The sequence below is a fragment of the Nordella sp. HKS 07 genome, assembly GCF_011046735.1.
Classification (GTDB): domain Bacteria; phylum Pseudomonadota; class Alphaproteobacteria; order Rhizobiales; family Aestuariivirgaceae; genus Taklimakanibacter.
Genome location: NZ_CP049258.1, coordinates 6,904,944 through 7,020,286, shown reverse-complemented (window position 1 = coordinate 7,020,286; position 115,343 = coordinate 6,904,944). Strand labels below are relative to the sequence as shown.

At 62.8% G+C, this 115,343-nt stretch carries 94 protein-coding genes, 2 tRNA genes and 4 pseudogenes (2 of these 100 cut by a window edge); 50 read left to right on the top strand and 50 right to left on the bottom strand.

The features are described from left to right. The 4 genes and pseudogenes from G5V57_RS33215 to cax all read left to right on the top strand — a co-directional run. On the top strand, positions 1 to 1,282 hold the end of the coding sequence (locus G5V57_RS33215) for an OmpA family protein (protein ID WP_165173441.1). 5,768 nt of this gene lie to the left of the window's left edge; 1,282 of the gene's 7,050 nt are visible here — the last part of the coding sequence; its start codon lies beyond the left edge, outside the window; it ends in the stop codon at positions 1,280 to 1,282. Positions 1,283 to 1,384: 102 nt separating this feature from the next. Continuing rightward, positions 1,385 to 4,630 (top strand): hypothetical protein, encoded by a 3,246-nt coding sequence (locus G5V57_RS33210; RefSeq protein ID WP_165173439.1) that lies wholly within the window; start codon positions 1,385 to 1,387, stop codon positions 4,628 to 4,630. An 8-nt stretch (positions 4,631 to 4,638) separates the two neighbouring features. Further along, a complete protein-coding gene (locus tag G5V57_RS33205; protein ID WP_165173437.1) occupies positions 4,639 to 8,106 on the top strand; it encodes a hypothetical protein in 3,468 nt (1,155 codons plus the stop codon). A 173-nt stretch (positions 8,107 to 8,279) separates the two neighbouring features. Further along, positions 8,280 to 9,370, top strand: a pseudogene (gene cax, locus G5V57_RS33200) (calcium/proton exchanger). On the opposite strand, the gene G5V57_RS33195 reads toward cax, so the two are convergent. The 6 genes and pseudogenes from G5V57_RS33195 to G5V57_RS33170 all read right to left on the bottom strand — a co-directional run. Next, on the bottom strand, positions 9,367 to 9,945 hold the full coding sequence (locus G5V57_RS33195) for a VIT1/CCC1 transporter family protein (RefSeq protein WP_165173435.1): 579 nt from the start codon (positions 9,943 to 9,945) through the stop codon (positions 9,367 to 9,369). The pseudogene cax and the gene G5V57_RS33195 sit on opposite strands and share 4 nt — an antisense overlap. A gap of 160 nt (positions 9,946 to 10,105) precedes the next feature. Continuing rightward, positions 10,106 to 11,020 carry a cation diffusion facilitator family transporter gene (locus tag G5V57_RS33190; RefSeq protein WP_165173433.1) on the bottom strand — a complete coding sequence of 305 codons (915 nt, stop codon included), beginning with the start codon at positions 11,018 to 11,020 and terminating at the stop codon, positions 10,106 to 10,108. Between the two features lie 205 nt (positions 11,021 to 11,225). Next, a complete protein-coding gene (locus G5V57_RS35495; protein ID WP_165173431.1) occupies positions 11,226 to 11,393 on the bottom strand; it encodes a Rap1a/Tai family immunity protein in 168 nt (55 codons plus the stop codon). A gap of 508 nt (positions 11,394 to 11,901) precedes the next feature. Next, positions 11,902 to 11,976, bottom strand: a tRNA-Thr gene (locus tag G5V57_RS33180). Positions 11,977 to 12,275: 299 nt separating this feature from the next. After that, positions 12,276 to 12,674: a DUF4189 domain-containing protein gene (locus tag G5V57_RS35490; protein ID WP_371744846.1), complete on the bottom strand. Its 399-nt coding sequence runs from the start codon at positions 12,672 to 12,674 to the stop codon at positions 12,276 to 12,278. 322 nt (positions 12,675 to 12,996) lie between these two features. Beyond that, a pseudogene (locus tag G5V57_RS33170) lies at positions 12,997 to 13,176 on the bottom strand (DNA packaging protein); the annotation flags it as partial. 383 nt (positions 13,177 to 13,559) lie between these two features. On the opposite strand from G5V57_RS33170, the gene G5V57_RS33165 reads away from it, so the two are divergent. Genes G5V57_RS33165 through G5V57_RS33155 form a run of 3 tightly spaced genes read left to right on the top strand, consistent with a single transcriptional unit; the run spans position 13,560 to position 18,107 of the window. Then, a complete protein-coding gene (locus G5V57_RS33165; RefSeq protein WP_165173425.1) occupies positions 13,560 to 14,993 on the top strand; it encodes a hypothetical protein in 1,434 nt (477 codons plus the stop codon). 47 nt (positions 14,994 to 15,040) lie between these two features. Further along, positions 15,041 to 16,759 (top strand): CHAT domain-containing protein, encoded by a 1,719-nt coding sequence (locus G5V57_RS33160; RefSeq protein ID WP_165173423.1) that lies wholly within the window; start codon positions 15,041 to 15,043, stop codon positions 16,757 to 16,759. A gap of 19 nt (positions 16,760 to 16,778) precedes the next feature. Further along, the gene (locus tag G5V57_RS33155; RefSeq protein WP_165173421.1) at positions 16,779 to 18,107 is read left to right on the top strand and encodes a hypothetical protein; all 1,329 of its coding nucleotides are present in this window, start codon (positions 16,779 to 16,781) and stop codon (positions 18,105 to 18,107) included. 40 nt (positions 18,108 to 18,147) lie between these two features. Here G5V57_RS33155 and G5V57_RS33150 read toward each other — a convergent pair whose 3' ends face one another. From G5V57_RS33150 to G5V57_RS33130, 5 genes are all read right to left on the bottom strand, one after another. Further along, positions 18,148 to 20,409: an FHA domain-containing protein gene (locus G5V57_RS33150; protein ID WP_165173419.1), complete on the bottom strand. Its 2,262-nt coding sequence runs from the start codon at positions 20,407 to 20,409 to the stop codon at positions 18,148 to 18,150. Beyond that, positions 20,406 to 22,493, bottom strand: a complete 2,088-nt coding sequence (locus tag G5V57_RS33145) for a CHAT domain-containing protein (protein ID WP_165173417.1) — start codon at positions 22,491 to 22,493, stop codon at positions 20,406 to 20,408. Before G5V57_RS33145 ends, G5V57_RS33150 begins: the two co-directional genes overlap by 4 nt. 268 nt (positions 22,494 to 22,761) lie before the next feature. Continuing rightward, positions 22,762 to 23,337 (bottom strand): thermonuclease family protein, encoded by a 576-nt coding sequence (locus G5V57_RS33140; protein WP_165173415.1) that lies wholly within the window; start codon positions 23,335 to 23,337, stop codon positions 22,762 to 22,764. Next, positions 23,334 to 23,786: a molybdenum cofactor biosynthesis protein MoaE gene (locus G5V57_RS33135; protein WP_165173413.1), complete on the bottom strand. Its 453-nt coding sequence runs from the start codon at positions 23,784 to 23,786 to the stop codon at positions 23,334 to 23,336. The genes G5V57_RS33140 and G5V57_RS33135 overlap by 4 nt, the downstream gene beginning before the upstream one ends. Positions 23,787 to 23,820: 34 nt before the next feature. Beyond that, positions 23,821 to 25,656 carry an AsmA-like C-terminal region-containing protein gene (locus G5V57_RS33130; RefSeq protein ID WP_165173411.1) on the bottom strand — a complete coding sequence of 612 codons (1,836 nt, stop codon included), beginning with the start codon at positions 25,654 to 25,656 and terminating at the stop codon, positions 23,821 to 23,823. 119 nt (positions 25,657 to 25,775) lie between these two features. Between G5V57_RS33130 and G5V57_RS33125 the strand changes: the two genes are divergently transcribed. Next, positions 25,776 to 27,740, top strand: a complete 1,965-nt coding sequence (locus tag G5V57_RS33125) for an acetoacetate--CoA ligase (protein WP_165173409.1) — start codon at positions 25,776 to 25,778, stop codon at positions 27,738 to 27,740. A 152-nt stretch (positions 27,741 to 27,892) separates the two neighbouring features. Here the strand turns inward: G5V57_RS33125 and G5V57_RS33120 are convergent, their stop codons facing one another. The 4 genes from G5V57_RS33120 to G5V57_RS33105 are packed head-to-tail and all read right to left on the bottom strand — an operon-like array spanning position 27,893 to position 31,712. Next, the gene (locus tag G5V57_RS33120) at positions 27,893 to 29,158 is read right to left on the bottom strand and encodes a class I SAM-dependent methyltransferase (RefSeq protein ID WP_165173407.1); all 1,266 of its coding nucleotides are present in this window, start codon (positions 29,156 to 29,158) and stop codon (positions 27,893 to 27,895) included. Between the two features lie 55 nt (positions 29,159 to 29,213). After that, a complete protein-coding gene (locus G5V57_RS33115; RefSeq protein WP_165173405.1) occupies positions 29,214 to 29,957 on the bottom strand; it encodes an SDR family NAD(P)-dependent oxidoreductase in 744 nt (247 codons plus the stop codon). Further along, entirely contained in the window at positions 29,954 to 30,490 is a 537-nt protein-coding gene (locus G5V57_RS33110) for a WbuC family cupin fold metalloprotein (protein ID WP_165173403.1), read from the bottom strand. Before G5V57_RS33110 ends, G5V57_RS33115 begins: the two co-directional genes overlap by 4 nt. Next, positions 30,465 to 31,712, bottom strand: a complete 1,248-nt coding sequence (locus G5V57_RS33105; RefSeq protein WP_246737461.1) for a class I SAM-dependent methyltransferase — start codon at positions 31,710 to 31,712, stop codon at positions 30,465 to 30,467. Before G5V57_RS33105 ends, G5V57_RS33110 begins: the two co-directional genes overlap by 26 nt. A 249-nt stretch (positions 31,713 to 31,961) precedes the next feature. Here G5V57_RS33105 and G5V57_RS33100 point away from each other — a divergent pair, with 249 nt between their 5' ends. Next, on the top strand, positions 31,962 to 32,993 hold the full coding sequence (locus G5V57_RS33100) for an IS110 family transposase (protein WP_165165892.1): 1,032 nt from the start codon (positions 31,962 to 31,964) through the stop codon (positions 32,991 to 32,993). 604 nt (positions 32,994 to 33,597) lie between these two features. Further along, a pseudogene (locus G5V57_RS33095) lies at positions 33,598 to 33,684 on the top strand (IS5/IS1182 family transposase); the annotation flags it as partial. A gap of 13 nt (positions 33,685 to 33,697) precedes the next feature. On the opposite strand, the gene G5V57_RS33090 reads toward G5V57_RS33095, so the two are convergent. Continuing rightward, positions 33,698 to 36,244: a PAS domain S-box protein gene (locus G5V57_RS33090; RefSeq protein ID WP_165173400.1), complete on the bottom strand. Its 2,547-nt coding sequence runs from the start codon at positions 36,242 to 36,244 to the stop codon at positions 33,698 to 33,700. A gap of 439 nt (positions 36,245 to 36,683) precedes the next feature. On the opposite strand from G5V57_RS33090, the gene G5V57_RS33085 reads away from it, so the two are divergent. The 3 genes from G5V57_RS33085 to G5V57_RS33075 all read left to right on the top strand — a co-directional run bounded on the left by G5V57_RS33085 (position 36,684) and on the right by G5V57_RS33075 (position 37,942). Then, a complete protein-coding gene (locus tag G5V57_RS33085) occupies positions 36,684 to 37,127 on the top strand; it encodes a phasin family protein (protein WP_165173399.1) in 444 nt (147 codons plus the stop codon). A 105-nt stretch (positions 37,128 to 37,232) separates the two neighbouring features. After that, positions 37,233 to 37,309, top strand: a tRNA-His gene (locus G5V57_RS33080). A gap of 462 nt (positions 37,310 to 37,771) precedes the next feature. After that, on the top strand, positions 37,772 to 37,942 hold the full coding sequence (locus tag G5V57_RS33075; protein WP_165173397.1) for a hypothetical protein: 171 nt from the start codon (positions 37,772 to 37,774) through the stop codon (positions 37,940 to 37,942). Positions 37,943 to 37,994: 52 nt separating this feature from the next. Here the strand turns inward: G5V57_RS33075 and G5V57_RS33070 are convergent, their stop codons facing one another. The 16 genes from G5V57_RS33070 to G5V57_RS32995 all read right to left on the bottom strand — a co-directional run bounded on the left by G5V57_RS33070 (position 37,995) and on the right by G5V57_RS32995 (position 53,346). Then, on the bottom strand, positions 37,995 to 38,219 hold the full coding sequence (locus G5V57_RS33070) for a hypothetical protein (RefSeq protein WP_165173396.1): 225 nt from the start codon (positions 38,217 to 38,219) through the stop codon (positions 37,995 to 37,997). 452 nt (positions 38,220 to 38,671) lie between these two features. After that, complete coding sequence (locus G5V57_RS33065) at positions 38,672 to 39,337, bottom strand: class I SAM-dependent methyltransferase (RefSeq protein ID WP_165173394.1); 666 nt, start codon at positions 39,335 to 39,337, stop codon at positions 38,672 to 38,674. Beyond that, the gene (locus G5V57_RS33060; RefSeq protein WP_165173392.1) at positions 39,330 to 40,409 is read right to left on the bottom strand and encodes a phosphotransferase; all 1,080 of its coding nucleotides are present in this window, start codon (positions 40,407 to 40,409) and stop codon (positions 39,330 to 39,332) included. Before G5V57_RS33060 ends, G5V57_RS33065 begins: the two co-directional genes overlap by 8 nt. A gap of 3 nt (positions 40,410 to 40,412) precedes the next feature. Further along, a complete protein-coding gene (locus tag G5V57_RS33055; protein WP_246737460.1) occupies positions 40,413 to 41,030 on the bottom strand; it encodes a hypothetical protein in 618 nt (205 codons plus the stop codon). Between the two features lie 82 nt (positions 41,031 to 41,112). After that, positions 41,113 to 42,153, bottom strand: coding sequence for a zinc-binding dehydrogenase (locus tag G5V57_RS33050; RefSeq protein ID WP_165173390.1), 1,041 nt, complete (start codon positions 42,151 to 42,153; stop codon positions 41,113 to 41,115). A 14-nt stretch (positions 42,154 to 42,167) separates the two neighbouring features. Then, entirely contained in the window at positions 42,168 to 43,091 is a 924-nt protein-coding gene (locus G5V57_RS33045) for a transketolase family protein (RefSeq protein WP_165173388.1), read from the bottom strand. A gap of 1 nt (position 43,092) precedes the next feature. Then, complete coding sequence (locus G5V57_RS33040) at positions 43,093 to 43,911, bottom strand: transketolase (RefSeq protein ID WP_165173386.1); 819 nt, start codon at positions 43,909 to 43,911, stop codon at positions 43,093 to 43,095. Between the two features lie 49 nt (positions 43,912 to 43,960). After that, positions 43,961 to 44,662: a nucleotidyltransferase family protein gene (locus G5V57_RS33035; RefSeq protein WP_165173384.1), complete on the bottom strand. Its 702-nt coding sequence runs from the start codon at positions 44,660 to 44,662 to the stop codon at positions 43,961 to 43,963. After that, entirely contained in the window at positions 44,662 to 46,134 is a 1,473-nt protein-coding gene (locus tag G5V57_RS33030; RefSeq protein WP_165173382.1) for a PfkB family carbohydrate kinase, read from the bottom strand. The genes G5V57_RS33035 and G5V57_RS33030 overlap by 1 nt, the downstream gene beginning before the upstream one ends. Positions 46,135 to 46,446: 312 nt before the next feature. After that, positions 46,447 to 47,604, bottom strand: a complete 1,158-nt coding sequence (locus G5V57_RS33025; RefSeq protein WP_165173380.1) for a TIGR04372 family glycosyltransferase — start codon at positions 47,602 to 47,604, stop codon at positions 46,447 to 46,449. A gap of 15 nt (positions 47,605 to 47,619) precedes the next feature. Next, positions 47,620 to 48,606, bottom strand: coding sequence for a GDP-mannose 4,6-dehydratase (locus G5V57_RS33020; RefSeq protein ID WP_246737459.1), 987 nt, complete (start codon positions 48,604 to 48,606; stop codon positions 47,620 to 47,622). Further along, complete coding sequence (locus G5V57_RS33015) at positions 48,603 to 49,199, bottom strand: SIS domain-containing protein (protein WP_165173378.1); 597 nt, start codon at positions 49,197 to 49,199, stop codon at positions 48,603 to 48,605. The genes G5V57_RS33020 and G5V57_RS33015 overlap by 4 nt, the downstream gene beginning before the upstream one ends. Further along, a complete protein-coding gene (locus tag G5V57_RS33010; RefSeq protein WP_165173376.1) occupies positions 49,189 to 50,136 on the bottom strand; it encodes an NAD(P)-dependent oxidoreductase in 948 nt (315 codons plus the stop codon). Before G5V57_RS33010 ends, G5V57_RS33015 begins: the two co-directional genes overlap by 11 nt. A 17-nt stretch (positions 50,137 to 50,153) precedes the next feature. Further along, complete coding sequence (locus G5V57_RS33005; protein WP_165173374.1) at positions 50,154 to 51,071, bottom strand: hypothetical protein; 918 nt, start codon at positions 51,069 to 51,071, stop codon at positions 50,154 to 50,156. Between the two features lie 78 nt (positions 51,072 to 51,149). Further along, entirely contained in the window at positions 51,150 to 52,088 is a 939-nt protein-coding gene (locus G5V57_RS33000) for a sulfotransferase domain-containing protein (RefSeq protein ID WP_165173372.1), read from the bottom strand. 175 nt (positions 52,089 to 52,263) lie between these two features. After that, a complete protein-coding gene (locus tag G5V57_RS32995; protein WP_165173370.1) occupies positions 52,264 to 53,346 on the bottom strand; it encodes a mitochondrial fission ELM1 family protein in 1,083 nt (360 codons plus the stop codon). Positions 53,347 to 53,425: 79 nt separating this feature from the next. Here G5V57_RS32995 and G5V57_RS32990 point away from each other — a divergent pair, with 79 nt between their 5' ends. After that, positions 53,426 to 54,649, top strand: a complete 1,224-nt coding sequence (locus tag G5V57_RS32990; protein WP_165173368.1) for a glycerate kinase — start codon at positions 53,426 to 53,428, stop codon at positions 54,647 to 54,649. Positions 54,650 to 54,781: 132 nt separating this feature from the next. Continuing rightward, entirely contained in the window at positions 54,782 to 55,069 is a 288-nt protein-coding gene (locus tag G5V57_RS32985) for a hypothetical protein (protein WP_165173366.1), read from the top strand. A gap of 19 nt (positions 55,070 to 55,088) precedes the next feature. Here G5V57_RS32985 and aceB read toward each other — a convergent pair whose 3' ends face one another. The 4 genes and pseudogenes from aceB to G5V57_RS32965 all read right to left on the bottom strand — a co-directional run bounded on the left by aceB (position 55,089) and on the right by G5V57_RS32965 (position 60,678). Then, positions 55,089 to 56,681, bottom strand: a complete 1,593-nt coding sequence (gene aceB / locus G5V57_RS32980; protein WP_165173364.1) for a malate synthase A — start codon at positions 56,679 to 56,681, stop codon at positions 55,089 to 55,091. A 3-nt stretch (positions 56,682 to 56,684) separates the two neighbouring features. Continuing rightward, positions 56,685 to 57,989, bottom strand: a complete 1,305-nt coding sequence (glcF, locus tag G5V57_RS32975; protein ID WP_165173362.1) for a glycolate oxidase subunit GlcF — start codon at positions 57,987 to 57,989, stop codon at positions 56,685 to 56,687. Continuing rightward, positions 57,990 to 59,171, bottom strand: coding sequence for an FAD-binding protein (locus G5V57_RS32970; protein WP_165173360.1), 1,182 nt, complete (start codon positions 59,169 to 59,171; stop codon positions 57,990 to 57,992). Further along, a pseudogene (locus G5V57_RS32965) lies at positions 59,172 to 60,678 on the bottom strand (FAD-linked oxidase C-terminal domain-containing protein). A gap of 119 nt (positions 60,679 to 60,797) precedes the next feature. Here G5V57_RS32965 and G5V57_RS32960 point away from each other — a divergent pair. The 10 genes from G5V57_RS32960 (at position 60,798) to hisG (ending at position 69,647) form a co-directional block, all read left to right on the top strand. After that, complete coding sequence (locus tag G5V57_RS32960; RefSeq protein WP_371744695.1) at positions 60,798 to 61,562, top strand: (Fe-S)-binding protein; 765 nt, start codon at positions 60,798 to 60,800, stop codon at positions 61,560 to 61,562. Further along, entirely contained in the window at positions 61,562 to 62,980 is a 1,419-nt protein-coding gene (locus G5V57_RS32955) for a LutB/LldF family L-lactate oxidation iron-sulfur protein (protein ID WP_165173356.1), read from the top strand. The genes G5V57_RS32960 and G5V57_RS32955 overlap by 1 nt, the downstream gene beginning before the upstream one ends. Beyond that, the gene (locus G5V57_RS32950; protein ID WP_165173354.1) at positions 62,973 to 63,650 is read left to right on the top strand and encodes a lactate utilization protein; all 678 of its coding nucleotides are present in this window, start codon (positions 62,973 to 62,975) and stop codon (positions 63,648 to 63,650) included. Before G5V57_RS32955 ends, G5V57_RS32950 begins: the two co-directional genes overlap by 8 nt. Beyond that, positions 63,650 to 64,201, top strand: coding sequence for a putative glycolipid-binding domain-containing protein (locus tag G5V57_RS32945; protein ID WP_165173352.1), 552 nt, complete (start codon positions 63,650 to 63,652; stop codon positions 64,199 to 64,201). The genes G5V57_RS32950 and G5V57_RS32945 overlap by 1 nt, the downstream gene beginning before the upstream one ends. Further along, positions 64,198 to 64,740: a hypothetical protein gene (locus G5V57_RS32940; RefSeq protein ID WP_165173350.1), complete on the top strand. Its 543-nt coding sequence runs from the start codon at positions 64,198 to 64,200 to the stop codon at positions 64,738 to 64,740. The genes G5V57_RS32945 and G5V57_RS32940 overlap by 4 nt, the downstream gene beginning before the upstream one ends. A 1-nt stretch (position 64,741) precedes the next feature. After that, a complete protein-coding gene (locus tag G5V57_RS32935) occupies positions 64,742 to 65,347 on the top strand; it encodes a hypothetical protein (protein ID WP_165173348.1) in 606 nt (201 codons plus the stop codon). Then, a complete protein-coding gene (locus G5V57_RS32930; protein ID WP_165173346.1) occupies positions 65,344 to 66,189 on the top strand; it encodes a fumarylacetoacetate hydrolase family protein in 846 nt (281 codons plus the stop codon). Before G5V57_RS32935 ends, G5V57_RS32930 begins: the two co-directional genes overlap by 4 nt. Before the next feature lie 105 nt (positions 66,190 to 66,294). After that, positions 66,295 to 67,779, top strand: coding sequence for a histidine--tRNA ligase (gene hisS, locus G5V57_RS32925; RefSeq protein WP_165173344.1), 1,485 nt, complete (start codon positions 66,295 to 66,297; stop codon positions 67,777 to 67,779). Between the two features lie 15 nt (positions 67,780 to 67,794). Further along, positions 67,795 to 68,952 (top strand): ATP phosphoribosyltransferase regulatory subunit, encoded by a 1,158-nt coding sequence (locus G5V57_RS32920; RefSeq protein WP_165173342.1) that lies wholly within the window; start codon positions 67,795 to 67,797, stop codon positions 68,950 to 68,952. Next, entirely contained in the window at positions 68,949 to 69,647 is a 699-nt protein-coding gene (gene hisG, locus G5V57_RS32915) for an ATP phosphoribosyltransferase (protein ID WP_165173340.1), read from the top strand. Before G5V57_RS32920 ends, hisG begins: the two co-directional genes overlap by 4 nt. On the opposite strand, the gene G5V57_RS32910 is transcribed toward hisG, so the two are convergent. Next, a complete protein-coding gene (locus tag G5V57_RS32910) occupies positions 69,593 to 70,468 on the bottom strand; it encodes a sulfite oxidase heme-binding subunit YedZ (RefSeq protein ID WP_246737458.1) in 876 nt (291 codons plus the stop codon). The genes hisG and G5V57_RS32910 overlap by 55 nt on opposite strands. Before the next feature lie 228 nt (positions 70,469 to 70,696). On the opposite strand from G5V57_RS32910, the gene G5V57_RS32905 reads away from it, so the two are divergent. The 3 genes from G5V57_RS32905 to G5V57_RS32900 are packed head-to-tail and all read left to right on the top strand — an operon-like array spanning position 70,697 to position 73,340. Then, a complete protein-coding gene (locus tag G5V57_RS32905; RefSeq protein ID WP_165174375.1) occupies positions 70,697 to 70,918 on the top strand; it encodes a DUF1214 domain-containing protein in 222 nt (73 codons plus the stop codon). Positions 70,919 to 70,957: 39 nt separating this feature from the next. After that, entirely contained in the window at positions 70,958 to 71,218 is a 261-nt protein-coding gene (locus G5V57_RS34040; protein WP_206530143.1) for a hypothetical protein, read from the top strand. Then, the gene (locus tag G5V57_RS32900; RefSeq protein WP_206530142.1) at positions 71,199 to 73,340 is read left to right on the top strand and encodes an arylsulfatase; all 2,142 of its coding nucleotides are present in this window, start codon (positions 71,199 to 71,201) and stop codon (positions 73,338 to 73,340) included. Before G5V57_RS34040 ends, G5V57_RS32900 begins: the two co-directional genes overlap by 20 nt. A 42-nt stretch (positions 73,341 to 73,382) precedes the next feature. On the opposite strand, the gene G5V57_RS32895 is transcribed toward G5V57_RS32900, so the two are convergent. From G5V57_RS32895 to G5V57_RS32870, 6 genes are all read right to left on the bottom strand, one after another. After that, positions 73,383 to 74,594, bottom strand: coding sequence for an ABC transporter permease (locus G5V57_RS32895; protein WP_165173338.1), 1,212 nt, complete (start codon positions 74,592 to 74,594; stop codon positions 73,383 to 73,385). Continuing rightward, complete coding sequence (locus tag G5V57_RS32890; RefSeq protein ID WP_165173336.1) at positions 74,594 to 75,298, bottom strand: ABC transporter ATP-binding protein; 705 nt, start codon at positions 75,296 to 75,298, stop codon at positions 74,594 to 74,596. The genes G5V57_RS32895 and G5V57_RS32890 overlap by 1 nt, the downstream gene beginning before the upstream one ends. After that, positions 75,295 to 76,476, bottom strand: coding sequence for an efflux RND transporter periplasmic adaptor subunit (locus G5V57_RS32885; RefSeq protein WP_246737456.1), 1,182 nt, complete (start codon positions 76,474 to 76,476; stop codon positions 75,295 to 75,297). Before G5V57_RS32885 ends, G5V57_RS32890 begins: the two co-directional genes overlap by 4 nt. A gap of 256 nt (positions 76,477 to 76,732) precedes the next feature. After that, on the bottom strand, positions 76,733 to 78,388 hold the full coding sequence (locus G5V57_RS32880; protein WP_165173332.1) for a tetratricopeptide repeat protein: 1,656 nt from the start codon (positions 78,386 to 78,388) through the stop codon (positions 76,733 to 76,735). A gap of 116 nt (positions 78,389 to 78,504) precedes the next feature. Beyond that, entirely contained in the window at positions 78,505 to 78,912 is a 408-nt protein-coding gene (locus tag G5V57_RS32875; protein ID WP_165173330.1) for a hypothetical protein, read from the bottom strand. 93 nt (positions 78,913 to 79,005) lie between these two features. Continuing rightward, positions 79,006 to 79,365, bottom strand: a complete 360-nt coding sequence (locus G5V57_RS32870) for a DUF4406 domain-containing protein (protein WP_165174374.1) — start codon at positions 79,363 to 79,365, stop codon at positions 79,006 to 79,008. An 89-nt stretch (positions 79,366 to 79,454) separates the two neighbouring features. Here G5V57_RS32870 and G5V57_RS32865 point away from each other — a divergent pair, with 89 nt between their 5' ends. Continuing rightward, entirely contained in the window at positions 79,455 to 80,195 is a 741-nt protein-coding gene (locus G5V57_RS32865; RefSeq protein ID WP_165173328.1) for a DeoR/GlpR family DNA-binding transcription regulator, read from the top strand. 54 nt (positions 80,196 to 80,249) lie between these two features. Here the strand turns inward: G5V57_RS32865 and groL are convergent, their stop codons facing one another. Then, complete coding sequence (gene groL, locus G5V57_RS32860; RefSeq protein ID WP_165173326.1) at positions 80,250 to 81,887, bottom strand: chaperonin GroEL; 1,638 nt, start codon at positions 81,885 to 81,887, stop codon at positions 80,250 to 80,252. 45 nt (positions 81,888 to 81,932) lie between these two features. Next, on the bottom strand, positions 81,933 to 82,247 hold the full coding sequence (locus G5V57_RS32855; protein ID WP_165173324.1) for a co-chaperone GroES: 315 nt from the start codon (positions 82,245 to 82,247) through the stop codon (positions 81,933 to 81,935). Positions 82,248 to 82,849: 602 nt separating this feature from the next. On the opposite strand from G5V57_RS32855, the gene G5V57_RS32850 reads away from it, so the two are divergent. The 6 genes from G5V57_RS32850 to G5V57_RS32825 all read left to right on the top strand — a co-directional run bounded on the left by G5V57_RS32850 (position 82,850) and on the right by G5V57_RS32825 (position 88,047). Further along, the gene (locus tag G5V57_RS32850) at positions 82,850 to 83,899 is read left to right on the top strand and encodes an ATP-NAD kinase family protein (RefSeq protein ID WP_165173322.1); all 1,050 of its coding nucleotides are present in this window, start codon (positions 82,850 to 82,852) and stop codon (positions 83,897 to 83,899) included. Positions 83,900 to 83,912: 13 nt separating this feature from the next. After that, the gene (locus tag G5V57_RS32845) at positions 83,913 to 84,896 is read left to right on the top strand and encodes a thiamine pyrophosphate-dependent dehydrogenase E1 component subunit alpha (RefSeq protein ID WP_165174373.1); all 984 of its coding nucleotides are present in this window, start codon (positions 83,913 to 83,915) and stop codon (positions 84,894 to 84,896) included. 15 nt (positions 84,897 to 84,911) lie between these two features. Further along, positions 84,912 to 85,919: an alpha-ketoacid dehydrogenase subunit beta gene (locus G5V57_RS32840; protein ID WP_165173320.1), complete on the top strand. Its 1,008-nt coding sequence runs from the start codon at positions 84,912 to 84,914 to the stop codon at positions 85,917 to 85,919. Positions 85,920 to 85,928: 9 nt separating this feature from the next. Continuing rightward, positions 85,929 to 87,044 carry an acetoin dehydrogenase dihydrolipoyllysine-residue acetyltransferase subunit gene (locus G5V57_RS32835; protein ID WP_165173318.1) on the top strand — a complete coding sequence of 372 codons (1,116 nt, stop codon included), beginning with the start codon at positions 85,929 to 85,931 and terminating at the stop codon, positions 87,042 to 87,044. A 129-nt stretch (positions 87,045 to 87,173) separates the two neighbouring features. Continuing rightward, complete coding sequence (locus G5V57_RS32830; RefSeq protein WP_165173316.1) at positions 87,174 to 87,500, top strand: hypothetical protein; 327 nt, start codon at positions 87,174 to 87,176, stop codon at positions 87,498 to 87,500. A gap of 148 nt (positions 87,501 to 87,648) precedes the next feature. Then, positions 87,649 to 88,047 (top strand): hypothetical protein, encoded by a 399-nt coding sequence (locus tag G5V57_RS32825; protein ID WP_165173314.1) that lies wholly within the window; start codon positions 87,649 to 87,651, stop codon positions 88,045 to 88,047. 47 nt (positions 88,048 to 88,094) lie between these two features. Here the strand turns inward: G5V57_RS32825 and otnI are convergent, their stop codons facing one another. Further along, positions 88,095 to 88,880: a 2-oxo-tetronate isomerase gene (otnI, locus tag G5V57_RS32820; RefSeq protein WP_165173312.1), complete on the bottom strand. Its 786-nt coding sequence runs from the start codon at positions 88,878 to 88,880 to the stop codon at positions 88,095 to 88,097. Positions 88,881 to 88,981: 101 nt separating this feature from the next. On the opposite strand from otnI, the gene G5V57_RS32815 reads away from it, so the two are divergent. The 9 genes from G5V57_RS32815 to G5V57_RS32775 all read left to right on the top strand — a co-directional run bounded on the left by G5V57_RS32815 (position 88,982) and on the right by G5V57_RS32775 (position 105,005). Further along, complete coding sequence (locus tag G5V57_RS32815) at positions 88,982 to 91,456, top strand: glycogen/starch/alpha-glucan phosphorylase (RefSeq protein WP_165173310.1); 2,475 nt, start codon at positions 88,982 to 88,984, stop codon at positions 91,454 to 91,456. 10 nt (positions 91,457 to 91,466) lie between these two features. After that, positions 91,467 to 93,662, top strand: coding sequence for a 1,4-alpha-glucan branching protein GlgB (gene glgB, locus G5V57_RS32810; RefSeq protein ID WP_165173308.1), 2,196 nt, complete (start codon positions 91,467 to 91,469; stop codon positions 93,660 to 93,662). Between the two features lie 11 nt (positions 93,663 to 93,673). Further along, on the top strand, positions 93,674 to 94,936 hold the full coding sequence (glgC, locus tag G5V57_RS32805; protein WP_165173306.1) for a glucose-1-phosphate adenylyltransferase: 1,263 nt from the start codon (positions 93,674 to 93,676) through the stop codon (positions 94,934 to 94,936). Further along, positions 94,936 to 96,378, top strand: a complete 1,443-nt coding sequence (gene glgA, locus G5V57_RS32800) for a glycogen synthase GlgA (RefSeq protein WP_206530346.1) — start codon at positions 94,936 to 94,938, stop codon at positions 96,376 to 96,378. The genes glgC and glgA overlap by 1 nt, the downstream gene beginning before the upstream one ends. Before the next feature lie 25 nt (positions 96,379 to 96,403). Continuing rightward, positions 96,404 to 98,032, top strand: coding sequence for an alpha-D-glucose phosphate-specific phosphoglucomutase (locus G5V57_RS32795; protein WP_165173302.1), 1,629 nt, complete (start codon positions 96,404 to 96,406; stop codon positions 98,030 to 98,032). Next, complete coding sequence (gene glgX, locus G5V57_RS32790; protein WP_165173300.1) at positions 98,010 to 101,705, top strand: glycogen debranching protein GlgX; 3,696 nt, start codon at positions 98,010 to 98,012, stop codon at positions 101,703 to 101,705. The genes G5V57_RS32795 and glgX overlap by 23 nt, the downstream gene beginning before the upstream one ends. Then, complete coding sequence (locus tag G5V57_RS32785; protein ID WP_246737455.1) at positions 101,706 to 102,293, top strand: NUDIX domain-containing protein; 588 nt, start codon at positions 101,706 to 101,708, stop codon at positions 102,291 to 102,293. It abuts the gene before it with no gap. 11 nt (positions 102,294 to 102,304) lie between these two features. Further along, positions 102,305 to 103,447: a Gfo/Idh/MocA family protein gene (locus G5V57_RS32780; protein ID WP_206530140.1), complete on the top strand. Its 1,143-nt coding sequence runs from the start codon at positions 102,305 to 102,307 to the stop codon at positions 103,445 to 103,447. A gap of 391 nt (positions 103,448 to 103,838) precedes the next feature. Beyond that, positions 103,839 to 105,005 (top strand): molybdopterin-dependent oxidoreductase, encoded by a 1,167-nt coding sequence (locus G5V57_RS32775; protein WP_165173298.1) that lies wholly within the window; start codon positions 103,839 to 103,841, stop codon positions 105,003 to 105,005. Between the two features lie 50 nt (positions 105,006 to 105,055). On the opposite strand, the gene G5V57_RS32770 is transcribed toward G5V57_RS32775, so the two are convergent. The 4 genes from G5V57_RS32770 to G5V57_RS32755 form a co-directional block, all read right to left on the bottom strand. Beyond that, positions 105,056 to 106,027: a D-isomer specific 2-hydroxyacid dehydrogenase family protein gene (locus G5V57_RS32770; RefSeq protein WP_165173296.1), complete on the bottom strand. Its 972-nt coding sequence runs from the start codon at positions 106,025 to 106,027 to the stop codon at positions 105,056 to 105,058. A 137-nt stretch (positions 106,028 to 106,164) separates the two neighbouring features. Beyond that, positions 106,165 to 106,902: a FadR/GntR family transcriptional regulator gene (locus G5V57_RS32765; RefSeq protein WP_165173294.1), complete on the bottom strand. Its 738-nt coding sequence runs from the start codon at positions 106,900 to 106,902 to the stop codon at positions 106,165 to 106,167. After that, positions 106,899 to 108,071 carry a mandelate racemase/muconate lactonizing enzyme family protein gene (locus tag G5V57_RS32760; protein WP_165174370.1) on the bottom strand — a complete coding sequence of 391 codons (1,173 nt, stop codon included), beginning with the start codon at positions 108,069 to 108,071 and terminating at the stop codon, positions 106,899 to 106,901. Before G5V57_RS32760 ends, G5V57_RS32765 begins: the two co-directional genes overlap by 4 nt. 56 nt (positions 108,072 to 108,127) lie before the next feature. Further along, positions 108,128 to 109,015, bottom strand: coding sequence for a sugar phosphate isomerase/epimerase (locus G5V57_RS32755; protein WP_165173292.1), 888 nt, complete (start codon positions 109,013 to 109,015; stop codon positions 108,128 to 108,130). Between the two features lie 275 nt (positions 109,016 to 109,290). Here G5V57_RS32755 and G5V57_RS32750 point away from each other — a divergent pair, with 275 nt between their 5' ends. From G5V57_RS32750 to G5V57_RS32725, 6 genes are all read left to right on the top strand, one after another. Further along, on the top strand, positions 109,291 to 110,382 hold the full coding sequence (locus G5V57_RS32750) for an ABC transporter ATP-binding protein (RefSeq protein WP_246737454.1): 1,092 nt from the start codon (positions 109,291 to 109,293) through the stop codon (positions 110,380 to 110,382). 98 nt (positions 110,383 to 110,480) lie between these two features. Further along, complete coding sequence (locus tag G5V57_RS32745; protein WP_165173288.1) at positions 110,481 to 111,917, top strand: ABC transporter substrate-binding protein; 1,437 nt, start codon at positions 110,481 to 110,483, stop codon at positions 111,915 to 111,917. A 235-nt stretch (positions 111,918 to 112,152) separates the two neighbouring features. Next, positions 112,153 to 113,214 carry a carbohydrate ABC transporter permease gene (locus tag G5V57_RS32740; RefSeq protein ID WP_165173286.1) on the top strand — a complete coding sequence of 354 codons (1,062 nt, stop codon included), beginning with the start codon at positions 112,153 to 112,155 and terminating at the stop codon, positions 113,212 to 113,214. Positions 113,215 to 113,217: 3 nt separating this feature from the next. Continuing rightward, on the top strand, positions 113,218 to 114,162 hold the full coding sequence (locus G5V57_RS32735; RefSeq protein ID WP_165173284.1) for a carbohydrate ABC transporter permease: 945 nt from the start codon (positions 113,218 to 113,220) through the stop codon (positions 114,160 to 114,162). 1 nt (position 114,163) lies between these two features. Then, positions 114,164 to 115,252: an ABC transporter ATP-binding protein gene (locus G5V57_RS32730; RefSeq protein WP_165173282.1), complete on the top strand. Its 1,089-nt coding sequence runs from the start codon at positions 114,164 to 114,166 to the stop codon at positions 115,250 to 115,252. Continuing rightward, positions 115,249 to 115,343, top strand: the beginning of a protein-coding gene (locus tag G5V57_RS32725; protein WP_165173280.1) for a hypothetical protein. 343 nt of this gene lie beyond the right edge of the window; only the first 95 of its 438 coding nucleotides appear in the window; its start codon is at positions 115,249 to 115,251; its stop codon lies off the right edge, out of view. The genes G5V57_RS32730 and G5V57_RS32725 overlap by 4 nt, the downstream gene beginning before the upstream one ends.

Here is a 115,343-nt window from a genome sequence, read left to right as displayed (position 1 = left end):
CACTTCGCCCGATGCCGGCGGCTGGCAGGCGATCGGCGTGCCGGCGATGCAAAGCGCCACGATCCGCCTCGTCGGTGTGTGCGGCCTGACGACCACGCTGGAGCAGGTGCGGATCCGGGATCAGGACGCGCGTGACACCTTGCGGGAGGGCTGGAACGTGAAGGCCGGGCTCACCTCAGAGACACGACCGCTGCTTAAGCCCGACACCGAGTACAGGCTTCGTCTCGCCATGAGCTGGGCCGGCTGGCGGCCGGCCAATCCGGGCGCGCAGCCTCCGGCCACGGTGGCCGACTCGTCTTGGCAGGTTTTTCCTGACGTCGAGTTGAACTTCTTGACCGCGGCTGAAGGCGCCCTTGATCACAGCGCGCCGCCCTTGGTTCCTCTTCAGGACGAAACGAGCTTCGACCCGCGCGCCGTCGCGCGCTACCTGATCGGCTTCGAGCCCGAAGGTGCGATGAGCCCGCCACACTTCCTGGACGACGCGCTACTCGCCCATTTCGAGGTCGACCATGTCGAGCAGCTGCTTGCTCAATATGACCGCGCTCTGGTGATGACGTTGCGTCGCACCAATCCGTCAGCCGGCAGCGCGATGAACGGACGGCCGATGGCGATTGCGCTGGATGTCGGACGCAGTTCGCTCGAACCGGCTCGTCTCGACAAGGTGGATGCGCGGGTGATCACGGCACTGCGCGCCGATCCGCGCTGTCTCAAGACCGATGTGAATACGGGCGGCGTGACGCTGTCGATCACGGCGGATCTCGAGCCCGATGCCGAATATGATCTGGCGCTCTTCGCCCCGCCGGTGGATGACGAAGACGACGAAAGCCTGCTCGTCGCCCGCACGCATTTCCGCAGCTCGCGTTACCCCGATGTAAGCGCGCTGCTCACAGGCCTCGGCTTCGGCCTGTCCGAACGCGCCGTGACTATCCCCTTCGACTTCGTCATTGCCAATGGCGCGACGATGCCCGCGCCCGATACGAGCGCCAGCGATGCGGCGCTGGACGATGCGTTGCGTATCATCGGCATGGATCCCTGGCCGGTGGTCGGCGTCGGTCGGACGGTGGCGATCTGGCGCCCCGGTTCCGCGGCGGGAGAATATCTGCTGGCCGGATTGCTGCTCGAGAGTCCAGAGCCGATCGAACGCGGTGCGCGATGCGGCATTGTGCAGGCGCTCGTCACCGGCGGCGCCTCGGACGTGGTATTGACCGCGTGCCGTGTCAACAGCGCTTGCACAAGGGTGCTGCTGGCCACCGCTACCGCGCAAGGTCTGCCGCTTCGATGACGTTGCGCTGACATTGGCCGTGCAAGTGCTCGACCGGCTCGTCACCCGTAGCGGCACGCGCGCGATGCGCGCGGTGCCGCGCATCGTTTATCAGGAGCTGTTATGAAGGGCTTCGCACCACGCGCGCTGCTGGCGGCCCAGGGGATCCTGGCCAAGGGCGACTCGCATGCGCGCGACGGCTATCACCTGCGGCTTCATCCCGCGATAACGCTGGGGCTGCCGATCGCGCCGCTGCTGGTCTACCGCCTGCCATTCGAAGAGCCGTCCTGGCGCACAGAGGTGACTTGGGTCAGCAGCAAGGGCGAAATCCTCACGCCGCCCTTCGATGTGACAAACGGCAACCCGGTGCACGGATATCTGCCGCCAGCGAGCGAAGGCGTGTGCGGCTGGTTCGGCGTGGAGGGCGCGGTTTCCATCGGCGGCGGCCTGCCGGGTGTTCCGCGGCCGGCGCCGCGTAGCGCTATGGCAACGCGCCGAAGACGCGCCACGCCCACGGGGGACGTGGTTGCGAATTTCCCCGGACTCAAGCTGGAAGCAGAAGTGATGACGCCGCGCGGCTGGGCCTGCGTGGCGTCGCGCTCGGCCCCGCCATGGGTCGTCTCGGCCACGCCCATCGAGCGCGTCACGGTGAGCGGCAGCGGCCGCATCGATCTTGCGCGCTGGATCAGCGTGCGCGATCTGCCGGAGAACATCGATAACGCCATCGCGCGTCTCCATTTGCCGGTGCAGCAGGCCACGCGCTACCAGGCCATCGCGGCCGACGCGTACGCTTTCGCTTTGGGCCAGGCCACACGGGTCGCCGCCACGCGCCGCGCCCTTCAGGAGGTGCCTTGGGTGGCCGACCCCTTTGCCGCCCCGCTGTGGACGGACACACAGGAAGGTGAGCGTATGGAAGCCCTGGCCACCGATCTGGTGACCGATCTGCAAACGCTCATGGACGCGACCCTTCGCCAGATCGATGTGAGGAGCGAGGACGCGATCGAGCAGAACGGTGCGCTGCTGCCAGTGCCGAGCTCGATGTCGCGCCCGCTGCTCGCCGGCGTGATGGCTGCGGCGCAGGAGGCGAGCATAGCCCGCTTCGTCGGCCTGATGACATGGGACGACTTCCCGCCTTTCGGCAAGACGACCGCGCTTCCCGATAACGGGCTCGTCTATCATGTGCTGGGGTACTGGGAAGTGGAGGAGCGCGACGGCGAGTACGGCGTTGTGCAGCCGCTCGACGAGTCCGAACGGCTGCTGGAGGGGCGCACCGACATCTTCTGGCCGGTGCCCGCGGATACGAGGATCTTCACGACCGAACGCGCACTGGCGGCCGACCTCAAATCGCGCGGCCTCGTCGCCCCTGAAGGCCCGCTGGGGCCGGTGGCCCGACTCTATACAACGCTGGTCGTGCTGGCGGAGGATCCGATGCCAGACTCGCCACCGGCCCCGGTGATCGACGCCATCGCCGCGGGTGATCCGCCCTGGTTGCCCGGAACGGCGCCAGAGGCGCGCCGGCGCGCCGCGATAGAGCTGTCGGGACTGGTTCCCGGCACGGGCCTGGCCTTGGCGCGCCGATCCGACGCGCTGCCGCTCTGGCTGCCGCTGAACCCGGCGGAGCAGGGCTGGCGCACGGCCATCGGCCCGGGGGTGCCCGCCAGCGCCGATGAACCAGGCCATGGTTTGCTTGGCGACCGTGACGCCCCTCCGATCGCGGCCGATTATCGGCTGGCGCAGAGCAACGCCTTTGGGCGCTGGAGTGCCTGGGCCACCGGTGAACTCGCCGCCGGCCTGCGCCCGCCGCCGCCGCGGCCGGTCATCGAAGCGAGCTTCACGCCCGCAGCGCCGCCGGACCCGCCGACCGACGCCCCGCTCGCCGGCACCATTCGCGTGTCGGTCGCGGTGCCTGTGCCCTCCAGTCTTCCCCCCGGCGGACATTTGCTGGCGCGGGCGCGCATCCTCTTCGATGGTGTCGAGGTGGCGAGCCCCCCGCCGGGCAGCGAGCCCACCGTGGTGCGCGAGCGCCCCGGCCCGCCGCTCGCGCCGACGGCCATGCGCACTGTCTTGGTCAGCGCCGTCTGGATCGACACAGCGGGGCAGTCATCGCCCGAGTCGCAGGCAGTGGCGGTGAACTGCTACGACCTGCGCGCGCCGCCGCAGGTGGTGATGACGCCGGGGCTGCAATATGCTTCACGCGCCGATGCTACCGGGCATTGTAGGGCGGAGATCGTCTGGCCGGTGCTGGCGGGGCAGAGCCGCTTTCGCGTCTATGTCGCGCATGAAACCACGCTCAGGACGCAGCTCGAGGACCTTGGCGAGGACGAACTGCTGGGCGAACTCGCCAGCCTCAGCGCCCCCGACCGCGCCGGCCGACTGCGCGCGGCCGATGTGCGGTCGTTGTTTGCGCGCAACAACTTCGAACTACTCAGCGACACTCCGGTCGAGGCGTCGGGCGGCACCGCGCGCTTTGAGCATGCGCTCTCGGCTTCGCTGGCGGGCCTGACCTTCTACCGCGTAGTTGCGCTCGCCGGCACCAATGTCGAGGCACCATTCGAAGACGCCGCTCTGCTGCCCGTGGCGGTGCCCAATTCACCCGTTCCCGGCCGTCCGACGCTGGAGCTCGCTTCTCTGGACGTGCCGTTGGCCGACGGTCGATTCGTGCCGGGCATCCGCGTGCGCATCACCGTGCCGGCAGGTTTGCGTGCGGCAGTCGACTATCGCTTGTTCCGCAGCACCGAGGAGACGCGGGATGTCCGCCGCATGCCGCAAGTCGCGGCCGGAGCGCTCGCCGCGCCCGCTATGCCCGGCCAGTCGCAAATGCACACAGTGTTACTGGTGGGCGATCCGGCGCCCGGCACGCCGGACAAGGCCGTCGTCGGCGACTATGACGAGGTGTTGCCGGCGGATATCCGCATCTGGATGCGCTACCACTTCCGCGCCGATGTGCGCGCCGCACCCGAACCCGGCTCCGGGTTGGATGGGGTGCCGCTGTTCACGGGCGACTGGTCGCCCGCGGCACTGCCCGTGGCCGTATTGGTGCTGCATTCCGACGCGCCACCGGCAGCGATGAATCTGAGCTTCGCCACGGCGGGAATGCTGTTGCGCTGGAAGCACCCGGACGCCTTGCTCGGCCGCCACGCCGGGCGCTACCTGTTCGATGTCTATCGCAGCGCACCGGGCGAGCCTGAAGCCTGGTTTGCCAGCGTGGCCGCCGACGCGCCGCCGGGCGAGGGCGGGCGTAACCCGAACGGCAGAGGGTTTTTCCATGTCGACGACCCGAACTCGCTGCCCGGTACGCGCTATCGCGTGCTGCTGAGTGATCCCTTGGGCCGGGCGAGCGCCTATGCCGAGCTGACGAGGAGGCGCTAGGAGCATCCATGGCCAACCTCAACCCCGCTCCCGCAGCGCTCGGCCTCGCATCGCCGGCACTGGGCGCTTGGTTCGATGATGCCAGTCTTTCGCTGGCTGCGCCCGTATCGACATTGGCCGTCCCACATACCTTCGCCGCGAGTGGCGGCAACACCGTCACCGCCTGGTGGGCGCCTGCCGGGGGCACGCTCACTCTGGCGGTCAGCACGCCGACCCGTCCGTCTGTGCTCAGCGGGCTGACAGATGCAACAGGTGCGCCGGCTTTCGCCGACAACATGTTGGTCGCCTTGTTCAAGCTGTTGCCGGAGGTGGAGGAACGCCTTGAGGTGCTGACCGCCATGCTGCCGCGCCCGGATGGTGTGGGAAACGCCGCACTCCTGCGCTCCCGCGCCCGCGTGCGCGCCATCGCCATCGAATATCCCGACGCGGCACCGGCGCGGCTGAACGACTTCGTCAACCCGCTGGGCGGTGATGCCCCCACGGCTTTCGGCCTGGTGGACCCCGGCAGCGGCACGCTCGCCAACGGGCCGTTGCCGATGAGCGACCTGAAGCGGCCTGGGCAGATCTTGAATTTGACGCGCCAGGTCCTGGCCAATTTTCCGGATGGCCTCGCGGTTCAGGTCTGGGCCTTCGATGCCGACGGCCAGGCCATCGATCCCGGCGCCGTGGCGGCTTGGTGGGCTGCCATCGCCGGCGGCAGTGTGGCGCCGTGGAACGGCAATGCGTCGAACATCTGGGCCGAAAACGATACGCAGCGCACCTGCGTGGTGGCGCCGCATCTGGGAGTCCTGATCGTCAACCCGCATCGCGGACAGATCGACACCAATCTCCAGGGCCGGCTGACGCTGCCGCCGGCGAACGCCACCCAGATCGGCACCAATGCGAGCTTGTTCACGGCATCGCAGACGCAGGGTGCCGGCATCAGCTTCACGGTCGCACCCACCGGCACCGCCCCCGATACGGTGCCCATTCCGCGGGCGGCGCTGCTGCCGATAGGCAACTATCGCGCGGCACCGGCAGGCGGGCCGCTCAATCTGTGGGGCGGCGGTCCCGTCACACTGCCTGCGCATGGTGGCGGCCAACTCACCCTGACGCGCGACTTCGTCGAGGTCGCGGCGGTGGATATCGAATCCTTCGTCTGCGGCATTGTGCGGGGACCGAGCGACAACAGGGGCACGCCGGCCGAACGGCAGTCGTCTGACCAGAACCGCGTCAGCACACGCATCAACGTGACGCGCAGCACGGTGGCCTTGCAGCCCACGATCGACACTGTGGCGACTGCGTTCAATGCGCTTCCCGACGGTGTCAATCCGGTGACGCTGATTGCGCCCGCCTATGACCATGACTGGGGCGGCCGCGTCGTCGAGAACCTGCCGAACGCGCCGGCCCCGCCGCCGCCCTTGCCGGCACCGCTTCCGATACCGCTACCGCTGCCGACGGCGCTGCCGGCGCTCGAGTGTTTTGCGCTCACTGGTGGTGGCGCCGCGTTGGACGACACAGCCGGTAGTCAGCAAGTCGTCATCCGACTCACGCTCCAGGGCGCCAACGCGCTGAACGGGACGTGGGTACGCATTTATCCGCAGAAGATCAATCTGGATACGGGCCGGCGCGAAGCGCAGCCGGGCGGCGCCGGACGTTTCGGCTCGGCGGCAACGACCGGCCCAGAGATCATTGCTCATGTCGTCGTCACGCTGCCGCCCGGCCAGACGGATGGCAGCGTGCAATTGGGCGTCGATGTGATGCTCTATGATGGCGGCAATCCCCCCACGATCTATGCCGACCAGCGCATTACGCGTCCGGCGCCAGTTGCCGGCAACGCAGTCACCTTCGCCAATATCGCCACCCAGCTGGGCGCGAGCGCGCTGGTGCTGGACTGCGACCAGGGTGTGGAATTCGGCCCCGCGGTCGTGCCGCAGGGCGCGTTCCGCTCGGGCTCGACGCTGGTGGTGCGGGTACCAGGCACCAATAATGCGCTGGACAGCTTCACCGCCATCAATCGCGCCACTGTACCGCTCCAGTGGTTCGACAATGGCCCGCTGGCCAAGACGTTGAGCGCCAATGACGTGATTTCCGTCACCTCGCCGGCCTTCGTCAATCAGGCGCCCGGCAACACAAATCCCTTCAATGCCGCAGTAGCCACCGCGACCGGCTTCACGCCGCAGGTTCAGATTCAGCCGCGCAACGGCATATTGAGCGTCGGCACGCCCGGCGCTCCGCTGCCGACTCAGGAGCGGCTGGAACTGGTCGGCCTGCTCAATGCGGGTGCCGGCGCCGGCGCGGTGAACATTGGCGTGGTGGGCAGCGCGCCGGCGCTGGCATCCTGGCACGAGCTGCTGCCGGCACTGGCGGGCAATCCCACGGCACCTGGCGGCAGGGAAGTACACGGCGCCGGCGTCCAGATCACCGGTGGTGCCATCACCGACATCGCCGATGTGATGCGCGACCGCCTGTTCGCCGGCACCCCGGCACTCGCCAGCGATGCCGGCAGCAATCCGCTGCCGGCGCAGGCGATCAACGCTCCGGCGCAGTGGGCGGCGGTGCTCAAGACCGTGGCGCGCGGCGTCGAGGGCGAGCCCCTGGTGTTCGATGCGCTCGACCTTGCCGACGGCACGCTGTTCGACGCCTATGATAATGTCGCCGCGGCCTTGCCCAACCTGCCGCCGGTCGGCGCCGTCGGAAACGCGAACGCGGCCCTGCGCGCGGTGTGCCGCCGCATTCTCAACGCGCTGGGCCGGCAGGAGGCGCTGTTCGCACTTAACGCCGCCATCGGCCGTGCCGAACGGCTTATCTATATCGAGACGCCGGCCATCGACGGCGAGTCCGTCGACGCCGACGGCGCCAATCTCGCCTGGCTCGATACGTTGATTGCCCGGCTGGGGGCGCGGCCCGGACTGCAAGTGGCGCTGTGCGTGCCGCGCGCGCTGTTGCCGGGCACGCCGCAGCCTCTCACCTGGGTTCGCAACGAGCTCTGGCAGCAGGCACTGGCGCGCCTGGTCAAGGACAATGGTGACCGCGTCGCGGTGTTCTCTCCCGGCGCCGGGCCTTATTCGCATGTCCGCATGGCCTCGACCGTTGTCGTCGTCGACGATGTATGGGCGCTGGTCGGCAACACGCATCTGTGGCGTCGCGGCCTGTCGTTCGATTCCTCGCTGGCGGTGGCGGTGTTCGACGAGATCAACCGTTTCGGCCGGGGGCAGGTGGTGAGCGCATTCCGCCAGCTGCTCGCGGCGGACCGGCTGGGCGTGGCCATTACGCAGGTCCCGCTGGTCGGCCATGAATTCGTCGGCTCGATCAAGCGCCTCACCGAGGGCGGCGGCGCCGGGCGGCTGGCCTTGGGTGCAATTCCGCGCGCGCCCGTGGCCGAGCGGCCGACCGAAACCGACATGGTCCTGTGGAATCGCGATGGGTCGGTATTCGATGTTCTGGGACTGGAAAGCTGGCTCGCCGGCATTGCGGTGCATGTGACACCGACCTGATCGGGCAGGAGGCTGCCGGTAGTCTTGACGGATGGTTTGGCCATGGCCGATGCTATGGGCGGGGGATAGGCAATAGCGGGCCGGAGAATTGTCGCCCGTCTACGAGGAGGGGTCCGCTTTGCGCCGTCAGCCGCCCACGTTACCACTGCCGCAATTCACCTGATCATATTCCCATGGCCCTCCTCCTCAAGGAAATCCGTGGCAACCCCATCCTCTGGCTGTTGGCCTTCGTGCCGGTGGTATTCGTCGCAAATCAACTGAGACCGGAAGCCCATACGCTGCTGTTTGTGCTGTCGGTATTGGCGATCGTGCCCCTGGCCACGCTGCTGAGTTCCGCGACCGAGTCGGTGGCATCCAAGACCGGCGATACTGTCGGCGGCCTTCTCAACGCTTCGCTGGGAAATCTGACGGAACTGGTCATCGCATTGACCGCGTTGCATGCCGGCCAGCACACTCTCGTGAAAGCCTCCATGCCGGAGCGATTGTCACGAATACGTTGTTCATGCTGGGCGCGTCGTTCCTGCTCGGCGGCCTCAAGCACCATGTGCAGCAATACAACCGGACCAGCGCCCGCCTCCAGACCAGCCTCCTGTTCATTGCCACAATCGCGATCATGACGCCCTCGGCGGTCTTTGATGCAGAGTCCACATCCGGATCGGAATTCACGGGAAAATTGAGTGTGGCCCTGTCGGTCCTGCTGATCTCCACCTATGCATTGGGCCTGGTCTTCTCACTCAAGTCGCATCGGGAGTTCTTCGGCGGCGTGGAGCACGGGGAGCCCGGTGAAGCGATATGGCCATTGAGCCTGGGACTGTCGGTGCTGGCCGGCGTCACCGTGCTGGTCGCACTGGTCAGCGAAATATTCGTCGAGTCGGTGCAGCAGGCGGCCGAGACCTTCGGCATGACCCCGGCATTCGTGGGGTTCATCGTGGTGGCGTTGGTCGGCGGCGCCGCCGAGATGGCTTCGGCGTTTTCCGGTGCGCGCAAGAACCACCTCGATCTGAGTGTCGGCATCGCGCTTGGCAGCGCATCACAGATCGCGCTTTTTGTCGCCCCGGTTCTGGTGCTGCTCAGCTATGTCATCGGTCCGTCGCCGATGGACCTGCAATTCTGGCCAGGGGCGGTGGTCATGGTGCTCATTTCGACGATAACTGCTTTCCTGATGACCAGTAGCGGGCGCTCGGCATGGTTCGTCGGCGTGTTGCTGCTCATGGTGTATCTGATCTTCGCAATGACCCTCTATATTTTGCCGCCTCGCGTCTAACCTCCTAACGCGATGGTGACGGCCACCAGGACGGCGCCGATCGCCGTCATGGCCAGCGCCATCGGCCACGGGCTTCTGCCCATGTATTTGCCGAGTCGGGCGCCGATGAGGAAGAGCATCACCAGCGCGATCGCGTTCGACATGCGCATGGCGGCGGGCAGATGGTCGATAAACAGGAAAGGTATGCTGGGCGGGAGCGTCGAAGCGACGACCAGGCCGAAGACCGAAATCGCGGCCCTGAAATCCTGGAGGCGGACAATGTTGCGGTGCTTGCCCGCCGGCGAGGACTTGATGCGCGTGAGCAGCAACTCCGCATCGGTTTCGGACGTGATCTGCTGAACCTCCTCGGGCAGGTTCTGAAGCAGAATGCGACGCGCCTCCGGCACGGGCGCTGCGCGGACGGAATCGATGAAATTGAAGCGCCTGGCCCGATCCGCGGCGGTCGTCAGGACGAACATCACGGCGTCCACAATGCCCCATGCCATGTTGCATCCAAGGGCCGCCATGAGCACGGTCCGGACCTCTTCGCCTCCCGCCACGGCGACGCTCATGGTGCCGGTAAAGGAAAGCGCCATCAGAAGTCCGAATATGATCTCTGACAGACGATCGATTGGATCAAGGACAGATCCGGTCCGCTCGGGCTCGTTCATTGCGAAGGTCCCCGCTTCGTTTCGACAAGGAGACATACGCTATCGCAAACTCTTCGGACAGGCGAGCATGGGCCGGTCAGGCGGCTCAGACGGGAAGCTTCGCCTCTGCTGCCGCCAGGGCCTCGTCCTCGATCTGGATGGTGACGTGGTCGAGGCCGAATTTCTCTTTCATGAGCTTGCGTGCTTCCGCCAGAACACGCCCGGCTTCCCGCATGTCGTCCACAACGATATGCCCGCTCATCGAATCAAGCCCCGAAGTGAGCGTCCAGACATGCAGGTCGTGCACAGCGGCGACGCCTGGAATCTCTTTCAGCACGCGCTCCAGCAAGGTGAGGTCGATTTCGGCGGGAACGCCTTCCAGAAGAATATGGACGGCATCTTTCAGAAGCCGCCAGGTCCTTGGCACGATGAAGAGGCCGATGGCGGCGCCGACGATGGGATCGGCGAGCGTCCAGCCGGTCGTCATGACGATCAGGGCGGCGATGACGACGGCAATCGACCCCAGAAAGTCGCTCAGCACCTCGAAATAGGCGCCGCGGACATTGAGGCTCTCAGCTGAGCCGCCCGCCAGCAGGCGCATGGAAACGAGGTTGACGGCCATGCCGACGAGGGCGACGGCGAGCATCGGCCCGCTCAGGATCTCGGGCGGTTCGAAGAAGCGCTTATAGGCCTCGTAGAGGATGTAGATGGTGAGCAGCAGCAGGACGACGGCATTGGCGAGCGCCGACAGCACCTCGGCGCGCACATAGCCATAGGTCTTCTGCGGCGTGGCCGGGCGCTCGGCGAAACGGATGGCGATGAGCGCCAGAGCAAGGCCTCCGGCATCGGTCAGCATATGCGCCGCGTCGGCGAGGAGGGCGAGGCTGCCGGTCAGGAGACCGCCCACTACCTCGGCGACCATATAGGTTCCCGTCAATGCGAATGCCCAGGCGAGCCGGCTTTTATGCCGGCCGGCGGCCGAGCCGGCCTTCAGGGAACCATGTCCGTGTCCTTCGTGCATGGCCGCCTATATAGTCCGGACGACAGGGCGGCGACAGCCAGGCCAACTTCCGCGTGGGAAAGGCGTGGCTCAGTCACAGCATGAACTGGGTCAAATTATTGATTTATGTGGGAAAACGGATGCTGCCGGGCAAGCTTCCAAAATTGGCGGAAATTTCTCAGGCCGGGATTGACAGGGGAGTGGCCCGGCGCGCGCCCGGTGACCCCTATCGGCCCACCCCGAGGTGGGTGGGGCACGGCCACTTTCTCTTGAGAGCCCTCAAAGCAATGGAGGCAGCCGAGCTTGCGCGCGCTTGTGGTTGTACCTCCAACTCCTTCAAGACAACTTTTCGGAGCTTCTCCACCTTTGCTCTGGGAGGGAGGCAGATCGCCAATTTTTTTGTGTGGCAATCACCGCAGCCTCATTTGCTGTATCAACAACTGCGGCAAGATAGGACGCACAGCGAGGGCTTGACCGACTGCACTCGGTGAAAAGCTTGTCACTGTTCCACATGCTTTTTGCTGCAGCGGGTGGTGCCAGCGCCAGACACGCGAGCACCCCAGCAGCGGCGATTGCATTGACCCACGGCATGCGACGCCCAACGTACCCCATGCCACAGAGTTCCACCGAAGCAGCATGGACGCAAGACGTGTCTTGTCCGGGTGTACCCTCAGTGAGCGTTCACCGACGCGTCCTGAGACCGTGCACTATGGGTTGGTTTCGATCCTTGCGCGGTTTTGCTCAAATCGACGGGCACTCGCCGCCTGAGAAAATAGGAACCCGTCTGGGGATGTTTTCACGCGCCGGAAATAGTAATTCTCATGTGTGCCACCTCTGTGTACCAGAGCGATGGCCAACACACTAATATTTTCAATTAGTTGAGCCGAATCAATGGATTGGAATGGTGCTGCCAGAGAGGATTGAACTCTCGACCTCTCCCTTACCAAGGGAGTGCTCTACCACTGAGCTACGGCAGCGCCGGGGCTCCGTATGACATTGAAGGTCCACGTATTCAAGGGCTTTTCGCGCTCGGGCTCGTTTCGTGCCCAAGGCGCCAAAAAACGTGCCAGACCGAGAACATTACGCGAAACCGTGTCCGAATCCGTAAAAAATCCGTGAAGTGGTTTTCCGCTTCTGTTCCGGCGTTTTTGTGCACCGCACGGCTGCAGGACCGGTGACATGACGAACAAGAAGAATGGGTCTTTCAAGCTCTTTTCGGGACTGGGGCTGATTCTCGTTCCCGATGTCAAAACACGCGAAGCTGCGCGCTCGCGCTCTAAGTGCCGGAACAAAATTTCGCTGTATCTACTTTGCAGGCCTTTGCGTTCTGTCGGCAAAATGAGGTGGCTTTCGCTTCAGCCACATCTAGCGAGGGTGCCCAGGCGCTCCCCCAACCACCCTGTCCGATTGCCAGTGCGGCACATCCATTTCTTACAAATACGATAATCCGACAATCGTTCGAATACTGGCCACACGCCCTCAGAGCTTTGGTCTCCGCCTCTTCGCGAGAGCTATCGTTCCAAGACATACCCGACTGGAGAGTCCGCTTTGATATTGCAATTGCTCCGTACTTTGGAGTTTTGGAATTGGAAATTGGATCCAAAGAGGATGGCCCGCCGCATCCGGCAAGCAATAGCAGCAATGAAACAACTATTCCAATTGGGCGTATTACCATGGTTACCCACATGGATACCGAGAGAAAGTCCTGACAGCGCCGGAACTCTGGCGAGTAGGCATCCTACGCCACATTCACCGAGGTTGACAAAGGATAGCGCTGGCGCGTGAGGTCGCCATGCAAGCCGCCCGCGCCCTTCCCGGCGAGACAACCCCGCCCGGAAAATCAAAGGAGGAGAACCATAAGCAAATACGCTGATCTGATACGGCGACTGGAATCGGGCGAAGGTGCAGACCAGAACCTTGAGGTTGACCTGTGCGAAGCGCTCGACTTAGGGCCCGAGGAATATTGGGGGCGCCCGATTGAGCGTCAGAGAAGCCGGTCAATCTTTGGATAAAGCAGGCTTGACGAGGTGCTTCGTCGTCAGCGCATATCGAGAGGCGTTGAGAACGTCGTCACGCTCCGTGACGATCCTGCCGTCCTTGCGGTGATAAAGGCAGAATTTCCCGAATGACTCGCGACAGGTCGAGAAGACCTTCCAGCGGCCGATCTGCATTTTGCGCGAAGATCGGCCCGCCCACCATCGCGATGACTCCACTCGACGTGTTTTAGTTAGCCGAAATGGCGCTGCGGCGAGTTGTTCACCGAGATCCTCAGGCGATTGATCGGCTCAGGCCGAAACCATTTCCGGCATGACCGCGAGGTCTCCAGGTGTTAACATCACGCTAGGAGAGGTGCGCCCGGAGATCGCTCGTTCGATCCTCGATACTTTGGTTGGCGGCTGCCGTGGCGGCATAGAACAGCTGGAGCGCTCTGTTTCTCCTCTTGTGGGCCGCGAGCGCTTTTCGCGAGGGGTCATGGAAGCATGATCGCTGTCTTGAATGGGGTATCTGGCCGGTTGGAATCCCAAGACGCCGCGTCGGCGGTGAAAATTATGGGGAAATCATGACGAATTCGCATTCGGACAATGACGGCGACGACAGCACGTTCGACGCGCTGGTGAACGGGATTGACCCGCGCACGGGGAAGTGCGCCACACAGCCACTCTCCCCCGAAATTCTTTGCGCGATTGCTGAAGGGCGCCCGCTGTCGCAGGCGGATCTGGACGTCATCGCCGACGCGCTGCACCGCCGGAAGGCACACCTCGGGGTAGGGTACGAGGTCAATGAGAACGCGCTTGATGAGTGTGGCTGGGGCATCGTCTTTGCCGCCGATGATCCGCGCGTCAATGACAAGAAGGCGAGGCTGGATCGTCTGCTCATGCGGCGCCGTGAGGAATCGGGCGCGCTCTACCGCGAGTTTATTGGAACTAGCGGCTGGCAGCCGGGAGAGTCGGGACGCAAGTTCTTGAATAGGCACGGCGCGGCGGCGGGGCCGGTACCGGTAGAAAAAGTCCCGTACTATCTGCTGCTTGCCGGGTCGCCCCACGAAATACCCTTTGAACTGCAATGCGCGCTCGACTCGCGACACGCCGTCGGACGCTTGGACTTCGATGCGCTGGACGACCTGGAACGGTACGCCGAGCAACTCGTTGAGCACGAGGAGGTGGCGCAGCCAGCGCCGCGTCGAGCGGTATTCTTCGCCACAAGTAATCCGGCGGATGTGAACACACGCCGCAGCGCAAAACGTTTGGCCATGCCGCTCGCCGACACGCTGACGAAAAAGCGCGACACGTGGCGCATCGATCGGTACCTTCAGAAGGACGCCACCAAGTCCGCGCTGGCGAAAGTGCTGAGTGGCGCGGAACCGCCCTCGCTTTTGTTTTCAGCGACGCACGGACTCTCATGCGCGCCGGACGATCCGCAGCAGCGGGAACGGCAGGGGGCTATAGTAACACAGGAATGGCCGGGCCCAGCGACTGATGATCGCGAAATGACGCCCGACGAATACTTTGCCGCGAACGAGTTGGCGCCGGGCGTGAACCTGCGCGGCATGATGATTTTTCTCTTCGCCTGCTTCGGCGCAGGTACGCCGCAATACGACGAGTTCCGGTGGACACCGGGTGCCCCACGAATCGAACTCGCAAGCGCTCCCTTCGTTTCGCGTCTTAGCGAGCGGATGCTCGCCGCTGGCGCGATGGCGGTGGTCGGGCATGTTGACCGCGCGTGGTCGTCCTCGTTCCTCTGGCCCGGTGCCGGGACGCAGACCGGTGCCTTCGAAGACGTGATGCTCAAGCTCGCCGATGGAGGTCGCGTCGGCGCCGCGGTCGATGTCCTGCATACGCGCTGCAATGATATCGCGTTCGAGCTGGCGGCTGCCTTGAAGGATCGACGGTTTGGCAAGCAGAACGACGAGGAGGTCGCGGGTCTGTGGCTCGCCCAGACCGATGCTACCAACTACGTGGTGATCGGCGATCCGGCGGCGCGCTTGCTCGTATGAAATCCAGATCACGATGAGTTCGGATTGGGGAAGAGGGAGGCCGACCGATGCTGATGTTTGGACAACAGGCGGGGCTGACCGTCGCCGACCCTGAAGGGGAGTATGTCGCGGTCGAGCTCCGGCTCTTCCCCGCCGACGAGCAGGGAACGCCGGTGGAACTCACAGTATCCGGGGTGCGGCAAGACTTCCCGCGGGTCCGGGTGCCATTGGCCTCCAAAGAGCTTTCAGCGCTCGTAACCAGTCCGCATGCCTATGGCGAAATGTTAGGCAAGCAACTCTTCGAGGGAACTCAGTTGGGCGAGCAGCTGGCCGACCTGCGCACGGCTCTCGACGCGAAAGGAGCGCGCTGGCGGCTGCGGCTCAGACTGGAAGACCCGCCACTCGAGGCGATGCACTGGGAGCGCTTGTGCATTCGCGAAAATGGTGCCTGGGCCCCGATAGGCTCGGCTGCCGATCGGCCGTTCTCGCGCTACGTGCCGGTGACCGATTGGAAAATGGCGACGCCGATTGTCGAGCGCCCCGTTACCCTTCTTCTGGTCTTTGCGTCTCCGGCGAACCTGGCCAAGGCGCGACTGCCTGCGATCCCGGCCGCCGAACGCGATTCAATCCGTGCTGCAATCGAAGCGAGCGCGAGAGGCCAGGTCCGCGTGGAGGAGCTTTCCAGCGATGTTAATGTCCGACCCACCCTCGCGGCGTTGCGCGAGGCGTTCACTCGGGGGCCCGCAATGGTGCACGTGCTATGTCACGGAACTTCAGGCCCGGCCGGGTCGGCGCTGGTGCTCGAGAAGGACAACGGTGACCCGGACATCATAGAGGCGGCTTTGTTGGTCGACGCCGTCCGCGGGGCGGCAATGCCACCGCGCCTAGTGGTGTTCTCAGCCTGCGAGTCGGCTACGGCCAGCGCCGCGGCAGGGTTTGTCTCGCTAGGCTCGCTGCTGGCGCGCGAACGCGTTGATGCGGTACTCGCGATGAGAGAGGCGGTGAGCGTGGACACGGCGCGCGCCTTCTGCGCGCATTTCTACAGGCGTCTCTTCGCCCATGGCGTGCTCGACCGGGCGGTGAACGAAGCGCGCGCGGTAGTGCGAGACAATATTGATTGGGGATTGCCCGTGCTTTTTGCACGAATGCGCGATTGCCAGTTGCTCGACTTCGCGCCTGCGCGGGTGGACACCGATTATCTCGGCATATCCAGTCGGGTGGTGCGAGCGGCTGGGGCGGCGCGCGCCTTCGGCGAGCAGGAACGAGCCGGCCAAGAAGCAATTGGCGCCATGACCGCCCTCATCGCAGAGCTCGAGAAGAGCCACAAGGTGCTCGTCGGCGTGACAAGCGGTTTCCGGAGGACGGGCAGCGACCCCGCAACGTTCCCGAAGCAGTTCGAAGCGTTCCTGCAGGAGTTCAAGGACTACTATGACAAAAAGAGCTGGAGGGAGGAGAGAACCAGATGCGGCAGGGTCAAAGATCTTACGGAACCGGCCATGATGAACCTGTTCAAGGGTGCCCTTCCAAATGACCAGTTTGCCCAAGTGGAACAAGACCTCAACCGTTTGACCCACCTGGACGACGATATCATCCGCCACTTGACCACGTTCCTTGAAACGATGGACGGGGAGGTGGAAACCATCAACAAGCTGCTCCGCCAGGGCAACGTGCCTGATGCGATCGCCAGGAAAATCGCGTTCGAAGACCAGATCAGCCCGACGTTCCGGCGGAGCAAGGAACTGCTCGCCGAGATCGGCGAGCGCTCAGACGCCGTGCGTGCGGCCTGATGATAAGCAGGAGACCGCCATGCCACTGCAACAAGTGCCCGCCGCAGGCCTCGAATATCACCTCATCTGCTACGACAAGGAGGGCCGAGAGCGTCCCGAGAACGGCAAATATCTGTCCAACCAGGTTGTCGACATCGTACGAGACGTTAGCCGCGGCATTACGGACGTCTTCGTGATGAGCCACGGCTGGAAGGGTGACGTGCCAGCGGCGATCGACCAGTATGATCGCTGGAGTACAGCGATGGCCGCCTGCCAACAGGATCGGAAGCGCGTCCGGGAACGTTGGCCGGACTTCGCTCCGTTACTCATCGGCTTTCACTGGCCGAGCCTGCCTTGGGGCGACGAGAAGATGGCCGACGGCTCCTACGCAGCGGAGCCGATCGGCGGGGAGGAACAATTCGTCAGGCAGTGGGGCGACCGCATTGCGGACTCCGACGCGGCGCGGACAGCTCTGCGCCTCCTCTTCCGGGCGGCGCAAGAGGACATCGAGCCGGACGTGCTCCCAGCCGAGGTCGTTGATGCCTACCGCACGCTGGAACGCGAGGCCGGCCTCGGCGCAGACGGCGTGGCGGGTTCCCCCGACGGCGACCGCGAGCCCACAGATCCCCAGCGATCTTACGAGGATTGGCGAGACACCGACGAGGCGCTTTCGTATTCTGGTGGATTGATGGGAGGACTATTGTCGCCACTACGCCAACTCTCATTCTGGACGATGAAAAAGCGGGCGCGTCTCGTCGGCGAAACGGGAGGTCACCAGCTGCTGCGTCAACTTCTTCAAGCGCGAGACGGTCTACGCATCCATCTCATGGGCCACAGCTTCGGCTGCATTGTCTCGTCCGCTATGCTGCGGGGTGCCGCCGGCGAAGGGGCGGTGGTATCGTCCGTGTTCCTTGTGCAAGGGGCAATGTCGCTCTGGTCATACGCCAAGGAGCTGCCGGGGAAGCCTGACATGGGGGGATATTTCCGCCCGATTGTGGACCGCCGCTGCGTACGCGGCGCTCTCGTCGTCACCACTTCGAAGTTCGATCGCGCGGTCGGCATGTTGTACCCCAAAGCGGCGGGGCTGTTGCGGCAGTCGGATTATGGAACTGCGCTGCCAGTCCAGCAGCTCCCGATTTATGGCGCAATAGGAACGTTCGGGCTGCAGGGAGTGGAGCGCGGCGCGATGTCCCGCTCAATCAGTACGGATCTCGACCACAGCTATAAATTCGAAAGCGGCGGCTTGTACAACGTAAATGCAGACACCGTTATCAAGACGGGGGGCGGACTGTCCGGCGCACATAACGACGTGGCCCACCCCGCGCTGGGGCACGTATTCTGGGAAGCGGTGCTGACGACGCCAGACTGAACTCGTCTGGCACGGTTCGGACGCACTCAGCGTCCTTTGTCTAGCGCAAGTCGACGATTTGAAATGGCCCCAACGTACAGCGCGGTTCGTCATCGGATTGGATTGTGACGAGCTGGATCTTCGAACCATGCATCGTCGTAGACTCTCCCTGCGAGCGCTGGCCGAAGCAAAACGTCATCTTGGAGGCGTATTCGGTCCCTGGGACGTCCTTGAAAAACTCGCTCACGCGCACGCCGGACGGAATCCCGACTGCTAGATAGGTCCTGTCCTCGTACTTGAACATACCGAAGAGCTGATCGTCGCCGTCTGAATCGAGGGTTTGGAGGTCCATCTGGAACGGTTCGGTGGATGGCGCGATCTTCAATATGCTTCCGCTGACTTCCGCGCTCGCAAGAGAAATTCCGCCGTTTTCATCTTTGCCAAGGTAGCTGGCGCCGTCAACGAGGGGTATGGTCCTTCCGGACCCACCGTCCAGCAAAATCGCCCACGTTCCATCCGGCAAGGATGGATATCTTGGCGCCGGCGGTCGAAAGAACGGAAAGTAAGAGCGCTCGATCGTCGAGAAGCGAAAAACAGCATAACCGGCGATTGCAATCAGGTCTCCGTCCACGATGCTGCGATCATGGCCGTACTGCAGGAATCGGCCATTGATGGTGGTGCCGTTGAGGCTTCGCATGTCGAAGGCCTGGAGACCTCGCGAGACCACAAGGTGCCATCGAGAGACGACGGTCGGTTCCAGATAGATCTGGCTCTTGAAGAGTTTCTCAAAGCCGGGTTGGCTGCGTCCAATCGCGATGAAATCGCCGCCCAGTTCGTGCGGTTCACCGGTCCTGAGATCGGTCCAGTTTCCCCAGGGTTGCGCCTCCAACAAACGCCGATAGCCCTCGAACAACACGACAGCCAGTATCGCCAGCCCCACGGCCATCGCGGGGATGAGGCGCCTGTTCCGCATTCGGCGCCGACTGCCCACGCAGGCTGCGAGGAAATCCCGCTCCGAGGACGTAAGCTCACTATCGTGCTCCTCCGCCCAATACTCCGCGGTCCTAAGGGTCGCGCCGCGCAATTCGAGATGGTGGGGACGTCCTTGCCTGTCCCACAGCAGGGCCTGGCGCTGAAACGGGGTGAGATGCGCGTCGCGCCAACTGGCATTGTCGGTGCGGATCGGCTGGACCAGTCGGTCATGGGTCAGCTCAAGCCAACCAATTCCGCGCCGCCGTTCCTCCCGCAGCAGATGCCTTTCGTCCAGGAGCGAAATCGCCTGGGTATCCACCTTCCCGCCTCGCAACGCTGCCTCTTTCAGGATTTGATTGCGAAGCCCCTGCGGCGTGATCAACTCGTCTTCGATCCAGTCGCGCACGAACCGCTCGCGGCTTCCCAGGCGCTCGACGGTCTCCGCGAAGTAGTCGGCCAAAGCCGTATCAGCGCTGCCGATTGCTTCGACATCATCCTCCTCTATCGTCGCCTGATCAGGCCCAAGCTTGCTCCACAGCCGCAAGCAGACGACCTGAAGCTGCGTCGGCTCGACGGTCGGACCGAGCTGCTCCTCGAGCGCACCGCCTGACCGCTGGACTTGAACGCGGCGAAGGTCGTCGACGAGCTTGCGCGCCGCACCATCGGTGAACACGACGCCAGCCTGCGCAGAAGCTTCCTGCATGATCTGGCGTGCCTGCTGCTCGTTGAGGAGCTCCAGGCGGAATGTCGAGGCGAGCCGAGTAGGGATCATGTTTCGATAGGGATCGAGTCCGGCCAGGTGCTCTTCGCGCATCGAGAGCAGCGCCCACCGGTGTCGGCTGCGCAGTGCTGCGCCGAGTTGCGCGAAGAACTCCCTCTTTTCGTCCAAGTCGGTCGGATCGATGGTCAGAATTTCCTCGAACTGATCGATGATCAGGACCATTCCGCCGGCCGGCTCGGCCCAGCGCGCGTCCAGATAATCCGCAAGCGTCATTTGCGTGAGCGCGGCGAGCGGGCACTGCCGTTCCTTCGGCTGGCTCTCCTCGAGCGAAAGCAGCACGGCAAAGACGTAGCGGTTGGCCGGCTCCGACACGCCCATCGCTTGCTCGAATGTGACGCGCGCGAACGTCGGCACCGTGAAAGCCTCATTACGCAGGGCGGGCGCCAGTGCCGCCTGTATGAGCGATGTCTTGCCTGCGCCGGATGCCGAATAGAGAAGGACGATCCGTTCCGCGATCAGGAGATCAAGCAGCTCAAGTCGCTCGCGACCACGGCCGAAGAGCTGCTCGCCGAGCTTGTACGGGCGAGGCCCGACAAACGGCGCCGGGCGGGGATGGTCGCCGGGTGTCATGTGGACGCCTCCCAGCGCTTGAGGAGATCGCGTGCAAAGTCGTCGGGACTACCCCAGTAGATGCTGATTGCCGACTCGGTGAAGTAGCTCTCGAGATAAGCGCGGGCGCGCTTCGGCTCGAGAATCCGTCCCTCCTCGGGATCGATCTGCGCCGCGATATGCGCATACATCGATCGCCGTCCCCGCCCTCCTTCCTGGTCCATGATGGCACGAAACATCACCCGGAAGTTCCAGTCGTCGAGCTGGAAACCCAGAAAGGCGAGGCCGGTATCCGCAAGCGCGCGCTTGACCATTGCGGGGATGAGGTCCTTGTTCTTCTTTATCCCGATCAGAAAGTCGAAATAGTTATCCTCGGTGAACACGAGCGACTCGGGCTGATCCAGACGCCCGAACAAATGATAGACGAGCGGATGCTGCGGATCCGGCCGGAAATCCGGCTCGATTGTCGGAAGTTCGATAAGACCGTCGTGCCAACGGCAGAGGTCGACGCGAGGTTCCTTGCCGGCCTCGCGCAGCGCATCGTAGATGAGGTCGTTCTGCGCCGCCGTCACATAGATCGGGATTGGGAGCCGGGCCAGCACGGCGAATGGCTCCGCTGGAATGCGCTTCCGGCGCTGGGAGCCGATCGTCGAAATCAGCTTGCCGAGGTGATCGGTGGGCAGTTCGTCCGTTTTCCGTTCGCGAAGTTCTTCCGGCAGGTCGTCGTGATAACGCGCCAGCAGATCGGCGCGCAGGTAGTTGATCAACTCGTTCTGCGGAAACATCTTGGCTTTCTGATTCACCGCGAGAAATTCCGCGACCTGCGGCAGGTCCTCCCGATTGTGTGGCGCCATTGGAAAATGGAACGTTTCCGCCCATCGCCGTGCAATTTCGCGGCGCGAGCCGAGCAGCGAGTCGGTCAAGCCGGGTCCGAGAATTGGAGTCAACTGGCGGCTTTGAATCTGGCGCAGCACAGCCGGCCAGTTCTCGAGATGCGCTCCTTCCTCAAATCCTGGCTTGTACCAGAGCGAGCCGCCGCGCAGTCTCATGAACAGGACCGGCACATACCAGTCGGCACGGTCGCGGATCGCGCCGCGCGCAACCGCGACCGCGCGGTCGATCTGCCCGTCGCGCTGCAGCTCACGGAAGAATACGGGCATGAACTCGGCTATCGTGGCGATTGTCACGTCGCCCTGCATGGCCAGCACAGCCGGGATACCCGCCTCCGCCAGTCCCGGTCCGAGTGCGGCGAGCGCGCCGGCGTCGGAGGTGCGCGCATCATCACCGCTACCGGCGCTCTGACACGACGCCAGCACGACGAGTGCCGGAACGTTGCGCAGCTCGCGCATCTGCTGGATCAGCTCGCTCGCAGCGACCCGGCGCGTCTTCCCCGTAGCGTCCTCCAACCAGAGCCAGGCTTCGCTTTCGATAAAGGCGCCATGGCAGACGATGTAGAGGACATCGCACCCGTCGTGCAGTTGATGCACCAGCTCGTCAAGTGTGGCGCGTCCGCCGGAGGCGAGCACTGCGCACTCGACACCTTCGAGCCCCGCTTTAGCGCGAGCCAACTCCGCCGCGACGTCGAGAGATGCCAAGGCGCGACCGCCGGGACGATAGGTTTCCACGTCGGTTGGATTGGCGATGACAATCAGTCCACGCAGAGCGGCCTTTGGACGGCGACGCACCGGCCGCCAGTCGGCGCTGCTGAGATAGCGCGAGAAGAGAATGCGCTCGCCGGTAAAAAGCGGCTGGCCATCGTCCAGACTGCGGAGGGCTTCCCAAAACAATACGTGCAACTCCGGCGCGCTAGGGCCGACGAAAAGCCGCAGCCGCAGCGTTGCATTGCCGGCGTCTGCGACGGCGCGCGCCTCGGCGAAAGCGGTACGCAGCTTGTCATCCTTAAACAGACACTCGGCTAGCAGGTGCCCGAGGGCCTCGACGTTGAATTTCTGCCGGCGAATGGCTTCGAGATCGATATCGCCGACAGGAAAACGCGAGCTCACCCGCGTGTCGGCGTCGCTATCCGGCCTGCTGATGCGGAGTTCGACCGTGTACGTCTCGGCGTCGCGCTGGTGCAGGCCGAGCTGCAGTTCAACAATTTCCATGCTTCGCACCCGCCTTTCGACACTGGCCGGATGTAAGACACTAAATTAGACACTAAATGAGTTCGGGTGGGATAAGCAACTTGTCACTTACGCGCTGGCTGGGCGCATCTGACGCCAGAAGTGGTTTCCCCGCCGGCGAACCTGCCCGTGGACGGTGCATAAGCCCTGCGCTGCGCTCGCGCTCTTCCGTAAGCGCCCGGACTGAGCATCGCCATCCCACGCTTCGCGCCATCTTCTCCTCTCGCAGGTGGGAGAAGGGGAGGCCGCTCTAATCATGCGGCGCGCGATCGAAATGCGGACGGTGAATCTCGCGCCAGTCCTCCGGCAGGTCGAAGCTGCCGCGCCAGATGCCGCGCCGTTGGCGGCGCGCCTCCGCCTCCTGATCCACATAGTCGTCGCTATGTCGCGTATAGGCGATAGCCCAGCCGAGGCGGACCATTTCGGCGTTGAGGTCGATGCGGCCGGCGGTGCAGCGCGAGACGAGGCGGCCATACCGGTCGGCATCGAGACCCGTGCAACCGACCTCGCGACCCGTCACGAGCCGGCGCAGGGCGTCCGTTGCGGCGCGCCCGCAATTCCACTGGCGGTCGCTGCCGTCCCGGCAGACCTGGCGATATTCCGGCGCGTCGATGCCATTGAGCCTGATCTCGTCCTTGCCCAGTCGGAAGGAATCACCGTCGATGACGTCGGCGGTGCCCGGGGTGAGGGTCACCTGATTGAAGATGCGGATAGCGAGCAGGACGACAACGGCGGCAAAGACGAAAATGCCGATGTCGAGCAGGCTGCGCCACAAAGGGCGCGGCGGCTGCGAAGGCCGCCTGCGCCAAAGCCGGCGGTAGTTCACGGCTTGTCCCAGCGCCGCGCCGCCTGATCGTCCTTGTCCTTGGCATCGACCCAGCGCGTTTCGCCGGCGGTCTCTTCGAGCTTCCAGAAGGGAGCCATGGTCTTGAGCCAGTCCATCAGGAACTCACAGGCCTCGAAGGCGGCCTGACGGTGAGAGGAGGCGGTGAGCACCAGGACGATATCATCGCCCGGCTCGAGCGGCCCGTAGCGATGGATGACGAGGCTCGCTTCCAGCGGCCAGCGCTTGCGCGCCTCTGCCTCGATCCCGGCCAGCGCTTTCTCGGTCATGCCCGGATAATGCTCGAGCGTCATGCGGTCGATGCGGGCGCCCTCACTCAGCTCGCGCACCGTGCCGATGAACATCACGGTGGCGCCGCTCGAGCGGTTGACGGCCTGAAACGCCTTCAGCTCGGCCGCCGCATCAAAAGCTCTGTCCTGCACTCGGATCATCGTGGCCCCAGTTTGCCAAGAATGACTCTGCCGTTCAATCCGGCGAAACGAGACCCAGCTTCCTGAGCGCCGCATAGGCGCCCGCCGGATCCTCCAGAATGCCGGGCATGTCCGGATAGATGCGCGGCGCCGTCCACGGACCCTTGACCTGGATGGCGACCGGGAAGGTGGCGCGTTGCGGGGCAGCCGGAGCTGTCGCCGAAGGCGAGGCGGCAACCGCCAGTTGCGGATCGACCTTGAGATCGAGCGCCTGACGCAGGAGATCCACTTCGCCCTTGCCGGTAAAGGTAAGCGTCGGGCTCGTCAGGACCAGATTGCTGGTCTCCGCAATACCGTCGGAAATGGCGAAAGTAGCCGACAACGCGTCGAAAGCGGTGCTCTGGCGGTCGTCACGGTTCCAACCCTCGATAATCGCCGTCGAGACCTTGCCGAAGACGCCGGACAGATCGACGCCGGCGAGGCTGCCGCCGACGGTACGGAACGAGGCGTGGCCCTTGAGCGTCGAAACGAGGTCGGCGAGCGTTTCGCCGCTGGCCTGGAGCGAGAGGCTCGGAGACAGCCGGCCGTGCATGTCGCCGAAGCCCAAGGCGGCGAGCAGGGCCTTGTCGGCGGCGATGCCTTCGCCATTGGCGCTGAATTCGATGGCGGGGGTGTCTGCCTTGCCGTCGATCTTCAAGGCGATATCGAGGGTGCCTTCGGCGTATGTCGCCTTGGCGATCTTCAGATCGAGAAGGCCGTCTGTGACATTGGCGCTGAGCTCGGCCGGACCGGTGCGAAAGGCGCCATAGGCGAAGGCATTGGTGCCGACCTTGAGGATGGCGTCGAGGCTGCGCAAGGCGGAGAGATCGAGGCGCGCCGACGACCAGGGGTTGGCGAGGAAGGCCGTACTCGCCGCCGCCGATGTCGCGCTGTAGCGGGTGAGATCAATCATGTCGACGACAACGTCGGCGTCGAGCTTAGGTCGGCCCTTGCCAAACGCCAGACCGACATCGCCCTGGCCGCGCATGTCGTCGAGCATGAACTGGGCGTTGGTGAAGAGCAGCCCCCGCGCCGATGAATCAATCGCTCCCGCCAGGTCGAAGCGGGCGCCGTCCATGCCGGCCGGCAGCGCCGCGCCGAACCAGGATGCGGCCATGGCGAGGTCGGTGCCCTTGATCCCGGCCTGGCCGTCGAGCTCGAAGCCTTTGACGAGGGCGGTGCGGCCGGAGAACTGGAAAGAAAGTCCGGGCGCCTGCAAGGTGACATCGGTGGGCGAGCCGTCCTCGGCGATGCGCTGCGGCGATTTGACGAAGAGCGTGAAGCTGGCCCGCCGCTCGTTCCAGACAAAGGCGCCCTTGGCCGTCAATTCGTCGGCGGGACCCGACAGCGCGGTCTGGGCTTCGACATCAGCGAGCGCCACCGCGGTGCCGGTGCGCTCGTCGAGAAAGGCGATGCGGCCATTGACGATGCGCAAGGGAAGGCCGTCCGGCGCTCCCGCGCTGGCCTTCGCGTCATAGTTCCAGTTGGCCCGCCCATCGGCGCTAATGATCAGGTTGATGCTGGGATGTTCGAGGACGATCTCGGCGATGCCGTTTTTTCCCCAGCCGAACAGGCCATCCTCCGGCACGATATGCATGGCCTCGATCGTGGCGAGCGGGCCGGAGGTCATGCCCTTGGGCGCGGGAAGGACGACATTGTCGAGGGTGACCGCGAAGCGTGGCCAGAAGGAGACGCCGGGCAGGCCGGAAGAGGCTACCGCCACGCCGGTGTGGCTCTCGACCCGCTCGGCCAGATCGGCGGAGACCGTCCGGATCCGGCTGGTCAGGAAGGTGCCCGCCGCGACGATGAGGACGGCGGTGATAGCGAGGCAGGCCAGTATGATCTTACGCATCGTTTCCTTGCAGGAAATTGCGGCGCGCAAGTCAAGGGTTGACTTGCGGGCCGTATTCGGCGCCTTGGGAGCACGGAAATGCGGCATGATCGTGCCGGATAATCAAAGGGAGGTGATTGATGCCGACTGCCGAGCCATTGTGGACACCGGATGCGGGGCGTCAAGCGGGGTCCAATCTCGCGGCTTTCGCAGCCCATATGGCGAAAACCGAAGGCTCGGGCCCGTTCCGGACCTATGCGGATATCCACGGTTTTTCGGTGCGGCAGCCGGAGAAATTCTGGAGCGCGGTGTGGGATTTCGCCAAGGTCAAGGCTTCAGAGCGCGGAGACCGGGTGCTGGTCGACGGGAATAAGATGCCGGGCGCCCGATTCTTCCCTGACGCCAGGCTGAACTATGCCGAGAACCTCCTGGTCAGATCCGACGACACGCCGGCGCTGATCTTCCGCGGCGAGGACAAGGTCAGGAAGACGATGAGCTGGCGCCAGCTCAACAACGCCGTGGCGCGACTTCATCATGCGTTCGCCAAGGCCGGCCTCAAGCCCGGCGACCGTGTGGCGGCCATCGTGCCGAACATGCCTGAAACCATCGTCGCCTTCCTGGCGGTGGCCTCGCTCGGCGGCATCTGGTCGTCCTGCTCGCCCGATTTCGGCGAGCGCGGCATTCTCGATCGCTTCGGCCAGATCAAGCCGCGCTTTCTCGTCGCCTGCGACGGCTATTACTACAACGGCAAGACGATCCCGATCGCCAACAAGGTGGCAGCCGTCCTGAAGGAGCTGCCGAGCGTCGAGGAGACCGTCATCATCGACTATATCGGCCAGGCGACCGACATTTCGCGCACCATGCCGCGTGCCGTCGCCTATGAGGACTATATCTCGCGCAAGGAGCCCGAGCCGATCAAGTTCGCGCAGCTGCCTTTCGATCATCCGCTCTATATCCTCTATTCCTCGGGCACCACTGGCATTCCCAAATGCATCGTGCACCGGGCGGGGGGCATTCTGCTCAAGCATCTCTCGGAGCTTCTGTTCAATTCCGACGTGAAGGCGGGCGACCGCCTGTTCTATTTCACCACCTGCGGCTGGATGATGTGGAACTGGCTGGTGAGCGGGCTCGCCACCGGCGCCACGCTGCTGCTCTATGACGGTTCGCCCTTCGCGCCCAGCGAGCGCGTGCTGTTCGACTATGCCGACGAGGAAGGCATGACGCTGTTCGGCACGTCAGCCAAATATATAGACGCGGTGAAGAAGTCAGGCCTCAAGCCGCGCGAGACCCACAGGCTCGACAAGCTGCGCACGATGTTCTCGACCGGCTCGCCGCTCGCAGCGGAGAGCTTTGATTTCGTCTATCGGGACATCAAGCGCGACCTGCATCTCGCCTCGATTTCGGGCGGCACCGACATCTGCGGCTGTTTCGTCGGCGGCAACCCGCTGTCTGCGGTCTGGCGCGGCGAGATCCAGGGACCGATGCTCGGCATGGCGGTCGATGTCTATGACGATGAGGCCAGGCCCATACGCCGCGAGAAGGGTGAGCTCGTCTGCACGAGCCCGTTCCCCTCGATGCCGGTGATGTTCTGGAACGACGAGAGCGGCGAGAAATATCACAATGCCTATTTCGCCCGCTTCCCCGATATTTGGTGCCATGGCGATTTCGCCGAATGGACGGCGAATGGCGGCATCATCATCCATGGCCGCTCGGATGCCACGCTCAATCCGGGCGGCGTGCGAATCGGCACGGCGGAACTCTACGCGCAGGTCGAGCGCATCCCCGAGGTCATCGAGGCGCTGGCCATCGGCCAGGACTGGGACAATGACGTACGCATCGTGCTGTTCGTGCGCCTGCGCGAGGGAGCCGCGCTCGACGATGCGCTCGTCCAGAAAATCAGGCAGCAGGTGCGCCAGGGCGCATCGCCCCGCCATGTGCCGGCGAAGATCGTCGCGGTGAAGGATATTCCACGCACCAAGTCCGGCAAGATCACCGAGCTCGCCGTGCGCGATGTCGTGCATGGCCGTGTGGTCAAGAACAAGGAGGCGCTCGCCAATCCGGAGGCCCTCGATTTTTACAAGGATCTGGTGGAGCTGAGGAGCTGAGGAGGCGGGGCTCGACGGGCTCTCTCTTTCTCACATTGTAAACGGGCTCGTACAAGCATCACCGTCCCCCTTGCGGGGAAGGTGGCGAGCGCCCCTTTACGCAGGTGAAGCGTCGCTGGTCAGCGCTATCGTCTGGTGTCTGGTCCGGCGCTTCAGAGCGCCGCGTCGCCCTCGCGGCCGACGATCCGGGGCTGCGGCAGCGGAATAATGAAGGTGCCGCCGGCATCGACATAGGCCTGATTGCGCTTCAGGATCGGCTCGGCGTAGGTCCAGGCGAGGATCACCACCACATCGGGTATTTTCGCCGAAAGTTCGCTGGAAGGCAGCACGGGCAGGTGTGCACCCGGGCTGAAAAGTCCTTGCTTGAGCGGATTGTCATCAACGATGAACTTGATCCGGCCTTCCAGTTCGAAGTGATAGAGCAGGGTCGTCGTGGTGGTCGAAGCGCCATAGGCGGCAACCGTCTTGCCCGCGGCGATCGCCTCGTCGAGATAGGCCAGAACCTTGCGTTTGCGCTGCTCGATCGCCACGAACCAGTCCTGATAGATTTTGGGCTTCGTGATGCCGCGCCGCTCCTCTTCGGCAAAGAGCTTCGACAGTTCGTCGGAGCGCGGCCGCGCGCCGGTCGATTTGGGTTGCGCGAAGGCGCGGATCGAACCGCCCTTGGTAGCCGTGCGCTCGACATGAAACAGCGTCATGTCGTGCTTGTTCAGGAACGTCTCCAGCGGGATCAGGGCATGGTGCGAGACATGCTCGTGATAGATCGTGTCGAACACCATGTTGTCGATCATGTCGACGATATAGGAGACCTCGAACACGAAGGCGCCGTCATTGGCGAGCAGCAGGCGGATGCCTTTCGCGACATCAGACATGTTGTCGATATGGGCGAAGACGTTGTTGGCACAGAACAGCTTGGCCTCGCCCTGTTCGGACTTGATGCGCGCCGCCAAAGCGCTGGTGAAGAAGTCCGGGAGCGTCGGGATGCCGTCCGCGGTTGCGGCGGCCGCGATGTTGCGCGCAGGGTCGATGCCCTGGACGCGCATTCCCTCGTTCCCGAAGGCCTTCAGGAGCGATCCGTCATTGCTGCCCATCTCGACGACAAGACTTTCTTTCGGAATCGAAAGACCGGTGACGACCGAATGCGCATAGCGTTTGAAGTGCTCAACCAGGCCCAGTGACACCGATGTGCGGTAGGTATAATCGCGGAACAGGATGTCGGGATCGACGACATCAAGGTTCTGCAGGTGCCCGCAATCGAGGCAGAGGTAGCAGTCAAGGGGGTAGAGGTCCTGCGGTTCGTCCAGGCGGTCCGCCGGGATGAAGGCGTCGCCGATCGCCGACGGCCTGATCGGCAGGACGTGGTCGAGCGAGCTCGATCCGCACAGGCGGCAATCTGTCTTGTGCTTGACGTGCTGCATAGCTAGGTAATCCTCACAGGAAAATTCACAACCGACAGGGAATCGCGGGCGGGTTTTACAGGCCTGCGAAGGACTTGGCGACCTCTTCGGGCCAGACCACGGAGACCCCGCCGTCGAGAAACAGGCATTGTCCGTTGATGAAGGAGGCGCGCTCGCTGCACAGGAAATTCAGCGCATCGGCCGATTCCTCGGCGGTTCCCAGCCGGCCCAGCGGTACCAGGCGACGATAGGTGTCCATGAGCTTCTCGTTCGTTTCGTAGAAGGTACGCGATTCCTGCTTCAGATAGGTCAGCGGCATGATGGCGTTGACACGAATGCCGCGCCGCCCAAGTGTGGCGGCGTAATGGCGGACCATGGCGTTGAGGCCGCTCTTGACGACGTGATAGCCGACCGGCTGGGAGCTGCCGACGAATTCGGCATAGACCGAGCTGACAATGCCGATCGCGCGATCGCCGGTTTCGGTGAAATGCGCGGCAAATCCTTCGATCAGGTCGCGCGAGGCGGTAAGTCCGACCTGGATCTCACCGGCCCAGGGGTCGCCCTGGCCACGGAAACGCTGGCTCAGCACCAGATAGTTAACGGGGCCGCCGGCCTCGGCGATCCGGTTCCAGAGCCCGGCAAATCCCTCGGTGTGTTCCAGATCGGCCGCGAAATGACGAAAGCCGGTCTGTTTGGGAAAGTCGGCCGGCCGCTGCCGCGACACGACGCTGACCCCGCAGCCACGGGCCAGGAAGCGTTCGACGACGACCCGGCCGAGGCCGCGGGTGCCGCCGACGACGACGGCGTGCTGCACGCTCATGCCGCGGTTCCTTGCAACGCAGCGACGCGCCGGATCAGGTCGCCCTGATACGCCTCGGCCCCGTCGGCATCGCGCTCGTCGGGGGCGAAATCGGCGAACACGGTGGCCTCGGGCCGGAACGGACCATTGGTGATCTCGTGCACGATCAGGAGATCGCTGCGGATGATCAGCGTGTGAAAGAAGGCATGCGACATCCGGTAATAGAAAGGGCGCGTGCCTCCGGGAGGTCCGAGCGCAACAATCCGCTCGATCTCGCCATCGTCCGCGAACACCACGATATCGACCTGGCCTTCGACGACGTGGAAAGCTTCGCTTTTGCCGGGATGCTTGTGCGGGCGGATGTAGGAGCTCGCATCGATCGCGATAATCATCTCGTGCAGCGTATCCTCGCCGTCGACATGGGCGTTGATACGGGCGCGCCGCTTGGCGCTGGCCTTCACGGCGGCCTTGAGCGTCTCGAGTTCCGCCGGTCCGACTTCGGAAATCGGACCCTCGGCGAGGAAGACCTCAGGAGATTTCTGAACCAGGGCCATGGGCCAATTCCTTCACGATCGAATCGTCGAGCGCCGCATAGATAGAGTGAAATCGTACCCCACGTGCGGCGAGGGAGGCGAGCTTATCTCGTACCTTGGCCTGGATATGGGGGGCCACCGCAAACAGGCAGGTTTTGATCCGCCCATCAGCCAGCAGCCGTTCGGAACTTACCACGGGCACGCGGAAGCCTGGGGGAAAAAAGCCGGCCTTGTCGGCATCGTCGTCTACCGCCAGCGCGATGTCGGGAGCGACCCCGAACGCGTTGGCGAACATTATCGCGTGGTGCCCGATGCCGAACAGGGCGATCCCGTCTCGTTCAGGCCCGGCGGCATGCGCGAGCCTGGTTTGCAGAGCTGTCCGCGTAGACGCAAAACCGTCGCGATAGACCTGGAACAGGCTGGAGGGGCCGACAGCCGGGCGGACTGGGGTAGGCGCGTTTCCGGCCTCCATGACAGCCACCAGAACGTCCTCAAGCGCGCCGGGGTAGCGCAGCAAAGCAATGATCCGGCAGCCGGCCGCCTCTCCGAGGCGCCGCAGCGTTTCTTTCACGAAGTAGCAACTGTGTTCTTCCCATAGGAAGCAATAGTCGTTTGCGGCAAGGAACTTGCTGCTATCGGGGACCTCGATCAGAAGAAGACCGTTCAGGCTTAGAAGCTGCTTCAGCGCGACAAGTGCCGCCACCGGCGCGGGAGAATGCTCGACGATGTAGCGACAGGAGACGATATCGAAGGTTCCAAGCTGTGCGGCCGCCGTCGAAAGACGAGACTCGTTCAGACTGGCCTGCCAGCTTTCCAGATAGGGATATCGTCCCTCGGCCGGGGCCGCATCGAGCGCGAGTTCTTGGGTGGTGAGGCCGCGCGCGGTCAGACGCGACAAGAGCGGCTGCTCGAACGGACCAGTGCCCAGAGCACGACGGGCAATCGGGCGCAAAGCCAGCAACTCGCGGACCAGCCGGTCAAGATGGCCTTCGGGTTCTCGATAGCGAATCCAAGGCAGTCGCGGGATCAGCGCATCGATGGGGGGCGTCTCGCTCAATTGGATCAGGCCGCAGCTTTCACATTCGACGATGTCGAGATTGACATGTGGGCCGATATCACCCGATGCCGTGAAGCGATTGCAGACCGGAAGCTGACCAAGCGATAGTGCCGGCGCAATGATCGCATGGCGGCACAGTCGACACTGACATGATTGCAGCGCCTGCACAGCAGCGAGATCAGTCAAATGAGATGGATCTGTCATCGCCGATTTGGACCGGCTCGTGGAGCGCGAACCCCTTTCTGCTCTGTTTGTGAAATGGCCACCATTTGAGTTGCTGCAACTACACCATTTGAGTTGCTGCCACTACACCATTTGACCGGTTGGCAGCGCACAATATGTCCGCATTTGATGCTGTGGACGGCTCCTCCACCTGGTGCGCAAGTGCCATAGGATTGGTGGCCAAAAGGTGACCACGATTCGGAGGAGCTCGATATGCAAGCGGTGACGACAATCGGTTTCGACATTGCGAAGTCTGTTTTCCAGGTTCACGGCATTGACGCAGACGGCCAGGGGGTTATTCGCCAGCGTCTCAAGCGGTCACGGGTTCTCGGTTTCTTCAGGAAGCTTTCGCCTTGTGTGGTTGGTATCGAGGCATGCGCGTCCTCGCACCACTGGTCGCGCGAGTTGCAGGCACTCGGGCACACGGTTCGATTGATGCCGCCGGCCTATGTGAAGCCGTATGTGAAACGCCAGAAGAACGATGCGGCCGATGCCGAGGCCATTTGCGAGGCGGTGCAGCGGCCAAGCATGCGGTTCGTGCCGACCAAGACACCCGACCAGCAAGCCTGTCTGATGCTCCACCGTACGCGGCATCTGTTCATTCGCCAGCAGACTGCGCTGATCAATGCGATCCGCGCCCACCTTGCCGAGTTTGGCATTGTCGCACCAGTCGGCCGCAATGGCGTCGAGAAGCTGCTCGATGTGGTTGCCGATCCCGACGATGGACGCGTGCCCGAGATTGCGCGCGAGTGCCTGGAGGCACTGGGCCGTCAACTATGGCAGCTGAAGCGGCAGATCCTGACGTTCGACCAGCATATCAACGCCTGGCATCGCTCAAACGAGACCAGCCGTCGGCTCGACGAACTCCCCGGGGTCGGTCCGGCGCTGGCAACCGCGCTGGTCGCCAGTATTCCCGATCCGAGGGCGTTTCGCTCGGGACGCGACTTCTCAGCCTGGATTGGGCTGGTGCCGAAGCAGAACTCCAGTGGAGGCAGGGAGAGGCTTGGCAATATCACCAAACAGGGCGATCGATACCTGCGCTCGCTGTTCTGTGCTGGCGCGTTGGCGGTGATCCGATACGCGAAAATCCACGGCACCAAGCATCGGCCATGGCTTGCCAAGCTGCTGGAGCGGCGGCCGACAAAGGTGGCCGCGATCGCGTTCGCCAACAAGATTGCCCGCATGGCCTGGGCGATGATGGCCAAGGGCGAGCGTTACAGGGAACCCGTCGCGCTGGCTCGCTAGGGCACGGCGACTTTGGACGAGATCGCGCCGGCAACGGCGTGATGTGAAGGCTGGAAAGGACTGACAGCAGGTAACGCAGAACCGGTCGATCCGGCGATCAGGACAACCCACATGGGCCACAGCATTGTCGAATGCGAGCTTTTGACCGGGACCTGATCCGCGGAAGGCATTATGGCCAGCGGCCCTATGAGCCGCGCTCAAAGGCCGAACACATGGCTGCTACGACCAGCGCTGCGACATGCAAAAGAACCTTGACAGCCCGGAGCCGTCCACACATGGCCCCATCGGGCCTCGATCAATGTCCGCTCCATGTCGGTTATCGGGGGGAAAGCCGACGTGCCGAGGTTATGAGTGCACGGCCTATAGCCTTTCCCGTTTTGATCGAATCAATCGATTCGATCAAAGCGGGATAAAAAGGCTCGATTACATATATCTGGAGCGCTTCCTTGTCGCGATAGTCGAGCAACTTTCGCGGGAAGCGCTCCAGGTTCTGTGGACTCTTGGGATTCTCAAATCATTTGAACTGTGATTCAAGACTGCCTTTTGGGAGATAATCTTGGGCATCACGCCGTGGCGCGATCTACAGCCATCATTCCCAGCAATCCGCCGCGACGCCACCCGATACGAGAAGATCGCACGAAACCATATCGCCGTCGTTACTCTCGCTGCAATCGCCTTGTGGCTGCGATAAATGTCCGCAGAACCTAAGCCGCGAGGACGCGGGTGGTCGGGAATGTGATCTCGACCATGGTGCCCTTGCGTGGCTCGCTCGATATCTCGAATTGGGCGCGGTTGGCTTCGGCGAGCGCCTTGGTGAGCGGGAGCCCCAGGCCCGTGCCCGGCACGTTGCGGCCATCGGTGGTGATGCGGCGGAAAGGCTCGAGCGCTTCCTTGATCTCGGCTTCCGTCATGCCGAGGCCGGTATCTTTCACCCGAAGCTTCAATTCGCCCGCCTTGGTCAAATGCGCCGAGATGATCACCTGGCCGCCCGGATCGGTGAACTTGATCGCGTTGCTCAGGAGATTCAGCATCACCTGGCTCATCGAGCGCTGATCGGCGACGACATTGGGCAGATCGCCGGGAATCGTGCGGCGCAGGATGACGCGTCCCGCGGTCGCCTGTTCCTGCACCATCTTGACCGCCTGGTCGATGACCTCGGTGAGGGCGACCGAGGTGAAGTTCAGCTCGAGCTTGCCGGCTTCGACCTTGGAGAGATCGAGCAGATCGTTGATGAGTGAAAGCAGATGGGCGCCGCTCGCATGGATATCGTTCACATAGCCGCGATACTTGTCGTTCTTGATCTCGCCGAAGCGCTCCATGCGCATGACTTCGGAGAAGCCCAGAATGGCGTTGAGGGGGGTTCGCAGTTCATGGCTGATCTTGGCCAGGAACTCGGACTTCTGGCGGCTCGCCTGCTCGGCGGCATCCTTGGCATCGCGCAATTCCGCCTCGGTGCGCTTCCATTGCGTGATGTCGCGCAGCACCACGCAGAAAGCGGCGCCGTTCTCGCGCGTCGAATGCAGGCGGCCGATGGTGAGGAAGAGGGGAACGTCACCACCCTGCTTGACGACCGCCGTCACCTCGCGCCCGTCATTGAACACGGCGGCGAGGCCCGGTCCCTGCAACGCGGACAGGTAGTCGCGCAGCACCCGGCGGCTGTCGGGGGCGAGCAGCGTGGCCAGCGGCTTGTCGACGATCTCGGCGGTGCGATAGCCGAAGATCGCCTCCGCGCCCGCGCTGAAACTGCGGATGGTGCCGTTCTGGTCGAGGGTGATGATGCCGTCGGCCGCGGTGTCGAGGATGTTGCGCAGTTCCTCGTCTTCGTCCGACAAGGCCTGGGACGCGGGCGAAGGCTCAGGCGCCGGCGCTTCCGCTTTTCGAGGTTCGGGCGCGGCTGCCGCCGGCTCGGGCGCCGGCGCGGCGAGAGGTGACGGGGGAACCTCGCGCGGCAGGTCGATGACAAGTTCCGCTTTGGGCTCGTCGCGCAGGGGCTTTGCGACAATGGTGGGGCGGGCCGGCGGCACCGCAGCGAGACGAGGAGACGGGGGCGCTTCCGCCTTGGGTGATGAGGACGGGGCCACAGGCGCCGGTTCCGCCGGGACTTCGACGGCCGGGGCGATCTCGGCGAGGGTCAATTGCAAGGCCGGTCCGCTGCGCCAGGCGATGGGAAGGATGGTCAGATCGACGGTGATGGCGGCGCCATCGCCGGTCACCAGTTTCGCCGTGCTGGTGCCGCGCGGCGGCAGGCCGGAAAAGACGATCTTGTCGCGCAGGCTTTCGACGCCGTTGTAGCGCAGGAGCTTCAGTGCGGCCGGGTTGGCGTATTGGATCTTCCCGTCCTGCACGATGATGACGGGATGGGCGAACGAATCGATCTTACGGGTGACGACCGGTGGCAGCCCCGGGGGCATGCGGATCGGCACGACCTGAACATTCACCGGGACGGGTTCGGCGGATTTCTGCTTCTCGGCGCGCAATGATCTGCCGAGGGCCTCGAAGGTCTGGGCGTCTTGCGGCGACAGCATGGACTCGCCTGCCGGCGGGGCAGCCGGAACAGCCGCGGCCTCGGCGCTACCGCCCAGATGACGCTCGAGCGCCCGGCGATCGGTGACATCCTCGCAAATGAGCAGGATAGCGGGGTCGGCGCCCTTCTCGGCGGGAAGCATCTTGGCGGTCAGGCGGATCTCGCGCTCGCCATAAAGCGTGTCGAGCCTGCGGGTCATGCCCAGCGTGCCGGCCGAGGTCACGCGCTGCTGGAACTCCTCCGCCGCTTCGACGCCCCCCAGAAGCCGGTGGGCGAAGCGGCGCTGCTCTGGCGCAAAAAGACGTTCGGCGGCGCTGTTGGCGAAGACGACGGTGCCTTGCGAGAGGAGCAAGGCGGGGAAGGGCAGGTCGCTGAAAGCGCGGGCCAATTCGCCCGACTGGCTGGCGGTCCCTTCGACTTCAGCGAGGCCGGCGACCAGAATGCCGGTGCGCCCGTCGGGCAAGGTGTGCAGGCCGCAGTGGCAGGACAAGGCCGTGGCGCTGCCGGTCGAGGGGAAGTGCAGGAGCGCCTTGCGGAATTCGCCGCGCTTCAGGCGGCGGGAAAGGGCGGTGAGATTTTCGACCCCGGGCTCGGTGCGCTCGAACGGCCGGTCGAGAAGGTCGAACAACGTCTCGCCGCCGAAATAAGCGATACCGGCCTTATTGGCCCAGACAATGCGCGCGCGATCGCTGTCCCACAACCAGGATGGCTGGGAAATGGCCCGCAAATCTTCCAGCGTTGGTAAGACCGCCTGATTCACTCATTTCGCCGCAGACATGGCAGCCTGCGACCCCTTGCTCGACACCGTGCACGCAGAATCGCACGCCCCGGCAGTTTGTCTATAAAGCAATGTTAAATGAGTACAATTCATCCATCATTCATTAAGCTTAACGGGCCTCCACATAGTGTAGCGGGCGACTCACTTGGGTTCACGTCCCGTCTGGCAGTTCTCCACAAGCTCCTGCTGCGTCGCAAAATTATATTGCGCCGCACAATGATGAGGCCTATCATCCTACCATCTCGAGCGTTTCCCGCCAGGGTTGCAATCCAGATTACATGTTTTTGAGCCTTTGTGCTCACTTTGATCGAATCAATTCGCTTCGATTGGCGGCACAAAGCCTCCAGGTCACTGGCGGCCCGCAAGCCTGCCTTAAAGGAGATGTGACATGAGCAAGAAGCTGAAGATCGTGCAGACTCCCGCGACCGAAATGCCGGCCGAGGTCACGCAGTTCGCCCAGAACTCGGTTGACCAGGCGCAGGCGGCCTTCGACAAGGCCAGCGATCTCGCCCATTCCAACATGCAGTATGTCGATGCCGTCGCCGGGGCCTTCAAGGCACGCGCCGCCGACATCCAGCTGAAGGCCATGGAAATCGCGCAGACCAACATGAATTCGGCCTTCACCTATATGCGCATGGCCTTCGCGGTGAAGGATCCGAGCGAGTTCCTGACCCTCAACCAGGAATTCACCCGCGACCAGCTCGCCGCCTATTCGCGCCAGGCAAGCGAACTCACCGAGCTCTCGCTGCGCCTCGCCCAGGAGACGGTGAAACCGGCGCAGGAGAGCATGCTGAAGTCCTTCGGCGATCTCGGCAAGGCGCTCGCGGCCTGATTTCAAAGGCTATTTGCAAGCTTCAGGCCTGCTCGCGAGAGCCGGCCTTTTCCTGTTGAAATACAAACGTCTTCAGACTAGTTTGCGCCCGTTTCGAGGAACCGTGCAGCTGTAGCTCAGTTGGTTAGAGCGTCGGATTGTGGATCCGAAGGTCCCTGGTTCGAGACCAGGCAGCTGTACCATTCTTCTTTTCCCACTGTTTTCCATCAAGCTGGCGAGCGCGGCACATCGCGAAAAGGTGATGTGCCATAGGCTTCGCCCTCAGCGCTCGGCGTCGCGATCACGCGGTTGCTCGCCGATCCCGCCGGCGCGTCTATCGTGGTTCTGCAGGGTCTTCGTCCATCCCGGCGAGGTCCGCGGCCTGACGTCATAGTTCGCGACAGGTGCAGTCCGTATAGGGCGTCGGCATATTCGCTGATGATCATCGGCCCGACACACCGATCCTCCGGTACGTGCATCCACGGGCAAGGAGGTCGAGCTTCAGTCCATTGCGCCTCGCGCGGCATAACAAAAAGCAGGCTCGCGGGGACGGGGCGTCAAATCGCAAAAGATTGGCGGCGAGGCTCAAGAATTGCCGGGGCGGCGCTCCTAATTAGGCCTGCTGTGCCGTCCGTGAGGCATGGCCACTAGCAGGAGAATCGACCGTGAAATTCCTTGCCTTTTTACTCGTGACCTTCGGGATCTGTTTGGCAGTCGGGCTCATGACCGCTCATGCGTCGCAGTTCCTCGACGTCTTGGTGAGTTTTCTCGCAATGTGCCTGGTGATCGCGCTGACATTCCTGATCATTCGCAGCGCCCGCGCCACGAGCAAATAACGTCAGTGACTCATGACGGAGCGATCGCCATGCGACCGCGGGCCGTGTAGCGTCACCGGCGCAGGATAACCCCGATCGCTAGTGCGAATATCACTGTGCCGATGGCCAGAAACTGTTTCAAAGTGAGAACAGCGGCCAATTCGGTCACTACCCAGTATATGGCGAATGCCCAAGCCGCCAACATTGCCAGAAAGAGCAGTCTCTGCCAGTCAAAGCGCCCGGCAGTGTCCTCGGCCTGAGACGTCTTATCCATTCTGAACCCGAAGATGCCCAACACGGATTCCATCCCTCCACCGTCTGCGTGGAGCCGTCCGCCAAAGCTACCTGGTTTCCCAGTCTAGGGATTCTGGCGCAAAGGAGTCGGGCAATCAATATATCGAATGGTCTAGTTGGGATAAGCCGACGTTAACCGCGATTTCAATGATGAACGAGAAACATCCATGAAACGGCGCAGATTCAGATACAGCGGTGGAGCGCCGAACGCTCTCATAGAATCGATTCGGTAATCTAACTCTTTGATTTGCTATCAGATTATCCGAAAGCCGCTTCGCACTTATTGGTCGAATGCTCTAAGATAAAGAATCTTCCCTCTAGGGAATGGCGAGCGCTTGGTGTGCCTCTCGCCACGCGGCTGTTGAAGTAATGCGGCGGCGCGGAGCGCGTGCTCACATTCCGTCGTGGCGGTCGAGGAACGTCGTTCCGATGATCAAGTCGCGCCGGCTCGTCACGTCACTCGAAATAGATGAAGCCCCAGTCGCCGCGATAGCCGCAGGTCTTGAATATCCATTCCCATTCCTGCGGCGTATGGAAGGCGCGGCACGTCAACTGCCAGTACATGAGATTCACCTTTTCCCGCTCGTTGCGGTAGGCCTCGACGGTGATATGGCTGTTGCCATTCTTCGAAACGCGCTCGATCTCGCGGATGGCGGCGAACAGGTCATTTATGTAGAGATTGTGCAGCGTGTTGATCGACACCACGAAATCGAAGCTGCGATCCGGATAGGGAAGGGTCTTGGCGTCGCCCACGCGCAGCCGGCTCTTCACCTCAGGTTTGGCGTTCTCGACGGCATAGGCCGAGATATCGATCCCGTCCACAGTGATACCCGGGACGGCTTCGGTGAAATCATGCAGGAGGAACCCTTTGCCGGCGCCGACATCGAGTATCCGGTCGGACGGCTTCAAGCCGTAATGCGCCACCATCGCATCGGCGACCTTCCGCCAGCGTCCGTCATAGCGGTATCCGCCATAGCCCGACAGGCGGTCGCCATCCCAGTAGTCGCGGCCAAACTCGATGGCTTTCTCCGCGACGACCGCCTTGTCGACTTCGACAACGCGCTGGACATAGTCGCGTTTGGTGGATTTATGCACGAGCGTTACGAAATCGACTTCAGACATCAGTCAAACTGCCTTCGAGTTGATGAAAATGGTGCGCCCTTTGCAACTGCCGGGCAGCCCGGTCGAGGCTCTGCCGGAATATCACATCCATGTCGTGTCCGGCAAACTGCCGTCGCGCCGCTTCCGTCGCCATGAACGGATTGAGCGCGATGCAGCACCACTTCACGGCATAGACCGGAAGGAGAGCGCGCATGCGCCAGGCGAGGTCGCGCGGGTTCGAAGAGAGAGCCGTGAAAGAAGCCGCCACCGCGGGTAGAGCCTCATACGGCACCGGCATTTCAATCTGGTTGAAGAAATCGCCGAACAGCTTTGCCGGATCGTCCCATCCGGCATATTCGAAATCATGGAAGCAGAGGCGCCCGCCGGTCGTCCTTACGATGGCATTGTGGAAGCCGAAATCCGACGGCGAAATGATCCTGTCGCGCTTGTCCAGAGGCTGCTCTTTGTCGATGCCACTCTCCGTCGCCGTCCGCGCGACCTCCTTCTCTACCGCGGACCACAAGGGGAGAAGCTCGGCCCTCAACCAGCTGAGAGCCGCCTCGTCGCCGGTGGTGTGCAATAGCCGGTCGATCCGCTGGCGAACCAGCGCGATGTGCTGGGCGATGGAGAAGCAGGCTTCTGATCCCGCAGGCAATATGTCGGCCGCGGGGGAGGATCTGCCCCGATTTACGTCCAGGACGAACGCCACGGCCTCATCGATCATCGCGGCGGTCGGTGGGTACGACGGCTTGTTTCCTTCGACGAATTCGAAGAGCGCGCATTGATGCTGGGGTTCGGCATCGATCGGCTGGGGCAAAGTGCGCAGTCCTTGCGTCCAGGCGAAGGTGGCAAAGGAAAATTCGTGCCGCAGCCGGTCGCGGGTGTCGGAAACACCCTGGAAGTAGACTTTGAGGACGAGGCGCCGGCCGGAATCGGAAGAGAGGCGGATCACCCGATTGTTCTTGCCGCCGCGCAGCAGCTCCGTCGAGGCGACGGTGGAAAGGCCGTTGCGTTCCAGAAGGGCCATGACGCCCGGCATTCTGTCGTCGCCGGCCAGAATGGCGAGCTGAGCGGAGCCCTCGCGCGCGCTCATCGTTCAGACACGCGCCAAAACGCCCGGCAAATCGCGCCAGGACCGCACGCGCTCCAGATGCGGCTGTCCGGCATGGGCATCATTCGGGTCGAACAAGAGCGGCCGCACAGCCTTCGGAAATTTCGGATGATTGAGGAGCTCGGGCAAGTCGTCGAGGAATACTGTGCAGCCTTCCGTTTCAATGCGCGCCAGCTTGGCCTCTATGGTCGGCTCGAAGAATATCTCGGCCGCCTGCAGAAGCGATTGCGGCGTGCCGGTGATCTCCCGCTCGACGAGGAAGCGGCGCGCGGCATAGTGCAGGTCATAACGCGGACCCAGGAACGGAAAGCGCGTTTTGTGGCTGATGATGCGCAGCGCCACACCTTTCGCCTTGAGTTCGCGAACGGCTTCGATGCTGCCGTCATAGAGCGCGGCCAGATCCATGCGGGCGCCATAGACCTCGCCCTGCAGGGCGGTCCAGTCGTCCTCCCTGCCGATCGAGCGCAAATGATCGCGAACGTCGTCCTTGCTGCGGCCGATTTGCGACGGGATCAGCTTGAGATCGCTCGCGGCGCGATGAAAGACACCATCATAAGAGACGATCGTATTGTCGAAATCGATGCCGAGTACGATATTGCTCATGCCTTGGAAGCGATCCCTAGATCACGTTATGTTAGCGCAGGATTCTCGCGAATAACCGGTATCCACTTTTTCGCATCCCGCGCTACAGCGACATGTCGATGAGCGGCCGCCCGATACGTCCCTCACGGAGATCGGCGAGGGCCGCGTTGATGTCGGTCAGCGCATAGCGGTCCTTGAGGAGAGGCGTCACATCGATCCGGCCGGTCACCATCAGGGACGCGAGCTTGGGAAAATCGCGATCGGGAACACAGTCGCCGCCCCAGGTGCCGAGCAGACTCTTGCCCTGGTTGAGCGAGCCTGGCGATATGGAAAGCTCTTCGCCTGCCTTGGCGTTGCCGGCGATCACGGCCCGGCCGCCCTGCGGGCGCACGCAATCCAGCGCCAGACGCATCACGCTGGGCTGTCCTGTCGCCTCGACGGCCAGGTCGGCGCCACGGCCGCCCGTGGCGGCCTTCACCGCCGCGACGATGTCCTCGGCCGCGGGATCGATGACGATGTGGGCGCCGAACGCCTTCGCCATGGCGCGCTTTTCCGGCGATATGTCGATGGCGATGACCGGGGCGAGGCCCATGGCGGCAGCGGTCATGATGGCCGACTGTCCAACCCCGCCGGCGCCGAACACGGCAACGGATTCACCGGGAACCGCCCTGCCGGTGTTGAAGACGCAGCCATAGCCCGTCGGCAGCGCGCAGCCGAGCATGATGGCATGCTCGGCCGGCACGTCAGGCGGGAGCGGCGAAAGGCGATTCTCCGAGCAAACCGCCATCTTCTGGAATGTGGTCACGCCCCCGGCATTCACCGTCTTGCCGTCGCAAGCATATTTGGCGCCGCCCGCTTCGATACCGGTGCCCTTCAGCCAGCTCAGCACGACCTGATCGCCCGGCCGCACATGCGATACTTCGGGACCGATTTCCAGAACGCGCCCGACACCCTCATGTCCAAGGCAATGGGGCACCCACCTGTCTTCGCCCTTCATGCCCCAGGCCTCCAGAACCTGAGTGCGGCACGCCCCGGAGAACAAAACGTCGACCAGGACCTGGCCGCGGCCAAGCCGTGGAATCTCGATGTCCCACAGCTCAAGCGGTTGTCCGGTCTGCACAAGTATCGCGGCGGTTGTCTTCATTTCAGTGTTTGCTTTCAGCCGAGACGGTCGGCGATTTTTCTGGCCACGGAAACAGCGTCCAGGCCCAGTTGCTGGCGCGCATAGGATTGCTTGCCAGACTGCGTGTAGAATGCGTCGGGGGTGGCGATACGCATGAACTTGGTCATCGCCGAGGGATCGTGGTCGCTGATCCATTCAAGGATGGCGCTGCCGGCTCCTCCCGCCACGCTATGTTCTTCCAGGCTGATGAGGAGCTTGCTTGATGCGAAACTGCGCGTGAGCATTTCGCCGTCGAGCGGTTTCACCGATACGAGCGAGACGACCCCGGCATCGATCTTTCGCTCGGCCAGCAGATCGGCAGCTTTCATGGCCTCCGGCAGCAGGTTGCCGACCGCAAGAATCGTGCAGTCCGATCCCTTCCGAAGCGTGAGGCTCCCGCCGATGCTGATGACAGGTTCGGATTGATGGACGACAGGCTCGCCCTTCTTGCCGAGGCGTATATAGAGCGGGCCGTCATGCCGCATCGCCGCCTTCAGGCAAGCGCGCACCTCGAGCGCATCGCCGGGGCACAGTACCGACATGTTGGGCAGCACGCGAAGGAGGGCAAGGTCTTCCAGGGCATGGTGAGTAGGGCCCAGGGCCGCGTAGGAGAGCCCGCCGCCCACACCCACAACCGTTGCCGGGACATTGTGATAGCACAGATCGACCCTGATCTGCTCAAGCACGCGCGTCGTGATGAAGGGCACGATCGTGTAGGCGAAGGGGCGGTAGCCGGACATTGCGAGGCCCGCCGCGACACCGATCATATTGGCTTCCGCGACGCCGCAATTCAGGAACTGATCGGGAGCCGCTTCCTTGAGCTTGTCGAACAGCCGGTTGCCTATATCGCCCGACAACAGCACGGGCTTCTGGTTGCCCGCGCAGAGCCGGGTCATCTCGTCCGCGAATGCGTTTCTCATACTAGTGCACTAGCCCCAGCTCACGTTTCGCGGCATCGGTTTCCTCGCGCGTGGGAACCCGGTAGTGCCAGTTGTTGTCGTCTTCCATGAAGCTCACGCCCTTGCCTTTGACGGTGTCGGCGATGATCGCCAGCGGCTTGCCGGATCGGCGCGGCAGTTCCGTCAAGGCCGCGTGAAGCACGCCGAGGTCATGGCCGTCGAGCCGGACGGTTTCCCAGCCGAAGGCCTGCCACTTTTCCGGCAGCGGGTCGAGGGCGAGGATCTCCTGGCTGCGTCCGGTGGCCTGCCATTTGTTGAAGTCCACGATGGCGCACAGATTGTCGAGCTTCTGTTTTCCGGCAAACATGGCGGCTTCCCAGACACTGCCTTCGTTGCATTCGCCGTCGCTGAGGAGCACGAATGTCCGGTTGTCGCGTCCGGCGAGGCGCGCGGCGAGAGCCAGGCCGTTGCCGATCGGCAGGCCGTGGCCAAGCGAGCCGGTCGCGGCTTCGACGCCGGGAATGCATTGCGGTCCGGGGTGCTCGGCAAGCTTGCCGCCATTGTTATTGAAGGTCCGCAGGGTTTCGTCCGAGCAAAAGCCGCGTTTGGCCAATACGGAGTAGAGAGCGAGAGCGGCATGACCCTTGGAAAGGATGAAGCGATCACGATCCTCCGCCAGCGGTTTTGCCGGGTCGATGCGCAGCACCGACCAATAGAGAACCGCAAGGATATCGATGCATGACAAGGCCGACGCCAGATGAGCAGGCTTGGCCTCGTGGGTCAGCTCGATGACGGTGCCGCGCAGCTCGCGGGCAATCTGTCGGATATGCGTCAGGTCCAATGGGGCATTCCTTTTCCGGAAGGGTGCTTAGCGGCTTCCGCGGGGTTTGTCATGTTGCGACGTAATGCCGTCGCGCTCTTTCGAGACCGTCAGGGGTACCGATGTCACGGTGATAGCCGGTGATCTCGAAGCCTTGCGCGTGGCCTACCAGCTTGGGCATGACCTCAGCCGACAGGTCGATGGTGTCGTTACCGATTTCTCTCAAGTAATCAAATATTTGGGGTTCGAATATAAAGGCTGCGGCATTGGCCAGGTTGCCGGGGGGATTGGCCTGCTTCTCATGGAACTCGCGGATGATATTACTCCCATCCATGACGACGATGCCGCAGGACTGCGGCTGATCGGTACGAAACAGCGCCATCGTCGCCAGCACCCCGGCCGGGCGATCACGATGGGCCTGGATGAAGGCGCGGATATCGAGGTCGCTCGCATTGTCAGCGTGGCTCACCAGCAGGGGGCCTTGGCCGAACCAGGCTCGATTGGCCAGCAGCGTGCCGCCAGTTCCAAGGAGGCGCTCCTCATCGATCACGTCGACGCGGTCGCGCCAGGCCGATGTCCGCATATAGGCATGAATCACCGAGCCCAGATAATGGGTGTTGACCAGGACACGCTCGATGCCGCCCTCGATCAACATTGCCAGCCAACGGTCCAGCAGGGGCCGGCCGGCGATGTCGACCATCACTTTGGGAATCGTATCGGTCAGCGGACGCAGCCGCGTTCCCATGCCCGCCGCCAGGAGAAGCGCCCGCATCAGGAGAGTACCTCGGCGATCTCGCCGATCGTAATCGGCGTATTGCCGATCTTGCTTACCTGGCAGGCGGCAGCTGCCGACGCGAGATAGCTCGATAGCCAGATATCGGCCCCCGCGCACAGCGAGAGGGTGACGGAGCTGAACAATGTATCGCCGGCGCCGGCGACATCGCGCGGGCGCGGGTTCATAGCGGCAAGGCGATCGGTGCGCAGTTGATCGTAGCGCGGCGCGTGGATCAGCAGACCTTCCGCCCCGAGGGTCACCAGGACGGTCTGTGCATCGGCCGCAAGCCGCAGCCTTTCGGCCAACTCGACGAGGCCACTGTTCGAGTCCTTCACGGCGAGGCGGGCCTCGCGTTCCGTCGGGGTTATGATATCCATGCCGCGAAAACGCGAGATGTCGGAATATTGCGACGAGGCCTGGCTGTCGGCGGCAAGTCTCACATTGTGCCTCTTGGCCAGCTCGACAATACGCAGCACCAGTTCAGTCGGCAGGCAGCCATAGTTGAAGTCGGAAAAGAGCAAGGCATCGAGGTCGGGCATGAGCACCGCGATCCTGTCGTAAATCGCATCCTGCAGCTTCTGCTCGATGGCGTATTGGCGCAACTCGCTTACGCGCAGCAACGTCTTGTTATGCGCCCTATATCGCTTCTTCAGCGTGGTGGGCCGGCTGCGGTCGTTCAAGAGGTTCAGGTGAACGCCGTAAGATGTCAGCTTCGTCTGAGCGAAATCCCACAGCGGTCCCTCATGGGCAACCGAGATATAGTCGACCTTCGCGCCCAGGCCGGCGCAATGCGCCGCCACTATCCCGCTGCCGCCGACGAACATGTGACTGCTGATCGGGCTTACCACCAGGGTCGGGTCTTCCTGGCTCATGCCGAGAGGTTCGCAATCGACATATTCGTCGATGATGAGGTCGCCGATCACTGCGACGCGCAGTCCCTTCAGCCGCCCAAGCAGCGCCAACACGTCCGCGGTCGCGTAGCCATGCCGCTTCAGGAAGGCGGGATCGAAGTTGAAATGCGTCTCAGGCGCACCGGCGGCATATTGCCGGTCGATCACGCCCAAATCGGTAAAGCGCATCTCGCCGGAGTTGAAGAGCAGTCTTCCGCCGTAGGATTCGAGTATCGAGCGCTCGGGATTGTGCCGGGATTCATGCTCTTTGCCCTTGGCCACCACATCCGGCTTCAAGGTCTTGATCACCTCCAGGGGAGAGTCCTCGAGTATGAACGCGAAGTCGACGACGCCCACGGCGCGAATGGATTCGACGCGCATTTCGGCCTCGATGCTGGTGCCCGGCGCGCCGTCCGGCGTCACGCCAACCAGCAGCAAAGTGCCATTCGACTTCGCGAATTGCAGCAGGCGGACATGCCCCGGATGAAGAATATTGAAATTACCATAGACGAAGACGAGCGAATCGCCGGGCTGCCGTTTGGCCTTCAATACTTCTATGAGGCCTTTCAATGTGGTCATGGATCAGTCCCGGATTACGAAAAGGAGGGGGCGAGAACAGCCTTCAGAGCAGAATCCCGGATCCGACGGGGCGGATCCGCCTCACGGGCCTGCCTTCCGCTCTCGTGGATCGCGCTGAGCATTCTTTGTTCAACTCCGTCGTCGAGCCGCGTTGATAGGAATAAACGCAGCGTTGGTGTTTCGAGGCCTGGGCTTGGCCGACCCTGCATAGCCAAGCGATACGCCTATGCCAAGCCGCGCCTTAATATTCGACCGGAGCACTTCAATGGTAGCTGTTCAAGCCGGAAAACGACCCGGTTCGAGCAAACGAGGCTAAAGGTCAATCCAGGGCATGGGATAGGAGAGCTTCAAGGGCCAGCCGACTTGATTGGGTTTGGGTCCGGTCGGGACGACAGCAGGCGGGCGCCAGGCTGAACAATCCGACGTTCGCCGATAGAGCCTCGTCGCTACTTCCGCCAATTCGTCCGAGGTCGTCTTGCGAATTCGATAGCCCGGCTCGGCTTTGACGCGCGCCGCGAGAATATCGATGTCGAGGAGGCCCGATTCGAGCAACGACGCATTCCGCAATATGTCACCCTTGGGCGTCGTCACCTCATGCGTGAGAATGTCGGTGAGCCCGTCGCCCCAGATTCCTCCTGTATCGACCGCGTCGACCATGCTGCTCGGCACGGCGAAGGCCATGGCGAGAATCAGCGGGCCGGAGGGTCCCGTAATCGCAAAGCGCGCATGGCTGATCGCGGCCGCATGAAGCAAAAAGCCATCGGTGACCGTGCTCAGGTCGACAAATCCCTCGCGCGGCCGGAAAGCCGCCATGCCGGGATGGCCTAGCCGCACCGCCTGCCCGCCAAGAGCGATGATGTGATCCACGAGATCGTCAAAGGCGGCTGGATCATTGTTTCTATCGGCGCTGCCGGAGCGATATTGGTAAGTGCTTTCCCGATAGTGGAGAACCGCAAACCATCGATCGGGTTTCACACCATGCGCGACAAGGCGGGCTCGCAGTTCTTCAGTGCGGTCTTCCGGCAGACGCAAGGGGACGGGATCGCGCAGGGCATGGATCCCATCTTCCGACGCCATCGGCGACGTGATGATCATATCGTAGATATAATTGTGTTTGCCCTTCTGGGCTCCGATGGCCATCTGATTGTGAGCCTTCGGCGGCTTTATGTTGGAACCGAACCTGCGGATGAAAGCGGGCCAGCGCTCGGGAAACGGCTCCGCCAGATCAATCCAAGGCGAGAGCGACATGATCTCCCTGCAATAGGGACGCAGGTCTCGATACTTCACGTGCAAGCGCACATGGTCGAATTTATTGGCCAGGGTCGACAGGAATACGACGTTGGCCACCAGATCGCCCAAGGTGATCGTTTCCAGCAGTCCCAGTATCTGGAAAGGCCGTTCCGGCCTCACACCGACATCCGTCAGCTTCACATCGGGTGGCAGATCCAGTTTCTTGAAAAGCTTCGCCAAAACATCCCGCCTGGATTAGGGCTTGTGAATGTAGTTCATCGGCAGTTTCTCCAACTGCTCGCGATAATCCACGATCCACTTCACAGTCTCGTCGATACCCCGCTCGAGCGAAATGCGATCCTCCCACCCGAGCTCGCTTCTGAGCTTGCTGCTGTCGAGCCCATAGGCTTGATCCTTGCCGCGCCTTTCGTCGACGACCTCCACGCAATCCTCGAAGCGCAACGACATGCCGTCGAGGATCAATTTGACGACGTCGCGAATGGAGATCATGCGGGTCGATGAAATATGATAGGTGCTGCCGGCCGGCGCTCCTTCGGCAACGCGCTGCGTCGCATCGGCGACATCGGCGGCGTGAATGAACGAGCGCACGGAATGCCCCCCGCCATGGAGCTGCAGCTTGCGGCCGGTCAGGGCGAAGAAGACGGTGCGGGGAATGATCCGGTAAAGCGGCTGTCCGGCGCCATAAACATTCGCCGCGCGTGTGAAGGAGGCCGGGAAGCCATACGCCTTCACATAGGACATGATGCTGAAGTCGCCGGCGGCACGCGATACAGCGTATGGGGTGGAGGGATAGAAGCGATGATCCTCCTTCACCCAGCCTTGTGTGCTGCCATAGACTTCCGGCGTGGTGACATGGACATAGGAGTCGAGGAAGTCAATCTTCCGAAGCCGCTCTTGCAAGCGCACCAGGGAAACCACATTGGTCATCATCCAGTGATCGGGATTGACCCAACTCTCCGCGACCATGCTCTGGGCCGCAAAATTCACAATGCGAGTGGGGCGGCGTTCGTCGATCAGCCGCATGAGCGCGTCGAGATCGTGATTGAGGTCGATGCGCGAGTACTGGAACTTGCCCGGATGCGGTCGCCAGCCGTAGCGGCGCAAGGGCAGGGCGATTTCCTCGGAACGGCTAACGCCTATGACGTCGTGACCGGCGGCGAGCAGGTGCTCTACCATCGCCGTGCCGGTGAAGGAGTTGGATCCAATGACGAGGTAGGTCACGCCGTCGGTCCCTGCACGGTTTCCCGCAGGCCGTAGAGATACTGCGTCAACATATGACAGACGATGCACTGCACATCTTCCGAAATCTGCATGTCGTCGATGGCGAAATGCAGCGGGTGATCGGCGAGCGCCTTCGCCTTGCCGCCGGAATAGCCCAGTATCGCGAAGCTCTTGACGCCAAGTGCACGAGCCTCGACGAGTGCATTCAATATATTCGGCGAGTTGCCGCTGCCGGAGAAGGCGATGAGGATATCGCCGGGATTAGCCATGGTCGCGAGCTGCATGGCAAAAACGTCGTCGTAGCTGACGTCGTTCGAGAGGCAGGTCACGATCGGCGCATTCGCCGCGAGCGCGTGGCCCCTGATGCCGGAGCCTTTCTGCTTGGAGATGGAATAGAAGAAGTCGTTGGCCATGTGAATGGCATTGCCGGCGCTGCCGCCATTGCCGATCCAGAAAACCTGCTTCTTGTTCTTCCAGCAATCGAGTAATGCCGCGGCCAAGGGTTCTACGATCGACCAGTCGGTATCCGTCAGGAGACGCGACAGACGGTTCGCGTAGTCAGCGGCAACGACACTCGCGTTCTTACTCTGCATTGGCAAACACCGTATTCTGCATCCAGCGCAGATTGTGGAACTGGTCGGCGTCCCGCAGCTTCCCCGCATTGAACAGGGCGATGATCTCCCGGATCGCGTCCTCTACGGTCTTCTTGGGCCGGAAGCCGGCGGCCAGCAGGCGATCAGAACTCAGGCGGTAAGAGCGTGGGTCGTTCGACGGTGTGACCACGATTTCCGCCGGAACGTATTTCACCACGGTTCGCGCAATGTCCATGATGGAGATATTCTCGAATCCGGCATTGTAAATGCCGGTGATCTGAGGATTCTCGACCAGGAAGACATAGAGGCCGGTTATGTCGTCGATGTGGATGTTGGGCCGTGTCTGGTCGCCGCCGAATACGGTTATGCGCTTGCGTTCAAGGGCCTGTATCGTGAGCATATTAACAGAGACGTCAAAACGCATGCGCGGCGACACTCCGCATACGGTCGCCGGACGAACGATCTGCACAGCCATCTTGTCGGCGTACGACAGGAGGATCCGCTCGGCGCACATCTTCGTCTTGTTGTATTCCGAGATCGGTTCAAGGCGCAGATCTTCGGTGACGCGATCTTCTTCCTTGACGCCGTAGACACTGCCGGAAGACGCGTAGATGAACTGCTTGACGCCCGCCCGAGCCGCTTCATCGGCAAGCTTCATCGTGGCGAGCGCGCTCACTTCCCATGTCAGCTTCGGATCCAGATCCCCGCACGGATCATTGGCTATGCTCGCCAGATGGATGATGGCATCGATGCCCGCGACGGGAATGCTATAGTGATCGCGCACGTCACCCTTGATCACTTCAAGGTTAGGGTGCGGCTCGAGAAAATTGCCAAACCACATGGTATCGACAGCAACCACGGACCACCCTTTCGCCAGAAGCTGGGGGACAAGCCTTGTGCCTTTGTAGCCGCAGGCGCCGGTCACGAGAATTTTCATTTAGTCGCCTCAAATGTTTATGCCGCAAATAGCGGGCGTTCGTTAAGCGTCGGGGTGCGGGCAATGACGTCGAACGCGTCATGCCGCACATGGTTCTTGCGCATCTGATCCTTAATCATGTCCTGCGTGACGATGCCCTTCTCGACGCATTCCTTCAGGAGCGCGAAGAACAACCGCTCCTGATTCGCGTCCGGATGCTTCTTGTACTGGCCCAGGAAGGCGTACTCGCCGAATAGGGAGCGGCGGACGCGATGCCAGATATTTGCGGGCTTGAGGGAGCCGGCCTTCTGCGGCGGGCGATAATCCACCGGCAATCCCGTCTTCCAGGGCTGGGTATTGCGGTGGGTATTGTGGATAAGGCGGGTGTCGCGCTCGAGCCGATCGAAGTCGTTCCAGGTCGGCTCGAGCGTACCGATGGCACCCTCCGGCTCGAGCTTCAGCGAGATCCAGTCCATGTAGTCACGCTTGAACTCGAACATCTCGGCAAAGTTCTTCTCGAGCTGCCAATGCTTGAGCCTGGCATTGTCGAGCAGCATGACGCTGGAGGCGAAGTCATTGGCCTTGGAGCCGCCCTTGCGCTGGCGCGCCATGAGGGCGTGCCCGCCCATGTCACGCTCGAACAGGGGGACCACGTCCGAGACGCAGAATACGTCGGGGTCGACCACCACGGACCGCCCCTGATAGCCCATCACTTCAGGCGGCGCGAAGCGAAGAACGGTGAAAGACTGAAGGTCCTCATTGCGCCATTCACGATGCAGGCCATCCCGCAGGTACTTCTTTCCTTCGTAGCCCTGGAAGAAGGGGTAGTCGCGCGTGTCGATCAGCTTGACGTCGAAGGCGCCCTTCTTGGACGCGAAGCGCTCGAAGGAGTATTTCGAGACGAGCGCCCCAATGATCTGCTTTTCGTTGGTATGGATGAAGATGCAGTTCTTCATGTCTAAGCCCTTCTGGCGCCGGATTGGGCCGGCTTGCTTCTACTATCAGGCGGGTATGCGCCGTTCAATGCGGGTGCGTCATATGACGCGCGGGTCGGGAGGCGCCTCGCCATAGCCATAGACGGGCGAGAGGCTCCTCGCGATGAGCTCATCGATCCTGGCGACCTCCTCGGGGGTGAAATAATCGCGGTAGCCGCCGACTTTGGCGCGGCGCACCTTGTAGCTGTCGGGGTTGCTGGCGTCCCCCGGCGTCATGCGTTCACCGACGCCCCGGAAAAAAGTGTCCTTCTCCATCTTGCGCATGTTCTCGACGGAGGCGAACTCGACGGATTGGGCGAGTTCCTCGTTTGTCGGCGTTTCATTCATAAATTTCAGCACATTGCCAAGTGTGTTGGCGGTGTCGCGCCGCAGCGTCTCGTAGCGCACGACACGTATGGCCTTGAGCTTGTCGAACTCCGCCGCCCACAGATTCATGAAACGAACGATCTTCGGGATGCCGCCCCCTTCGCCCAGCACGAAATCGATCAGCGCCATATCGTCTTTGGGGTCGGGGTAGTCGTTGATACGCTTCTTGCGGTCGCGCATCCGGAACTTCCACTGGAAATACTGCGACACCGCAGTGTCGGCGGGATGGCGGGCCAGCAGAATGACCCGGCTGTTGGCATAATCCGACTTCGAGTCCCGCGTGCCGGTATAATCCCCGATATAGTTGTCGTGCGAGAACATGACCCGCGGCACGGCGCGATTGAGCGCATGCAGGCTGTCATATTGCAGGAGGATGTCGGCGGGCAGCTTGTAGCGCAGCTGGAAGTATCGCGACAGGAGCACGCACAGCCAGGTGCGCCCGCTCTTCCCGAAGGACACGACTACGAAGTCAGATTCCCGCAACATACGGGCCTCTTCCTTGCCGCGCAGATAGCGCTCCAGCTTGAGGCTCTTCTCGCGGGGCAGGGTGACCGTGCTCGCCAGGGAAAGTCCCTGACGCAGCGCAACACGGACTTTGTGGCCTATGGACATTCCTTGCGTGAATCCGGCTGTTGTGGAAGGTGCGGGGATATAGCCCGCCGCCCCTCGCGAGGCAATGAAAAGACTGGGCAAAATGAAGGCTTTGCCGTGTTCTTGACGATGGCCACCGCGACCAATTTGGCCCAAAGCTTTAGGCGTTTGAATCCAATGCCTTAGCGCTTGCTTCTTAAGGAGTCGCGCGAGGCGGAGCCACTAGCGCGCGAAGCCTGGCTGCGGCAAGTGCCGTGTCATCGGCGGGCGGCTCCTTGGGGGGCGAGAATGGCCTGCCCAGAGGCACCGCCCAGCCTTTCTCGATCATGAGATCATGCAGCAGCGCGAAATCGCGTGAGGTGTCGTCGCCCAGAAGCCGGTTATGGATGGCTTGCGCCTTGGCCGCCGTCCAATAAGCGAGTTCGTCGGGCAGATGCAGTTGCCGCAAGGTCTGGGACACGGTCCGGCTCGCCAGCCGCAAGGGCGCGATGGCCAGAGGCTTGCCCAGACGGGCCACCTCGACCAGCATGGAGATACTGTCTCCCGTCACCACGAAGCGGTCGCCATGCGCGAGCAGGCCGAGATAGGGATTGGCGCCGTCGGCCTTGTCCCAGCGATAAAGCTTGGCGCCGGCGGGCAGGGCTCGCTCCATCGCCGCCACGGTTTCGGGCGGAGTACGCCTCGATGTCGTAATCTGGAGGCTTCCGCCATCCTTCATTCTGTCGATCGTGGCGAGGACGCTGCGCGCCGTCTCAGGGTCGAAGCTGTGGCTGCCAATCGAGCCGCCGCAGAGAAGGACGGTGAGTGGTCGCGGCAAAGGAGCGAATACCTCGCGCCAGCGTTCGCCTTCAGTAGCGATCCGCGCCGGATCGATGCCGAGCAGCGGCAGGCCGATCCGAAAGATATTCGGCGCTTCGCCCGCGCGATACTGAAAGGGAACGATAAACAGGTCGATTTTGCCGCTGTCACCCTTGGGGGTGCCGATCAGGGCCAGCCTGGCGCGGTCTTGCGACTGCGCCTTGATCCACAGTGCCACCATGGCCATGCGCCGGCCGATGGTCAGAACGAGATCCGGCCAAGGCGGCGCGAGCGGATCTGATTTTTCGAGATCGACATGATGCAGCGAGGCCTCGATGCGCGGCTTGGCGAGATCGTAGCCGGGCTTGAGGACGATTCGCCGCCGCTCGAAGGGCAGGCCCGACGCCGCGATGAGGCGCTCGGCCTGCGCATTGTCGCCTTGCTTGGCGCCGGTCAGAAGCCAGATGCGGGGTGAGGACATGCGGACTGCATAATTGGTTGACAGACTGGCGGCTATAATCGATTGGCAAAGCGATGACAAACTCCCATCGCGCAGCCTCATGCTCCTGAAAGATTTGTTCTCCGCCGCCATCGCTGCCGCCGATCCGGCGCTCAGGGTGCCTCCCTTCCTGCCGAGGCCGCCCAGCGGCCGCACCCTCGTGGTCGGCGCCGGCAAGGCCAGCGCCGCCATGGCGCTCGCCGTCGAGCAGCATTGGCAAGGACCAATCTCGGGGCTCGTGATCACCCGCTATGGCCACGGCGCGCCATGCCGGAGCATTGAGATCGTCGAGGCTTCACATCCGGTGCCGGATGCCAATGGGCGCGATGCGGCGCTGCGCATGGGCGAGCTGGTCAAGGGCCTCACCGCCGACGATCTTGTCCTCTGCCTCATCTCCGGCGGGGGCTCAGCCTTGCTGGCAGCACCCGCCCCGGGGCTGACGCTCGAAGACAAGCAGAATGTGAACCGTCAGCTGCTCGCCTGCGGCGCGCCGATCTCGGAAATGAACTGCGTGCGCAAGCACCTGTCGGCGCTCAAGGGTGGGCGGCTCGCGGCGGCGGCCTGGCCGGCGCAAATCGTCTCGCTTGTGATCTCGGACGTCCCTGGAGACGATCCGGCGGTGGTCGCCTCCGGCCCTACCGTGCCCGATCCAACGACACGCGAAGAGGCGCTGGCGATCCTGCGCAAGTACAAATTCGATCTGCCTGCGCATGTTTGGGCCTTCCTGGAAACGCCGGCGGCCGAGACGCCCAAGCCCGGCGACCCGCGCTTCGCCAAGGTGCGGACGGAAATGATCGCCGCGCCGGCGCAGTCGCTGGCCGCGGCGGCGAAGCTCGCCCGCGATGCCGGCTACCGGGTGATCGATCTCGGCGACCGGATCGAAGGGGAGGCACGCGATGTGGCGTCAGCGCAGGCGGCGCAGGCCTTAGCCACCACGGGCCCGGCGGTCATCCTGTCGGGCGGGGAAACCACGGTGACCCTCAAAGGCAAGGGGCGCGGCGGGCGCAATGCCGAATTCGCCCTGGCGCTCGCCATCGCCCTCGATGGCAAGGCAAACATCTCGGCGATAGCCGGCGACACCGACGGCATTGACGGGTCGGAGGACAATGCCGGCGCCGTGGTGACGCCCGACAGCCTGGCGCGAGCCAGAGCCAAGGGGATCGAGGCCAAAGCCTTCCTCGCCAACAATGACGCCTATGGCTTTTTTGACGCGCTCGGCGATCTCGTCGTGACCGGGCCGACACGGACCAATGTCAACGACTTCCGGGCGATCCTGATCGACTGATTATTCCGGTTCACTTGCGCATTTTTCTTGCAATCGTGGGCCAATCCGTGAGTTGGATAATGCTAGGATCTGGAGAGTTTTCCGATCCGGACTGACTGCGCGGTTCTCTTTGTCCACAAAGGAAACTCCCGGATGAGCGTGAAGGCCATGATCGTCGAAGCCATCCTGATGCTGGTGGAATATGTCCTTGGCACTGTAGGCTGCGTGCGGCGCACTCACCGAATGCACGGCGCATTGTCGCGGGCGCGCGACGGGCTGCAGCGGTTGATGGTGTCGAACCCCCGAAGCCGTAGCGCGACCCGGGAGTCGCGCCGCAGATTTCTCAGGACCCTCGAGATGGATCGACTCTGCGCGGCGCTTCGCCCCGGGAACGGCAAGCCCTTCGACAGTTCAACTCAGCTCAGGCGGCACCCGATATAGAAAGAATGGCACGTAAATTTTACACGATTTTCTTGTAAGCCGGCAATGTGAGGAAGGTTTCGAACTGGGCCGAGGTCGACATCTTGCGGAAGATGTCGATCGCCTCGCGGAAACGGCCTTTCTTGTAGGCATCCGCGCCGACTTCCTGGGCCACGCGCGCCATTTCCTCCTTGAGGCAATTCTCGAAGAAGGGCTTCGTCACCTTCTGGCCGCCCTCAAGCCTGGCGCCGAATTTGAGCCATTGCCAGATCTGCGAGCGCGAAATCTCGGCGGTGGCCGCGTCCTCCATGAGATTGTAGATCGGCACCGCGCCGCGCCCCCGGAGCCAGGCCTCGATATATTGCACGCCAACGCGGATATTCTCGCGGAAGCCGGCCTCGGTCTTGGTGCCCTCATGCACTTCGAGTAGGTCCTTCTGGCCGACCCGCACGTCCTCGCGCTTGGCATAGAGCTGGTTCGGCGTCGGCATCAGCGCGTCGAACACCTCGCGCGCCACCGGCACGAGATCGGGATGCGCCACCCAGGTGCCGTCATGGCCGTTTCTGGCCTCGCGCTCCTTGTCGGCGCGGACCTTCTCGAAGGCCAGTCTGTTGGCTTCCTCGTCCTTGCGGTTGGGAATTTGCGCCGCCATGCCGCCCATCGCGAAGGCCCGGCGTTTGTGACAGGTCTGGATGAGAAGCGCCGAGTAATTGGCGAGGAAGGCCTTCGACATGACCACTTGCGCGCGGTCCGGCAGCACGAAGCGCTTGTTGCTGGCGAAGGTCTTGATGAAGGAGAAGATGTAATCCCAGCGGCCGCAATTGAGGCCGACAATGTGATCACGCAGTTCGAAGAGGATCTCGTCCATCTCGAAGGCGGCCGGCAGGGTCTCGATGAGAACCGTCGCCTTGATGGTGCCGAGCGGAAGACCTAGCTCGCTCTGGGCCTGGATGAAGACGTCGTTCCACAGCCGCGCCTCGCGGTGGCTCTCCATTTTGGGCAGGTAGAAATAGGGGCCCGATTTGGCGGCGAGCGCGGTCTTGGCATTGTGGAAGAAATAGAGCCCGAAATCGAAGAGAGCGCCGGAAACCGGAGCGCCATCCACGAGCATATGCTCTTCGAGAAGGTGCCAGCCGCGCGGGCGCACGAGAAGGACGGCCGGCTTCTTGCCGAGCTTGTAGGCCTTGCCGCTCTGGGGATCGGTGTAATCGAGCTTGCCCGACCAGCGGTCCATCAGGTTGATCTGGCCCTGGATCATGTTGTCCCAGGTCGGAGAATTCGAGTCCTCGAAATCGGTCATGAAGACCTTGGCGCCGGCATTGAGCGCGTTGATCACCATCTTGCGGTCGGTCGGGCCGGTGATCTCGACACGGCGGTCCTGAAGGTCGGCCGGGATCGGGGCCACGGTCCAGGCGCCCTCGCGGATGGCTTTCGTCTCGGGGAGGAAGTCGGGCAGGGTGCCTTTGTCGAAGAGCTTCTGGCGATCGGCCCTGGCCTTGATCAGTGCACGGCGGCGGTCCTCGAAATTGCGGTGGAGCCGCATGACGAAAGCCACGGCTTCCGGGGTCAGCACCCTGTCATAGCCTGACTTGGTCTTTGCGGTGAAGGTCACGCCCTTCGGGAATTTCGCCATTAATCACTGCCCTTTAGATGATTCTTTTAAGATTTCAGGTTGGTGGCCGCCATGGGCCCAGTCGAGCAATTCCACTGTATGCAGAATCGGAATTTCCGTAGCCTGACCGATCTGGGTGATGCAACCGATATTGCCGGTGGCGATGATGTCGGGTGCGACCGATCGGATATTGGCGACCTTGCGATCGCGCAGCCGTGTTGCGATCTCGGGCTGCAGGATGTTGTAGGTGCCAGCCGAGCCGCAGCAGAGATGGCCCTCCGGCACGTCGCTCACCGCGAAGCCGGCATTTTCGAGCAGCCGGCGCGGCTCGTTTCTGATCTTCTGGCCGTGCTGCATGGAGCAGGCCGAATGATAGGCGACGCGCAAGGGCATGGGGGCCGAGACCTTGGGCAGATCGATCTCGGTCAGGAATTCGGTGATGTCGCGGGCCAGGCTTGAGACCCGCTCCGCTTTCTCCGCATATGCTGGATCGAGCCTGAGCATATGGCCGTAGTCCTTGATCGTCGTGCCGCAGCCCGATGCCGTTATGATGATGCGCTCGACCCCGGCCGCACTCCAGGCGTCGATCATCCGGCGGGCGCGGGCGCGGGCGTCGGCTTCCTTGCCCATATGATGGGTGAGGGAGCCGCAGCAGGACTCGCCGTCAGCGACCACCACCTCGATCCCCTGACGGTTCATAAGGCGGATGGCGGCGGCGTTGATGGCGGGATCGATGACGCTTTGCACGCAGCCGCGCAGGAGCGCCACCCGCATGCGCGTCTTGCCTTCCGCCGGATAGATGCCGGGCTGGCCGATGATTTCCGGCGGTGGTGTTTGGGCAGGCGCCAGCGCCAGGAGCGACGACAGCCGCTTGTCGCCCAACCTGTCGAGCAGCGGCGCCAGAGGCCGGACGAGCGACGACAGGATCAGGGCCGTCTTGAAGAGGCCCGGACGCGGCATCAGGAAAGCCAGGACATCACGCAGCAGGCGCTCGCGGAGCGGGCGCTTATAGGTCTTCTCCACATGGACGCGGGCATCGTCGATGAGATGCATGTAATGCACGCCCGAGGGACAGGTGGTCATGCAGGAGAGGCAGGAGAGGCAGCGGTCGATGTGCTTCACCGTCTCGGGTGTCGCCGCCTCGCCGCGTTCCAGCATGTTCTTGATCAGATAGATGCGGCCGCGCGGGCTGTCGAGTTCGTCGCCGAGCAGCACGTAAGTCGGGCACGTGGCGGTGCAGAAGCCGCAATGCACGCATTTGCGCAGGATCTGGTTGGCCGTCGCGATATGCGGGTCCTTGAGCTGCTCGGCCGTGAAACTGGTCTGCATCTAAATAGTTTCCTGCTGCAAGCGGCCGGGATTGAGGATACCCATCGGATCGAAGGAAGCCTTGACGCGCCGCGCCAGGGCGGCGAGCGCCGGCGCTTGTGGCTGGAAGACCGGGATCCGGCCGCGCATGGCTTCGCCGGCACGGATGAGGGTCGCGTGGCCTGAGGGGAGGGCGGCCCGAATGGCTTCGACGCAAGCATCGTTATCTGCCGGCACGGCGAGCCAGATAAGACCGCCAGCCCAGTCGTAGAACCAGCTCATGTCGATGGACTGCGCGAGCGCGGTGACGAGGCGGGCGCCGTCCGAAGGCGGCACGGACAGCCGCCAGATGCAACGATCGCCGGCGTCGCTGAGCGGATGGACGTCGCGGAGCGCGATCCACTGGGCTCGTGAGACCTCGGGAGCAAGCAGATGCGAGGCTGGCGCTGAGAGAAGCCTCGCGAGCTTGTCGCGCCGATAGGCGATGGACGGCGGCACGCCTTCGAGGCGCAGAAAGGTCTTCGGCGTGCCATCGGCAATTGCCGCGGGCAGATGCGCCGCGCCCGACACCTCGCAGGAGGATTGCATCGCGAGGCTCATGGCGTTGATGGCGTCCTGGTCGCTCAGACCCTCGAGGACCAATGTCTCCTCGCTTTCGGCCTTGGGCAAGGCCTTGAAGGTAAGGGTGGTGAGGGCCGCAAGCGTGCCATAGGAGCTCGCCATGAGCTTGGGGATATCGTAGCCGGTCACGTTCTTCACCACGCGCCCGCCGGCCTTGAAGGCCTCGCCCCGGCCCGATACGCCGGCGACGCCCAGTATATGATCGCGCGCGGCCCCCGCCTTGAGGCGCCGGGGGCCGGAAAGATTGCAGGCGAGCAGCCCGCCCAGGGTGCCGGCATGCGGGGCGCCCAAAAGCTTTGAGAGATCCGGTGGTTCGAAGGCGAATTCCTGGCCCTTTTCGTCCAGGAGCTTGCGGAGGTCGTCAAGTCTGGCACCAGCGCCCGCTGTGATCACCAATTCCTCAGGCTCATAGAGCGTGATCTCGGAGAAGCCCGAGAGATCGAGGGTGGCAGCGGTCTGCATCGGGCGGCCGAGGCCTTTCTTGGTGCCGGTACCGAGGAGATCGAGCGGCGTCTTCAGGGCGATCGCGTCCTGCACAATATCGACCAGCTCGGCTTCGCTGTTGGGCTTCAGGCTGGTCACTCAGAACCTCGGGAGATCGGCGTGCGGCAGCTTGCCGCCCTTCACCACCATGCGGCCGAGCTCGGCGCAGCGGTGCAGGACGGGAAAGACCTTGCCGGGATTGAGCAGGCCCTTGTCGTCGAAGGCGCATTTGAGCCGCTGCTGCTGGTTGAGGTCGGCCTCGGAGAACATCTCCGGCATCAGGTCGCGCTTCTCGATGCCGACACCATGCTCGCCGGTGAGGACGCCGCCCACTTTCACGCACAGCCGCAATATGTCGGCACCGAATTTCTCGGCACGTTCGAGTTCGCCGGAGGCATTCGCGTCGAACAGGATGAGAGGGTGGAGATTACCGTCACCGGCATGGAAGACATTGGCCACACGCAGACCGTAGTGGCGCGACAGATCGGCCATGCCTTGGAGGACTTCCGGAAGCCTGCGGCGCGGGGATCGTACCGTCCATGCAGATATAATCGGGCGAGATGCGGCCGACCGCCGGGAAGGCCGCCTTGCGCCCGGCCCAGAAAACGACGCGTTCCTCTTCCGATTGCGACACACGGCAGGAATTCGACCGGTTGTGCTGCGCGATGGCGACAACCCTTTCGATCAGGTGATCGATCTCGGCGGCGCAGCCGTCGAGCTCGATGATGAGCAGCGCCTCGGCCTCGAGCGGGTAGCCGGCATGGACGAATTCCTCCGCCGCATGGATGGCGGGACGGTCCATCATCTCCATGCCGCCCGGTATGATGCCGGCGGAGATGATGTCGGCCACGCATTTGCCGGCATCCTCATTGGAGGGAAATCCAATCAGCACCGCGCGCGCGGTCTCTGGTTTCTGCAGGATGCGCACGGTGACCTCGGTGACGACGCCGAGGAGGCCCTCCGAGCCTGTCATGACGCCCAGAAGATCATAGGCCTCGCTGTCGAGATGCTTGCCGCCGAGCCGGATCACCTCGCCGGTGACGAGCACCATCTCGATGCCCAGAACGTTGTTGGCGGTGAGCCCATATTTCAGGCAATGCACGCCGCCCGAATTCTCCGCGACATTGCCGCCAATGGTGCAGGCGATCTGCGAGGAGGGATCGGGCGCGTAGTAGAAGCCCTCATGCTGCACCGCCTGGGTGATGGCGAGATTGGTGACGCCCGGCTGGGTGACGACGCAGCGATTGTCGTAATCGATGTCGAGGATGCGGTTGAACTTGCCGAGCCCCAGAAGCACGCCGTCGGCCAGGGGCAAGGCACCGCCCGAGAGCGACGTGCCGGCGCCGCGCGGCACAACCTTGATGCCATGCGTATGGCAATATTTAAGGACGGCACTCACTTGCGCGGTCGTCTCGGGCAGGACAACGACCAGCGGCACTTGGCGATAGGCGGTGAGGCCGTCGGTCTCATAGGCCCGCATTTCGACGGGAGCCTCGATGACACCCTCGCCGGGCACGAATTGACGTAAAGCACTGGCAATCTCGCGCCGGCGGGCGAGGGTCGTCTTGTCGGGCAAAGGCATCGCAATCATGCTTCTTAGTCCCATACTGCGGCGCAATGCTCAATCTAATTTATCACATAAATACTTGCAGGGCGGGCGTGCCTCGCGCCATAAGACAGGCTCGGGATACACCGGATAATCCGGATAATAATGGGATGCGCCTGATGGAGCTGACCCGGCCACGCGTCGGCCTTTTCGTGACCTGCCTCGTCGATCTGTTCCGGCCGTCGGTCGGCTTCGCCACCGTCAAGCTTCTGGAGGAGGCCGGCTGCTTGGTCGAGGTTCCGGAGAGCCAGACCTGCTGCGGCCAGCCCGCCTTCAATTCGGGCGACCGCAAGGACACGGCGGACATCGCGCGCGCCGTCATCAAGGCTTTTTCGTCATATGACTATGTCGTGGCGCCGTCCGGCTCCTGCGCCGGCATGATCAAGGCGCATTATCCCGAGCTGTTCCCCAAGGGCTCGCCCGACCGCCAGGCGGCCGACGCTTTGGCCGAGAAGACCTTTGAACTCGTGTCCTTCCTGGTGCGCGTCATGAAACAGGAGAATGTCGACGCGCGTTTTGAGGGCTCGGTCACCTATCATGACTCCTGCTCGGGCTTGCGCGAGCTGGGTGTCAAAGCGGAGCCGCGCAAGCTGCTGCGCACCGTTCATGGACTCGATCTCGTCGAAATGGAGGATGCCGAGGTGTGCTGCGGCTTCGGCGGCACGTTCTGCGTGAAGTATCCGGACATTTCGAATGTCATGGTGTCGAAGAAGACGAAGAAGATCGTCGCCACAGGCGCCGATCTGCTTCTTGCCGGGGATATGGGCTGCCTCATGAACATGGCCGGCAAGCTCAAGCGCGAAGGCGCCAATCTCAAGGTGCGCCATGTCGCGGAAGTGCTGGCCGGCGACATGGCGACGCCGCCTATCGCGGAGGCCGAGTAATGGAATCCCGGGCCGCCGAGTTCACCAGCAATGTGGCGCGCGCGATCGCCGACCGCCAGTTGCAGTCGACAATGACCGAAACCGGCCCGCGCTTCGTCGAGAAGCGCGCCAAGGCCAAGGCGAGCCTGCCGGAATTCGATGCGCTGCGCGACCAGGCACGCGACATCAAGGACCATGTGCTCGCCCATCTCGATCTCTATCTCGAGCGCTACGAGGCGAAGGTCAATGACAGCGGCGGGCATGTCCATTGGGCGGAAACGGCAGAAGAAGCACGCGCCGCCATCCTCGCCATCTGCCGGAAGCTCGACGCTAGGCTTGCCACCAAGGGCAAGTCGATGATCTCGGAAGAGATCGGACTCAATCAAGCTCTCGAGCAGGCGGGCATCACCCCGGTCGAGACCGATCTCGGCGAGTATCTGATCCAGCTCCGCGGCGAGCCGCCGAGCCATATCATCGCACCTGCCGTGCATCTGACGCGCGATCAGATCGAGGCCGACTTCCGCAAGGCCCACACACATCTCGATCCCAATCGGGACCTCACCGAGATACCGACTTTGGTCGAGGAGGCGCGCACTGTCCTGCGCCAGAAATATCTCGACGCCGATGTCGGCATCACCGGCGCCAATTTCCTCATCGCCGAGACCGGCACTTCGATCATTGTCACCAATGAGGGCAATGGCGATCTGACCCAGACCTTGCCCAAGGCCCATATCGTCATCGCGTCGATCGAGAAGATCGTGCCGACGCTCGAGGATGCGACGACCATCCTGCGCGTGCTGGCGCGCTCGGCCACGGGGCAGGATTTCTCCAACTACACGACCTTCTCGACCGGGCCGCGGCGGCCCGAGGATCCGGACGGACCTCTTGAATATCACGTCGTCATCCTCGACAATGGCCGCTCGAATGTGCTCGGCACCGAATTCCAGGACATGCTGCGCTGCATACGCTGCGGCGCTTGTCTCAATCACTGTCCGGTCTATCAGGCGGTGGGCGGCCACGCCTATGGCTGGGTCTATCCAGGCCCGATCGGCTCGGTGGTGACGCCGGCCCTGATCGGCATCGAGAAGGCGAAGCATTTACCCAACGCCTCGACCTTCTGTGGACGCTGCGAGGAGGTCTGCCCGATGCGCATTCCCTTGCCGCGGCTATTGCGGCATTGGCGCGAGAAGGAGTTCGAGAAGCATCTGACGCCCGGTGCGGTGCGCTCAGGTTTGAGTGTCTGGGCCTATTTCGCCAAGCGGCCGAAGCTCTACCAATTCGGCACGCGGATCGCGGCGCGACTTCTCAATCTCATGAGCGGGCGCAAAGGCCGGTCTGCCAGCCTGCCACTGGCCCAGGGCTGGACGCGCTATCGCGACATGCCGGCGCCGCAGGGCAAAACGTTCCAGGCGATGTGGAAGGAACGGCGCCATGGATAATGCCCGCGCCCGCATCCTCTCGCGCATCAGGCGCTCGGCCGCCCAGAGCGACGAGGCCCTGCGCATCGCCTCCGTCGAGGACCGTCTCATGCATCCGCAGCGCAATCTGGTACCGGAGCGCGGCCAGGGTGATGAGGCGCATCGCATTGCCGTTTTCGTCCGGATGATGGAACAGGTCGGCGGTTCAGTGGAAATTCTCGATGACCTGAACGACGTGCCGGCTTCCGTCGCCGCCTATTTGCGCAACACCAACCGGCCGGCGGCGATCCGCCATGGCCAGGACGAGCGCCTTGCCACCTTGCCCTGGCATCGGGCCCAGACGCTCACCGTGAGCGAAGGCCGCGCGGAAGATAGCGACACCGCCTCGCTCACCCATGCTTTCGCCGGCGTTGCCGAATCTGGCACCATCGTCCAGCTCTCGGGGCCGGATAATCCGACGACGCTCAATTTCATGCCCGAGGCGCATATAGTGCTGCTCGAAGCCAAGGATCTCGTGGCGAGCTACGAGGAGGTCTGGAGCCGCTTGCGCGATGCCTATGGGCCGGGCCGGATGCCGCGCACGGTGAACATGATCTCAGGGCCTTCGCGCACCGGCGATATCGAACAGACGATCGTGCGCCCGGCGCATGGGCCGAAGGACATGCATGTCATCATCGTGAAGAGTCCCTGATGTGGAAGCCGGTGGATGAGATCACCGCGCGTTGGCGGCCCGAAGAGGGCGAAGGCCTCGAACATCTCGTGCTGCGCGCAACACCCTCCGGCTACAGTGTGCGCAGCAATGTCATAGGTCCGTCCTTCGCCGTCTCCTATGCGATCGATCTCGACAAGACCTGGCGGGTCCTTGGCTTCACAGTCGATTCCGTCGATGGCCGTATCCGTGAATATCGATCAATCGCACCGGGGCGCTGGGAGGACGGCCAAGGCAACAAGCTGCCGGTCTTCGACGGCTGCATCGACATCGATCTCTCCTTCACCTGCTTCACCAACAGCTTGCCGGTCAGGCGGACGGAGTTCGCGCAAGGCCAGGCGCGCGATTTCGCCATGCTGTGGATGCCCTCCGACACGCTTGATCCCTTTGTCGATGGCCAGCGCTACACCTGCCGGGAGCCCAGCCGGCGCTTTCGCTATGAAGCGACGGATGGCACCTTCGAAGCCGAGGTCACATTCGACGAATATGGGCTGGTGACGGACTATCCGGGCCTCTTCCGGCGCGTGCCATGAGACATCTGGCGGCCCTCATCTTTCTGTTCTGGCCGGCCGCGGCTTCGGCCTGCGTGGCGGACAATAACGAGGCGCCGCTCTTCGTCTGCGAAACCGGTTCCGCCGGCAAATATATCGAGATCTGCGCGGTGGAGACGGAGGCCGGTCAATCCTGGAGCAACGTCCAGTATCGCTTCGGCAATGACGAGAAGACCGAGCTCGTCTATTCGGCCGATGCGATGGACGGAGCTAAGAAGCTGTTCTTCTCCCATGTGCGGGGCAAGAACAGCTACACGGTCAATGTCCGCTTCAAGAACGGCGACTTTACGTATCGGGTTTACTCCGTGGCGCGCTGGGAAGGCGATGAGGCGCCGGCCGAGGCGATGGATGGCGAGGCCGGCGTCGAGGTGAAGGACAAGAAGGGCAAGCAGGTAGCGGTCATCGAATGCATCGAGCGGCCGATGATATTTCCAGAGTATCTGCGCCGCGCGCTGGCCTGCGATGCCGACAATCCCTACGGCGCAAAAGGCTGCGCCGAAGTCCCGCCGCGGGAGCGCTGACATGCCGCTGCAGAACCGCGTCGATCCCTATGGCGAGATCGTCGCCAGTCCGGCCCGAGGCGCGATGATGGGCAATCGCGGCGGCAAATTCCACCGCGACGACCGGACACTCGGCAAGAGGCGGTGGGCCACACGGCACTGGATCTGCTGCGATCTCTATTGGAAGGGTAATCATCACGAGCCGATGGGCAAGGGCTATACGTCGCTGTTCTTCCTCGACGAAGTGACGGCGCTGGCGGCCGGCCACCGGCCTTGCTTCTATTGTCGCCGCAAGGAGGCGCAGCTCTTCCTGTCGCTCGCTTCGCCCCCTCTCATGGCGGATGCGGCTGACCGCATCGTCGACACGGAGCGGCGGGGATGCAAGCCCGATATCGAGGTCGCGACTTTGCCGGACGGCGTCATGATCGATGCCGGTGAGGGCCCCTTCGCGGTCCTGGGCGAGCGGCTCCTCAAATGGTCCTTCGAGGGATATGAATTGGCCGTTCCGCGCAGGCCTGTCATGAGCGCTAAGCTTTTGACTCCGGCACTCTATGCCGGCATTCTCGCGCGCGGTTTTCAACCACGCTGGCATCCGTCAGCGAAGCTATTGGAGAAGGGGAAAATATGAAGCTGCTGCGTTATGGCGCGAAGGGCAAGGAAAAGCCGGGCCTTCTCGACAAGGAGGGCCGCATCCGCGATCTCTCCGGCACCATTGCCGACATCACCGGCGAGACGATCGGCCCGAAGAGCCTGGCACGCCTCGCCAAGATCAAGCCGGAATCGCTGCCTCTGGTGCGCGGCACGCCGCGCATCGGCGCTTGCGTCGCCAATCCGCAGAAATTCATCGCCATCGGCCTCAACTATTCCGACCATGCGGCGGAATCGAACCTGCCGGTGCCCCCCGAGCCCGTGCTCTTCACCAAGCATGTGAGCTGCATCTCAGGCCCCAATGACGATGTCACCATCCCGCCCAAGTCGAAGAAGTCGGACTGGGAAGTGGAGCTTGGCGTCATCATCGGCACGCGCGCCAAGAACATCAAGAAGAAGGACGCGCTCGCCCATGTGGCGGGCTATTGCACCATCAACGACCTCTCGGAGCGCGAATTCCAGATCGAGCGCGCCGGCCAGTGGACCAAGGGCAAGTCCTACGACACCTTCGGCCCGATCGGCCCGTGGCTCGTGACCACGGACGAAGTCAAGGACCCGCAGAAGCTCAAATTGTGGCTCGAGCTCAATGGCAAGAGGGTGCAGGACGGCTCGACCGCCACCATGGTGTTCGGCGTCGCCCATATCGTCGCCTATCTGTCGCAGTTCTTCACCCTGATGCCGGGCGACATCATCACCACCGGCACGCCCCCCGGCGTCGGCATGGGCATGAAGCCGCAGCGCTTCCTCAAGCCGGGTGACGTCATGCGGGTCGGCATCGAGGGGCTGGGCATTCAGCAGCAGAAAGTGGTCCGGGACAAGTAAGCCGGATACCCTCGCCCCCCTGGCGGGGCGGGGGCATTCCGCATGGTTGCCCAGGGCCCGGCCATCCGTTACAAGCCCGCTCGACTTACATTTGAGGGAGCGGGCATGTCCGCCAAGACCAAACAGCAGCGCCCGAAGGCGCGCGTCGCCAAGGGTTTCCGTGATATCGGACCCGACGAGGTGCGTGGCGTCAAGCGCATGATGCGGGTGATCGAGGAGGTCTACGAGGCCTATGGCTTCGAGCCCCTCGAAGTGCCCTTCATCGAATATACCGACGCGCTCGGCAAATTCCTGCCGGACCAGGACCGCCCGAATGAAGGCGTGTTCTCCTTTCAGGACGATGACGAACAGTGGCTGTCGCTACGCTATGACCTGACAGCACCCCTGGCGCGCTTTATCGCCGAGAACCAGCAGGCGCTGCCCACGCCCTATCGCGGTTATCGCCAGGGCTGGGTGTTCCGCAACGAGAAGCCGGGGCCGGGCCGGTTCCGCCAGTTCATGCAGTTCGACGCCGACACGGTGGGCTCGGCCTCGCCGTCCTCCGATGCCGAAGTCTGCATGATGATCGCCGACACGATGGAGAAGCTCGGCATCGCGCGCGGCAGCTATGTGCTGAAGGTCAATAACCGAAAGATTCTCGACGGCGTGCTCGAAAGCATCGGGGTGGCGGGGCCGGAGAACGAGGCGCGGCGCATGACGGTGCTGCGCGCCATCGACAAGCTCGACCGACTGGGCGTCGCCGGTGTGCGCGAGCTCCTGGGCAAGGGCCGCAAGGACGACTCGGGCGACTTCACCAAGGGGGCCGAGCTCGATGCGGCCGCCATCGACCGCGTCGCCGGCTTTGTCGATGCGGGAGCGGCGAGCCGGGCGGAAACGCTGAAGCGGCTCGCTGAGCTGGTCGGCGAGAGCGAGCGCGGCCGCGCCGGCGTGGCAGAGCTCGCGGAGATGTCGATGCTCTTCGCCGCGGCAGGCTATGCGGAAGACCGCATCAAGATCGATCCGGCGGTGGTGCGCGGCCTCGGCTATTACACCGGCCCCGTCTTCGAATGCGAATTGCTGATGGAAGCGCGCAATGACGAGGGCCAGCTTGTCCGCTTCGGCTCGGTCGGCGGCGGCGGGCGCTATGACGATCTCGTCGCGCGCTTCACCGGCCAGCCGGTGCCGGCCACCGGCTTCTCGATCGGCGTGTCGAGGCTCTATTCGGCGCTGACCCTTCTCGGCCGCACCGAGGAAGGCAAGACGCTGGCACCGGTCGTGGTGCTGATCATGGACCGCGAGCGCATCGGCGACTATCAGCGCATGGTGGGAAGCCTGCGGGCGGCCGGCATCCGCGCCGAGATGTATGTCGGCACTTCCGGCATGAAGGCGCAAATGAAATATGCCGACAAACGCGGCAGTCCGCTGGTCGTCATCCAGGGTGGTGACGAAAAGGCCAAGGGCGAAGTGCAGATCAAGGATCTGGCGCTCGGCGCGGAACTCGCGGGCGGCGTCGAAAATCGTGCCGACTACAAGGAAGCGCGGCTGGCGCAGTTCTCGGTGCCGGAAGCCGATCTGGTGAAGGCGGTGCGCGAGGCTCTGGCGCGGAGATGAAGAAGGCCGTCCTAGATGTCCGGTAGGTCCTCGGCCGAGCGGGTGGCACTCGCGGCGCAGAATGCCCGCATCATGGCGGTCTTCGAGGACGCGGGCTTCGATCATATCGCGCCCGACATTCTGCAGCCGGCCGACATCTTCCTCGAGCGTTCCGGCGAGGATATCCGCGCCAACTCATATGTCTTCACCGATCCGGAAGGGGCCGAAATGTGCTTGCGCCCCGATATCACGGTGCCGGCCTGCCGTTATCACCTCATGCATGCGCCGAGGCCCGACAGCGAGGCGCGCTATTGCTATTGCGGACCGGCCTTCCGCTTCACACAAGGCGGCAGGGCTCCCAGCGAATTCGGCCAGGCCGGCATCGAATGGCTGGCGGCCGGCGATGCCGAGGCCTCCGAGGCGCGGGTGCTGGCGCTGACAATTGCCGCCCTGAAGGCCGCGGGACTCAAGCGTTTCCGCGTCAAGCTTGGCGATCTCCATCTCTTCCAGGCGCTGCTCGACGGACTCGAAATGCCGAAGCGCTGGCGACTTCGTCTGATCCATCAATTCTGGCGGCCGCAGACATTTCGCGAGACGTTGGCCCGCTTCGCGGCGCGCGAAGAGCTGAGCCGCACCAGCATATCGCCCTTCGTCGATGCGGTGGTGGGCAAGGATGCCGGCGAGACCAGGCACTGGGTCGACAGCGAACTCGAGCGCAAAGCCATAAGCCCGGTGGGGGGCCGTTCGGCGGAAGAGATTGCCGCGCGGCTGACCGACAAGGCGGCCGACCGCTCCGCGCATCCGCTCGCTCCTGAAGCTGTTCATGCGATCAACGCTTATCTCGCGATCGAGGGCGATGCGGCATCCGCGCTCAAGCAGCTCGAAGGTGTGGCGAAGAGCCGGTCCTATCGTGATGCGCTGGAACGCTATCGCCGCCGCATCGAGGCGATGCGTGGAGAGGGCTTGCGGCCTGAGGATTTCTTCTTCGCCGCGCCCTTCGGACGTAATCTCGAATATTATACAGGCTTCGTTTTTCAGATCGAGGCGGATGCGGCGCTGGGCCCGCTGCAGGTCGCCGGTGGCGGACGCTATGACGATCTTCTGTCCGATATCGGCTCACCGGTACCGGTTTCGGCTGTCGGCTGCGCCATCGGGACGGAGCAGCTTCTGGCGGCAGTGGGAGGCCGGTCATGACGGCGCTTGTTCTCGGCATTCCCTCCAAGGGCCGCCTGATGGAAGCGACCGAAGCGCTCCTCGGCAAGGCGGGCTTCGCCTTGACGCGCAAGGGATCGGACCGGCTCTATCGCGGCCGTCTCGGTGGCATCGAAGGCATCGATGTCGCCTTCCTGTCAGCCTCGGAGATCGCGACCTCGCTCAAGGAGGGCAAGATCGATCTCGGCGTCACCGGCGAGGATCTGCTGCGCGAGACGCTGAGGCCTGATGACGAGCGTATCGGCGTCCTCGAAAGGCTGGACTTCGGTTTCGCCAATGTCGTGGTGGCAGTGCCGGAGGCCTGGCTCGACGTCGCCCGCATGAGCGACCTCGATGAAGTCTCGGAGAGCTTCTACAAGCGCCATGGCCGGCGCCTGCGCGTCGCCACCAAATATCTCAATCTGACGCGCCGTTTCTTTTCCGCCAAAGGCGTCACAGGCTATCGCATCGTGGAAAGCCTTGGGGCTACCGAGGGCGCGCCAGCGGCGGGGACCGCTGAAGCGATCGTCGACATCACCACCACGGGGTCGACGCTCGCCGCCAACCATCTCAAGATCCTCGATGACGGCGTGATCCTCGAATCTCGGGCCGTGCTGGCGCTGCAGACGCGGCTCGAGGACGATCAGCGCGTCGCGGCGTTGCGGGCGGGATTGAGGCGGGCGTTGGCCAAGCCATAGGCCTGTTTGAGCCAGGGCAGGAGCGCCACGGCCAGACCCACGATCAGCACTATCCAGGCGGGACGCAGGCCATAGGCGAAAGCCAGATTGGCCTTGAGGACCCGCAAGGGGCCGACGCCGGTCGCGAGCCCGTACCATGAGAATTCCACCGCGGCGGTCAGGAGGGCTGCTGCAACGGCGGAGCCCGCCAGGACCAGCGGGGTCAGGGGCCGGCGCTGCTTGATCGCCACGCGATAGATCATCAGTAGCAGGAAGAAGCCCGTCCACAGCACCGGCTGGCTGACGTCGATCTTGGACTGGATGAAATAGTGCAGAAGCGCCAGCACGGCTAGGCCATAGACGATGAGATGCAGCCTCTTCCAGTTGCGGCCGAGCTTGCGCACCGCCCAGTCGGTCGAGGTCGCGGCGAGGAGGCTCAAGCCCAGGAGTGTCGTGAAGCCGATGGTGAGATAGATGCGCTTGACGATCTCCGAAGCGACGAAAACGAGATCGAATTTCTCGTTCACGACATATAGGCAAAGATGCGCCAATGCGTAAGCGAAGGTGGTGACGCCCAGCATGCGGCGGATGAGGGCGAGCTTGGGCCAGCCCAGGATGCGCTGTAGCGGTGTCAGAGCCAAAGTGATGACCAGGAAGCGTATGGTCCAGTCGCCGATGCGGTGCAGCGCTTCCTTGTAGGGCAGCGGGCCCAGATCGTTCCGGCTGAGCTCGATCGCATAATATATGGCCGGAAGGAGAACCAGGATCAGTACCGCCGATTTGAGCGCGGAAAAGCGTCCGCTGCGGTCGGTCCAGGGGCTTATGAGGGTTCGATATTGCATCACAGCAGTCTATACGCCAACCGGATGGCCCGCGTTTCAGCCATCTTTCACGATTTTGCGAGTATTTCAAACGCTGGCTTCTATTGCCCGGTGCGACGCGGGCGGCGACGAAGCGAGGTCACCCAGGCGTTCCATGCTTCCGGTCTGTTCTCGGCTTCTGGCTCAGACGAATAAAATAGGCCCTTGGTCCAACTATAGCTCAATATACCAGGGCGCTAGTCTAGCAACCTGAACTGTTCTTCTACAGGAGATGCCATAGTTCCGTCGCCCAGAGCCCGCAGCACGCTCACGTTCCACGTGCAGGCCGACGCGCCGCCGGTGGTGATACAGACGAATTGGCTGCCGGCACCCAAAGACGTCGATTTCTCGCTCTATTTGCGCGCCTATTGGTCCATGACGGCGATCACCGGCGGTTCATGGACGCCGCCGCCGGTCGAGGAGGTGGTCTGACCCAGCGAGAAGGCATGACAATCAAGGTAGGAGGCCAAGATGTTTCCGCACGCCGCGACTCTTTTGTTCAATCTCAAGACGATGCTTGCAGCGGTCAGCATCGCAGCACTTGCCCAGACGGCGCTGGCCCAGAGTCCGGAGCCTGGCTATGCCGGCGAGACCCTCTCGCTGCCCCACCCTGATTTTCACTTCAAGGGCGCGGTCGGACGCACTTATCTCGATTCCGATCCCGCGACATTTCCGCAAATCCTCCGTCCCCCCCAAAGGGGCGCCCAATATCGTGCTGATCCTTCTCGATGATGTCGGCTTCGGACAATTCAGTGTCTTCGGCGGCGGCGTTTCGTCGCCGAGCATGGAAAAGCTCGCCGCAGAAGGCTTGCGCTACAACCGCTTCCATACGACGGCGCTGTGCTCGCCGACGCGCGCTGCCTTGATCACCGGCCGCAACACCCACGTGACCGGCAATGGCAGCATCACCGAGGCAGCGACGGGATATGATGGCTATACCGGCATCATTCCCAAGAGCACCGGAACGGTGGCGGAAATCCTGCGGCAGAATGGCTATGCCACCGCCTGGGTCGGCAAGAATCACAACACGCCGATCTGGGAGACCAGCGAAATCGGTCCGTTCGATCGCTGGGCCAATGGGCTCGGTTTCGACTATTTTTATGGCTTCAATTCCGGAGACACCAGCCAGTACGAGCCGGTTCTCTACGAGAACCGCAACCGCGTGCCACGCTCGACCGATCCCAACTACCACCTGTCCACTGACATTGCCGACAGGTCGATCGCCTGGATGCAGAAAGAGGAAGTCATCGATCCCGACCGGCCGTTCTTCCTCTATGTCGCTCCGGGTGCAACCCATTCGCCGCATCAGGCCCCGAAGGAATGGATCGACACGTTCAAGGGCAAGTTCGACATGGGCTGGGACCGCTATCGCGAAGTGACCTTCGAGCGGCAGAAGCAGCTGGGCGTCATCCCGCCTGATACCAAGCTCACGCCGCGCCCCGCCGGCCTGCCGGCGTGGGACACGCTCAATGCCGACCAGAAACGACTCTATGCGCGCATGATGGAAGTCTTCGCCGGCTATGGCGCCCATGTCGATCACGAAATGGGACGCATTCTCGACGCCGTTGCCAAGCTTCCTGATGCCGACAATACTCTGATCGTCTACATCGTCGGCGACAATGGCGCATCGGCAGAGGGGGGCATCGAAGGCTCGACCAATGAGAACGCCTTCTTCAACAACATTCTGGAGACCTGGCAGGACAATCTCAAGGTCATCGATGAGCTCGGCGGCCCGAAGCACTTCAATCACTTTCCGGCGGCCTGGGCATGGGCGATGGACACCCCCTTCCAATGGACGAAGCAGGTCGCGTCGCATTTCGGCGGCACGCGCAATCCCTTGATCATCTCGTGGCCGGCGAAGATCACTGATAAGGGCGGGCTGCGCAGTCAGTTCCACCATGTGATCGACATCATGCCGACATTGCTGGACGTTGCCGGCGTGCGGGCGCCGGACATTCTCAACGGCGTTCCGCAGAAGCCCATCGACGGAATCAGCATGACCTACACGTTCAACGACGCCAAGGCTCCCGACCGTCGCAAGGAGCAGGTCTTCGAGATGGGGGTCAATCGCGGCATCTACCAGAACGGCTGGTTTGCGTCGTCGCTGTCCTTCCTGCCCTGGCAGCCGGACCGACAGGGCTTCGACATCGATAAGGCGAAGTGGGAACTCTACAATATCGACAAGGATTTCTCGCAGGCCGACGATCTCGCATCGGCCGATCCCGACAAGCTTCGCGCGCTGCAGGACCTTTGGTGGGCCGAGGCGGCGCGCAACGACATCCTGCCGCTCGACTGGCGTGGCCCCGAGCGCATGTCGATCGAGCTGACGGGCAAGCCGAGCCTTGCCGCCGGGCGCAAGATTTTCGTGTATGAGACGCCGCTGGCGGCGCTGCCCGAAGCTTCCGCGCCCGATCTCAAGAACAAATCCTTCACGATCACCGCCGAGGCGGAGATACCCACGAGCGGAGCGGAGGGCATGATCTTCACCCAGGGGGGCTTCACCGGTGGCTGGGGATTTTACATCGAGCAGGGCAAGCTCGTCGGCCTGCACAACCATGTGGCGCTCGAGCGTTATCGCATCGTCTCCACCGAGCCGGCACCGACCGGCAAGGTCACGCTGGCGATGGAATTCAAGTCCGACGGCGGCGGCATGGGCAAGGGCGGCACGATCACGCTCTTCGCCAATGGGAAGAAGATCGGCGAGGGCCGCGTCGAAAAGACGACACCGTTCAAATACTCGCTCTATGAAGGGCAGGATATCGGAGAGGACACCGGCTCGCCGATCGACTTCAGCTATTCTCCGCCGTTCAAGTTCACCGGCAAGCTCGGCCGGGTCACCGTGGAGCTCAAATAGGTGATTATGCGGAAGCCATGAAACCCAATCGCAGGGACATGTTCATTCATGCCTAAGCGCATCGATCGGATCGAGCCGGGCGGCGCGGCGCGCCGGGAAGAAGCCGAAGCCCAGCCCGATAGCGCCTGAGAACAGGAAGGCGAGTGCGATGTTCGAAAGGCTCGGTGCGAAGGGAATGACCATGAAAAAGCTGGCAGTACCGGCCAGCGCCAAGCCAAGCATGATGCCGATCATGCCGCCCAGCAAGGCCAAGACCAGCGCCTCGACCAGGAACTGGGTGAGGACCTGGCGCTCAAGCGCGCCGATGGCGAGGCGTATGCCGATCTCGCGGGTGCGCTCGGTCACCGAGACCAGCATGATGTTCATGATGCCGATGCCGCCGACCAGGAGACTGACGCCGGCGACGGCGCTCAGCAAGCCGGTGAGAAGTGTCGAGGTGGAGGTCATGGTCGAGATGATCTGGCTCATATCGCGCACCGTGAAAGTGTCGTCCTTGTCGGGACCGACGCGACGGACCTCGCGCAGGATCTGTTCGGCATTGGCCGTCACGGCAGGTATGTCGTCGCTGGTGGCGGCCGAGATGTAGATTGTGGGGATTCGCGTATTGCCGGCGAGACGGCGCTGATACGTGCGCAGCGGCAGGACGACCGTGTTGTCCTGGTCGTTGCCGAAGGCGCCCTGTCCCTTGCTGGCGAGAATGCCGATGATGTCGCAAGAAATGGTGCCGACGCGCATCCGCTTGCCAAGACCGCTGTCCGGCGCGAAGAGGGCGTCATTCACGCTCTCGCCGATCACGCAGACAGCGCTGCCGGATCGGACCTCACTGTCATTGAAGGGGCGCCCTCGCTCGAAGGTCCAGTCCTGTGCGATGAAGAATTCGGAATCGGTACCGGTCACCGTCGTCGCATAATTGGTGGCGCCATAGATGAGGGTCGCGGCGCGGGTCGCCGATGGGGCAATGGCGCGCACACCGGTCAATTCGGCGCGGAGTTTCGCCAGCGTGCGGTCGTCGAAGGAACGGTTCTCCTGGCTGGCGCCGCCGGGCCCGAAGGTGTTGCGTCCGGGCTGCACGATCAGAAGGTTGCTACCGAGCTTGGAGAGATCGTCGGTCACTTTTTGTGTCGTGCCGTTGCCGATGGTCACCATGGCGATCACCGCGCCGACGCCGATCACGATACCGAGCAGAGTCAGGATCGAGCGCAGCACATTGCGCCTGACCGACAATAGAGCGAGCTTGAAGGCTTCCCACAACATCAGGCGGCCTCGCGGGTGTGCTGCGATTCGATATGGCCGTCGAGAAAACGGATGGTACGGTGGGCGAAGGCCGCCATGTCGGGCTCATGCGTCACCATGATGATGGTGAGGCCGCGCTCCTCATTGAGGCGGGTGAGGAGCTCCATGATCTCATGACTGCGGGCGGTGTCGAGATTGCCGGTCGGCTCGTCGGCGAGCAGCACCAGGGGGTCGGTGACGATGGCGCGCGCGATGGCGACACGCTGCTGCTGGCCGCCCGAGAGCTGGGCCGGGGTATGATGCTCGCGGCCCTCGAGGCCGACGAGGCGCAAAGCCTCAACCGCGCGGTCGCGGCGCTCATGGCGCGGTGTGCCGCGATAGACGAGGGGCAGCTCGATATTCTCGACCGCGGTGGTGCGGGCGAGGAGATTATAGCCCTGAAAGACGAAGCCCAGGAAATTGCGGCGCAACAAGGCACGCTGGTCGCGCCCGAGGGCCGTGACATCGACACCGCCGAAGAGATATCGCCCGGCGCTCGGCGTATCGAGGCAGCCCAAGATGTTCATCGCGGTCGATTTGCCGGAGCCGGATGGCCCCATGATGGCGAGGAATTCGCCACGCGCAATGACGAGATCGACGCCTGCCAAGGCGCGCACACGGCCGGCACCTTCGCCATAGATCTTCTGCACTTTCTCGAAGGCGATGAACGGCAAGCCTTGCGTCATTGTCCGGCCGTGCGCGAGGAGGTGATTACCTGGTCGCCGTCCTTGATGTCGCCGGTCACGATCTGGGTGAGTTTGCCGTCGGTGACGCCGGTGGTGACGCTCACCTTTTGCGGCCTGGCGTCCTTGAGGATCCACACAGTGCGCGCATTGGCCGGGGTATCGCGCTTGGGCGCGCCACGGCCGATGGGTCTCGGGAAGAAGATCTGGGTGAGGTCGAAGCCCGTCTCGGCGCGAGGCCGGGGCGGCTGGTAGCGCAGCGCCGCATTGGGCACCGCCAGCGCGTTGTCCACCTTCCGCACTGTGATCTGCGCTGTCGCGGTCATGCCCGGACGCAGCAGCAGCTCGCTGTTGTCGACGGTCAGGATGGCCTTGTAGGTGACGACGCCATCGGTGGTGAGGGGAGAGAATTCGAGCGTCTCGATCTTGGCCGGGAAAGCCTTGCCGGGATAGGCGTCGACGGTGAACTGAGCGTCCTGGCCGGCCTTGACCGCGCCGATATCGGCCTCGTCGATATTGGCCTCGACCTGCATGCGCGTCAGATCCTCGGCCAGGGTGAAGAGGACAGGGGCCTGGAGCGAAGAGGCGACCGTCTGGCCGGGCTGCACGGCGCGCTTGAGCACGATGCCGTCGACCGGCGAGACGATGCTCGATTTGGCAATGTCGATCTCCTGCAGCGCGATGTCGGCCTTGGCGACCTCGATATCGGCTTCCGCCGATGCGACAGCGGCGACTGCGCTGTCGCGGGCGGCGACCGCGTCATCGAGAACCTGGGTGGCGGCGAAACCTTTCTTGCTCAAGGCCGCCTGACGTTCATAGGCCAGGCGGCGCTGCTCCAGCGTGGCCTTGGCGTCGGCGAGCTTCGCCTCATTGGCGGCGAGCGTCGCCTTGGCACGCGCGAGCTGGGCACCGAGGCGCTTCACGTCGAGCGCCGCCAGCACGTCGCCCTTCCTGACGAGGCTGTTATTGTCGACATTGACGGTGCGCACGACGCCCGAAATCTCGCTCGAGACATCGACCTGCGTCGTCGGCTGGACGGTACCGGTGGCTGTAACAGTGACGGTGAGTGGAGTAATGACCGCCGGGGTAGTGTCATAGGTGAGCCCGGTGGTTGCCGAAGCCGGCGCCCAATACCAGTAAGCGAGCCCGCCCAGGGCCAGGACGGCGATGAGAAAATACACGAATCTCCGGCCCCAACGCCTTGTTTTCGCGCGGGAATCCAAGCCTAACGCGGCTTCGATTTCAGTCGGATCTAGCGGTCGCTGCATGTTCATTCGTCAATACGCTCCATCGGGAGATAAGACGTTCATGCCACGCTTTTCCGGCGCAGCACCGGAACAGACAGAAAGTCTCATCCGGCACATCGGCGCGCGCCACGGCAAATTCAAGGCGGAAAGCCGCCGTATATGCCCTCCCGCCTGATGCGTTGGCGAAGGCTCACGCGACAGCCTTCAGGCGGCAGAAGCAGGATGCCTTGACCGGTACATCGGCGCGCGCCGAGGCGATGTCGAGCGACTGCTTGATGATCGCCGCCTCGGCGAGCTTGCCGAGCTTCACCAGGCATTCGTGATAGCCATGCAGGCTCCAGACATTGTTCGGATGCTGGCAAGCGCGGCGCAGCGTCTTGTCGAGGCCGAGATCGGCGCGATAGACCGCTTCGGCTTCGGTGACTTTGCCCTGTTCGAGCAGCAGCGCACCCAGTGCATGACGGGTGGGCTGCATCCAACCCCAGGGCTCGTCATAAGGAAGGCTGTCGTCGAGCGTCACCGAATTACGCAGAAGCGCGAAGGCCTCGTCATGGCGGCCTTTGCGATAGGCGATCTCGCCCTTCATCATCCCGGCGGCGATCGCCAATATGTCGAGTGCCGTGTTGTTGAAGAGATAGCGGCTGGGCGGGACCTGCGCGACCGCGGCTTCGAAATGCACCGCTTCCGTCTCGGCAGCCTTCACATCTCCCGTGGCGGCATGAGCCACCGCCTTGGCGTAGTGCGTCATCGCCGTCGTCACGCAATAGAGCTTGCGGTTGGCCGGGAGCCTCTCGGCGATGATTTCGCGCCATTTGCCGAAGCGGATCAGTACGTGCAGCTTCATCGGCACGAAGCTCTCGAGCCAATCTGCCATGGGCGGGACCTCGACGGTAAGAAGCTCCTCGGTAAGTGCCGCCGCCAACTCCTCGGCGGCCGCCAATGCCGGGGCATATTGGCCGAGAAACATCGCGCCATAGATCTTGAAGTGGAAGTCGTGGCAGCGATAGAGCGAATAGAAGTTGAGACCGCCTTCACGCGCGAAATATTTGCGGTCCGCCTGCATGGCGCGATCGTTCCACTCGACGACATTGTGATAGTCGCCGCACAGCACATCGATATGGGTCGGCATATGGATGAGGTGGCCGGCATCGGGGACCAGATGGCGCAGGCGATCGCCAGCCCTGAGGGCGCGCTCAGGCGTTGGCGACATCTCCATCAGATGGACATACATGTGAAGCAGGCCCGGATGGTCCTCGCCTCCCGGCTGTCGCATTGCCTTTTCCAGAACCTCGATGGCTTCCTGCGTGTCGGCGCCCTCGGCGGGCGTACCGGTCTCGATGTTCCACAGCTGCCATGGCGTGCGGTTCATGATCGCTTCGGCGAAGAGCGTCGCGACGTCGAGATCCTGGGCATGGGCCTGATAGACCTTGCGCATTGCCAAGGCGTAGTCGTCATTCCAGATCGGCGTCACCTGTCCCGGGTCGTTGGCCGGATAGCGCAAGGCCAAAGGCTCGATGAGGCCGCGCTCGACGGCGCTGGCTTTGTCCTTGAGCTTCAGGGCCTCGGCTGTCGCTCTATGGGCGGTTTTGAGCGACCGCTCGAGATCGACCGTGTCGAAGGCCTTCCATTGCTTGTTGTAGTTGGGGCCTGCGGCGTAAGCGATGCCCCACCAGGCCATTGCGCAATCGGGATCGGCCTGCGCCGCTTTCTCGAAACAGCGCACCGCCTCCTCATGATTGAAGCCGTAGCACCAGGCGAGGCCGCGATCGAACCATATCTGCGCCTCAACCGATTTAGTGGTGACGCGGCGGCGATACGTGCCCAGGTCATACGGATAATCGCTCATGTCAGCCTCGTTCCCTGCTGGAAGCCTATCGTCACGGCTCTGCAAAATCGCGTCAATCCCCCTGCGATGGGGCCAATCCTGAGAGGTGCCCGCTCGCTAAACGGACTACGGGAGGCTCAGCGACCAAGCCGGGGATTGGGCATATAGCCGGTGCAGCGAAAGAAATTGATGCCGCCCAGCACGAAGATCTTCTTGGTCTTGCGGATGAGCGGCAGGGTGACGGCTTTCGTCTGGCCGTCAGTCGTCAGTTGCACCGCCAAAGTGACCTTGTTGCCGTCAATGCCGATATTTGTGATCTGGCCGACGGAATTGTTCCAGTTGATCTCGTTCTGGGTCAGATTGATGAAGGCGCGCTTGTCCGTGAAGTCGGGCCCCTTCGGGTCGGCGCGGTCCAGCTTGCACCAATCCTTGTTCTGGGCGTAGGTGCCGAATTCGAGAGGGAGCTCCTCCTGGGCGACGGCCGCGCTCGTGGTGATGAAGAAGGCGGTAACGCTCGCAATGAGTAGCCGTGATTCAAAGCGCATATAATATCTCCTGAACGGGCGGTCTTCTAACACAGAAAGGCGGGGTGAATCCCACCCCGCCACCATATGTGAACAAGCGGTTTCTGGCCGATCTTAGGCGGCGTGGTCGGGAATCTCCGCAATATCGTAATAGACGGGAATGCCGCGCAGGCGGGCGATGCGCACGTCGTCTTCCGCCCCTTTCGACTCGCCCGGCAGCCGCAGCACGGCGTCGCAATGCTCGAGGAGCCGGCCCGCCGTCGGGTGAAGGATGCGGTCATAGAGCGCATCGCCCACGTCCCGTCCGCCAGCCGTCTGCCAGATGGGCAGCGCCGCCCATTCGCCGATCATCGGCACATGGCCCTTCGCGAAGATCGGCCAGGAGGCCTCTTCGAGGCGCTTCAGATTAGCCGCCATCTTGGCGGGGTCATCGCCGGTGCCGGATCGATAAGGGCCGGCGATGAGGATCATCATGGGTTTCTTCGACATGGGACACTCCGGGTTACTGAAGCCCCACCTTATCAATTCGTGACATTTCGTGCAATATCGTGCATTATCATGTAATGCTAACCCAACAGAGAAGACAGCTTCTCCTCACCCGCCTGGCCAAGGACGGCCGCATCGTCGCCAAGGAGCTGAGCGCTGAGCTCGGCCTGTCGGAGGACACGATCCGTCGCGATCTGCGGGAGCTTGCCGGCGAGGGCATGCTGCTGCGGGTGCATGGGGGCGCGCTGCCGGCATCGCCGACCGTCGCCGATCTCGCCGCCCGCCGGTCCATGGCGACGGACGAGAAGCGCCGCCTCGGGCAGAAAGCGGCAAGCCTGATCGAGCGCCGGCAACGCATCTTCATCGATGGCGGGACGACGCATCTCGAACTCGTGCGCTCTCTGCCGCTCGATCTCGACATCACCGTCATCACCCACAGCCCGACGATCGCCGCGGCACTCGAGCCGTTTCAGGCGGCCGAAGTGATCCTGATCGGCGGCAGACTGTTCCGCCATTCGATGGTGGCGGTGGGGGCCGAAGCGCTCGAGCAGATCCAACGTTTGCGCATCGATCTGGGCTTTGTCGGCCTGACCGGCCTTCATCCCGAGGAGGGGGGCACGACGGGCGATTTCGAGGAGGCGGCGATCAAGCGCGCCATCATCGCGCGCGCGGCGGAGGCCGTATCATTGATCACGTCGGAGAAGCTCGGGGCAGTCTCGGCCTACTCTGTATGCGACCCAACGGAGTTGTCATCGGTTGTCGTGACGAGTGACGCGGACGTTAGAGATTTCGCCAAGACGGGAATTATCCGCGCATGAAAAAACCCCGGTGTCGCCACCGGGGTCCTTCCTAACTCGCGATGAGCGGACTTCTTAGAAGTCCATGCCGCCCATGCCACCGCCGCCCGGCATAGCCGGAGCCGGGGCCTTGTCCTTCGGCTTCTCAGCGACCATGGCTTCGGTCGTGATGAGGAGCGACGACACCGAGGCAGCGTCCTGAAGAGCGGTGCGCACGACCTTAGTCGGGTCGATGATGCCCTTCTCGACGAGATCGCCATACTCTTCGTTCTGCGCGTCGAAGCCGAAGTTGCCCGACTTCTCGAGCACCTTGCCGACCACGATCGAGCCTTCGACGCCGGCGTTCTCGGCGATCTGGCGGATCGGGGCTTCAAGCGCCTTAGACACGATCTTGATGCCGGCCTGGATGTCGGCATTGTCCGACTTCAGGGCGTCGACGGCCTTCTTGGCGCGCAGCAGGGCGACGCCGCCGCCCGGCACGATGCCTTCTTCGACCGCGGCGCGGGTCGCGTTGAGCGCGTCATCGACGCGGTCCTTGCGCTCCTTCACCTCGACTTCCGTCGAGCCGCCGACCTTGATGACGGCGACGCCGCCCGCGAGCTTGGCCAGGCGCTCCTGGAGCTTCTCACGGTCGTAGTCCGACGTCGTCTCTTCGATCTGCTGCTTGATCTGGGCAACGCGGCCCTGGATGTCGTTCTTCTTGCCATGTCCGTCGACGATGGTGGTGTTCTCCTTCTCGACGCGCACGCGCTTGGCGCGGCCGAGCATTTCCACCGTGACGTTCTCGAGCTTGATGCCGAGATCTTCTGAGATCACCTGGCCGCCGGTGAGGACGGCGATGTCCTCGAGCATGGCCTTACGGCGATCGCCGAAGCCCGGGGCCTTGACGGCCGCGACCTTGAGGCCGCCACGGAGCTTGTTGACGACGAGGGTGGCGAGAGCTTCGCCTTCGACGTCCTCAGCGATGATGAGGAGCGGACGGCCGGTCTGCACCACGGCTTCGAGAACCGGGAGCATGGCCTGGAGGCCCGACAGCTTCTTCTCGTGCAGGAGGATGTAGACGTCCTCGAGCTCGGCGACCATCTTGTCGGCGTTGGTGATGAAGTAGGGGGAGAGATAGCCGCGGTCGAACTGCATGCCCTCGACGACGTCGAGTTCGGTGTCGAGCGACTTGGCTTCCTCAACGGTGATGACGCCTTCGTTGCCGACCTTCTGCATGGCCTTGGCGATCATCTCGCCAATGTCCTTCTCGCCGTTGGCGGAGATGGTGCCAACCTGGCTGACTTCCTCGGAGCCCTTGACCTTCTTCGAGCGCTTCTTGATGTCCTCGATGGCGGTGCGGACGGCCTGATCGACGCCACGCTTCAGATCCATCGGGTTCATGCCGGCGGCAACCGCCTTGGCGCCTTCGCGCACGATCGCCTGGGCGAGCACGCAAGCGGTGGTGGTGCCGTCGCCCGCGACGTCGTTCGTCTTGGAGGCGACTTCGCGCACCATCTGGGCGCCCATGTTCTCGAACTTATCCTCGAGCTCGATTTCCTTGGCGACCGTCACACCGTCCTTGGTGGTGCGCGGCGCGCCGAAGGACTTGTCGATCACGACGTTGCGGCCCTTGGGACCGAGCGTGACCTTCACCGCATTGGCGAGAATGTCGACGCCGCGGAGCATACGCTCGCGAGCTTCGCCACCGAAGCGGACTTCTTTCGCTGCCATGTTGTTCTTCCTTTAAAGAATTGTTGAGCTACAGACCGGAATGGATCAGGCCGCCTTCTTCGAAGACGACTTGCCTTCGAGAACGCCCATGATGTCCGACTCTTTCATGATCAGATATTCGGTGCCGTCGATCTTGACTTCGGTGCCCGACCACTTGCCGAAGAGAACGATGTCGCCGGCCTTGACGTCGATCGGGATCAGCTTGCCCGATTCATCGCGACCGCCCGGGCCGACAGCGATGATTTCGCCCTGCATCGGCTTTTCCTGAGCGGTTTCGGGGATGATGATGCCACCCTTGGTCTTGGTGTCTTCCTCAACTCGGCGCACAACCACGCGGTCGTGCAGAGGACGGAACTTCATGCGATGTCTCCTTCGTTGGTCGCATTGTTCGATTGAATGCCGGAGCCTGGAGAGTGAAAGCGAGGCCTCCCAACCCCGTCTTCCGGCACCTGCTAGCACTCTCATATCATGAGTGCCAACAGCTGTCGGGTGAGATAGGGCAGGGGGACCCAGGCGTCAAGAGGAAGGGCGGAAATTAAGTGGTTACCGCCCGGTCACGACGCGGGTTTTCCCGGTTGGGCAGCCCAGCCAGGCCGGGGGCGAAGGCGGCTAAAAATCAGATATAGGGGGAAACGCTCGATTTCGAGTGCCCACAGCCGGCTCAATCGAAGTGGAAGCTCACGCCAGCACGGACGATGAAAATATTCTTCAACTCGACTTCCTCGCCGGTCTGATCAGAATTTTCGATGCTCCCCCGGTCTCGGCGTCCCTATTCCTATGGTTTGCCGAACACATGCGCCGACCGATGAGCGAATTTTACAGCTTTCGATTGATTATTCGAGTCCTTCACCCTCTTATGAACCGGTTCTCTTACGACAAAGGTCCCATAACGTTGCGGGATATTACCTTGAGGCTTGTGGAAATTACTTTCACGAGTCATCGTGGTGGCGGAGGAACCCAAATTGGCTCCGACTGTCGGCATCATTGCCAACCCCGTATCGGCACGTGACATTCGTCGCGTGATCGCCAACGCGACCAGCCTCCAGATCACCGACCGCGCCAATATCGTTCTCCGGGTGCTCGCCTGCCTCAAGGCGTCGGGCATCGACCGGGTGGTCATGATGCCGGAAAATGGCGGGATCCGGCATCATGTGCGGCGCGGCGTCGATCGTTCCCGCAATCTGCGCGAGCATGAGTTTCCAGAACTCAGCTATCTCGATATGAAGGTCTCGGGCACGGTGGACGACACCGTCCGCGCCGCCGACCTCATGCGCCAGCAAGGGGTGGCCGCCATCGTGGTTCTGGGCGGCGACGGCACCCATCGCGCCGTCGTCTCCCGATCGGGCGACATCCCGATCGCCGGCATCTCGACCGGCACCAACAATGCCTTTCCCGAGCATCGCGAGCCGACCATCACCGGCCTTGCCGTCGGCCTCGCGGTGACGGGGCGGGTGCCGACCGCCGTCGCCTATTCGCCCAACAAGAAGCTCGTTGTGCGCATAAACGACCACGCGGCCGAGATCGCGCTGGTCGACGTCGCGCTCGTCACCGAGCGTGTGGTGGGGGCCCGGGCGCTGTGGAAGCCGGAGACCTTCCGCGAGCTCTTCGTCACCTTTGCCGAGCCCGAGGTCATCGGCATGTCGGCCATTGCGGGCCTTCTCGAGCCGGTGAAGCGCTCCGAACCCGGCGGCCTGCATGTGCTGATCGCGCCCGTCGACGAGGCGCAACTGGCGCTCACTGTACCCATCGCACCCGGCTATATGCGCCCGATCGGCATCGCCGGCTGGCAAAGGCTCGCGGCCGGAAAATCCTATGGGCCGCAGATCTCCGCCGGCTCCATTGCGCTCGATGGCGAGCGCGAGCTGTCTTTTTCCGAGCGTGATCGGGTCACGATTGCGCTCGAAGAAAACGCCTTCCGTACTGTCAATGTCGCTGCCGTCATGGAGCATGCGGCGCGCCATGGGCTGATGCGGCAGGTGGGATCAATTGAGAAGAAACGCCAGGTTTCGTGATGGGAGGAGAATGATGAGCAAGAATCCGTTTCCGCTCGACAAGCAAGGCCTGCTCGAGGCCTACCGGACGATGCGGACGATCCGCGAGTTCGAGGAGCGCGTGCATAACGAATTCGCCAAGGGCGACATTCCGGGCTTCGTGCATCTCTATGCCGGCGAAGAGGCCTCGGGCACCGGCATCATGATGCATCTCAATGACCGCGATCGCATTGCCTCGACGCATAGGGGCCACGGCCATTGCATCGCCAAAGGCGTCGACGTGAAGGAAATGATGGGCGAGATCTATGGCAAGGCGATGGGCTCCTGCCGCGGCAAGGGTGGGTCGATGCATATTGCCGATCTCTCCAAAGGCATGATGGGCGCCAATGGCATATTGGGTGCCGGAGCGCCCCTCGCCTGCGGGGCGGCGCTCGCCGCCAAGTTCCGCGGCGATGGCGGCGTGGGCATCTCCTTTGTCGGCGACGGCGCCTCGAACCAGGGCATGTTCCTCGAAAGCCTCAATCTCGCGGCGGTGTGGAACCTGCCGGCCATCTTCGTCGTCGAGAACAACGGCTATGCCGAATCCACCTCCCGCGATTACGCGGTGGCGGTCGATTCCTATGTCGATCGCGCAGCCGGCTTCGGGCTTCCGGGTGTCACCGTCGACGGCACCGATTTCTTCGCTGTCTATGAAGCGGCGGGCGAGATCATCAAGCGCGCGCGCGAAGGCGGCGGTCCGGCGCTGCTCGAATGCAAGATGATCCGTTTCTTCGGCCATTTCGAAGGCGATCAGCAGACCTATCGCGGCAAGGGCGAGGTCGAGCATATCCGCGCCAACCAGGACTGCATCAGGCTCTTCGCCGACAAGGTGATGGATGCAGGCGTGATCAAGAAGCCCGAGCTCGACGTCATCGACAAGGAGATCGCGCGACTGATCGAGGACGCGGTGGTGGCGGCGAAGGCGGCACCTTTGCCCACGGCGAAGGATCTCATGACCGACGTCTATGTGACTTATTGAGAGGGGGAACGGAACATGGCACGCAAGATCAGCATGCGGCAGGCCTTGAACGAAGCGCTTGACCAGGAAATGGCGCGCGATCCGACGGTGTTCGTGATGGGCGAGGACATTGTCGGCGGCATGGGCGGTGACGGCGAGAAGGACGCCTGGGGCGGTGTGCTCGGCGTCACCAAGGGCCTCTACTCCAAATATGGCGACCGGCTTCTCGATACGCCGCTCTCCGAATCCGCCTATATCGGCGCCGCCGTGGGTGCGGCCGCCTGCGGCATGCGCCCGGTCGCCGAGCTGATGTTCATCGACTTCATGGGCGTGTGCTTCGATGAGATCTTCAACCAGGCCGCGAAGTTCAAATACATGTTCGGCGGCAAGGCGGAGACACCGGTGGTCATCCGCACCATGATTGGCGGCGGCTTTCGCGCCGCCGCCCAGCATTCGCAAGTGCTGACCCCGCTCTTCACCCATATTCCCGGCTTGAAAGTGGTGGTGCCGTCCAATGCCTATGACGCCAAAGGCCTGCTCATCCAGTCGATCCGCGACAATGATCCGGTGATCTTCTGCGAGCACAAGAATCTCTATGGCCTCGAAATGGATGTGCCGCAGGAATCCTATGCGATCCCGTTCGGCGAGGCGAATGTGGTGCGCGAGGGCAAGCACGTGACGATCGTGACCTATGGCATGATGGTGCATCGGGCCATGGATGCCGCGGCCCAGCTCGCCAAGGACAAGGTCGAATGCGAGGTGATCGATCTCAGGACGCTCTCGCCGATCGACTGGGATACGGTGCTCGAAAGCGTGGAGAATACCGGGCGGCTCGTCTGTGTCGATGAAGCGCATCCGCGCTGCTCGATCGCGAGCGACGTCTCGGCCAAGGTATCGCAGGAGGCGTTCAAGGCGCTGAAAGCGGGAATCCAGATGGTGACCTCGCCGCACACGCCGGTGCCGTTCTCGCCGTCGCTCGAGGATATCTATCTGCCGAGCGCCGACAAGATCGCGGGCGCCGTTCGCAAGACCATGGCGAATTGAGGAGGCGTGATGTCCGAGAAGCGTATCATCCCGATTGTCATGCCCAAATGGGGCCTCTCCATGTCGGAGGGCAAGCTGGCCTCATGGCTGATGAAGGACGGCGACAAGGTGAAGGCCGGCGATCAGATCCTGGAGGTGGAAACCGACAAGATCGCCGGCGCCGTCGAGGCGAGCGAAGGGGGCGTATTGCGCCGACGCATCGGCCAGGAAGACACGGTCTATCCGATCAAGACGCTGATCGGCGTGCTGGCGGACGAGGACGTTCCGGATGCCGATATCGATGCCTTTGTCGGATCCTATGTCGTGCCTCAGGCGGAGGAGGGCGAGGAGGAGGCGGCCGGACCGCGCTATGAATTCGCCGAAACGGCGGCGGGGCGGCTGCGCTATACCAAGCGCGGCAGCGGCGACAAGACGGTTCTGCTCATCCATGGCTTCGGCGGTGATCTCGACAACTGGCTGTTCAACGCCGATGCGCTGGCGGAGGGCGCTACCGTCTATACGCTCGACCTGCCGGGGCATGGGCAATCGACCAAGGCGGTAAGTGAGCCGACGGTGGCGGGCCTCGCCAAGGCGGTGTTGAGCTTCATGGACACGGTCAAGATCGACAAGGCGCATCTCGTCGGCCATTCGCTGGGCGGCGCCATCGCGATGGAAGTGGCGCGTCAGGCGAAGCCGCGCGTGACATCGCTCACGCTGATTTGTTCCGCCGGCCTCGGCCCGGACATCAATATGGAGTATATTGATGGCTTCGTCGCATCGGCCTCGCGCCGCGACCTGAAGCCGGTGCTCGAGAATCTGTTCGCCGATGCCGGCCTGGTCAGCCGGCAGATGGTGGACGATCTCCTCAAATATAAGAGGCTCGATGGCGTCGGTGAGGCGCTGAGCGCCTTGAAGGCCGGCGTCTTCGCCGGCGGCCGGCAGTCGGCGATCCTCGCTGATGTGCTCGCCTCGTCCGGCGTGCCGGCGCTCGTCATCTGGGGAGCCGAGGACAAGATCCTGCCGAGCACCCACGCGACGGCGGCAAGTGGCGCCAAGGTTGAGATCATCGAGGGCGCCGGCCACATGGTGCAAATGGAGCAGGCGGGCCGCGTCAACGGCCTCATCAAGGTTATGCTCAGCGGATAGACGAAAACTTACCAGAAGTTCATCTAAGCCTCGGAAATGAATAACAAAATTTAACCCGATTCAGCGGGAACGGCAGCGCTTGGGTGCGGTTTCTCCACAGGTAACTTAACCTCGTCCATGGAGACTCCCATGTTCAGCAAACTCGCCTTAGCCGCCGCCGTGGCGCTCCCTCTCGGCATGTTCGGACTGTCGGGCGTAGCGTTCGCCGACTACAACACGCACTACTATATTCCGGTCCAGCCGATCCCGTCGGAGCAGAAGCCTGCGGCGGCACCGGTCATGCATCATACGGCGATGAGCTGCGCCGCGGCCGAGCGGAAGATCCGCGCCGACGGCTACAGCCATGTGAAGGCGCGTGACTGCGACAACAAGACCTATACGTTCCACGCGACCCGCAATGGCCAGGCGGTGGTCCTGCACGTTAATTCGCAGAATGGCCATATCTGGCGCGCCTAGCTCGCCTTTCCGATGCGAGAGAGCTCCGGTAATGGAACTCTCTCGTTCTTCTGCGAGTTTTTGGCTGTAACAAACAGTAAAGCAACGTGTAGGAACTCTGCACCGGCGGGACTTGTTTACCTTCGAAGTCAACTATGGAGGTAAACTCATGTTGAGGAACACATTGCTCGCCTGCAGTATCGCATTGCCGCTGGGGCTTGTTGGTTCCATGCCGTCAGCGCTGGCTGATACGGATGTCGACATCCATTTCGGCGTGCCTTTCTATAGCTATCAAGTCGCCCCGCGTTACCGCTACTATGACGGCTACGGCTGGTACGACTACAACCGCTATCCTCGTTTCCGCGGCGGCTATGATGATGATTATGCCGCCGTCCGCCCTGGCCGTTTGAGCTGCGGTGAAGCGCGCCGGATCGTCCGCAATAACGGCTTCAGGAATGTCAAAGCTCGCGATTGCGATGGACGGACCTACTCATTCATCGGAAGTCGCAATGGACGGTCGGTGGTCATTTATGTGGATGCGCGCAACGGGCGCATGTGGAGAGCTTAGTCTCGTGCCATCACTGCGGGAGTTCCTGTCGGACTCCCGCTTCTTTTTTATCCGATGCCATAGGTCTTGAGCCAGCCGAGACCTTCGCGCGTGCCGGCGCGGGGGCGATATTCGCAGCCGATCCAGCCGTCATAGCCGAGTTCGTCAATGAGCCCGAAGAGATAGGGCAGGTTGAGTTCCTGGTTTGAGTCGGGCTCGTTGCGACCAGGGACGCCGGCAACCTGGATGTGGCCTATGAGCGCAAAGTGGCGACGCAACGTTTCGGCGACGGCGCCGCGGCTCATCTGCTGATGGTAGATATCATATTGCAGTTTCACATGGGGCAGAGCGACGGCCGTCAGAATATGCGCCGCCTGATCCGCCGATGTCAGGAAATAGCCCGGCATGTCGACCAGGTTGAGCGGCTCGATGAGGAGGGTGATGCCGCGGGACTGTGCAAGTTCGCCCGCCCAGCGCAGATTCTCGACGAAGCACCTTTCGCAGGCAGGGATGTCGTCATCGGGTGCGGGAATCCCGGCCATCACGTGAATGCGCGGATTGGCCAGCGCCCCGGCATAATCGAGAGCCTGCTCATACTGCTTCCGGAAGAGCTCGCGCTTACGCGGCAGGGCGGCGGCGCCCCGCTCGCCCGCCGCCCAGTCGCCAGGGGGCGTATTGAACAAAATTTGGGCAAGTCCGGCCTCGGCTCGCTGTTTGACGATCTCGGCCTTGTCGAACTCATAGGGAAACAGAAATTCGACGCCGGTGAAGCCCGCTTCGGCGGCGGCCGCGAAGCGCTCCAGAAAGGGCATTTCTTGAAACAACATGCTCAAATTCGCGGCAAAGCGCGGCATCTTGGACCTCGTCGATTAGTCTTGCCGTTCGTCGCGTTATACTAGACCATAAACCACCAGATCACGATGAGTTGGATCGCGCATCCCGCGCTTGAGGACCCATGGTTCAGACCGTCACGCAAATCCATCCCGATGCGCCGAAACCGGCGCCGCGCCGCACCGATGCCGCAACGTTACGTTCCGAGATCCTGGAGAAGCTCGCTTACACGGTGGGCAAGGACCCGCTGGTGGCGCGCAATCATGACTGGCTGGCGGCGACTATCCATGCGGTGCGCGACCGTGTCATCGACCATTGGATGAATTCGACGCGCGATGCCTATGCCAAGAGCGCCAAGCGCGTCTATTATCTGTCGCTCGAGTTTCTCATCGGCCGGCTGCTGCGCGACGCGATGAGCAATCTCGGTCTCGTCGAGCCCGTCACCCAGGCACTCAAGAGCCTCAATGTCGATCTCGATCTGGTCGAGGCACTTGAGCCCGACGCCGCGCTCGGCAATGGCGGTCTTGGACGGCTTGCCGCCTGTTTCATGGAGAGCATGGCGAGCGTCGGCATCCCGGCCTATGGCTACGGCATCCGCTATCAGCACGGACTCTTCAAGCAGAAGATCAAGGACGGCCAGCAGATCGAGCTGCCGGAAGACTGGCTCGCCCATGGCAATCCGTGGGAGTTCGAGCGGCGCGAAGCCGCCTATGATATCGGCTTCGGCGGCACGGTCGAGACCGTCGAGCGGGACGACAATTCTCTCAAGCACAGCTGGCGGCCGAGCGAGACGGTGCAGGCGGTGGCCTTCGACACGCCCATCGCCGGCTGGCGCGGCAAGCGCGTCAATACGTTGCGGCTGTGGAGCGCCCAGGCGCTCGATCCGATCCGTCTGGACGCCTTCAATCGCGGCGACCATCTGGGGGCGCTCGCTGAGCAGAACCGGGCGGAGACGATCACCCAGGTGCTCTATCCTTCCGACAGCACCCCGGCCGGGCAGGAACTGCGCCTGCGCCAGGAATATTTCTTCGTGTCCGCGTCGCTGCAGGATCTGCTGCGCCGGCATGTGAAGCAGTTTGGCTCGCTCGAAAGCCTGCCGGAGAAGGTGGCGATCCAGCTCAACGACACGCATCCGGCGGTCGCTGTCGCCGAGCTCATGCGCATCCTCGTCGACCTCAACGGGCTTGACTGGGATGCGGCCTGGAAGCTCACCACCGCCGCGATCTCCTACACCAACCACACGCTGCTGCCGGAAGCGCTCGAAACGTGGCCAGTGCATCTCTTCGAGCGGTTGCTGCCCCGGCATATGCAGATCATCTATGCCATCAACGCCAAATTGCTGCAGGAGGCGCGCTCGAGGTCGGCGAGCGACGCGCAACTGGCGGCGCTGTCGCTGATCGATGAGCATGATGGCAGGCGGGTGCGCATGGGGCAGCTCGCCTTCGCCGGCTCGCACAAGGTCAATGGAGTCTCAGGCCTCCATACCGAGCTCATGAAGTCCACTGTCTTCCGCGATCTGAACGATCTTTTCCCGGATCGGATCACCAACAAGACGAATGGCATCACGCCCAGGCGCTGGCTTTTCCAGGCCAATGACGGACTGACGAAGCTCGTCACCGAGGCGATCGGCGACAAGGTCCTGGACGATCTGGACTTGCTGGTTGACCTGAATAAGCTCGCCGGGGATGCCGCGTTTCAGGCGCGCTTCGCCGAGGTCAAGCGCGCCAACAAGATGAGGCTCGCGCGTGAGGTCCAGGAGCGGATGGGCCTCAAGGTCGATCCATCGGCGCTTTTCGATGTCCAGGTGAAGCGCATCCACGAATATAAGCGCCAGCTGCTCAACATCCTGGAGACGATCTCCAGCTACAACCAGATTCGCTCGCATCCGGAAAAGGACTGGGTGCCGCGGGTGAAGATCTTCGGTGGTAAGGCGGCCGCGAGCTATTCGCAGGCGAAGCTTATCATCCGGCTCGCCAATGACGTGGCCCGCGTGATCAATGCCGATCCGGCAGTGCGTGGCCTGATCAAGGTCGCCTTCATCCCCAACTACAATGTAAGCCTTGCCGAATTGATCGTGCCGGCCGCCGACCTCTCCGAGCAGATCTCGACAGCCGGCATGGAGGCCTCCGGCACCGGCAACATGAAGTTCGCGCTCAATGGCGCGCTCACCATTGGCACGCTTGACGGCGCCAATGTCGAAATCCGCGAGCATGTCGGCGCCGACAATATCGTGATCTTCGGCATGACCGCCGAAGAAGTGGCGCAACGCCGCGCGCAAGGCTATGCGCCGCGCGCCGTCATCGAGACGACGCCGGAACTTAGAGACGTGCTGAATATGTTGGGGGCAGGCGTCTTCTCGCCAGGCGAGCCGGATCGCTACAAGGGTATCATCGATGCGCTCAATTCGAGCGACTGGTTTATGGTCGCCGCCGATTTTGCCGCCTATTCACGAGCGCAGCGCCAGGTCGACGATCTGTGGGTAGATCCCCGGCGCTGGCACGAGAAGGTTATCCTCAACACAGCCAATATGGCCTGGTTCTCGGCCGACCGGACGATCCGCGACTATGCACGGGAAATCTGGACCGTGCCGTCCTTGTGAGCAGGGGTGTATGACAGGGGCTTCATGGCAACTCGACCCAGCGGAGATTGCCGCGCTTGTTGCGGGAAGCCATGACGATCCGTTTGCGCGGCTCGGCATTCACGAAATCAGGGGATCCTACGTAGCACGCGTCGTCATTCCGGGCGCGGAAAGAGTTTCGGCCTTCAACCTTCAGGGCGAGTCGCTAGGAGAACTCGATCCCAAAGGCGGGCAGGGCTTCTTCGAGGGCCGGGTCGCGCTCAAGACCCGCGTGCCGTTGCGCTACGAGGCGCGCAACGCTTCCGGCCAGTGGTCGCTCGTCGATCCCTACTCCTTCGGGCCGGTGCTGGGTCCGATGGATGACTACTACGCTGCCCAAGGCACGCATCTGAGGCTTTATGATAAGCTCGGCGCGCATGCGATCAGCCATGAAGGTATCGCGGGCGTCGCCTTCGCCGTCTGGGCGCCCAGCGCCAAGCGCGTCTCGGTGGTCGGCGATTTCAACCACTGGGACGGCAGGCGGCATGTGATGCGCCATAGGCTGGGGGCGGGTCTATGGGAGATATTCGTCCCCGAGCTGCTGCCCGGCACCGTCTACAAATTCGAGATCATCGGCGCCCAGGGCAAGCTTCTGCCGCTGAAGGCCGATCCCTTCGCCTTCCAATCGGAGCTCCGGCCCAAGACGGCGTCTGTCGTCGCCAACCCCGAGCCCTTCGCCTGGAGCGATGCGGACTATCTGAAGAGGCGCTCGGAAAACGACCAGCACCGTAGCCCGATATCCATTTACGAGGTGCATCTCGGCTCCTGGAAGCGCCATGCCGATGGAAGCTTCCTCAGCTATCGCGAACTGGCGGCGGAGCTTCTGCCCTATGTCGCCGATATGGGTTTCACCCATATCGAACTGCTCCCGATCAGTGAATATCCCTATGACCCGTCCTGGGGATATCAGCCGACCGGACTCTATGCGCCGACCGCGCGCTTCGGCGCACCTCAGGATTTCGCCTATTTCATCGATCGCGCCCACGCGCTGGGGCTTGGCGTCATCCTCGACTGGGTGCCGGCGCATTTCCCGACTGACGAGCACGGGCTGTCGCATTTCGACGGCACCAGCCTCTATGAGCATGACGATCCGCGCCGTGGCTTCCATCCCGACTGGAATACCGCGATCTATAACTTCGGGCGCACCGAGGTGCAGGCATTTCTGGTTAACAATGCGCTCTACTGGATGGAGCGTTTCCATGCCGATGGCCTGCGTGTCGATGCCGTGGCCTCGATGCTCTATCTCGACTATTCGCGCAAAGCGGGTGAGTGGATACCCAATGAGGAGGGCGGACGCGAGAACAAGGAAGCCATCGCCTTCCTGAGACGCATGAATGCCACCGCCTATGGTACCCACAAGGGAATCGCCACGATCGCCGAAGAATCAACCGCTTGGCCCGGCGTGTCGCGGCCTGTCCATGAAGGCGGTCTCGGCTTCGGCTTCAAATGGAACATGGGTTTCATGCATGACACGCTCTCCTACCTGGCGCGCGAGCCCATCCACCGCAAGCACCACCATAATGAGCTGACCTTCGGCCTTCTCTATGCCTTCTCGGAAAATTTCGTGCTGCCCCTGTCGCATGACGAGGTGGTGCATGGAAAAGGTTCGCTCCTCACCAAGATGGCAGGTGACGACTGGCAGAAATTCGCCAATCTGCGCGCCTACTATGCCTTCATGTGGGCGTATCCCGGCAAGAAGCTGCTGTTCATGGGGCAGGAATTCGCTCAGCGTGACGAATGGAGCGAAGCACGTGGCCTCGATTGGGAATTGCTGCAACACGCTTCGCATGGCGGGGTCAAGACGCTGCTACGCGATCTCAATACGCTCTACCGGGCGCTGCCGCAGCTTCACGCGCGCGACTGCGAGGCCGAAGGCTTCGAATGGCTGATTGCCGATGACCGTGACAATTCGGTCTTCGCCTGGATGCGCCGGTCCGGCGGGAACCATCGCCCGGTGGTCGTCGTTGTCAATCTGACTCCGGTGCCGCGACAGGGTTATCTGTTGCCGCTGCCGTTTGCCGGACGGTGGCACGAGCGCATCAATACGGACGCCACACATTATGGCGGTAGCGGCCAGGGCAATTTTGGTGCCATCATGGCCGAGAACAGATCTTCGCATGGACGGCCCGCCAGCGCGCTCCTGACCTTGCCGCCGCTCGCGACACTGATCCTCGAAAACGAAGGATAGGGAGGGAGAAGATGGGGGAGACACGCAGACATTCACCACTGGCGCGCGACGCCATGGCCTATGTGCTGGCGGGCGGCCGCGGTTCGCGGCTCATGGAACTGACCGCCAAGCGCGCCAAGCCCGCCGTTTATTTCGGTGGCAAGGCCCGCATCATCGACTTCGCGCTCACCAATGCGATCAATTCCGGCATCCGCCGCCTCGGCGTCGCGACGCAATACAAGGCGCACAGCCTGATCCGCCATCTCCAGCGCGGCTGGAACTTCCTGCGCCCGGAACGCAACGAGAGCTTCGACATATTGCCGGCGAGCCAGCGCGTCTCCGAGGATCAGTGGTATGCCGGCACAGCGGACGCGGTCTATCAGAACCTCGATATCATCGACAGCTATGGCCCCGAGCATATGGTCATCCTGGCGGGCGATCACATCTACAAAATGGACTACGAGCTCATGCTGCAGCAGCATGTCGACTCGGGTGCCGATGTCACGGTGGGCTGCCTGGAAGTACCACGCAAGGAGGCGTCGGGCTTCGGCGTCATGCATATCGACGACAAGGACAGGATATTGAGCTTCATCGAGAAGCCGAAGGATCCGCCCGGCATGCCGGACAAGCCCGACATGTCGCTGGCATCGATGGGCATCTATGTGTTCAAGACGTCCTTCCTCTTCGACCAGCTGCGCCGCGACGCGGCGGAGAAGGGATCGGAACGCGATTTCGGCAAGAACATCATTCCCTATATCGTCAAGCATGGCAAAGCGGTGGCGCATCGCTTCACGCAGTCCTGCGTGCGCTCGGAAAACGAAGGCCAGGCCTATTGGCGCGATGTCGGGACCGTCGATGCCTATTGGGAAGCCAATATCGATCTCACCGATGTGGTGCCGGCCCTCGATCTCTATGACCGCAACTGGCCGATCTGGACCTATTCCGAACTGGTGCCGCCGGCAAAATTCGTCCATGACGAGGACGGGCGGCGCGGCAAGGCGGTGAGCTCGATGGTTTCCGGGGGCTGCATCATCTCAGGCGCGGGTGTGAAGAATTCGCTGCTCTTCACCGGGGTCAGGGTGAATTCTTATTCGCGCCTCGAGCAGGCGGTGGTGCTGCCGCATGTCAATATCGCCAGAAGCGCCAGACTGCGGCGCGTCGTGATCGATCGCGGCGTGGAGATCCCGGAAGGACTGGTGGTCGGCGATGATCCGGTGCTCGATGCCAAGCGCTTCCGCCGCACCGAAAGCGGCATCTGCCTGATCACCCAGCCGATGATCGACAGGCTGGCATGATCAAAGCCCTCGCCGTCGCCTCGGAGATGTTTCCGCTGGTGAAGACCGGCGGCCTTGCCGATGTCGTGGGCGCCTTGCCGACGGCGCTCAAGCATCACGGCATCGAGATGCGGGTGATGATGCCGGGTTACCCTGCGGTGACGGCCGCGCTCACGGAACCGAAAGCGCTGCGCGCCTATGACGATCTCTTCGGCGGCAAGGCGCGCCTGCTGGCGGGGCGCGCGCATGGGCTCGATCTCATGGTGGTCGAGGCGGCGCATCTCTTCGAGCGACCCGGCAATCCCTATCTGGGACCTGACGGCAAGGACTGGCCCGACAACTGGAAGCGTTTCGCCGCACTCGCCGTGGTCGCCGCCGATACCGGAAAAGGCGAGATCGCGGCCTTTGTGCCGGATATCGTGCATGCGCATGACTGGCAGGCGGCGCTTGCGCCGGCCTATCTGCATTTCGCCGTCGGACCCGCGGCGAAAACGGTCATGACCGTGCACAACCTCGCCTTCCAGGGACATTATCCGGCGAGCGTCTTTCCGGCGCTCAAGCTGCCGGCCTCCGCCTTCGCGGTGAACGGCGTCGAATATTATGGCGGCGTCGGTTATCTCAAGGCCGGCCTGCACTATGCCGACGCGATCACCACGGTGAGCCCCAGCTATGCGGATGAGATCACCACGCCGGCGGACGGCATGGGACTCGACGGACTGCTGCGTCTGCGCCGCGACCGATTGACCGGCATCGTCAACGGCATCGATACGGATGTCTGGAATCCGGCGAGCGACGCGCATCTGGCGCTCACCTATGTGCCGCGCAATTTCGCCCAGCGGCGGCAAGTCAACAAACGCGAGGTCGAGCGACGCTTCGGCCTCGAACAGGACGATGGTCTGCTATTCTGCGTGGTAAGCCGACTTACCGGGCAGAAAGGAATGGATCTTCTGGTCCAGTGCCTCGACCATCTGGTGGGGCTTGGCGCCAGGCTGGCGCTGCTGGGGGCTGGCGAGGCGTCGCTCGAAGCGGACTTCACCAAGGCCGCGGCGCGGCACAAAGGCCGCGTCGGTGCGGTCATCGGCTATGACGAGGGGCTTTCACACCTGCTGCAAGGCGGGGCCGACGCCATATTGATCCCATCGCGCTTCGAGCCGTGCGGACTGACCCAGCTCTATGGGCTGCGCTATGGCTGCGTGCCGGTGGTCGCTCATGTCGGCGGGCTTGCCGACACGATCGTCGACGCCAACGAGGCGGCCCTGGAGCAGGCAAGCGCCACCGGCATCCAGTTCGCGCCCGTCGATGTGCCGTCGCTGGCGCGCGCAATCGAACGTTCGGTAAGGCTTTATGCCGACCGCAAAGCCTGGATCAGTGTTCAAAAAGCCGGCATGAAGACCGATGTATCCTGGGAGAAGAGTGCGGCGCGCTACACGATGCTCTATAAGAACCTGCTGCACAGATCCTGACAATCAGACCATAATGCGAGGCCCGATGATCAAGACGATTGCGACCAGACCCTTCGCCGACCAGAAGCCCGGAACTTCGGGGCTGCGCAAGAAAGTGACAGTTTTCCAGCAGAAGAATTATGCCGAGAACTTCATCCAGTCGATCTTCGACGCGCTCGAGGACTTCAAAGGCAAGACGCTGGTGGTCGGTGGCGACGGGCGCTACTACAATCGCGAAGTCATCCAGATCGTGATCAAGATGGCGGCCGCCAATGGCTTCGGCCGAGTCCTGGTCGGACAGAACGGGCTGCTCTCGACTCCCGCCGCCTCATGCGTCATCCGCAAACACAAGGCCTTCGGCGGCATCGTGCTGTCGGCAAGCCATAATCCCGGCGGGCCCGACGGTGATTTCGGGATCAAGTACAATATCTCCAATGGCGGGCCGGCGCCCGAGAAGATCACCGAGACGATCTATGCGCAGAGCAAGGCGATAAGCCGTTATCTGATCGCCGATGTGCCCGACACCGCGCTCGATCGCATCGGCACCAGCGAAGTGGCCGGCATGCGGGTGCAGGTCTTCGACTCGGTCGCCGACTATCAGGCGCTGATGGAAACGCTCTTCGATTTCGACGTGATCCGCGACATGTTCGCCGGCACCTTCCGCATGCGCTTCGATGCGATGCATGCGGCGACCGGACCCTATGCCAAGGCGATCCTCGAAAAGACGTTCGGGGCGCCGGAAGGCACCGTGGTCAATGGCGTGCCGCTGCCCGATTTCGGCGGCCATCATCCCGATCCCAATCTCGTTCATGCCAAGGACCTCTACGACCTGATGATGTCGAAGGAGGCGCCCGATTTCGGCGCGGCGTCGGACGGCGACGGCGACCGCAATCTCATCATCGGGCGCAACATGTTCGTGACACCGTCCGACTCCCTGGCACTGCTCGCCGCCAATGCGCATCTGGCCCCCGGCTATGCGAAAGGCATAGCCGGCATCGCCCGCTCGATGCCGACCAGCATGGCGGCCGATCGCGTCGCCGAACGCCTGAAGATCAAATGCTACGAGACGCCCACGGGCTGGAAGTTCTTCGGCAATCTGCTCGATGCCGGGCTCGCCACGATCTGCGGCGAGGAAAGCGCAGGGACCGGCTCGAACCATGTGCGCGAAAAGGACGGGCTGTGGGCGGTGCTGCTGTGGCTCAATATTTTGGGTCGGCGCAAGGAAAGCGTCGAGAACATCGTCTTCCAGCATTGGCGCGATTACGGGCGCAATTTCTACACGCGGCATGACTACGAAGAGATCGATTCCGGCCGCGCCAATGACCTGATGGCGCATCTGCGCTCACTCCTCGGCAAGTCGGATCTCCTGACGCTTGGCGGCAAGAACCTGGCGCTGTCGGACGACTTCGCCTATCACGATCCGGTCGACAATTCGGATGCGAAAGGACAAGGCATCCGCTTCCTGTTCAAGGACGACTCGCGGATCATCTATCGCCTGTCGGGCACCGGCACGGAAGGCGCCACCTTGCGCGTCTATATCGAGCGCTATGGGGCCGACCCCGCCAAGCAGGGGGGCGATACCCAGACCGCTCTTGCCGATCTGATCCAGATCGCCCGCAATCTCGCCGAGATCGAGACCCGCACCGGCCGCAATGCCCCCTCGGTCATCACCTGACGCGCTGGGCGCGACGCTGGCAGAAGGCGGCGTTTCCATCGCCGTCTTCTCGCGCCATGCGACGCGCATAGAGGTCTGTCTTTTCGACGAGGCGGACAGGGAGACTGAACGCGTCGCGCTGTCAAAGCGCCAGGGCGACGTGTTCTCGGGCTTTCTCCCCGGCATTGCCGAGGGCCAGCGCTACGGCCTGCGCGCCGACGGTCCGTTCGCGCCGGAGCAGGGCCATCGCTTCGATGTGGCGAAGCTGCTGGTCGATCCCTATGCGCGCAGGCTCGACCGCGCCTTCACGCATCGTCCGGAGCTGACGATCAAGGGTGTCGAGACGGCGCCCTTCGTGCCGAAGAGCATCGTCGAGCGGCCGGGCTCCGTCGTGCGCGCCAGCATGCCGAAGCGGCCGGGGGTCATCTATGAGTTGGCGGTCAAAGCCTTCACGATGCGACACCCGAAAGTGCCGGCGCCCTTGCGCGGCACGGTGGCGGCGTTGGCGCATCCGGCTGTCCTTGAGTATCTCACCACCCTCGGTGTCGATACGGTAGAGCTGATGCCGCTCGCCGCCTGGATCGACGAGCGGCATCTGCCGGCGCTCGGTCTTCACAATGGCTGGGGCTATAATCCGGTGAGCTTCATGGCGCCCGATCCGCGCCTCGCGCGGGGCGGCTTCGCTGAAATCCGCGACACGGTGCGCGCGCTCCAGGGAGCCGGGCTGCAGGTCATCCTCGACGTCGTCTACAACCACACGGGCGAAAGCGATGCGCAAGGCACGACCTTGTCGCTGCGCGGCCTCGATCAGGCGAGCTATTATCGTCATGATGGCAGTTTCCGTTTGGTCAACGACACAGGCTGCGGCAATACGCTAGCGGCCGAGGCCGACCCGGGCTTGCGGCTCATTCTCGACGCCATGCGGCTGTGGGCAGCCGAGACCGGCATCGACGGATTCCGCTTCGATCTCGCGCCCATATTGGGGCGTGGCCCGAACGGCTTCTCGCCGGAAGCACCGTTCTTCAAGGCGGTGGACGAGGATCCGGCGCTCAAGGAGCTGCTGCTCATCGCCGAGCCCTGGGATGTCGGGCCAGGCGGCCATCAGCTGGGTCGATTTCCTTCACGCTGGCTCGAATGGAACGACCGCTATCGCGACGACTTCCGCCGCTTCTGGCGCGGCGATCGTGGCATGGTGGGCACACTCGCCACCAGGCTCGCCGGATCGTCGGACAGTTTCGAGACTCCGCGCGGCGTCAACTTCATCGCCGCCCATGACGGCTTCACCTTGCGCGATCTCGTCTCCTACTCCGCCAAGCACAATAAGGCTAATGGCGAGAACAACCGCGACGGCACCGATAACGACTTCTCCTGGAACAATGGCGTCGAAGGCGGTACGCAGGACCGAGTCGTACTGGCCAACCGCGCGCGCGATCAGCGGGCGCTGCTGGCGAGCCTCTTCCTGTCACGCGGCACAGTGATGCTCACCGCCGGCGACGAGTTCGGCCGCAGCCAGTCCGGCAACAACAACGCCTATGCGCAGGACAACGAGCTGACCTGGCTCGATTGGGAGGGGGCCGATCATGATCTCCTGGACCATGTGCGGGCACTCATCGCGTTCCGTCAGTCGCGAGGCGCATTCATCAGCGATCGCTTCCTGACCGGCGAGGCAAGCGATGTCACAGGGCTCCCCGATGTCGTCTGGCTCAACGCCAGTGGCGAGGCGATGCGGCAGGAGGACTGGAACGATCCCGAGCGCCAACTGCTCGGCGCCGCTCTCTATGACTATGCGACGGGCGAGCGCTTCTGCTTCTGGCTCAATGCCGGCTGGTCGCCAGCGCCCATTGCGCTTCCCGCAGCCCGCGAAGGCGGAAGCTGGCGGCCCGCCTTGGGTGGCATGGGAGAAGAGATGCCGGCCCGTTCTGTCGCCGTCTTTGTCGAGGAGGTGAAAGGCAAGCGCAGTGCCGCGCCCACCGACCAAACCGTCAGCGCGCTCGCCGAAGAAGCCGGCATCCAGCCGGTCTGGTGGACGGTCGAGGGCGAGCGGCATGAGGTCTCGCTCGCCACCAAGCGGGCGCTGCTCACGGCGATGGGCCTCGCCGCGGAGTCAGGCGGTGATGTGGCGGAAAGCCGTCGCCGCTTGCGGATGATCGCGAAGCCATCGCCAGGCGAGCAAAAGTGCTTTCTTTCGCCAGCGCTGGCAGAGGGCAGGAAGATCTTCGGCCTCGCCGCCCATCTCTATGCCTTGCGTGGTAGCGAGGCGACGGCGCTGGGAAACTTCGCGACGCTTGGCGAGTTCCGCGATACTGCCGCCCGAGCGGGCGCGGCTTTTGCCGGCATCAATCCGCTGCATCATCTATTTCCGACCGACCGCAGCCGCGCCAGTCCTTATCAACCGTCGGATCGGCGTTTCATCGATCCGATCTATATCAGCGTCGATGCGGGATCATCGCTCGCGCCTCTACGCCTTGTCGACTATGAATCGGCATGGCATGCCATCAAGCGCGCGCTCCTGGACGCGTTCGATGGCTTCGATACGAGAAACTCGGAGTTTCGCGCCTTCTGTGTCGAGGGCGGCGAGGTCTTGCATCTGCATGCCGTCTTCGAGACCATCGCGGATCTTTTCGGCGGCGTCGCCCGGCAAACATGGCCGCGGGAGCTGCGCGAGGCGCGCTCGCCACAGGTGACCGCCTTTGCGGACGCGCAGCAGAAAGCCATCCTCTTCCGCAAGTGGCTGCAATGGACGGCCGACACTGAGCTCAGCGCGGCGGTCCGGCGCGGCAGCCCGCTCTATGGCGATCTGGCGCTCGGCACCGCTTTCGATGGCGGCGAGATCTGGGCCGATCCAGACGCTTTTGCCTCGGATGTCTCTTTGGGGGCACCACCCGATCCCTTCGCCGCTTTGGGCCAGGTATGGAATCTGGCGCCGTTCAACCCGCATGTCCTGATGGAGCGCGAACTCGAGCCCTATCGGCAGATCCTGCGCGCCAATATGCGCCATTGCGGCATGCTGCGCATCGATCACGTGCTGGGTCTGCAGCGGCAATTCTGGGTGCCGCGTGGCGCGGAAGGCAAGGACGGCGCCTATGTGAGCTTTCCGGTCGATCATCTCATGCGTCTGGTGGCGGAAGTGAGCCTGACGCATGAATGCATGGTGGTGGGCGAGGATCTGGGCACGGTGCCGGAGGGCCTGCGCGAGCGGCTCACGCGTGGCAACTTCCTCTCCTACAAGGTCCTGTGGTTCGAGCGCGATGGTGTGACCTTCCGCGCACCCAAGGCCTATCCCTATCTGTCGCTGGCCTGTCTAGGCTCGCATGATCTGCCGACTTTCGCCGGCTGGGCCTCCGGCGCTCATCTCGCGCTCGACCATCGGCTCAAACGCAACCCGGACGAGGCGAAGCAGCGGCGCGATTATGAGACCGAACGCGCCAAGCTCCAGGCCGCCTTCGATGCCGCCGGCCTCGCGCGCGGCGACCCGATGATCGCGGCGCATGAGTTCCTGGACCGGACCGGCTCGGCGATCGCCTTCGTGCAGGTCGATGATCTCTTTGGCGAGACGGAGCCCCTCAATTTGCCGGGCACCGACCGCGAATATCCGAACTGGCGGCGGCGGAGCGCGCGCCCGATCGAAGATGCGCTGAGCGACGCGCGGGCTCGGATCATCCTGGACATCATGCGCAAGGAACGGAGTGAATAGGTGGCCCTTGTCCCCAAGATCGTCATCGCCTCGGCTGAACTCGTCTATTCCGGCTGGGCCAAGCTGACGCGCTACACGCTCGACATCGAGCGGCATGACGGCAGCATGATGCGGGCGGTGCGCGAGATCCATGATCATGGTCATGGCGCCGCGATCCTGCCTTTCGACGCGACGCGTCAAACAGTGCTGCTGGTCCGGCAATTCCGGCTGCCGCCGCATCTCGCCGGCGCTGATGGCATGATGATCGAGGCCTGCGCCGGCCTGCTGGACGGCGATGCGCCGGAAGCCTGCGCTCTGCGCGAGGCGGAAGAGGAACTCGGCTATCGCGTGCGCAACCTCGAGCCGGCGGGGCGCATCTGGGGATCGCCTGGTGGCATCAATGAGAGCATCTGGTTGTTCCATGCTGACTATTCTGCCGCCGACAGGATCGGCAAGGGCGGCGGCGTGGAAGGCGAGGACGAGGATATCGAAGTCCTCGAAATGCGTCTCGACGACGCGATGAAGCTTGTGGCCTCAGGTGAAATTGTCGATGCAAAGACGATCATCCTGTTGCAGCATCTGTGGATTGCGAGAGAAGGGCAGGCATGATGAACAATACGATGAGCAGACCGATCCGCTGGGGCATGGTCGGCGGCGGCATTGGCGGCTTCATCGGCGAGGCGCATCGCATGGCGGCGCGTCTCGACGGGAAGTTCGAGCTCGTCGCCGGCGCGCTGTCGTCGGATCCGGAGCGGGCGCGCCAGTCGGCGGCGCGATGCTTCATCGCGCCCGACCGGAGCTATGGCGACTATCGCGAGATGGCGGCGGCAGAAGCGGCCCGCCCCGACGGCATCGAAGCGGTGAGCGTCGTGACGCCCAACTTCTCGCATCATGCGATCACTTCAGCCTTTCTTGAGCGGGGCATCGCCGTCATCTGCGACAAGCCGCTCGCCACCAGCCTCGCCGATGCGCAGGACCTCGTGGCGCGCGCGGCGGAGGCGCAGCGGCTCCTCGGCGTGACCTACAATTATTCCGGCTATCCGATGATCCGCCATGCACGTGGCCTGATCGCCGAGGGCGGAATCGGACAGGTGCGGCAGGTGCAAGTGGAGTTCGCGCTCGGCTGGCTGTCGGTGCCGCTCGAGCAGGAGGGCGTCAAGCAGGCCTGGCGGACCGATCCCGCGAGCGCCGGACCGAGCGGCGTCGTTGCCGATATCGGCACCCATGCCTATCATCTCCTGCGCTTCGTGACCGGGCTCGAAGTGCAGACACTCGCCGCCGATCTTTCGACCATGGTCGCGGGCCGCAAGCTCGAGGACAATGCCAACATCCTCCTGCGCTTCAAGGATGGCGCGCGCGGCATGTTGTGGGCCAGCATGGTGGCGGCGGGAGAGAGCGTCGGCTTCCGTCTCAGAGTCTATGGCGAGACGGGCCATATCGCGTGGGACGAGGCCTTCCCCGACCAGCTGCATCTGCGCCTTCTCGACGGCACCGACCAGACGCTGCATCGCGGCGGCAAGCTGTCGCCGCTCGCCAAGTCGGCGACGCGTCTCGTATCGGGACTGCCGGAGGGCTTCATCGAGGCTTTCGCCAATCTCTATGGCGACTATGCCGAGCAGATTATCGCGCGGCGCGAGAAGCGGGCGCCCGATCCCCTAAGCCTCCTCGCACCCACGGGCGCCGACGGCGTCGATGCGCTCGCCTTCGTGGAAGCGGTGCTGCAATCGGGCCGCGCCAACGGCAGCTGGGTGGCGCTCGGATAAATCCCTGTTCTTTTTCCCAAAATACAGGAGAAAGAACAGGGAAATACAGGGAAGAACAGGGAACTACAGGTGATTTGCGCCGGTCCTGTTCTGCCCGGGCGACAACATCGCCTCAACGCGGCCACGTATGCAAGGGGCTCGCGTCAAACCAAAAACTGGATTGACCACGGATCATGATCCCGCTCTTGCTGCCGTGCATCCGACACCTACCGTTTTTCATCGCTCCATTCCGACGTGGCTTCACCGCCGGTCACCCGCCGGAGCGGGCCTGCATTGCCTTTCCCCAGGAAAGGGTGTTGGATTGACCTTGTGGGGCCCCAATGGCGATTAGCGCTTTGGGTCGCGACTATTGCCAAGGGAATGACGTCCAAGTCCCAATGGAGGTGGCAATATGTTCCATATACCACGGAGAGACTTCATCAAAGGTAGTGCGGCCCTCGCCGCCCTGGCAGTTTTCCAGTCGCGCTTCGCCCACGCCTTTCCTAGCCGTCCGGACGAGACAGTAATTCCATGGCTCGATCAACCTGCGGCCAACCCCGTTCCGGAGGTAATAAAAAATCAGCTTGTCTGGGAGGATTTGGATTCGTGGGTCACGCCCAATGACAAATTCTTCAGCATCGCGCATTTCGACCGGCCGGTCATCGACGTCAGTAACTGGAAATTGGAGATCGATGGCCTGGTGAAAAAGCCTATGGCGCTGACGCTAGCCGAGCTGAAGACGCGGCCGCGTCAGAACGTTACATTTACCATCGAATGTTCTGGCAATCATGGCTTCCCGTTCTTTACCGGAGGCATCGGCAACGCCCGCTGGACGGGAACGCCGCTCGCCGACCTTCTCGCAGAGGCGGGAGTGATGAAAAACGGCATCGAGGTGATTTTCTGGGGCACCGACGCCGGGGACATCGTGCTCAAGGACGATATTCGCGATGTAAAAATGCATCAGAATTTCGCCCGAAGCATGTCGCTTACGGATGCGATGAATCCAAACAATATTCTCTGCTACGAAATGAACGGAGTGGAACTACCGGCGCCGAATGGCTTCCCGTTGCGGCTCATCGCCCCCGGATGGTATGGCATCGCGAACGTCAAGTGGCTGAAACGCATTGAGGTCCGCGACAGACGTTTCGAGAGCAAGCTTATGGGGCGCGACTATGTCACTATCCGTGAGGAGGATCACAATGGCGAAACCGTGTGGGCCGAAACCTCCGTCGGCCCCGCCCTGCTAAAGTCTGCGCCAGCAAAGGTCAGCCGGAAAGACAATAGCTACCGGATCACTGGCGCGGCCTGGGGTGCGCCAATCGGCAAGGTCGAGGTAAAGATCGACGATGGGCCGTGGCTGAACGCAACCATCGATGACGGTGACAAGGGAAAATTCGCCTGGAAGATCTGGTATCTTGATTGGCCCGCACCTGCATCAGGCGAGCATACGGTGACCTCGCGCGCCATCGACGAGTCGGGACAAATCCAACCTGCGATGGACGATCCGTGGATCGCTAAGAAGAAAACTTACTGGGAGAGCAACGGCCAAGTGACGCGCCGCATTAAAATCCCTGGCTGACGGGAAAGGAAGACCGCCCTCGAAGCCCGTCGCCGCAAGCCGGGACCGGTCTAAGAAAATCGTCCCCGATACTGCGCCACGACCGACGGGTTGACCAGATTGACCGGCAGGTCGCCTTTGAGGACGCGCAAGGTCTCCTCGACCGCGCCGATTCCCATGCGCTCCATGCTCTCCTCGGTGATGCCGGCGAGATGGGGGGTGAGGATGACATTGTCGAAACTGAAGAAGGGATGATCGGCGGCCAATGGCTGTTCGGCGAAGACGTCGATGGCCGCACCGCCCAGATGGCCGCTCTTGAGTGCTGTGACGACATCGTCCTCCACCGTCACGGCGCCGCGCGCGACATTGATGAGGAAGCCGCCCTTGGGCATCAGCGCCAGCTCGCGGGTGCCGATCATGCCGCGCGTCTCGGGCGACAGCGGGCAGGCGAGCACGACATGGTCGCTCCGCTGCAAGAGCTCGTCGCGGGTGACAGGCTCGACGCTTGGCGGGAAACCGGTGTTGCGCCTGGTGTGGCCTAAGACGCGCATGCCGAAGCCGGCCGAGGCGATACCGGCGATCGCCTTGCCGAGATGACCCATCCCGATGATGCCCATCGTGGCGCCGTCGAGCTCGCGGGCACTCAGGGAATGTGCGCGGCCGGCGAGCCAGCCCTTGCGGCGCAGGTCGCCATCGATGGCGCGGAAACGCCGGGCCAGCGCCAGAGCGACGAAGACCACATGCTCGGCGACCGAGCGGGCATTGACGCCCGGCACATTGGCGACGAGCACGCCGGCGGCGGTCGCCGCCTCGACGGGGATCATGTCGAGCCCGGCGCCATGGCGGATGGCGGCCTTGAGTTTAGTGGCGCCGGCGAAGAGGGCGTCCGGCAGATTGGCGCGTACGATAACGATGTCGGCGGCCTGGGCCTCGCGGGCAAGGGTTTCGGGCGTCAGGTCGGAGGCGATGACGAGATCGGCATGGCCGTCGAGCAGGCGCGCGGCGTTGGAATGCAAGGGGTGGGTCGAGTAGACGATGGGCATGGTCAAGTTCGCGTCAACATGATTGTGGGCCCTCTCCACTTTGCGCCAACACCCTCATCCGGCCTTCGGCCACCTTCTCCCGCAAGCGGGAGAAGGGGAAGGACGGGGGGCTTTCGCCGGGATGACGGTTGTTTTCATCAGCTCGAAATATGCCTGAGCCAGGCTGCTTCCGGCTGCTGCTTCTCGGGCGTCTGCGGCTTGTCGAGCAGACCGGTCCAGTAGCTTTCGACGCCTTTCAGATGCGCGTCCATCAGGCCCATGGCCTCCACCGCATCGCGCCGGGCGATCGCCTCGAAGATGCGGATATGCTCGTTGTGGGACTCGCGGCAGCGCTCGGGGCGCTGGAAATAGATGCGGCGGCGCTCCGCGGTCATCAGATAGAAGATGCGCACGATGCGGTAGAACACATTGTTCTGGGTGGCGTTGATGATCTCGAGATGGAAGTCGCGGTCCTCAAGGTCGATCGGCTCGCCGGCGTCGATGCGCTTCATCGAGGTGGCGAGCACGGCGCGCATGCGGTCGAAATTCTCAAGCGTGGCGCGCTCGCAGGCGAGCCTCACCGCGGTGATCTCGTGGATGCGCCGCATCTCGTTGGATTGCTTCACCTCGTCGGCCTGCAGCGGCACGCCGATCTGCGCGAACAGAGCGAGGGCCTCGACGCTCGCCGAGTCGTTCGACATATAGACGCCGGACTTGGCCTTCCGATCGATGACGCGCAAGGCCTCGAGATAAGCGAGCGCCTCGCGGACGAGGCCACGCCCGGCCTTGAAACGCTCGGCGAGCTCGCGCTCGGAGGGCACGCGCTCACCGGGCTCGTATTTGCGCTGCAGGAAGAACAACGCCAGTTCAGAGACGAGATCGCGGTGTTCGTTCATTGCAGTTTCACCGCATGGGAGGCCAGCATGTCTTCGCGCACCGTGATGCCGAGGCCCGGCCGGTCGGGAATGGCGATCATGCCGTCCGTGACGCGCACGTCTTCCTCGATGAGATCATGCAGCATCGGGTTGGCGCCCAGGGAATATTCGAGAATATAGCTCGACGGGCTAGCCGCGGCGAGGTGCAGGCCGGCGAAGAAGGCGGGCGCCCCGGCCCAGAGATGCGGGGCGAGCCTCAGATTGAAGGAGGTGGCGAGCGCATCGATGCGGCGCGCCTCGGTGATGCCGCCGCAGATCGCCAGATCCGGCTGCAATATGTCGACGGCGCGGTGGGTGATGAGATCGCGGAAGTCGAACCGGGTGAACTCGCTCTCGCCGGCGGCGATCGGGATCATGGAGGCGGCGCGCACCTCGGCGATGCCGGTCTTGTCGTCGGCGGTCACCGGCTCCTCGAACCAGGCGAGATTGCAGTCGCGCACGAGATGGGCGAAGCGCTTGGCCTCGGCCACTGTGAAGGTGCCGTGTGAATCGACCATGATCTCGATATCGGGCCCGAGCGCCAGACGCGCCGCCTTGACGCGATCGGCGCTGACATGGGGCGCACCGTCCATGGCGCCCACCCGCATCTTCACTGCCTTGAAGCCGCCTTGCTGCACATAGCCCGCGAGCTGGGCGCCAATTGTTTTCGCATCCGCCCAGCCGCCCGAGGCATAGGCCGGCATGCTTTCCGACTTGCGCCCGCCGAGGAGGCGCCATACCGGCACATCCAGCGACTTACCGGCAATGTCCCACAAGGCGATGTCGATGGCGCTGATCGCGGCAATGGTCTGGCCGCGGCGCGCCATGTCCGGCATTGCATGGCCACGCGCTGTCGCGTGATGGGCGCGTACGCCGTTGTAGAGCGAGTCCCAGATGACGGAGATATCACGGGCGTCGCGGCCGACGAGGCGCGGGGCGAATTCCTTGTTGATGAGGGTGACGAGGGCCGCATAGGTGCCCGCACTGCCGGCGGCGTTCTTGCCTTCGCCCCAACCGGTGATGCCGGTGTCGGTATCGATGCGCACGATCGCCGCGTCGAATGTCCGGATCTGGCCGAAGTCGCTCTTATGCTGACGCTCGGCGGCGATGGGGATGGACACCCAGGTGGCTTCGATCCGTTCGATCTTCATCATGTTCTCCCGGCCAGTACGGACAGGACTACCCGGAGGTAGCCCGACCCGGCCGGTCACTTGATCAACGGCAGAATCGTGTCGGCCGATTTCTTCACGAGCATCGAATAGAACTCCTCGCTCAGCAGGCTCGAGCCGTGATCCTGGATGAACTTCAGCTGCTCCGGCGAGATATCGACCGGGTTCTTCTCGATGGCGTTCGGATATTGCGAGGCGGGAGTGCGGTCAACGGGCGCCACGAATTCCACGGTGAGCGCCCCGTCATAGCCGGTCTCCTTGAGCGTCTGGACAATCTTCTTCCAGTCGAGCGCGCCCTGGCCCGCCGCCATGCGGTTGTTGTCGGCGACATGGAAGTCATAGAGACGCTTGCCCGCCTTTCTGATCGAGGCATACATGTCGGCGTCCTCGATATTGAGATGGAAGGCGTCGATGCACACGCCGCAATCAGGCGCAATCGCTTCCGCGAGCGCGATCGCCTGATCGGCGCGGTTGAGAAGGTAAGTCTCGAAGCGGTTGAGCGGCTCGATGGCGATGCGCACGCCCTTCTTCTTGCCGTGATTGTAGCATTCGGTGACGCCCTCGATGAGCCACTGCCATTCTTCCTCAGGCGTGCCATCGGGCTGGATCTTGCCGACGGTGACGGGGACGAGTGTGATGATCTCGCCGTCGAGCTCGCTCACCATGGTGATGACGCTCTTCATGTAGTCGACGGTGCGGGCGCGCTGGCCTTCGTCCTTGGCGGCCAGATTGCGGTCGGCGAGTGTCAGAGTAACCGAGCCCCAGCAGCGAATGCCATATTGCTTGAGAAGCTTGCGCGTGTCGTTCACATTATACTGGGTGGGCTCGCCGGAGATCTCGATGCTTTCATAGCCAAACTTCTTGATGCGGGCCAAAGTCGTCTCGAGCGGTTCGGCGCGCATCCAGTTATGTGTCGACAGATGCATGAAGTCCTCCCTGGCTTTTCTGGATCGACCATTTTGGTCCGACCAATTAATGTTCATTTACGCATAGAACAGAGAGATTTTTATCGCAAGTAGCGGAATTCGCATGTGCAGCACCGGTTTTGCACTGCAGTCCCAACAGAAAGTCTTGCGCTGAGATCAATTTGGTACTACCAGTCTGATCTATTGAAAACGCGGAAAACAGCGTGCAATCGGGAGGAATTTGCGTCGATGAAGTATCATTGGCACAGTGCGACTCTCTTTGTGTGAGGGAGCGCGTGGCATCTCATAGTAATGCTGCTGCCGTCAGCCTTGAGGGCGTATCGAAGGCCTATGGGCGCGTACAGGCGCTCAATCACCTGAGCTTTTCGGTCGGCGAAGGCCAGTTCTTCGCCCTGTTCGGTCCAAGCTCGGTCGGCAAGACGACCACCTTGCGGATGATCTCGGGCCTGGTGACACCGGACGAGGGCAGGGTGGCCCTGCATGGCGCGGATGTGACGCATGCGCCGATCAAGTCGCGCGGCGTGTCGATGGTGTTCCAGTCCTTCGCGCTCTATCCACATCTCACCGTCTATCAGAATTTCGCCTATCCGCTACGCGAGGCCAAGGTCGCCTCGGGCGAAATCGACAAACGGGTCAAAGAAACCGCCGAGATGCTGAAACTCGGCCATCGGCTCGAGCGCAAGCCCAATACGCTCTCGGGCGGCGAGCAGCAGCGCGTGGCGCTCGGCCGTTCGCTGATCCGCCGGCCGAATATCCTGCTGCTCGACGAGCCTTTGACCAATCTCGACGCCAAGCTGCGCCATGACATGCGCGCCGAGCTCAAGCGCCTGCACCGGCAGTTCGGCATGACCATCATCTATGCGACACCCGACGAGCTCGAGGCGCTGTCGATGGGAGAGGAGATCGCGGTGATGCGCGACGGCGCGGTGGTGCAGAAGGGAACGCCCGACGCGCTTTATGAAACGCCGGCCGATGTCTATGTCGCGGCCAAGATCGGGGCGCCGCATATCAATCTCCTGCCGGCGACGGTGGGCGAGAACGGCAAGACCCTCAAAACCGGCTTCGGCAGCTTCGAGCTGGTCCGTAAGCTCGCGGTGAAGGCGGGCGACAAGGTCGTCATGGGCGTGCGCCCGGCCGATCTCGAGATCACCTCGGCCCAGTCGGCCGATCTGTCGGCACCGGTGCAATTGCTCGAGCCCCTGGGCGACGTCACCGTCGTCTCGCTCGGCGAGAAGGCCGACAATCTGCGCATTCTCCTGTCGGAGTCGCGTGCCAGCGAGATCAAGCTCGGCGACCGGCTGCCGATCAAAATCGATGCCCATAAGATCCATGTCTTCAGCGCCGCGGACGGTCTCGCATTGCGATGACACTTTCCCGGCGCGAAGGAAGTTGAAGTGCCTAGACACGTCTGTCCGGAAAACCACTTCGCAATTTTCCGGATCATGCTTCAGGGAGGAAACAGGACATGAGTTGGCAGTATAAGTTGACGTCCTTCGCAGGCGCGGCCGCGGTCGCGACCTTAATGAGCGGCACGTTCCTGGCGCCGGCGACGGCTGAGGAAATCGTGCTGAAGATGGCGGTGCCGGACTGGCCGCCGACCCGCATCATGAAGGACATGTTCGACAAGCAGTACAAGGCGCCGTCGGGCAATACGGTGAAGCTCGATATCGACTTCATCCCGTGGCCGGATTTCTACACCCGCGTCAATGCCTCGCTCACCTCGGGCGAGCAGAAATATAATATGGCGGTGTCGGATTCGCAGTGGCTCGGCGCCTTCATCGAGGGCGGCTATTACCGCAAGATCAACGATCTGATCGATGCCGATCCGGCGCTGAAGGCGGCGATGGACGACATGCATGTAAATGTGCGCAACGCCTATTCGACCTATCCGCACAAGTCGGATAATTTCTACGGCTTCCCGCAGTTCCCCGATGTGCTCGTGACCTTCGCGCGCAAGGATATCTTGTGCAACGAGGAGGAGCAGAAGAACTTCCAGGCGAAGTTCAACAAGAAGCTGCCGTGCACCGGGGAAGAACTCGATGATCTGGATTGGCAGATGTTCGAGGACATCGGCAAATTCTTCCAGCGCAAGAAGGGCGAAAATCTCGCCGGCAAGCCGGCCGATGACGATTTCTACGGCATCGCCTATCAGGCCGGCAAAGGCTACGACTTCTCCTCGATGCAGATCAACGGCTTCATCTGGCAGTCTGGCGCCAATATCTGGGACGAGACCCAGGCGCCCAAGGGCCAGGCAGAAGGCGTGGTCAATTCGCCGGAAGCGGTGGCCGCTCTCGACCACTATCTGAAGCTCATCCAATATATGCCTCCCGTCGCCAAGACCGGCACGATGGACATCTTCAAGTCCGACGAGCTGTTCCGGGAAGGCAAGGTGGCCCTGAATGTCGACTGGATTGGCCTCGGTGAAGCCTCGCTCAACCCGGAAACGTCCAAGGTCTCGGACAAGCTGGTCTTCGGCCAGGCGCCGGGCACCCGTGGTGCCGACGGCAAGCTGATCCGCTGGAACAATATCGGCGGACAGCCCTTCGTTCTGATGACCTGGAATACCGACACGCAGAACAAGGAAGCGGTCGATTTCGTGAAGTGGTGGCTGTCGAAGCCAGTGCAGACCGAATACGCCTCGAAGGGCGGTCAGTCGGCGATGAAGTCGGTCTATAGCGATCCGAACTATGTCACCTATCGTCCGTGGAACCGGGCCTGGGCGCCGAGCCTCGACTGGCAGAAGGACGTGTGGCATGTGCCGCAGTTCTTCGAGCTGCTCACCCAGCAGCAGGACCAGTTCGACCTCGCCATCACCGGCAAGCAGGATGCCAAGACGACGCTCGATAACGTGGCGAAGTTCCAGCAGAACCTGCTTTCGGAAGCCGGTTTGATCCAGAAATAACAGCGCTAAATGAGGACGCCCGGCGAAAAGCGGGCGTTCTCTTTTTCTTCGGATCGTCGTTCAGGGGTTTGGTACTCGTGCCTGGAATCATTGAATGCTGCTTCATCCATTCTCCGTCACCCCGACGAAAGTCGGGGGTCGCTAATTTCGTGCAACACGGCAATGTTGGTTGCGTGGGGTGGCTTTTGCGGATCCCGGTTTGCACCGGGATGACGGTCGAGGGGAGGATGTCCAGATGACGAGCGTCGCCCTTTCGCAGCCCGCGCCCGATTTCAAGACCTTGGCACCCGACAATTGGAAGCTCGCCATCGCCGTTGGCCTCGTGGTGTCGGTCCTGGCCACGCTCATCCTGCCGGCGGATGCCGCCTTCTGGGTGGTGGGCGCCATGGTGGCGATGGTGGCCGCCGCCTTCGTCGTCAACGCCTATCGCCGTCACTATTATGGCGGGCTCCTGGTGTCGCCGGCGATCGCCGTGCTGTTCGTGATGAACATCTTTCCGCTGCTGTGGTCGCTCGGGCTTTCCTTCTTCGCCTATCAGAGCAACCAGCAGACTATCCGCTTCGTCGGCTTGCGGAACTACGAGCAACTGCTCACCAACGAGCTCAAGGCGCCGGAGCTATGGGCCAATCTCACCAATACCGCGATGTTCGTCGTGCTGACCGTCACCGCGCAGATGATCGTCGGCTTCCTGCTCGCGGTGCTCTTCGCCAAGCAGTTTCCGTTGCGCAAATATCTGCTCATCCTGGTGCTCACCCCGATGATGCTGTCGGTCGTCGCGGTTGGCGTGTTCTTCTCCTATTACTACGACCCGACCTTCGGGCTCATCAGCCAGGTGATCAAGGCCTGGGGCGGCGAGCAGTTCATCCTGATGTCGAACAAGACCGGGGCCGTCGCCGGCATCGTCTTCGCCGATGCCTGGATGTGGTCGCCCTTCGTCATGCTGCTGGTGCTGGCGGGTCTCGTCTCGGTGCCCAAATATCTCTATGAAGCGGCGGCGATCGACCGTGTCTCGGGCTGGCGGCGCTTCTGGACCATCACCTTTCCCTATATACGCGGGCTGCTGATGCTGGCGCTGCTCTTCCGAACCATCGAAGCCTTCAAGATGGCTGATCTGGTGATCCTGCTGACCAAGGGCGGCAACGGCACGATGACCATTTCCTATCACGTCATCCGTATCGCCAATGAGCAGAACAAGACGAGCGAGGGCGCAGCACTCTCCTATCTTCTGCTCTTCGTGGTGATCGTGCTCACCAATCTCTATCTCTATATCGCCAACCGGCGCAGCCAGGGGGCCTGAGCGATGGCCGACACGACATCCATCTGGGAAAGACTGGGCTTCCGCAAGGCGTCGGGCGTGGGCGAGGCCGGGTGGGGCCACACGCTGTTCGCAGCAATCATCAGCCTCATCTACTTCCTCCCCGTTCTGATCATCATCCTGACCTCGTTCAAGCTGCAGACAGAAGCGCTGGCGGTGCCGCCGAAGCTCCTGCCGACGAGCTTCTTCGGGCTCATCCCGGAACAGTATGTCTTCTCGCCGACGTTGGAGAATTTCACCTCCGTGTTCTCGCGCGCGTATGTCGCGGGTGGTGCCGCGGAGAGCACCGGCTTCGATCGCTTCTTCTTCAACTCGATCTTCATCGCCAGCACCTCCGTGCTTCTGGCGCTGGTGATCGGCACGCTTGCCGCCTATGGCTTCTCGCGCTATCCGCTGAAGGGCAACGACACCTATCTCTTCATCATCCTCACCACCCGCATGCTGCCGGCCATCGTGGTGATCATCCCGGTCATCCTGATGTTCCGCGTCGCCGGCCTGGCCGGCTCCTATCCCGGCATCATCTTTCTCTATACGGCCTTCAATCTTCCGTTCACGATCTGGATGATGAAGAGTTTCTTCGATGAATTGTCACCCGATGTCGAAGATGCCGCGCGCATCGACGGATCGAGCGACGTGAGGGTGTTCCTCAAGATCTGCCTGCCGCAGGTCCTGGCGGGCCTCGCCGCCACCTTCGTCTTCGGCCTCATCCTCACCTGGAACGAGTTCCTGTTCGCGCTGCTGCTGACCGGTGTCGATACGCGTACAGTGCCGGTCGCCATGAACCAGGCCGTCGCCGGCGGCGGCATCGGTGTGCTGTGGGGGCTTCTCGCGGCCATCGAGACGCTGTTCCTGATCCCTGTTTTCCTGGTGACCTTCTTCCTGCAGAACCATTTGCTGCGCGGCGTTACCTTCGGCACCGTGAAGAGATAGCATGTCCACCATCGAAGCCCGGAAGATCACCAAGAGGTTCGGCGATTTCGTCGCCGTCAAGGACGCCGACCTGTCGGTGGCGGCGGGGGAGGTGGTTTGCCTGCTCGGCCCCTCGGGCTGCGGCAAGACCACGACATTGCGCATGATCGCCGGCCTCGAGCGGGTGACGTCCGGCGACATCATCATCGCCGGCAAGCGCATGAACGAACTGGCGCCTGAAAAGCGCGACATCGCCATGGTGTTCCAGTTCTATGCGCTCTATCCGGCGCTGTCGGTGGGCGAGAACATCGCCATGCCCTTGCATTACGAGAACCTGTCGAAGCCCGAGCGCGACAAGAGGGTGGCGCGGGTGGCGAAAATCCTGCATCTGAGCGACGTGCTCGACCGCATGCCGGGCCAGGTGTCGGAAGGCGAGAAGCAGCGCATTGCGGTGGCGCGCGCGATCGTGCGCGAGCCCAATTGCTTCCTGTTCGACGAACCCTTGTCGCGCCTCGATGTCGAATTGCGCCATTCGATGCGCGGCCAGATCAAGGAAGTTCTGTCCAACCTCTCCAAGGCGACGGTGATCGTGACGCATGACCAGCTGGAGGCGCTGACCATGGCCGACCGCATCGCCATCATGCGCGACGGCATCATCGAGCAGATCGGCACGCCGCATCAGGTCTTCGCCAAGCCGGCCAATGTCTTCGTGGCGAGCTTCATCGGCACGCCGCAGATGAACCTGGTCAAGGGCAAGCTCGAAAAGGTGAGCGGCGCCAAGGCGACGATCCAGTTCGGCGGCGAACGGGTGGAGCTCGAAGTCAATCCGGCGGTCGGCGGGCTCAAGCCTTCGCAGGTCACGCTCGGCATACGACCTCGCGCGTTCACGCCGGTCGGGTCGGGCAGCAGAGACACGATTGCCGCCACGGCGGAGCTCATCGAGCCGATGGGAGCGGAGACGCTGGTGCATGCGCGCACGCCGGATGATTCCGATATCCGGGTGGTGGTACCGCGTGACGTCAAGTTCAAGATCGGCGAGAAGCTGCATCTGCGCGCCGATCCGAGCCAGACGCATATATTCGGGGAAGACGGGAAGGCGGTGCGGGCATGAGCGAGCGTCCGACAAAGAGCTTGAGCCCGGCGGGCGCGCTGCGGCTAGAAGGCTTCATCATCGGGCTCGGCATATTGGCGCTGCTCCTGAT

Bases quoted from the DNA above. Each gene is read 5' to 3' on its own strand.
- G5V57_RS33210 (WP_165173439.1), top strand. From the start codon at position 1,385: ATGAAGGGCTTCGCACCACGCGCGCTGCTGGCGGCCCAGGGGATCCTG.
- G5V57_RS33205 (WP_165173437.1), top strand. From the start codon at position 4,639: ATGGCCAACCTCAACCCCGCTCCCGCAGCGCTCGGCCTCGCATCGCCG.
- G5V57_RS33195 (WP_165173435.1), bottom strand. From the start codon at position 9,945: ATGGCGCTTTCCTTTACCGGCACCATGAGCGTCGCCGTGGCGGGAGGC.
- G5V57_RS33190 (WP_165173433.1), bottom strand. From the start codon at position 11,020: ATGCACGAAGGACACGGACATGGTTCCCTGAAGGCCGGCTCGGCCGCC.
- G5V57_RS35490 (WP_371744846.1), bottom strand. From the start codon at position 12,674: ATGGTAATACGCCCAATTGGAATAGTTGTTTCATTGCTGCTATTGCTT.
- G5V57_RS33165 (WP_165173425.1), top strand. From the start codon at position 13,560: ATGACGAATTCGCATTCGGACAATGACGGCGACGACAGCACGTTCGAC.
- G5V57_RS33160 (WP_165173423.1), top strand. From the start codon at position 15,041: ATGCTGATGTTTGGACAACAGGCGGGGCTGACCGTCGCCGACCCTGAA.
- G5V57_RS33155 (WP_165173421.1), top strand. From the start codon at position 16,779: ATGCCACTGCAACAAGTGCCCGCCGCAGGCCTCGAATATCACCTCATC.
- G5V57_RS33150 (WP_165173419.1), bottom strand. From the start codon at position 20,409: ATGACACCCGGCGACCATCCCCGCCCGGCGCCGTTTGTCGGGCCTCGC.
- G5V57_RS33145 (WP_165173417.1), bottom strand. From the start codon at position 22,493: ATGGAAATTGTTGAACTGCAGCTCGGCCTGCACCAGCGCGACGCCGAG.
- G5V57_RS33135 (WP_165173413.1), bottom strand. From the start codon at position 23,786: ATGATCCGAGTGCAGGACAGAGCTTTTGATGCGGCGGCCGAGCTGAAG.
- G5V57_RS33130 (WP_165173411.1), bottom strand. From the start codon at position 25,656: ATGCGTAAGATCATACTGGCCTGCCTCGCTATCACCGCCGTCCTCATC.
- G5V57_RS33125 (WP_165173409.1), top strand. From the start codon at position 25,776: ATGCCGACTGCCGAGCCATTGTGGACACCGGATGCGGGGCGTCAAGCG.
- G5V57_RS33120 (WP_165173407.1), bottom strand. From the start codon at position 29,158: ATGCAGCACGTCAAGCACAAGACAGATTGCCGCCTGTGCGGATCGAGC.
- G5V57_RS33115 (WP_165173405.1), bottom strand. From the start codon at position 29,957: ATGAGCGTGCAGCACGCCGTCGTCGTCGGCGGCACCCGCGGCCTCGGC.
- G5V57_RS33110 (WP_165173403.1), bottom strand. From the start codon at position 30,490: ATGGCCCTGGTTCAGAAATCTCCTGAGGTCTTCCTCGCCGAGGGTCCG.
- G5V57_RS33100 (WP_165165892.1), top strand. From the start codon at position 31,962: ATGCAAGCGGTGACGACAATCGGTTTCGACATTGCGAAGTCTGTTTTC.
- G5V57_RS33085 (WP_165173399.1), top strand. From the start codon at position 36,684: ATGAGCAAGAAGCTGAAGATCGTGCAGACTCCCGCGACCGAAATGCCG.
- G5V57_RS33065 (WP_165173394.1), bottom strand. From the start codon at position 39,337: ATGTCTGAAGTCGATTTCGTAACGCTCGTGCATAAATCCACCAAACGC.
- G5V57_RS33060 (WP_165173392.1), bottom strand. From the start codon at position 40,409: ATGAGCGCGCGCGAGGGCTCCGCTCAGCTCGCCATTCTGGCCGGCGAC.
- G5V57_RS33055 (WP_246737460.1), bottom strand. From the start codon at position 41,030: ATGAGCAATATCGTACTCGGCATCGATTTCGACAATACGATCGTCTCT.
- G5V57_RS33050 (WP_165173390.1), bottom strand. From the start codon at position 42,153: ATGAAGACAACCGCCGCGATACTTGTGCAGACCGGACAACCGCTTGAG.
- G5V57_RS33045 (WP_165173388.1), bottom strand. From the start codon at position 43,091: ATGAGAAACGCATTCGCGGACGAGATGACCCGGCTCTGCGCGGGCAAC.
- G5V57_RS33035 (WP_165173384.1), bottom strand. From the start codon at position 44,662: ATGCGGGCGCTTCTCCTGGCGGCGGGCATGGGAACGCGGCTGCGTCCG.
- G5V57_RS33030 (WP_165173382.1), bottom strand. From the start codon at position 46,134: ATGACCACATTGAAAGGCCTCATAGAAGTATTGAAGGCCAAACGGCAG.
- G5V57_RS33015 (WP_165173378.1), bottom strand. From the start codon at position 49,199: ATGCAGAGTAAGAACGCGAGTGTCGTTGCCGCTGACTACGCGAACCGT.
- G5V57_RS33010 (WP_165173376.1), bottom strand. From the start codon at position 50,136: ATGAAAATTCTCGTGACCGGCGCCTGCGGCTACAAAGGCACAAGGCTT.
- G5V57_RS33005 (WP_165173374.1), bottom strand. From the start codon at position 51,071: ATGAAGAACTGCATCTTCATCCATACCAACGAAAAGCAGATCATTGGG.
- G5V57_RS33000 (WP_165173372.1), bottom strand. From the start codon at position 52,088: ATGTCCATAGGCCACAAAGTCCGTGTTGCGCTGCGTCAGGGACTTTCC.
- G5V57_RS32995 (WP_165173370.1), bottom strand. From the start codon at position 53,346: ATGTCCTCACCCCGCATCTGGCTTCTGACCGGCGCCAAGCAAGGCGAC.
- G5V57_RS32990 (WP_165173368.1), top strand. From the start codon at position 53,426: ATGCTCCTGAAAGATTTGTTCTCCGCCGCCATCGCTGCCGCCGATCCG.
- G5V57_RS32985 (WP_165173366.1), top strand. From the start codon at position 54,782: ATGAGCGTGAAGGCCATGATCGTCGAAGCCATCCTGATGCTGGTGGAA.
- aceB (WP_165173364.1), bottom strand. From the start codon at position 56,681: ATGGCGAAATTCCCGAAGGGCGTGACCTTCACCGCAAAGACCAAGTCA.
- glcF (WP_165173362.1), bottom strand. From the start codon at position 57,989: ATGCAGACCAGTTTCACGGCCGAGCAGCTCAAGGACCCGCATATCGCG.
- G5V57_RS32960 (WP_371744695.1), top strand. From the start codon at position 60,798: ATGGAGCTGACCCGGCCACGCGTCGGCCTTTTCGTGACCTGCCTCGTC.
- G5V57_RS32955 (WP_165173356.1), top strand. From the start codon at position 61,562: ATGGAATCCCGGGCCGCCGAGTTCACCAGCAATGTGGCGCGCGCGATC.
- G5V57_RS32950 (WP_165173354.1), top strand. From the start codon at position 62,973: ATGGATAATGCCCGCGCCCGCATCCTCTCGCGCATCAGGCGCTCGGCC.
- G5V57_RS32945 (WP_165173352.1), top strand. From the start codon at position 63,650: ATGTGGAAGCCGGTGGATGAGATCACCGCGCGTTGGCGGCCCGAAGAG.
- G5V57_RS32940 (WP_165173350.1), top strand. From the start codon at position 64,198: ATGAGACATCTGGCGGCCCTCATCTTTCTGTTCTGGCCGGCCGCGGCT.
- G5V57_RS32935 (WP_165173348.1), top strand. From the start codon at position 64,742: ATGCCGCTGCAGAACCGCGTCGATCCCTATGGCGAGATCGTCGCCAGT.
- G5V57_RS32930 (WP_165173346.1), top strand. From the start codon at position 65,344: ATGAAGCTGCTGCGTTATGGCGCGAAGGGCAAGGAAAAGCCGGGCCTT.
- hisS (WP_165173344.1), top strand. From the start codon at position 66,295: ATGTCCGCCAAGACCAAACAGCAGCGCCCGAAGGCGCGCGTCGCCAAG.
- G5V57_RS32920 (WP_165173342.1), top strand. From the start codon at position 67,795: ATGTCCGGTAGGTCCTCGGCCGAGCGGGTGGCACTCGCGGCGCAGAAT.
- hisG (WP_165173340.1), top strand. From the start codon at position 68,949: ATGACGGCGCTTGTTCTCGGCATTCCCTCCAAGGGCCGCCTGATGGAA.
- G5V57_RS32910 (WP_246737458.1), bottom strand. From the start codon at position 70,468: ATGCAATATCGAACCCTCATAAGCCCCTGGACCGACCGCAGCGGACGC.
- G5V57_RS34040 (WP_206530143.1), top strand. From the start codon at position 70,958: ATGTTTCCGCACGCCGCGACTCTTTTGTTCAATCTCAAGACGATGCTT.
- G5V57_RS32895 (WP_165173338.1), bottom strand. From the start codon at position 74,594: ATGTTGTGGGAAGCCTTCAAGCTCGCTCTATTGTCGGTCAGGCGCAAT.
- G5V57_RS32890 (WP_165173336.1), bottom strand. From the start codon at position 75,298: ATGACGCAAGGCTTGCCGTTCATCGCCTTCGAGAAAGTGCAGAAGATC.
- G5V57_RS32880 (WP_165173332.1), bottom strand. From the start codon at position 78,388: ATGAGCGATTATCCGTATGACCTGGGCACGTATCGCCGCCGCGTCACC.
- G5V57_RS32875 (WP_165173330.1), bottom strand. From the start codon at position 78,912: ATGCGCTTTGAATCACGGCTACTCATTGCGAGCGTTACCGCCTTCTTC.
- G5V57_RS32870 (WP_165174374.1), bottom strand. From the start codon at position 79,365: ATGATGATCCTCATCGCCGGCCCTTATCGATCCGGCACCGGCGATGAC.
- G5V57_RS32865 (WP_165173328.1), top strand. From the start codon at position 79,455: ATGCTAACCCAACAGAGAAGACAGCTTCTCCTCACCCGCCTGGCCAAG.
- groL (WP_165173326.1), bottom strand. From the start codon at position 81,887: ATGGCAGCGAAAGAAGTCCGCTTCGGTGGCGAAGCTCGCGAGCGTATG.
- G5V57_RS32855 (WP_165173324.1), bottom strand. From the start codon at position 82,247: ATGAAGTTCCGTCCTCTGCACGACCGCGTGGTTGTGCGCCGAGTTGAG.
- G5V57_RS32845 (WP_165174373.1), top strand. From the start codon at position 83,913: ATGAGCAAGAATCCGTTTCCGCTCGACAAGCAAGGCCTGCTCGAGGCC.
- G5V57_RS32840 (WP_165173320.1), top strand. From the start codon at position 84,912: ATGGCACGCAAGATCAGCATGCGGCAGGCCTTGAACGAAGCGCTTGAC.
- G5V57_RS32835 (WP_165173318.1), top strand. From the start codon at position 85,929: ATGTCCGAGAAGCGTATCATCCCGATTGTCATGCCCAAATGGGGCCTC.
- G5V57_RS32830 (WP_165173316.1), top strand. From the start codon at position 87,174: ATGTTCAGCAAACTCGCCTTAGCCGCCGCCGTGGCGCTCCCTCTCGGC.
- G5V57_RS32825 (WP_165173314.1), top strand. From the start codon at position 87,649: ATGTTGAGGAACACATTGCTCGCCTGCAGTATCGCATTGCCGCTGGGG.
- otnI (WP_165173312.1), bottom strand. From the start codon at position 88,880: ATGCCGCGCTTTGCCGCGAATTTGAGCATGTTGTTTCAAGAAATGCCC.
- G5V57_RS32815 (WP_165173310.1), top strand. From the start codon at position 88,982: ATGGTTCAGACCGTCACGCAAATCCATCCCGATGCGCCGAAACCGGCG.
- glgB (WP_165173308.1), top strand. From the start codon at position 91,467: ATGACAGGGGCTTCATGGCAACTCGACCCAGCGGAGATTGCCGCGCTT.
- glgC (WP_165173306.1), top strand. From the start codon at position 93,674: ATGGGGGAGACACGCAGACATTCACCACTGGCGCGCGACGCCATGGCC.
- G5V57_RS32795 (WP_165173302.1), top strand. From the start codon at position 96,404: ATGATCAAGACGATTGCGACCAGACCCTTCGCCGACCAGAAGCCCGGA.
- glgX (WP_165173300.1), top strand. From the start codon at position 98,010: ATGCCCCCTCGGTCATCACCTGACGCGCTGGGCGCGACGCTGGCAGAA.
- G5V57_RS32780 (WP_206530140.1), top strand. From the start codon at position 102,305: ATGAGCAGACCGATCCGCTGGGGCATGGTCGGCGGCGGCATTGGCGGC.
- G5V57_RS32775 (WP_165173298.1), top strand. From the start codon at position 103,839: ATGTTCCATATACCACGGAGAGACTTCATCAAAGGTAGTGCGGCCCTC.
- G5V57_RS32770 (WP_165173296.1), bottom strand. From the start codon at position 106,027: ATGCCCATCGTCTACTCGACCCACCCCTTGCATTCCAACGCCGCGCGC.
- G5V57_RS32765 (WP_165173294.1), bottom strand. From the start codon at position 106,902: ATGAACGAACACCGCGATCTCGTCTCTGAACTGGCGTTGTTCTTCCTG.
- G5V57_RS32760 (WP_165174370.1), bottom strand. From the start codon at position 108,071: ATGAAGATCGAACGGATCGAAGCCACCTGGGTGTCCATCCCCATCGCC.
- G5V57_RS32755 (WP_165173292.1), bottom strand. From the start codon at position 109,015: ATGCATCTGTCGACACATAACTGGATGCGCGCCGAACCGCTCGAGACG.
- G5V57_RS32745 (WP_165173288.1), top strand. From the start codon at position 110,481: ATGAGTTGGCAGTATAAGTTGACGTCCTTCGCAGGCGCGGCCGCGGTC.
- G5V57_RS32740 (WP_165173286.1), top strand. From the start codon at position 112,153: ATGACGAGCGTCGCCCTTTCGCAGCCCGCGCCCGATTTCAAGACCTTG.
- G5V57_RS32735 (WP_165173284.1), top strand. From the start codon at position 113,218: ATGGCCGACACGACATCCATCTGGGAAAGACTGGGCTTCCGCAAGGCG.
- G5V57_RS32730 (WP_165173282.1), top strand. From the start codon at position 114,164: ATGTCCACCATCGAAGCCCGGAAGATCACCAAGAGGTTCGGCGATTTC.